At 43.4% G+C, this 115,343-nt stretch carries 107 protein-coding genes and 1 tRNA gene (1 of these 108 running past the window's edge); 71 read left to right on the top strand and 37 right to left on the bottom strand.

Annotated elements, in window-relative coordinates:
- The 9 genes from IDJ75_RS20470 to ilvD all read right to left on the bottom strand — a co-directional run.
- Positions 1–465, bottom strand: partial view of a methyltransferase domain-containing protein gene (locus tag IDJ75_RS20470; RefSeq protein WP_191177527.1) — the 5' portion only. Its footprint begins 291 nt before the window's first position; only the first 465 of its 756 coding nucleotides appear in the window; its start codon is at positions 463–465; the stop codon falls past the left edge of the window.
- A 44-nt stretch (positions 466–509) separates the two neighbouring features.
- On the bottom strand, positions 510–1,595 hold the full coding sequence (gene leuB / locus IDJ75_RS20465) for a 3-isopropylmalate dehydrogenase (RefSeq protein ID WP_191177526.1): 1,086 nt from the start codon (positions 1,593–1,595) through the stop codon (positions 510–512).
- 6 nt (positions 1,596–1,601) lie between these two features.
- On the bottom strand, positions 1,602–2,393 hold the full coding sequence (locus IDJ75_RS20460; protein WP_191177525.1) for a methyltransferase domain-containing protein: 792 nt from the start codon (positions 2,391–2,393) through the stop codon (positions 1,602–1,604).
- Positions 2,394–2,430: 37 nt separating this feature from the next.
- On the bottom strand, positions 2,431–3,021 hold the full coding sequence (leuD, locus tag IDJ75_RS20455) for a 3-isopropylmalate dehydratase small subunit (RefSeq protein ID WP_191177524.1): 591 nt from the start codon (positions 3,019–3,021) through the stop codon (positions 2,431–2,433).
- A gap of 79 nt (positions 3,022–3,100) precedes the next feature.
- On the bottom strand, positions 3,101–4,531 hold the full coding sequence (leuC, locus tag IDJ75_RS20450; RefSeq protein ID WP_191177523.1) for a 3-isopropylmalate dehydratase large subunit: 1,431 nt from the start codon (positions 4,529–4,531) through the stop codon (positions 3,101–3,103).
- Between the two features lie 83 nt (positions 4,532–4,614).
- Positions 4,615–5,673 (bottom strand): ketol-acid reductoisomerase, encoded by a 1,059-nt coding sequence (gene ilvC, locus IDJ75_RS20445; RefSeq protein WP_191177522.1) that lies wholly within the window; start codon positions 5,671–5,673, stop codon positions 4,615–4,617.
- A 114-nt stretch (positions 5,674–5,787) separates the two neighbouring features.
- Complete coding sequence (gene ilvN / locus IDJ75_RS20440; RefSeq protein WP_191177521.1) at positions 5,788–6,393, bottom strand: acetolactate synthase small subunit; 606 nt, start codon at positions 6,391–6,393, stop codon at positions 5,788–5,790.
- A 23-nt stretch (positions 6,394–6,416) separates the two neighbouring features.
- Positions 6,417–8,171, bottom strand: a complete 1,755-nt coding sequence (gene ilvB / locus IDJ75_RS20435) for a biosynthetic-type acetolactate synthase large subunit (RefSeq protein ID WP_191177520.1) — start codon at positions 8,169–8,171, stop codon at positions 6,417–6,419.
- An 86-nt stretch (positions 8,172–8,257) separates the two neighbouring features.
- Positions 8,258–9,970, bottom strand: a complete 1,713-nt coding sequence (gene ilvD / locus IDJ75_RS20430) for a dihydroxy-acid dehydratase (protein WP_191177519.1) — start codon at positions 9,968–9,970, stop codon at positions 8,258–8,260.
- A 389-nt stretch (positions 9,971–10,359) separates the two neighbouring features.
- On the opposite strand from ilvD, the gene IDJ75_RS20425 reads away from it, so the two are divergent.
- Positions 10,360–11,154: a Fic family protein gene (locus IDJ75_RS20425; RefSeq protein ID WP_191177518.1), complete on the top strand. Its 795-nt coding sequence runs from the start codon at positions 10,360–10,362 to the stop codon at positions 11,152–11,154.
- 71 nt (positions 11,155–11,225) lie between these two features.
- Here the strand turns inward: IDJ75_RS20425 and atpC are convergent, their stop codons facing one another.
- Both atpC and atpD read right to left on the bottom strand, forming a co-directional pair.
- Positions 11,226–11,480: an ATP synthase F1 subunit epsilon gene (atpC, locus tag IDJ75_RS20420; RefSeq protein WP_191177517.1), complete on the bottom strand. Its 255-nt coding sequence runs from the start codon at positions 11,478–11,480 to the stop codon at positions 11,226–11,228.
- Between the two features lie 82 nt (positions 11,481–11,562).
- Entirely contained in the window at positions 11,563–13,068 is a 1,506-nt protein-coding gene (gene atpD / locus IDJ75_RS20415; protein ID WP_191177516.1) for a F0F1 ATP synthase subunit beta, read from the bottom strand.
- A 200-nt stretch (positions 13,069–13,268) separates the two neighbouring features.
- On the opposite strand from atpD, the gene IDJ75_RS20410 reads away from it, so the two are divergent.
- Positions 13,269–14,492, top strand: coding sequence for an OmpP1/FadL family transporter (locus tag IDJ75_RS20410; RefSeq protein WP_191177515.1), 1,224 nt, complete (start codon positions 13,269–13,271; stop codon positions 14,490–14,492).
- Positions 14,493–14,510: 18 nt separating this feature from the next.
- Positions 14,511–15,845 (top strand): SGNH/GDSL hydrolase family protein, encoded by a 1,335-nt coding sequence (locus IDJ75_RS20405; RefSeq protein WP_191177514.1) that lies wholly within the window; start codon positions 14,511–14,513, stop codon positions 15,843–15,845.
- A 61-nt stretch (positions 15,846–15,906) separates the two neighbouring features.
- On the opposite strand, the gene IDJ75_RS20400 is transcribed toward IDJ75_RS20405, so the two are convergent.
- The 4 genes from IDJ75_RS20400 to IDJ75_RS20390 form a co-directional block, all read right to left on the bottom strand.
- Positions 15,907–16,890, bottom strand: coding sequence for an NAD(P)H-quinone oxidoreductase (locus IDJ75_RS20400; protein ID WP_191177513.1), 984 nt, complete (start codon positions 16,888–16,890; stop codon positions 15,907–15,909).
- A 43-nt stretch (positions 16,891–16,933) separates the two neighbouring features.
- On the bottom strand, positions 16,934–18,280 hold the full coding sequence (locus IDJ75_RS21235) for an ABC transporter permease (RefSeq protein ID WP_317173799.1): 1,347 nt from the start codon (positions 18,278–18,280) through the stop codon (positions 16,934–16,936).
- Positions 18,166–19,332, bottom strand: a complete 1,167-nt coding sequence (locus IDJ75_RS21230) for an ABC transporter permease (protein ID WP_224746695.1) — start codon at positions 19,330–19,332, stop codon at positions 18,166–18,168. The genes IDJ75_RS21235 and IDJ75_RS21230 overlap by 115 nt, the downstream gene beginning before the upstream one ends.
- A 176-nt stretch (positions 19,333–19,508) precedes the next feature.
- Positions 19,509–19,703 (bottom strand): hypothetical protein, encoded by a 195-nt coding sequence (locus tag IDJ75_RS20390; RefSeq protein ID WP_191177512.1) that lies wholly within the window; start codon positions 19,701–19,703, stop codon positions 19,509–19,511.
- Between the two features lie 268 nt (positions 19,704–19,971).
- Between IDJ75_RS20390 and IDJ75_RS20385 the strand changes: the two genes are divergently transcribed.
- The 4 genes from IDJ75_RS20385 to obgE all read left to right on the top strand — a co-directional run bounded on the left by IDJ75_RS20385 (position 19,972) and on the right by obgE (position 22,363).
- Positions 19,972–20,433, top strand: a complete 462-nt coding sequence (locus IDJ75_RS20385) for a redoxin domain-containing protein (protein WP_191177511.1) — start codon at positions 19,972–19,974, stop codon at positions 20,431–20,433.
- A gap of 102 nt (positions 20,434–20,535) precedes the next feature.
- A tRNA-Arg gene (locus tag IDJ75_RS20380) sits at positions 20,536–20,609 on the top strand.
- 56 nt (positions 20,610–20,665) lie between these two features.
- Positions 20,666–21,238, top strand: a complete 573-nt coding sequence (locus IDJ75_RS20375) for an adenylate kinase (RefSeq protein WP_191177510.1) — start codon at positions 20,666–20,668, stop codon at positions 21,236–21,238.
- A gap of 108 nt (positions 21,239–21,346) precedes the next feature.
- The gene (gene obgE, locus IDJ75_RS20370; protein ID WP_191177509.1) at positions 21,347–22,363 is read left to right on the top strand and encodes a GTPase ObgE; all 1,017 of its coding nucleotides are present in this window, start codon (positions 21,347–21,349) and stop codon (positions 22,361–22,363) included.
- On the opposite strand, the gene IDJ75_RS20365 is transcribed toward obgE, so the two are convergent.
- The 3 genes from IDJ75_RS20365 to IDJ75_RS20355 form a co-directional block, all read right to left on the bottom strand.
- Positions 22,347–23,927: a hypothetical protein gene (locus tag IDJ75_RS20365; protein WP_191177508.1), complete on the bottom strand. Its 1,581-nt coding sequence runs from the start codon at positions 23,925–23,927 to the stop codon at positions 22,347–22,349. The two genes, obgE and IDJ75_RS20365, sit on opposite strands and share 17 nt — an antisense overlap.
- Before the next feature lie 14 nt (positions 23,928–23,941).
- Positions 23,942–24,493 carry a WcaF family extracellular polysaccharide biosynthesis acetyltransferase gene (locus tag IDJ75_RS20360; protein ID WP_191177507.1) on the bottom strand — a complete coding sequence of 184 codons (552 nt, stop codon included), beginning with the start codon at positions 24,491–24,493 and terminating at the stop codon, positions 23,942–23,944.
- 61 nt (positions 24,494–24,554) lie between these two features.
- Positions 24,555–25,334 (bottom strand): polysaccharide biosynthesis/export family protein, encoded by a 780-nt coding sequence (locus IDJ75_RS20355; protein WP_191177506.1) that lies wholly within the window; start codon positions 25,332–25,334, stop codon positions 24,555–24,557.
- A 75-nt stretch (positions 25,335–25,409) separates the two neighbouring features.
- Between IDJ75_RS20355 and IDJ75_RS20350 the strand changes: the two genes are divergently transcribed.
- The 13 genes from IDJ75_RS20350 to IDJ75_RS20290 all read left to right on the top strand — a co-directional run bounded on the left by IDJ75_RS20350 (position 25,410) and on the right by IDJ75_RS20290 (position 37,067).
- A complete protein-coding gene (locus tag IDJ75_RS20350; RefSeq protein ID WP_191177505.1) occupies positions 25,410–26,171 on the top strand; it encodes a glycosyltransferase family 2 protein in 762 nt (253 codons plus the stop codon).
- A 99-nt stretch (positions 26,172–26,270) separates the two neighbouring features.
- The gene (locus IDJ75_RS20345; RefSeq protein ID WP_224746694.1) at positions 26,271–27,329 is read left to right on the top strand and encodes an MraY family glycosyltransferase; all 1,059 of its coding nucleotides are present in this window, start codon (positions 26,271–26,273) and stop codon (positions 27,327–27,329) included.
- A gap of 53 nt (positions 27,330–27,382) precedes the next feature.
- A complete protein-coding gene (gene gap, locus IDJ75_RS20340; protein ID WP_191177503.1) occupies positions 27,383–28,381 on the top strand; it encodes a type I glyceraldehyde-3-phosphate dehydrogenase in 999 nt (332 codons plus the stop codon).
- Positions 28,378–28,812 (top strand): GNAT family N-acetyltransferase, encoded by a 435-nt coding sequence (locus IDJ75_RS20335; RefSeq protein ID WP_191177502.1) that lies wholly within the window; start codon positions 28,378–28,380, stop codon positions 28,810–28,812. The genes gap and IDJ75_RS20335 overlap by 4 nt, the downstream gene beginning before the upstream one ends.
- A 97-nt stretch (positions 28,813–28,909) precedes the next feature.
- Entirely contained in the window at positions 28,910–30,103 is a 1,194-nt protein-coding gene (locus IDJ75_RS20330) for a phosphoglycerate kinase (protein ID WP_191177501.1), read from the top strand.
- 86 nt (positions 30,104–30,189) lie between these two features.
- Positions 30,190–30,672, top strand: a complete 483-nt coding sequence (locus tag IDJ75_RS20325; RefSeq protein ID WP_191177500.1) for a DUF2314 domain-containing protein — start codon at positions 30,190–30,192, stop codon at positions 30,670–30,672.
- A gap of 76 nt (positions 30,673–30,748) precedes the next feature.
- On the top strand, positions 30,749–31,456 hold the full coding sequence (locus IDJ75_RS20320; protein WP_191177499.1) for a hypothetical protein: 708 nt from the start codon (positions 30,749–30,751) through the stop codon (positions 31,454–31,456).
- Between the two features lie 81 nt (positions 31,457–31,537).
- Positions 31,538–33,391 carry a CocE/NonD family hydrolase gene (locus tag IDJ75_RS20315; protein WP_191177498.1) on the top strand — a complete coding sequence of 618 codons (1,854 nt, stop codon included), beginning with the start codon at positions 31,538–31,540 and terminating at the stop codon, positions 33,389–33,391.
- 246 nt (positions 33,392–33,637) lie between these two features.
- Complete coding sequence (locus tag IDJ75_RS20310) at positions 33,638–34,054, top strand: VOC family protein (protein WP_191177497.1); 417 nt, start codon at positions 33,638–33,640, stop codon at positions 34,052–34,054.
- A gap of 42 nt (positions 34,055–34,096) precedes the next feature.
- On the top strand, positions 34,097–34,423 hold the full coding sequence (locus tag IDJ75_RS20305) for a hypothetical protein (RefSeq protein ID WP_191177496.1): 327 nt from the start codon (positions 34,097–34,099) through the stop codon (positions 34,421–34,423).
- A 70-nt stretch (positions 34,424–34,493) separates the two neighbouring features.
- Complete coding sequence (locus IDJ75_RS20300) at positions 34,494–34,925, top strand: tail fiber domain-containing protein (protein WP_191177495.1); 432 nt, start codon at positions 34,494–34,496, stop codon at positions 34,923–34,925.
- A 224-nt stretch (positions 34,926–35,149) separates the two neighbouring features.
- Positions 35,150–35,458 (top strand): hypothetical protein, encoded by a 309-nt coding sequence (locus IDJ75_RS20295; RefSeq protein ID WP_191177494.1) that lies wholly within the window; start codon positions 35,150–35,152, stop codon positions 35,456–35,458.
- A gap of 85 nt (positions 35,459–35,543) precedes the next feature.
- Positions 35,544–37,067: a glycoside hydrolase family 32 protein gene (locus IDJ75_RS20290; protein ID WP_191177493.1), complete on the top strand. Its 1,524-nt coding sequence runs from the start codon at positions 35,544–35,546 to the stop codon at positions 37,065–37,067.
- A gap of 1 nt (position 37,068) precedes the next feature.
- Here IDJ75_RS20290 and IDJ75_RS20285 read toward each other — a convergent pair whose 3' ends face one another.
- The 3 genes from IDJ75_RS20285 to purU form a co-directional block, all read right to left on the bottom strand.
- Positions 37,069–38,250, bottom strand: coding sequence for a toxin-antitoxin system YwqK family antitoxin (locus tag IDJ75_RS20285; protein ID WP_191177492.1), 1,182 nt, complete (start codon positions 38,248–38,250; stop codon positions 37,069–37,071).
- 33 nt (positions 38,251–38,283) lie between these two features.
- On the bottom strand, positions 38,284–39,390 hold the full coding sequence (locus tag IDJ75_RS20280; protein WP_191177491.1) for a toxin-antitoxin system YwqK family antitoxin: 1,107 nt from the start codon (positions 39,388–39,390) through the stop codon (positions 38,284–38,286).
- 75 nt (positions 39,391–39,465) lie between these two features.
- Positions 39,466–40,290, bottom strand: a complete 825-nt coding sequence (gene purU / locus IDJ75_RS20275) for a formyltetrahydrofolate deformylase (RefSeq protein WP_191177490.1) — start codon at positions 40,288–40,290, stop codon at positions 39,466–39,468.
- Between the two features lie 158 nt (positions 40,291–40,448).
- On the opposite strand from purU, the gene mraZ reads away from it, so the two are divergent.
- The 15 genes from mraZ (at position 40,449) to IDJ75_RS20200 (ending at position 58,155) form a co-directional block, all read left to right on the top strand.
- Positions 40,449–40,913: a division/cell wall cluster transcriptional repressor MraZ gene (mraZ, locus tag IDJ75_RS20270; RefSeq protein ID WP_191177489.1), complete on the top strand. Its 465-nt coding sequence runs from the start codon at positions 40,449–40,451 to the stop codon at positions 40,911–40,913.
- Positions 40,906–41,808 carry a 16S rRNA (cytosine(1402)-N(4))-methyltransferase RsmH gene (gene rsmH / locus IDJ75_RS20265; RefSeq protein ID WP_191177488.1) on the top strand — a complete coding sequence of 301 codons (903 nt, stop codon included), beginning with the start codon at positions 40,906–40,908 and terminating at the stop codon, positions 41,806–41,808. Before mraZ ends, rsmH begins: the two co-directional genes overlap by 8 nt.
- Positions 41,805–42,218 carry an FtsL-like putative cell division protein gene (locus IDJ75_RS20260; RefSeq protein ID WP_191177487.1) on the top strand — a complete coding sequence of 138 codons (414 nt, stop codon included), beginning with the start codon at positions 41,805–41,807 and terminating at the stop codon, positions 42,216–42,218. Before rsmH ends, IDJ75_RS20260 begins: the two co-directional genes overlap by 4 nt.
- The gene (locus tag IDJ75_RS20255; RefSeq protein WP_191177486.1) at positions 42,215–44,305 is read left to right on the top strand and encodes a penicillin-binding protein; all 2,091 of its coding nucleotides are present in this window, start codon (positions 42,215–42,217) and stop codon (positions 44,303–44,305) included. Before IDJ75_RS20260 ends, IDJ75_RS20255 begins: the two co-directional genes overlap by 4 nt.
- Positions 44,302–45,762 (top strand): UDP-N-acetylmuramoyl-L-alanyl-D-glutamate--2,6-diaminopimelate ligase, encoded by a 1,461-nt coding sequence (locus tag IDJ75_RS20250; protein ID WP_191177485.1) that lies wholly within the window; start codon positions 44,302–44,304, stop codon positions 45,760–45,762. Before IDJ75_RS20255 ends, IDJ75_RS20250 begins: the two co-directional genes overlap by 4 nt.
- 10 nt (positions 45,763–45,772) lie before the next feature.
- A complete protein-coding gene (gene mraY / locus IDJ75_RS20245; protein WP_191177484.1) occupies positions 45,773–47,014 on the top strand; it encodes a phospho-N-acetylmuramoyl-pentapeptide-transferase in 1,242 nt (413 codons plus the stop codon).
- Positions 47,015–47,068: 54 nt separating this feature from the next.
- Entirely contained in the window at positions 47,069–48,457 is a 1,389-nt protein-coding gene (gene murD / locus IDJ75_RS20240; RefSeq protein ID WP_191177483.1) for a UDP-N-acetylmuramoyl-L-alanine--D-glutamate ligase, read from the top strand.
- Positions 48,458–48,500: 43 nt separating this feature from the next.
- Entirely contained in the window at positions 48,501–49,649 is a 1,149-nt protein-coding gene (locus IDJ75_RS20235; RefSeq protein WP_191177482.1) for an FtsW/RodA/SpoVE family cell cycle protein, read from the top strand.
- A gap of 82 nt (positions 49,650–49,731) precedes the next feature.
- Positions 49,732–50,835: an undecaprenyldiphospho-muramoylpentapeptide beta-N-acetylglucosaminyltransferase gene (gene murG / locus IDJ75_RS20230; protein ID WP_191177481.1), complete on the top strand. Its 1,104-nt coding sequence runs from the start codon at positions 49,732–49,734 to the stop codon at positions 50,833–50,835.
- Between the two features lie 50 nt (positions 50,836–50,885).
- The gene (gene murC / locus IDJ75_RS20225; RefSeq protein WP_191177480.1) at positions 50,886–52,241 is read left to right on the top strand and encodes a UDP-N-acetylmuramate--L-alanine ligase; all 1,356 of its coding nucleotides are present in this window, start codon (positions 50,886–50,888) and stop codon (positions 52,239–52,241) included.
- Positions 52,234–53,151 (top strand): cell division protein FtsQ/DivIB, encoded by a 918-nt coding sequence (locus IDJ75_RS20220; protein WP_191177479.1) that lies wholly within the window; start codon positions 52,234–52,236, stop codon positions 53,149–53,151. Before murC ends, IDJ75_RS20220 begins: the two co-directional genes overlap by 8 nt.
- A 4-nt stretch (positions 53,152–53,155) precedes the next feature.
- On the top strand, positions 53,156–54,502 hold the full coding sequence (gene ftsA, locus IDJ75_RS20215) for a cell division protein FtsA (protein WP_191177478.1): 1,347 nt from the start codon (positions 53,156–53,158) through the stop codon (positions 54,500–54,502).
- Between the two features lie 126 nt (positions 54,503–54,628).
- A complete protein-coding gene (gene ftsZ, locus IDJ75_RS20210; RefSeq protein ID WP_191177477.1) occupies positions 54,629–56,233 on the top strand; it encodes a cell division protein FtsZ in 1,605 nt (534 codons plus the stop codon).
- 140 nt (positions 56,234–56,373) lie between these two features.
- Positions 56,374–57,618, top strand: a complete 1,245-nt coding sequence (locus tag IDJ75_RS20205) for an aminotransferase class I/II-fold pyridoxal phosphate-dependent enzyme (RefSeq protein ID WP_191177476.1) — start codon at positions 56,374–56,376, stop codon at positions 57,616–57,618.
- 360 nt (positions 57,619–57,978) lie between these two features.
- Entirely contained in the window at positions 57,979–58,155 is a 177-nt protein-coding gene (locus tag IDJ75_RS20200) for a histone H1 (RefSeq protein WP_191177475.1), read from the top strand.
- A 172-nt stretch (positions 58,156–58,327) separates the two neighbouring features.
- Here the strand turns inward: IDJ75_RS20200 and dapA are convergent, their stop codons facing one another.
- The 3 genes from dapA to IDJ75_RS20185 all read right to left on the bottom strand — a co-directional run bounded on the left by dapA (position 58,328) and on the right by IDJ75_RS20185 (position 61,429).
- Positions 58,328–59,206 carry a 4-hydroxy-tetrahydrodipicolinate synthase gene (gene dapA / locus IDJ75_RS20195; protein ID WP_191177474.1) on the bottom strand — a complete coding sequence of 293 codons (879 nt, stop codon included), beginning with the start codon at positions 59,204–59,206 and terminating at the stop codon, positions 58,328–58,330.
- A gap of 15 nt (positions 59,207–59,221) precedes the next feature.
- The gene (locus IDJ75_RS20190; RefSeq protein WP_191177473.1) at positions 59,222–59,368 is read right to left on the bottom strand and encodes a hypothetical protein; all 147 of its coding nucleotides are present in this window, start codon (positions 59,366–59,368) and stop codon (positions 59,222–59,224) included.
- 222 nt (positions 59,369–59,590) lie between these two features.
- On the bottom strand, positions 59,591–61,429 hold the full coding sequence (locus tag IDJ75_RS20185; RefSeq protein WP_191177472.1) for a UbiD family decarboxylase: 1,839 nt from the start codon (positions 61,427–61,429) through the stop codon (positions 59,591–59,593).
- A 50-nt stretch (positions 61,430–61,479) separates the two neighbouring features.
- Here IDJ75_RS20185 and IDJ75_RS20180 point away from each other — a divergent pair, with 50 nt between their 5' ends.
- The 4 genes from IDJ75_RS20180 (at position 61,480) to dctA (ending at position 65,547) form a co-directional block, all read left to right on the top strand.
- Entirely contained in the window at positions 61,480–61,932 is a 453-nt protein-coding gene (locus IDJ75_RS20180; protein WP_191177471.1) for a DoxX family protein, read from the top strand.
- A 72-nt stretch (positions 61,933–62,004) separates the two neighbouring features.
- A complete protein-coding gene (locus IDJ75_RS20175) occupies positions 62,005–63,057 on the top strand; it encodes an alpha/beta fold hydrolase (protein ID WP_191177470.1) in 1,053 nt (350 codons plus the stop codon).
- Positions 63,058–63,137: 80 nt separating this feature from the next.
- Entirely contained in the window at positions 63,138–63,977 is an 840-nt protein-coding gene (locus IDJ75_RS20170; RefSeq protein ID WP_191177469.1) for a sulfite exporter TauE/SafE family protein, read from the top strand.
- A gap of 307 nt (positions 63,978–64,284) precedes the next feature.
- Positions 64,285–65,547: a C4-dicarboxylate transporter DctA gene (gene dctA / locus IDJ75_RS20165; RefSeq protein ID WP_191177468.1), complete on the top strand. Its 1,263-nt coding sequence runs from the start codon at positions 64,285–64,287 to the stop codon at positions 65,545–65,547.
- Here the strand turns inward: dctA and IDJ75_RS20160 are convergent.
- Entirely contained in the window at positions 65,539–66,306 is a 768-nt protein-coding gene (locus tag IDJ75_RS20160) for a carboxypeptidase-like regulatory domain-containing protein (protein WP_191177467.1), read from the bottom strand. The genes dctA and IDJ75_RS20160 overlap by 9 nt on opposite strands.
- A 317-nt stretch (positions 66,307–66,623) precedes the next feature.
- Between IDJ75_RS20160 and sucD the strand changes: the two genes are divergently transcribed.
- From sucD to IDJ75_RS20045, 23 genes are all read left to right on the top strand, one after another.
- The gene (gene sucD, locus IDJ75_RS20155) at positions 66,624–67,502 is read left to right on the top strand and encodes a succinate--CoA ligase subunit alpha (protein ID WP_191177466.1); all 879 of its coding nucleotides are present in this window, start codon (positions 66,624–66,626) and stop codon (positions 67,500–67,502) included.
- Between the two features lie 199 nt (positions 67,503–67,701).
- Complete coding sequence (locus IDJ75_RS20150; protein ID WP_191177465.1) at positions 67,702–68,133, top strand: hypothetical protein; 432 nt, start codon at positions 67,702–67,704, stop codon at positions 68,131–68,133.
- A gap of 90 nt (positions 68,134–68,223) precedes the next feature.
- Positions 68,224–68,655 (top strand): hypothetical protein, encoded by a 432-nt coding sequence (locus tag IDJ75_RS20145; protein ID WP_191177464.1) that lies wholly within the window; start codon positions 68,224–68,226, stop codon positions 68,653–68,655.
- 120 nt (positions 68,656–68,775) lie between these two features.
- Positions 68,776–69,267, top strand: a complete 492-nt coding sequence (locus IDJ75_RS20140; protein ID WP_191177463.1) for an RNA polymerase sigma factor — start codon at positions 68,776–68,778, stop codon at positions 69,265–69,267.
- Positions 69,254–69,679: a hypothetical protein gene (locus tag IDJ75_RS20135; protein ID WP_191177462.1), complete on the top strand. Its 426-nt coding sequence runs from the start codon at positions 69,254–69,256 to the stop codon at positions 69,677–69,679. Before IDJ75_RS20140 ends, IDJ75_RS20135 begins: the two co-directional genes overlap by 14 nt.
- 5 nt (positions 69,680–69,684) lie before the next feature.
- The gene (locus tag IDJ75_RS20130) at positions 69,685–70,197 is read left to right on the top strand and encodes a DUF4252 domain-containing protein (protein ID WP_191177461.1); all 513 of its coding nucleotides are present in this window, start codon (positions 69,685–69,687) and stop codon (positions 70,195–70,197) included.
- Positions 70,198–70,268: 71 nt separating this feature from the next.
- Positions 70,269–71,786 (top strand): serine hydrolase domain-containing protein, encoded by a 1,518-nt coding sequence (locus IDJ75_RS20125; protein ID WP_191177460.1) that lies wholly within the window; start codon positions 70,269–70,271, stop codon positions 71,784–71,786.
- Between the two features lie 264 nt (positions 71,787–72,050).
- The gene (locus IDJ75_RS20120) at positions 72,051–72,425 is read left to right on the top strand and encodes a methionine-R-sulfoxide reductase (RefSeq protein WP_191177459.1); all 375 of its coding nucleotides are present in this window, start codon (positions 72,051–72,053) and stop codon (positions 72,423–72,425) included.
- Between the two features lie 677 nt (positions 72,426–73,102).
- Complete coding sequence (locus IDJ75_RS20115; RefSeq protein WP_191177458.1) at positions 73,103–74,077, top strand: ribonucleoside-diphosphate reductase small subunit; 975 nt, start codon at positions 73,103–73,105, stop codon at positions 74,075–74,077.
- Positions 74,078–74,247: 170 nt separating this feature from the next.
- Positions 74,248–76,623 carry a ribonucleoside-diphosphate reductase subunit alpha gene (locus IDJ75_RS20110; RefSeq protein ID WP_191177457.1) on the top strand — a complete coding sequence of 792 codons (2,376 nt, stop codon included), beginning with the start codon at positions 74,248–74,250 and terminating at the stop codon, positions 76,621–76,623.
- 76 nt (positions 76,624–76,699) lie between these two features.
- The gene (locus IDJ75_RS20105) at positions 76,700–78,211 is read left to right on the top strand and encodes a serine/threonine-protein kinase (protein WP_191177456.1); all 1,512 of its coding nucleotides are present in this window, start codon (positions 76,700–76,702) and stop codon (positions 78,209–78,211) included.
- An 18-nt stretch (positions 78,212–78,229) separates the two neighbouring features.
- A complete protein-coding gene (locus IDJ75_RS20100; RefSeq protein WP_191177455.1) occupies positions 78,230–78,436 on the top strand; it encodes a cysteine-rich CWC family protein in 207 nt (68 codons plus the stop codon).
- A gap of 44 nt (positions 78,437–78,480) precedes the next feature.
- The gene (locus tag IDJ75_RS20095; RefSeq protein ID WP_191177454.1) at positions 78,481–79,068 is read left to right on the top strand and encodes a hypothetical protein; all 588 of its coding nucleotides are present in this window, start codon (positions 78,481–78,483) and stop codon (positions 79,066–79,068) included.
- Between the two features lie 337 nt (positions 79,069–79,405).
- Positions 79,406–79,780, top strand: a complete 375-nt coding sequence (locus IDJ75_RS20090) for a hypothetical protein (RefSeq protein WP_191177453.1) — start codon at positions 79,406–79,408, stop codon at positions 79,778–79,780.
- 51 nt (positions 79,781–79,831) lie between these two features.
- Positions 79,832–80,227, top strand: a complete 396-nt coding sequence (locus tag IDJ75_RS20085; protein ID WP_191177452.1) for a hypothetical protein — start codon at positions 79,832–79,834, stop codon at positions 80,225–80,227.
- Positions 80,228–80,391: 164 nt separating this feature from the next.
- Positions 80,392–81,135: a 3-oxoacyl-[acyl-carrier-protein] reductase gene (fabG, locus tag IDJ75_RS20080; RefSeq protein ID WP_191177451.1), complete on the top strand. Its 744-nt coding sequence runs from the start codon at positions 80,392–80,394 to the stop codon at positions 81,133–81,135.
- Positions 81,136–81,224: 89 nt separating this feature from the next.
- The gene (locus IDJ75_RS20075; RefSeq protein WP_191177450.1) at positions 81,225–81,923 is read left to right on the top strand and encodes a hypothetical protein; all 699 of its coding nucleotides are present in this window, start codon (positions 81,225–81,227) and stop codon (positions 81,921–81,923) included.
- A complete protein-coding gene (locus tag IDJ75_RS20070; protein ID WP_191177449.1) occupies positions 81,920–82,579 on the top strand; it encodes a hypothetical protein in 660 nt (219 codons plus the stop codon). The genes IDJ75_RS20075 and IDJ75_RS20070 overlap by 4 nt, the downstream gene beginning before the upstream one ends.
- A gap of 314 nt (positions 82,580–82,893) precedes the next feature.
- Positions 82,894–84,957, top strand: coding sequence for a vWA domain-containing protein (locus IDJ75_RS20065; protein ID WP_191177448.1), 2,064 nt, complete (start codon positions 82,894–82,896; stop codon positions 84,955–84,957).
- A 191-nt stretch (positions 84,958–85,148) separates the two neighbouring features.
- Positions 85,149–85,997, top strand: a complete 849-nt coding sequence (locus IDJ75_RS20060; RefSeq protein ID WP_191177447.1) for an endonuclease/exonuclease/phosphatase family protein — start codon at positions 85,149–85,151, stop codon at positions 85,995–85,997.
- A gap of 51 nt (positions 85,998–86,048) precedes the next feature.
- Positions 86,049–88,064 carry an NAD-dependent DNA ligase LigA gene (gene ligA / locus IDJ75_RS20055; RefSeq protein ID WP_191177446.1) on the top strand — a complete coding sequence of 672 codons (2,016 nt, stop codon included), beginning with the start codon at positions 86,049–86,051 and terminating at the stop codon, positions 88,062–88,064.
- A 14-nt stretch (positions 88,065–88,078) separates the two neighbouring features.
- Positions 88,079–89,068, top strand: a complete 990-nt coding sequence (locus IDJ75_RS20050) for a Gfo/Idh/MocA family protein (RefSeq protein ID WP_191177445.1) — start codon at positions 88,079–88,081, stop codon at positions 89,066–89,068.
- Positions 89,069–89,082: 14 nt separating this feature from the next.
- The gene (locus tag IDJ75_RS20045; RefSeq protein WP_191177444.1) at positions 89,083–89,595 is read left to right on the top strand and encodes a hypothetical protein; all 513 of its coding nucleotides are present in this window, start codon (positions 89,083–89,085) and stop codon (positions 89,593–89,595) included.
- 49 nt (positions 89,596–89,644) lie between these two features.
- Here the strand turns inward: IDJ75_RS20045 and IDJ75_RS20040 are convergent, their stop codons facing one another.
- On the bottom strand, positions 89,645–89,821 hold the full coding sequence (locus IDJ75_RS20040) for a DUF6496 domain-containing protein (protein ID WP_191177443.1): 177 nt from the start codon (positions 89,819–89,821) through the stop codon (positions 89,645–89,647).
- Positions 89,822–89,995: 174 nt separating this feature from the next.
- Here IDJ75_RS20040 and IDJ75_RS20035 point away from each other — a divergent pair, with 174 nt between their 5' ends.
- The gene (locus IDJ75_RS20035) at positions 89,996–91,090 is read left to right on the top strand and encodes an AI-2E family transporter (protein ID WP_191177442.1); all 1,095 of its coding nucleotides are present in this window, start codon (positions 89,996–89,998) and stop codon (positions 91,088–91,090) included.
- Between the two features lie 40 nt (positions 91,091–91,130).
- Here IDJ75_RS20035 and IDJ75_RS20030 read toward each other — a convergent pair whose 3' ends face one another.
- Positions 91,131–91,436: a hypothetical protein gene (locus IDJ75_RS20030; RefSeq protein WP_191177441.1), complete on the bottom strand. Its 306-nt coding sequence runs from the start codon at positions 91,434–91,436 to the stop codon at positions 91,131–91,133.
- Between the two features lie 28 nt (positions 91,437–91,464).
- On the opposite strand from IDJ75_RS20030, the gene IDJ75_RS20025 reads away from it, so the two are divergent.
- A complete protein-coding gene (locus tag IDJ75_RS20025) occupies positions 91,465–92,421 on the top strand; it encodes an MBL fold metallo-hydrolase (RefSeq protein ID WP_191177440.1) in 957 nt (318 codons plus the stop codon).
- A gap of 2 nt (positions 92,422–92,423) precedes the next feature.
- Here IDJ75_RS20025 and IDJ75_RS20020 read toward each other — a convergent pair whose 3' ends face one another.
- From IDJ75_RS20020 to IDJ75_RS20010, 3 genes are all read right to left on the bottom strand, one after another.
- Positions 92,424–93,020, bottom strand: a complete 597-nt coding sequence (locus IDJ75_RS20020; protein ID WP_191177439.1) for a tetratricopeptide repeat protein — start codon at positions 93,018–93,020, stop codon at positions 92,424–92,426.
- A gap of 213 nt (positions 93,021–93,233) precedes the next feature.
- Positions 93,234–94,649, bottom strand: a complete 1,416-nt coding sequence (gene dacB / locus IDJ75_RS20015; protein WP_191177438.1) for a D-alanyl-D-alanine carboxypeptidase/D-alanyl-D-alanine endopeptidase — start codon at positions 94,647–94,649, stop codon at positions 93,234–93,236.
- On the bottom strand, positions 94,621–96,057 hold the full coding sequence (locus tag IDJ75_RS20010; RefSeq protein ID WP_191177437.1) for an APC family permease: 1,437 nt from the start codon (positions 96,055–96,057) through the stop codon (positions 94,621–94,623). Before IDJ75_RS20010 ends, dacB begins: the two co-directional genes overlap by 29 nt.
- Before the next feature lie 147 nt (positions 96,058–96,204).
- On the opposite strand from IDJ75_RS20010, the gene IDJ75_RS20005 reads away from it, so the two are divergent.
- The 3 genes from IDJ75_RS20005 (at position 96,205) to IDJ75_RS19995 (ending at position 99,224) form a co-directional block, all read left to right on the top strand.
- A complete protein-coding gene (locus IDJ75_RS20005) occupies positions 96,205–98,445 on the top strand; it encodes a sodium-translocating pyrophosphatase (protein ID WP_191177436.1) in 2,241 nt (746 codons plus the stop codon).
- A 78-nt stretch (positions 98,446–98,523) separates the two neighbouring features.
- The gene (locus IDJ75_RS20000) at positions 98,524–98,802 is read left to right on the top strand and encodes a hypothetical protein (protein WP_191177435.1); all 279 of its coding nucleotides are present in this window, start codon (positions 98,524–98,526) and stop codon (positions 98,800–98,802) included.
- Complete coding sequence (locus tag IDJ75_RS19995) at positions 98,802–99,224, top strand: DUF4348 domain-containing protein (RefSeq protein ID WP_191177434.1); 423 nt, start codon at positions 98,802–98,804, stop codon at positions 99,222–99,224. Before IDJ75_RS20000 ends, IDJ75_RS19995 begins: the two co-directional genes overlap by 1 nt.
- A 77-nt stretch (positions 99,225–99,301) precedes the next feature.
- Here the strand turns inward: IDJ75_RS19995 and IDJ75_RS19990 are convergent, their stop codons facing one another.
- Positions 99,302–99,991, bottom strand: a complete 690-nt coding sequence (locus tag IDJ75_RS19990) for an OmpW/AlkL family protein (RefSeq protein ID WP_191177433.1) — start codon at positions 99,989–99,991, stop codon at positions 99,302–99,304.
- 510 nt (positions 99,992–100,501) lie between these two features.
- On the opposite strand from IDJ75_RS19990, the gene IDJ75_RS19985 reads away from it, so the two are divergent.
- From IDJ75_RS19985 to IDJ75_RS19975, 3 genes are all read left to right on the top strand, one after another.
- Positions 100,502–102,022, top strand: coding sequence for an amino acid permease (locus IDJ75_RS19985; RefSeq protein WP_191177432.1), 1,521 nt, complete (start codon positions 100,502–100,504; stop codon positions 102,020–102,022).
- 86 nt (positions 102,023–102,108) lie between these two features.
- The gene (locus IDJ75_RS19980; RefSeq protein WP_191177431.1) at positions 102,109–103,272 is read left to right on the top strand and encodes an MFS transporter; all 1,164 of its coding nucleotides are present in this window, start codon (positions 102,109–102,111) and stop codon (positions 103,270–103,272) included.
- A gap of 4 nt (positions 103,273–103,276) precedes the next feature.
- Positions 103,277–103,846, top strand: coding sequence for a MarC family protein (locus tag IDJ75_RS19975; protein ID WP_191177430.1), 570 nt, complete (start codon positions 103,277–103,279; stop codon positions 103,844–103,846).
- Between the two features lie 389 nt (positions 103,847–104,235).
- Here IDJ75_RS19975 and IDJ75_RS19970 read toward each other — a convergent pair whose 3' ends face one another.
- The 4 genes from IDJ75_RS19970 to guaA all read right to left on the bottom strand — a co-directional run bounded on the left by IDJ75_RS19970 (position 104,236) and on the right by guaA (position 110,763).
- Positions 104,236–106,641 (bottom strand): ABC transporter permease, encoded by a 2,406-nt coding sequence (locus tag IDJ75_RS19970; protein WP_191177429.1) that lies wholly within the window; start codon positions 106,639–106,641, stop codon positions 104,236–104,238.
- Between the two features lie 195 nt (positions 106,642–106,836).
- Complete coding sequence (locus tag IDJ75_RS19965; protein WP_191177428.1) at positions 106,837–108,021, bottom strand: RsmB/NOP family class I SAM-dependent RNA methyltransferase; 1,185 nt, start codon at positions 108,019–108,021, stop codon at positions 106,837–106,839.
- Positions 108,018–109,277, bottom strand: a complete 1,260-nt coding sequence (locus IDJ75_RS19960; protein ID WP_191177427.1) for an ABC transporter substrate-binding protein — start codon at positions 109,275–109,277, stop codon at positions 108,018–108,020. The genes IDJ75_RS19965 and IDJ75_RS19960 overlap by 4 nt, the downstream gene beginning before the upstream one ends.
- Entirely contained in the window at positions 109,234–110,763 is a 1,530-nt protein-coding gene (guaA, locus tag IDJ75_RS19955) for a glutamine-hydrolyzing GMP synthase (protein ID WP_191177426.1), read from the bottom strand. Before guaA ends, IDJ75_RS19960 begins: the two co-directional genes overlap by 44 nt.
- A gap of 102 nt (positions 110,764–110,865) precedes the next feature.
- On the opposite strand from guaA, the gene IDJ75_RS19950 reads away from it, so the two are divergent.
- Entirely contained in the window at positions 110,866–111,393 is a 528-nt protein-coding gene (locus IDJ75_RS19950; protein ID WP_191177425.1) for a GNAT family N-acetyltransferase, read from the top strand.
- A 125-nt stretch (positions 111,394–111,518) separates the two neighbouring features.
- On the opposite strand, the gene IDJ75_RS19945 is transcribed toward IDJ75_RS19950, so the two are convergent.
- Positions 111,519–113,978, bottom strand: coding sequence for a DUF5686 and carboxypeptidase regulatory-like domain-containing protein (locus IDJ75_RS19945; protein ID WP_191177424.1), 2,460 nt, complete (start codon positions 113,976–113,978; stop codon positions 111,519–111,521).
- 133 nt (positions 113,979–114,111) lie between these two features.
- Positions 114,112–115,101 carry an L-glyceraldehyde 3-phosphate reductase gene (gene mgrA, locus IDJ75_RS19940; RefSeq protein WP_191177423.1) on the bottom strand — a complete coding sequence of 330 codons (990 nt, stop codon included), beginning with the start codon at positions 115,099–115,101 and terminating at the stop codon, positions 114,112–114,114.
- Between the last annotated feature and the right edge of the window lie 242 nt (positions 115,102–115,343).

The raw sequence follows: 115,343 nt of genomic DNA, 5'->3' as shown, positions 1-115,343 counted from the left end.
GGTTTTTGCCTGCTTATGGTAGCCGCGCTGCTCCAGTACCTGTTTGGTAGCTGCTATCAGTTTACCAACGTTGCCCTTGCCTCCCATTTCGGCAACAAAACGACCGCCGGGTTTAAGGCTTTTGTAAACGCTGTCCATCATGCCGTCCTGGTTTTTTACCCAGTGTAGGGCAGCATTTGAGAATATGGCATCGTACTTGCCCTTCTCATCAAATTTGCTTGCGTCAGCAACCTCAAATGCAACTTCGGGGTAGCTTTCTTTTGCCTGGGCAATCATATCGGCCGAGTAGTCGGTACCTTTCACAACTGCACCTATGTTTTGGATCTGCTGGGTTAAATAGCCCGTGCCGCAGCCAATATCCAGGATGTGTTCACCCGGTTTAGCATCAAGCGTTTCCAGCACATTTTCACCAAACTGGTAAACAAATGCGTGTTTCTGGTCATATAATTCAGCGTTCCATTTCATAGTTTTGTTATTGTGTCATTAGGTTATTGAGTCATTTTGATTTTTTAATTTTGACTTAAAAAATCCAGTACTTTTTGCCCCATGGCTTTTGTGCCCAATATTTTTGTTTTGTCGGTATTGGCGTCAGCGATATCGCCGGTGCGGTAACCGTCTTTTAATGTTTTGTCAATAGCAGCTGTTATCTTTTTGGCTTCATCTTTCAGGCCGAAGCTGATTTCCAGCATTAAGGCTACCGATAGGATAGAGGCCAGCGGGTTGGCTTTGTCCTGTCCGGCAATATCATGCGCCGAACCGTGGATAGGCTCAAAGAAGCCTGTACCATCACCAATTGATGCGGATGCCAGCATCCCCATCGAGCCCGCTATCTGCGAAGCTTCGTCAGTAAGGATATCACCAAAAAGGTTGGCTGTTAATACCACATCAAACTTTTTAGGGTTTTTAACAAGTTGCATGGCGGCATTATCAATAAACATGTGCTCGGTTTCTACATCGGGGTATTGTTTGGCCAGTTCCTGTACAACCTCGCGCCACAGGCGTGACGCTTCAAGCACGTTGGCCTTATCTACCGAGCATAACCTTTTACCGCGTACACGGGCGGCTTCAAATGCTTTTGTAGCTATGCGCTCTACCTCGTAGCGGTGATAGATCATCAGATCCGACGCGGTGTTGCGGTCTTCGCTGCGTTTTTTCTCGCCAAAGTAAACGTCACCTGTTAGTTCGCGGAAGAACAAGATATCCGTTCCTTTCAGTATTTCGGGCTTTAAGCTCGATGCATCCAATAGCTCATCAAAAAGCATGATGGGGCGCAGGTTGGCATACAGGCCAAGTTCCTTACGGATCTTCAGCAACCCCTGCTCGGGCCTTACTTTTGCCGATGGGTCATTATCATATTTGATGTGACCGATAGCGCCAAAAAGGATGGCATCGCTTGCCTTTGCCTTTTCAAGCGTTTCATCAGGAAGCGGGTTGCCGGTAGCTTCAATACCCGCGTGGCCCATCAGGGCTTCATTGAAGATAAATTCGTGGCCAAAATCGGCACCTATTTTTTCTAATACGGCTTTACCCCAGGTGGTAACCTCGGGGCCAATACCATCACCGGGTATTACTAATATGTGTTTTTTAACTCCCATTGTATTTTATACGTTAGTCCCGCGTACTTCTTTTAGTTTCATCACCATCAGTTGCGCGTCGCTTTCAATCCACTTGTTATAATCGTCGATGGCCTTTAAGCGGTCATCATCTGTTATGTAACCTTCCTCAACCATCTGGGTTGATTTAGCTACCGACGACCAGATCCCTATCTTCGACAGAAAATTTGGTTCGCCTTTCTTATAGTATTCGTTCGCATCTAAAACCTCAACCTGGCTTAAGCCTGCTTCGGTAAAATAACCGGGCAGGTCTTCGGCAATGTGGTTGTTCATACCTGCATCACCGCGCCATCTTAAAAAGGTGGCGTAAAACTGGCGCATACTTGCCGGCGGTTCGGGCTGCCATACCAAAGCCTCGTGGTTATAATCCAGCACGGATAATATGCCGCCCGGCTTTAGCATGCTCTTTAATTTTACCACAGCTTCCTGTGGGTTGTTCAGCCATTGCAGTACCCTTGCGGCTACTATCAGGTCGAATTTTTCTTTTGGCTCGTAAGTGAACAGGTCGGCATTTAATAGCTCCAGGTTGGTTACATCAGCATAAGTTTCTTTACCACTTTCTATAAAGTATGCTGTGTTATCTATCCCGGTTACATGGCCTGTAGGGCCAACTTTTTGAGCAATGCCCTTAGAGATAGCCCCGGTTCCGCAACCGATATCCAGCACGCGCCAGCCTTGTTTTAACAATGGCGGCAGTGTGGCGTAATCGGCTTCAAGGCTGCGCTCGTCAAATAGCTTCGCGGTGCCTTTGCCTTCCCGTTTTATCTCTTTTTGGTTCATTAGTTCACTGGTTCATTAGTTCATTGGTGCTTCTACCTTATCTTGCACCCTCAAATTCTTCAACCAGTTCCTTTTTGCTCAGGATGTAGTCGATATCATCGTAGCCGTTGGTCATGCAGGCTTTTTTGTAGGGGTTAACCTCAAAGCTTTCCTGTTCGCCGGTTTTTACAATTTTAATGAACTGGTCAACCAGGTCAATCTCTACCTCAGCATGCGGGTCGGCATCAATTACCTCAAATAATTTCTTCAGGAAATCGTCGCTTACCTGTACAGGCAATAACCCGTTGTTAAGCGCATTCCCTTTAAAAATATCAGCAAAGAAACTACTTACTACGGCATCAAAACCATAATCGGCAATGGCCCAGGCGGCATGTTCACGGCTGCTACCGCAACCAAAATTTTTGCCTGCAACCAGTATTTTACCGCTATAGGTAGGGTTGTTGAGTACAAAGTCTTGCTTTGGGTTGCCGTCGTTATCAAAACGCCAGTCGCGAAACAGGTTATTGCCAAAACCATCGCGGGTAGTGGCCTTTAAAAAACGAGCAGGGATGATCTGGTCCGTATCGATGTTTTCGATAGGCAAAGGCACCACGCTGGTTTGTATATGTTTAAATATTTTAGTACTCATATTATTTTCTTTTATGTCATTGCGAGCGATAGCGCGGCAATCTCAAAGGACAATCGGATTTGCTGAGTTTGCCACGTCACTACGTTCCCCGCAATGACATGGTGTTCTCTTCCTTCAGAAATTCTCTTATATCGGTCACAACTCCTGTAATAGCACTTGCTGCCGCGGTTAACGGGCTTGCCAGGAAAGTACGGGAGTTTGGCCCCTGCCTGCCTTCAAAGTTTCTGTTTGAGGTGGAAACACAGTATTTACCTGCCGGGATCTTATCTTCATTCATACCAAGGCATGCGCTGCAACCCGGTTCGCGTAGCGGGAAACCTGCGGCGTCAAAGATCTTGTCCAGGCCTTCGCGGATGGCTTGTTCCTGCACTTGTTTTGAGCCGGGAACCACCCAAACGGTAACATTATCGGCCTTGTGCTTGCCTTTTACAAACTGGGCAACCTCACGCAGGTCTTCAATACGGCTGTTGGTACAGCTGCCGATGAAAACGTAATCGATAGGTTTGCCTAATAATTGCTGGTCATCATGCAGGCCCATATAATCAAGGGCTTTTTTGTACGAGCCTTGTTCCTTCTGCTCAAACGAGGCGGTTTCAGGAACATGCTGCGTAACGCCAATGCCCATACCCGGGTTTGTTCCGTAGGTTATCATCGGCTCAATATCTTCGGCTTTAAAGCTTAGTACGCTGTCAAACTCCGCATCCTCATCAGAGTACAAAGTTTGCCAGTAAGCTACTGCCTTGTCCCACTCTTCGCCTTTAGGGGCAAATTCGCGGCCTTTTACGTAGTTGATAGTGGTTTCGTCGGGCGCTATCAATCCACAACGGGCACCCATCTCGATGCTCATGTTACAGATGGTCATGCGGCCTTCCATGCTTAACGCACGGATGGTATCGCCGGCGTATTCTACAGCATAACCTGTTCCGCCTGCGGCAGAGATCTGCGAGATGATGTACAGGATGATATCCTTGGCGCCAACGCCTTTTTGCAGTTTGCCGTTCACCTCGATCTTCATCCTTTTGGGGCGCGATTGCAGTAAACACTGGGTAGCCATTACCTGCTCAACCTGCGAGGTGCCTATACCAAACGCTATGGCACCAAAGGCGCCGTGTGTTGAAGTATGACTGTCGCCGCAAACATAAGTGCCACCCGGACGGGTGATGCCCAGCTCGGGGCCTATAACGTGGACGATACCCTGGAATGGATGCCCTAAACCGTAAAGCTCGATGCCGAACTCCGCGCAGTTTTTGGTGAGCATATCAACCTGGTATCGGGAAAGTTCTTCTTTAATGGGGAGGTGCTGGTCCCAGGTGGGGACGTTATGGTCGGCCGTGGCAACGGTTTGTTTTGGCCTGAAAACCGGTAACCCTCTGGCGCGCAAGCCATCAAATGCCTGCGGACTGGTTACTTCGTGAATGAAATGTGTATCGATGTATAAAATATCAGGAAAGCCCTCGTTGCTACTGACGACGTGTGCATCCCAAATCTTGTCGAATAATGTTTGTCCCATTTTTTTAAGTCTTTAGTCTAAAGTTTTAAGTCATAAGTCGCCAGCAGACTTTCTACTAACGACTTACGACTCAAGACTTGTTATTATGCTTCTACAGCCTGGTTTTCGGGGCGTAAACTGCGTACAGTTTTGCCTGCCTGCCACATTTCGCTGTCGCGTAATTCTTTCAATTCCGCATCTAATTTTTCGCGGTAATCAGTTTTGCTGTTGCTATCGATTGATTTTTGTGATTCAACACCGGTTGCAACGCTTTTGTACAGGTCTTCGAATACCGGTTTAGTGGCGTCACGGAATTTCTTCCACCAGTCAAGCGCGCCGCGTTGCGCGGTGGTTGAGCAATTAGCGTACATCCAGTCCATACCGTTTTCTGCAACCAGTGGCATTAACGATTGGGTAAGTTCTTCAACGGTTTCGTTGAAAGCCTCAGATGGTGAGTGGCCGTTAGCACGTAATACATCGTACTGTGCAGCAAATACACCCTGGATACAACCCATCAGCGTACCACGCTCGCCGGTTAAGTCGCTATAAACTTCTTTTTTGAAATCTGTTTCGAACAGGTAACCGCTACCAACGGCAATACCTAATGCGATAACGCGCTCCTGGGCTTTACCGGTTGCATCCTGAAAAATAGCATAGCTTGAGTTTAAGCCACGGCCCTGCAAAAACATACGGCGTAATGATGTACCTGAACCTTTAGGGGCAACCAAAAATACATCCACATCAGCAGGAGGGACGATGCCGGTTTGCTCTTTAAAGGTGATACCAAAACCGTGAGAAAAGTATAATGCTTTACCCGGGGTTAAATGTTTTTTAACAGTTGGCCATAACGCAATTTGTGCAGCATCGCTTAATAAATAGCAAATAATAGTTCCTTTTTCAAGGGCTTCTTCAATTTCAAAAAGGGTTTCGCCCGGCACAAAGCCATCGCTTACGGCTTTATCCCATGATTTTGAATTTTTACGCTGGCCAACAATAACGTTAATGCCATTGTCTTTTTGATTGAGCGCCTGGCCCGGGCCTTGTACACCATAGCCAATTACTGCTACTGTTTCGTTTTTTAATACGTCCTGAGCTTTTGATAAAGGGAACTCTTCGCGGGTTACTACATTTTCTTCACTACCGCCGAAATTTAGTTTTGCCATTGTTTTGGTTTTTTGTTTTTTGGGATCTCACCGATTTAGATGATCTCGCCGATTTTGCTTTTATATTTTAATTAAGATTTTACTTTATTCTACTCCCCCTTCAGGGGGCGGTGGCTACATCGTAAACACCTTTTGCCCTTTGTTCAGATATTCGTTTTCAATAACATCTTCGCCCGGTTCAAGCCTTTCAAACTCGCGTAGTTTGCTGTTAAAGCCTTCGCTATCTTTAATGATGGCCACACGGGCGCTGCGTACAAACTCTATCAGGCCGTAAGGTTGTAAAATGCTGATCAGGTTATCGGTTTCCTCGCGGTGGCCGGTTGTTTCAAACACAGTGTAGTCCTTACGCAAAACCACTACGCGTGCGCCATTCTCGCGCAGCAAACGCTCTACGCTTACCTTTTCGGCAATAACATCTGTCGATACTTTGTATAGGGCCAGTTCCTGCCAGATAACATCGGCATTGGTATGGTAATATACTTTTAGTACTTCTACCTGTTTCTCTATCTGGCGCGTTAGCTTTCGCACTACTTCTTCAGATTCGGTTATCACGATGTTGAAGCGGTGAATGCTCTCTATCTCAGACGGAGAGGTGTTAAGGCTATCAATATTTATTTTACGGCGGGTGAATATAATAGCAATACGGTTCAGCAAACCTATCTGGTTCTCGGTGTAAACCGTTATGTTAAATTCCTGCTTGTCGTTATCTTGAGTTTCCATGTTGTGTTTCTTGTTTGGGGGTATTACTTAAGCCTGATCTCGCTAACGCTGCAACCTTGCGGTACCATCGGGAATACGTTGTTCTCTTTGGTAACCATCACTTCTAAAAGGAAAGAGCCTTTATTGTTCAGCATTTCGTGCAGTGCCGATGGCAGGTCCTTGCGGTCGTCTATCACCTTGCCGGGTATACGGTATGCCGCTGCCAGCGCTACAAAATCGGGGCTCTCGATATCCACGAACGAGTAGCGGCGCGAATTGAACAGTTCCTGCCACTGGCGAACCATGCCCAGGAAACGATTGTTGAGGATAATGATCTTTACATCGATGCCGCTTTGCATAATAGTGCCCAGTTCCTGGCAGGTCATCTGGAAGCCGCCATCGCCAATAATGGCAACCACTGTACGGTTTTGCGCGCCAAACTTAGCGCCGATGGCTGCGGGCAGTGCAAAGCCCATGGTGCCTAAACCACCGCTGGTAACGTTACTGCGGGTGTTATTGAACTGTGCGTAACGGCAGGCCACCATCTGGTGCTGGCCAACGTCGGTCACAATAATAGCTTCGCCTTTGGTAATTTCGTTCAATTGTTTAATCACCTCACCCATGGTCATTTCGTCCGTGGTGGGGTTAAGTTCTCTATGGATAACCTGTTCAACTTCCTGGCGGGTATAGTCTTTAAACTTGTCATGCCATTCGGTGTGCTCCTTTTTATCCACCAAAGCAGTAAGCATTGGCAGTGTTTCTTTACAATCGCCCCAAACAGGAACGGTTGATTTTACGTTCTTGTCGATCTCGGCAGGGTCAATATCCAAATGGATTACTTTTGCCTGTTTTGCGTATTTATCCAGGCGACCGGTTACGCGGTCGTCAAAGCGCATGCCTATGGCTATCAATACATCGCACTCGTTTGTTAAAACGTTTGGCCCGTAGTTGCCGTGCATACCCAGCATCCCTACATTAAGCGGATGATTTGTTGGGATAGCGCCTGCACCCAAAACCGTCCATGCTGACGGGATACCGCTCTTTTCAACAAAGGCTTTAAACTCTTGCTCGGCGCTGCCCAATATTACACCTTGACCCCATATAATAAATGGTTTTTTGGCGGAATTGATCAGTTCGGCAGCCTCCTGTATATACTGCGGGCGAACGATTGGTTTTGGCCTGTAGCTGCGGATATGATCGCATTTGGTATAACCCGCATAATCAAATTTCTGGATCTGTGCATTCTTGGTAATATCTATCAATACCGGGCCGGGCCTGCCGCTTTTGGCAATATAAAATGCCTTGGCAATAACCTCGGGGATCTCGGTTGCATCTGTTACCTGGTAGTTCCATTTGGTAACCGGGGTGGTGATGTTGATCACGTCTGTTTCCTGGAAGGCATCGGTACCCAAAAGGTGCGCAAAAACCTGCCCTGTGATACAAACCAACGGTGTGCTGTCTATCTGTGCATCGGCCAAGCCTGTAACCAAATTGGTTGCGCCGGGGCCGCTGGTGGCGAATACAACACCAACTTTGCCTGATGTACGCGCATAACCCTGGCCGGCATGGATGCCGCCCTGCTCATGGCGAACAAGGATATGGTTCAGTTTTTCACTATAATCGTACAAGGCATCATAAATGGGCATAATAGCACCGCCGGGGTAACCAAAAATGGTTTCCACACCTTCCACAATCAGGGCTTCTAATAATGCTTCCGATCCTGAAACTTCTGTTGTTGGTGATTTTGCAGGCGCTGCTGCTTTTTCACTTACTTCCTGTGTGATTGTTTGTGCTTCCATTTATTATATGATTACACCGATGTAAATGATTACACCGATTTGTTCTATTCTGTCAATTTTTTAATTCTCTAAAATCCGTTTTCTGATTAAGGCATTTCATCTGTTACGCAACCTTCGGCAGCATTGCTTACGGTTTTTGCATACCTGTATAAAAGCCCTTTGCTTACTTTTAGTGCCGGCTGTTTCCATGCGGCTTTGCGTGCAGCAAATTCTTCATCGCTTATCATTACATTAATGGTGCGGTTTATGGCATCAATAAATATGCGGTCTTCATCTTTCACAAAGGCAATACCTCCGCCATCATAAGCTTCCGGCGTGATGTGGCCGACGACGAAGCCGTGTGTACCGCCACTAAAGCGGCCATCAGTAATTAACGCTACCGAACTACCCAGGCCTGCACCAAATATAGCAGAGGTTGGTTTCAGCATTTCGGGCATACCCGGTGCGCCTTTAGGGCCAACGTTGCGGATAACCACCACGTCGCCTTTTTTTACCAGGCCACTTTGAATACCGTGGATCAGTTCAAACTCGCCATCAAACACGCGGGCAGGGCCTTCAAAGCTGGTACCTTCCTTACCGGTTATCTTGGCCACGCTGCCACCTTCGGCAAGGTTGCCATATAATATTTGTAAGTGACCGGTTGCCTTAATAGGGTTTTCGGCCGGGAATATAATTTTCTGACTTTCAAAATCAAGTTCAGGCACATCCGCTAAATTTTCGGCAATGGTTTTGCCTGTAACGGTTAAGCAGCTACCATCAAGCCAGCCTTGCGCAAGGCAGTATTTCATTACTGCGGGTACACCGCCAATGTTGTGCAGGTCTTCCATCATGTATTTGCCGCTTGGCTTCATATCGGCCAGTACCGGGATGCGGTTACTTACGGTTTGGAAATCGTCCTGGGTTACTTTTACACCAACGCTTTTAGCCATTGCTATTAAGTGCAATACTGCGTTTGTTGAACCGCCAAGTACCATTATCACCACTATCGCGTTCTCGAAAGCTGCGCGGGTCATGATATCTGATGGTTTTATGTCTTTCTCTAATAAGATCTTTATTGCTTTACCCGCGGCCAAACACTCCGCTTTTTTTTCGTCGCTTAAAGCAGGGTTTGATGAAGAGTATGGCAAGCTCATGCCCAATGCCTCAATTGCGGCAGCCATAGTATTAGCCGTATAGATGCCACCGCAGGCGCCTGCGCTTGGGCATGCGTTTTTTATAACACCTGCAAAATCTTCGGGGGTTATTTGCCCTGCTATCTTTTTGCCCAATGCTTCAAAGGCCGATACAATGTTAAGGTCTTCGCCTTTCCAGTGGCCGGGTTTTATAGTACCACCATATACCATTATAGACGGGCGGTTTAAACGCCCCATTGCCATTATAGAACCCGGCATGTTTTTATCACAGCCCGGCAGGGTTATTAAACCATCATAATACTGTGCACCCGTTACCGCTTCAATCGAATCGGCAATAATATCGCGGCTCATTAACGAGTAGCGCATACCTTCGGTACCGTTGCTCATACCATCACTTACGCCTATGGTATGGAATATCAGGCCCACCATATCTTCATCCCAGATACCCTGTTTAACCAGCTTTGCCAGATCATTCAAGTGCATGTTGCAGGTGTTGCCATCATAGCCCATGCTGGCAACGCCTACCTGCGCTTTTTGCATATCATCGTCGGTAAGGCCTATACCGTAAAGCATGGCCTTGGCCGCAGGCTGGGTTTCATCCTGTGTAAAGGTTTTACTGTACTTATTTATCTCTACAGTGTTTGTAGTATCTGATGATGAACTCATTTTTATAAGCGTTTTTATCTCCGGTAACCGCCAAAAATGGCGTTAACAATTAATGTTGTATTGTGTATTTGTAAGTTAGATATAGCGATATAGAATAGCAAGGCATTAAAAATTTATTTGAAATAAGTATTTTATTTTGTTTTATTAATTATTTTGGTATTTAATTTTAATTATTTATTTAAATATAGAATTATATTTTTACTAATTTATACCAAAGTTTAAAACAGTATTCGGTATGTTTTTTATGCATGCATAGCAAATGCTTAAAATTCGGCGTGAAATGGGTGATTAGCCAGAAAAAGTTACTTTTTAAATCAAAGCGTTCACCTTGTCTGAAAATACCAAATGGGAAATTTTCTTTAACATTGTACTGCGCTTTATAAAAAGATATGGACGAGTTGAAATTAGAGATATTACCGGTTACATTGTTGCAGGAATATACTATGCAATTGGATGAGCATATCTCAATAGATTTTGAAAAGCTGACAGAGGGCGGGATTTCAGTTTCAACGTTCAGCTTTTACACATCTGTATCGGCAGTGTTTTCGTCCAAAATAGAAGGCGAGGATATAGAACTAGATTCTTTTATTAAACATAAATTATCAGGGACTAAATTACTACCGGATTATACGCAGAAGATTGACGATTTGTATGCTACCTACCAGTTTGCTCAAACTAATGAGTTAAACAAAAAGCATATCAAACAGGCGCATAAATTACTTACTGCGCACATACTGCACAAAAGCCAGCGGGGTAAAACAAGAACAGATAAAATGTTTGTAATTACCCCTGACGGTAAAATTGAATATGTGGCTTGCGATTGGGGTAAAGTTAAAGGCGAGATGAAAAAATTTTATAACGATATTAAGTTATTAATAAACACCAGTCTTGATATTAAAGAGACTTTCTTCTTTGCTTCACTTATTCATTTGATTTTTGTTAAGATCCATCCATTTAATGATGGTAATGGCCGCACCGCAAGATTACTTGAAAAGTGGTTCCTGGCGCAAAAACTTGGTGCTAAAGCATGGTACCTGCAATCAGAAAAATACTACTACCAAAAGCATAATACTTATTATACCAATATAAGGGCTTTAGGGTTAGAGTATGACCTTCTTGATTATTCAAAAGCATTACCATTCCTCCAGATGCTGCCTCAATCACTGTTGCTAAATCAAGAATAAAAAATTTCAAAGAACGCAAAAAAGTCCGGCCATATACTGACCGGACTTTTCATTTATCAGTATAAAAAGTTCTATTTCTGAATAATACCCTCCGCTAATACAGTAACCTTATTGTTTAAGGCTTCTACTACACCACCCTGGATAAAAAACACTTCTTCTTTAGCGCCGGCAACACCACGTATGGTAAGTTTGCCATCGTTTAAAGTAGAAATGATAGGGGCGTGGTTATTCAAGATCTCTAAAAATCCTAATGTACCGGGTAAGGTAACCGAGGTAGCCTCGCCTTCGTAAATCTTTTTATCAGGAGTAAGAATTTCTAATGTCATTTGCTGTTAGATTCAAGAGTTAAGAATCAAGATGTAAGATTTCTCTTCGCTCTTGATTCCCGGCTCTTATGTCTTGTTTCTATTAGTTATTAGCTTCCGCTAATAATTTTTTGCCTTTTTCAATAGCATCTTCAATGCTGCCTACAAGGTTAAATGCTGCTTCAGGGTATTCATCAACTTCACCATCCATGATCATGTTGAAACCTTTGATGGTGTCTTTAATGTCAACCAATACACCTTTTAAACCGGTGAACTGCTCGGCAACAAAGAACGGCTGAGAAAGGAAACGCTGAACACGGCGTGCGCGCGATACAACCAATTTATCTTCTTCAGAAAGCTCGTCCATACCTAAGATGGCGATGATATCCTGTAACTCTTTGTAACGTTGTAAAGTTTCTTTAACGCGTTGAGCGGTGTTGTAATGCTCATCGCCTAAGATAGCTGCGCTAAGGATACGTGAGGTAGAATCCAATGGATCCACCGCAGGGTATATACCAAGCTCGGCAATTTTACGTGAAAGTACTGTAGTTGCATCTAAGTGGGCAAATGTTGTTGCCGGTGCAGGGTCAGTTAAATCATCCGCAGGTACGTAAACGGCCTGTACAGATGTAATTGAACCACGTTTTGTTGAAGTGATACGCTCTTGCATGGTACCCATCTCGGTAGCCAGTGTTGGCTGGTAACCTACTGCTGATGGCATACGGCCTAATAGCGCCGATACCTCAGAACCTGCTTGTGTAAAGCGGAAGATGTTATCAATAAAGAATAGGATATCACGGCCTTTACCTTCTTCATCGCCATCGCGGAAATACTCCGCAAGTGTTAAGCCTGAAAGTGCCACACGTGCACGTGCACCCGGAGGCTCGTTCATCTGGCCGAAAACGAATGTCGCTTTTGATTCTTTCAAAGCTTCAGAATCGATCTTTGAAAGATCCCATCCACCGGCTTCCATTGAATGCATAAACGCATCGCCATATTTTATAATGCCCGATTCAAGCATCTCGCGCAGTAAGTCGTTACCTTCACGGGTACGCTCACCTACACCTGCAAATACAGATAAACCTGCATAAGCTTTTGCGATGTTATTGATCAGTTCCTGGATTAATACTGTTTTACCAACACCGGCACCACCAAACAAACCAATTTTACCACCTTTTACGTAAGGCTCTAAAAGGTCGATAACTTTGATACCTGTAAATAATGCCTCAGTTTCGGTAGATAGATCTTCGAAACGCGGAGGCGTTGCGTGGATAGGGCGGCCATTGGTTTTATCCAAATCGGCAATACCATCAATCGCGTCACCAACAACGTTAAATACACGGCCTTTAATAGCTTCGCCAACCGGCATTTTAATAGCGGCTTCGGTATCTAAAACTTTCATTCCGCGCAGTAAACCATCGGTAGAGTCCATCGCGATAGCACGCACACGGTCTTCACCTAAATGTTGCTGAACCTCTAAAATGATTTTTTGTCCGTTGTCTTTTGTGATCTCAAGCGCATCATAAATCTTAGGAAGATGTGCATCATCAGCGAAACTTACGTCAACTACCGGACCGATGATCCTTGATATTTTTCCAATGTTTGGCATATATAACCTGGTGTTTTAAATAATTTACAATGAAACAGATACCTTCTTTACAAAACGGTACTATTTCAGAGGCGCAAAGTTAAGGTTTATTGCCAAATATTTAAATACTTATGTTAAGAAATTTTCATGTATTTTTTTGAAGGCAATATTGTACTTTTGGTGTCCAATTATTAACCAGGGCTTAAAGCCTATAACTTTGAATGAAAAAACTTTTACTACTACTGATGTGGTTAAGCCCGGCTATTATATATGCCCAGGGCTTCCAGGTAAACCTTAACGGACAAAAACAAATAGGCATGGGCCATACCGGCACCGGCTTATTACAGGATGGCGCTTCAATTGCCTTTAACCCCGGCGCAGTTGCCATGCTGCCAGAAAATTACATACAGGCAGGTATAAGCCCGCTTTTATTTAAATCGGGCTTTAGCGGCGCTGGCACAAACGATTTGGCCTTTACAAAAAACAGGGTTGCCACCCCTTTTAACGCTTATGGCGTTTGGGGGCCAAAAAATGCCCGATGGAAGGTTGGTATGGGCATATATACGCCTTTTGGTGGCCTAACCGACTGGGGCAACAACTGGCAGGGCAAATATGTGCTTGAAAGCCTTGATCTGAAATCTATCTTTTTTCAGCCAACTGTTAGTTATAAATTAACCGATTATCTGAGTATTGGCGGTGGTTTTATTTATAACTATGCCACGGTTGATCTGCAACGCGCTATCCCCATCAGCGACCCTGATGGCAACACCGGCCAGGCACGCCTTAAAGGCCACGGTAAAGGTTATGGATGGAACGCAGGGGTGTTTATCAAAGCAAGCCCCGAGTTTACCATTGGATTAAACTACCGGTCGGAGGTTAAAACAACCATTAAAAATGGTGATGCAATGTTTAGCGTTGCAAAATCGGCGCAGGCAAATTTCCCGCAGCCAAACACATTTGAAGCCGGCATCCCTTTGCCGCAAACCGCTTCTATTGGCTTTGGCTATGCTGCATCGCCTAAGTTATTGTTAGCACTTGATGCAAACTATGTAGGCTGGCACTCTTATAAAGAACTTGCTTTTGATTATGCATCAAACACACCAGCTTTGCAGGATACGCACTCGCCTCGTAATTATAAAGATGCTTATAGTGTAAGGGGCGGCGCGCAATATAAAACCTGCGATAAAATGGCCGTACGTCTTGGCGGTGGCTATACTACCACGGCCGTAAAAGATGGTTATGTTACGCCGGAAGTACCCGATGCCAACCGTTATTATTTAACAGCAGGGTTTGGTTATAAGGTTACCAACAAGTTGGATCTGGATTTCTCGTTCGAGTACGAGCACCTTTTCTCGCGCACGCAAACCAATATCGAATCTAACCTGTCGGGCACATTCAAGAGCAATGTTTATATCCCCGGCGTTTCACTTGCTTATCACTGGTAACCTTCCTAATATAATTACATGAAAACGTTAAAAAATTACCTATATATATCGGCCGCGCTGGTTTTACTGGCAGGCTGTAAACCATCATTCGAAACCCCGAAAGCAAATAAAGGCACTGCCGATTTTACCCGCTATATTGCTGTTGGTAACTCATTAACCGCAGGCTATGCTGATGGCGGCCTATACCTGGAAGGGCAGCAAAACTCGTATCCAAGTATTATTGCCAAACAAATGGCATTGGTTGGCGGCGGTAAGTTTACCCAGCCATTATTTACCGAAGCGCAGGCAAACGGCTCGGGCTATTTAAAACTGACCGGTTTTACCCCGACAGGGTCGCCAATAACTACAACTGTTACAGAAAATACCGCCGTGCGCGATCAGGTTACTATCCCCGGCTTTGGCAATGTAATTTTATATGCCAAGTATAGCGGCGATATTAACAACTATGGTGTGCCGGGTATTAAGTTACAACAAATTATGTATGCACCTTATGGCAACCTGAATGGTTATTTTGAGAGGCTGCTGCCTGGCGCGCCGCCAACAAACAGCACCACTTACCTTGATTTCGTTACCGCTAAGGATTTTACCTTTTTCACCGATTGGCTGGGTAATAACGATGCTTTAGGTTATGCCACAAGCGGTGGTGCTGCTGATGCGCTTACCGATAAAACACAGTTTGCACAGCTATATACCTTGTCAATAGCTAAACTTACGGAGAAAGGGGCCAAAGGCGCCGTGGCAACAATACCTGATGTTACCGCCATCCCTTATTTTAATACGGTTACCGTTGGCGCTATTTTAGCAGGTGTGCAAAAAGCAAACCCTGCTGTTAAAGATATTTACATCAGTGCCCGCGCTTCTGCCGATATAGCTACAACAACTTACGCGCCGCGTGCTGCAACAGCTGCCGACCTGGTGGTGTTAACCTTCCCCTCCAGCAAAATTGGGCAAATGGTTAACAGCCCTGCAGGTATGGTACCTTACGGTTTAACCCCTTACGCGCCAATTGACAACCAATACGTACTTGATGCCAATGAAATTGCCTTAACAAAAGATTATGTAACCGATTATAACAAAACCATAAAAGCGGCCGCCGCTGCAAAAGGCCTGGCTGTGTTTGATGCCTTTACGTTTTTAAATGAAATAAAAGCCCATGGTATATTGATTGATGGCGTAAGCGCTAATTCAAACTATATAAGCGGTGGTATCTTCTCTTTAGATGGCGTTCACCTAACCCCGCGAGGTTATGCCATGGTTGCTAATGAATATATTAAGGCTATTAATAAAACATATAACGCAAGCATCCCAACGGTAAACATTTCCAACTATCGCGGGGTGAAGTTCCCTAATTAATAGGAGTTGATGGTTCATAGTTAATGGTGTTTGCCATCAACTATGAACCATTATCTATGTGCTACTCAAAACTTAACACAATCTTCCCCATATGCTCGCTGCTTTCCATCAGGCGGTGTGCTTCGGCCGCTTTTGCTGCCGGGAATATTTTATAAATAACAGGTTTTATTTTGCCCGATGCCAGGAACGGCCAGATGTGTTTTTCGAGGTTTTGTGCGATGGCGCTTTTAAAGGCCACATCCCTTGGTCGCAGCGTAGAACCAGTAATGTAGATCCGTTTCCGCATCACTTCGGCCAGATCTATCTCTACATTTTTGCCCTTCATAGTATTGATGAATACCAGCCGGCCATCATTAGCCAGGCTTTTAATGTTAGGGGTGGTGTAGTCGCCGCCTATCATATCCAGTATTACATCTACCCCCTTGTTACCGGTTAACGTTGTTATCGCTTCGCTGAAGTTCCCGTGCTTGTAATTGATGGCTTTTCCGGCACCTAAATCCTCACAGAACTTACATTTTTCATCACTGCCTGCCGTTACATAAACTGTGCTGCCTAATGCTGCTGCCATTTGTATGGCAGTTACGCCAATGCCGCTGCTGCCGCCATGTACCAGCAGGGTTTCGCCCGGCTTCAGTTGTCCTCGGTCAAACACATTGCTCCAAACCGTAAAAAAAGTTTCGGGCAGGGAGGCTGCCTCGGCAAACGACAGGCTTTCGGGCACAGGCAGGCACTGCCCTTCTGGCGCGGTACAGTATTCGGCATAGCCGCCGCCAATAACCAGTGCACAAACTTTGTCGCCAACCACCCAGCGGGTTACATCTGTGCCAACCTCTGTGACAATACCGGCTATTTCCAGGCCGGGGATATCCTGCGGCGCGCCTGCGGGTGGCGGGTAATTCCCCTTGCGCTGTGCTACATCGGGCCGGTTAATGCCTGCTGCCATTACTTTTATAAGCACTTCGGTAGCGGTGTAGGCAGGCATAGGCCTATCGGCGATCTGTAAAACTTCGGGACCGCCGGGTTGGGTTATGGTAATGGCTTTCATATCAAAAATAATAGCTTTTATGCTGGATATGTTTGTAGTATTACTATTCGCCTTTCAAACTCTCCGCCGGGTTGGCAACTGCTGCTTTAAACGATTGTGTGCTGATGGTTATAAAGGCAATAACCAAAGCGCCCGCGCCTGCCACGGCTACCACCCACCATTGTATGTTTTGGCGGTAAGCAAAACCTTGTAACCATTTATACATTACCAGCCAGGCCAGGGGGGCGGCAATAACAAATGATATTAGTACCAGTTTAATAAAATCTTTACTCAGCATGGCCACAATAGCCGATACACTTGCCCCCAGTACCTTGCGGATGCCAATTTCTTTGTTGCGCTGCTCGGCGGCGTAGGCGGCAAGGCTAAACAGGCCCAGGCAGGCAATCACTACAGCCAGGGTAGTAAATATCAGGAACAGCTTACCGGTACGGTGTTCGGTACGGTAGGCGGTGTTAAAATCATCATCCATAAACGAGTATTCGAAATGCTGGTTGGGCGATAGCTGATTCCATTTGTGCTCAACCTGGGTTACAAACGCAGGCAGGTTTTTGGCCTTTATTTTTATACTTAAAGCCCCGTTATCGTTGGCTAAAAACATTACAACCGGGCTTATATTATCCCTTAACGAACTAAAGTTGAAATCTTTTACAACACCAATTACATGGTACTCTTTTAAAGGCTGGTTGGGTACCTCCGTTGGCCTGTATATTTTTTTATCTAAGGGGTTATTGGCAAAACCCAGCATCCGGGCGGCGGTCTCATTTATAATAACTGCTGATGAATCTGTTGATAGTTGGTTAGAAAAGTTACGGCCTTTGGAAATACCCATTCCCATGGTGTTCAGATAATCCTCATCAATAGGCCAAACTTCGGTAAACAGGGCGTTTTTAGGGTCGGGTGTTTTGTTGCGGAACACACCATCGGGTGCCCTTACAACACCCGTTGGTAAAAATCCGCTTAAGGATGCGTTTGCTACACCGGCAAGTTGTTTAACCTCTTGTTTAAATGTTTTAGCATTTTCTATTACGCCAACATTTTTAATAACCAGCACCTGGGTGCGGTCAAAACCAAGATCTTTATGTTGAATGTAATTCAATTGGTTATAAATAACCAGGGTGCCAATAATAAGAAATATAGATATGGCAAACTGGAACACTACCAAAAAGTTGCGGAAATTACCGCCTTTAAACCCGGTTGATATTTTACCCTTTAGTACGCTGATAGGTTGAAATGCAGATAAGTAAAATGCAGGGTATGAGCCTGCCAGTATCCCAACTACAACAATAATAACCAGCAGCGAAGGGAATAGCCATAGTATGGTTTGTGTGGTAATGGATAACTCTTTCCCGGATACCTGGTTAAACAGTGGCAAAAGCGCCCACGCCGCCACACTGCTACTACGGCAGCGGCCACGGTTACCAATATCGATTCGGACATGAATTGCGCGATCAGGTATTTACGTGACGAGCCCAATACTTTGCGTACCCCCACTTCTTTTGCCCGGTTTGCCGAGCGGGCGGTAGACATGTTCATGAAATTAATACAGGCTATAAGCAAAACAAACAATGCTATGGCAGAGAAAATATATACATAAGTAACGCTGCTGTTCGCACCAAGCTCGTACTGCCTGTTAGATAACAGGTGGATATCGGTAAGTGGTGTAAGGTTTAAATGAAAGTAGTTGCCGCTTTTCTCCAGCCTGCTGTAATTTGAACCCATGTTGTTTTTTAACATCCCCGTTAGTTTACCTTCTAACTGTTTTGGGTTTGCGCCCGGTTTAAAAAGGATATAGGTGGTATAACTAAAATTACTCCATTCGTTGCTTTTGGCATCGGCCCGGGCAGCCAGCGACAGGAAGAAATCAAACTTAAAATGCGACTGGCTTGGTATATCGTGTATAACACCGGTTATTTTATAATTGTCATTATTGCTTAGGGTAAGTGTTTTACCAAGTGCATCAGTAGTATTAAAATATCTTTTAGCCGTACTTTCTGTAATAACAGCGGTGTAGGGCTCGGTTAAAGCAGTTTTTGGGTCGCCAAATACCATAGGTAGCGTAAAAACACCAAAAAGCTCAGAATCGGCATATACAACCTTTTCCTCCTGTATGTATTCATTACCTTTTTTTATGCGTACCCCCTGGTCATGTATCAGCCGGGCTGTTTTTTCAACCTCCGGAAAATTGCCTGATAAAGTTGCTGCCAACGGGGGCGGCGTTATAGCATATGAAGCCATATTGCCACCATATTTCATATCCATATTTACGCGATAGATACGATCGGCTTTGGTATTATAGCGGTCATAACTTAATTCGTCTATTACATAAAAAACAATAAGCAGGCAGGTGGCCAGCCCTAAAGCCAGTCCTAATATATTAATGGCGGTAAATCCCTTGTTTTTTAGCAGGCTGCGAAGTGCTGTTTTAATGAAATTTTTGATCATGATACGGCGCGTTTAAGTTTGGTGGAATAATTGATTGAAATACAATTTATTTCCGGCCGCTAATCTATGCTATAGGGTTGAGCTGAATTGTTAAATAAAGTTAAACTATGTGTTTAGTTACATGCTGATTTTAACAAAAAAGGCTGCATTTTTTTTGATGCAGCCTTTCGGGAAAATTAATGGGCGCAGCCGCCAATATAATTTTCCGGGATCCCACTTCCTTCGCACCTGCAGTTTTTGCCGTCGCCTGTACAAGTCCCCATCCATTCGCCGCTAAAGCATAGGCCGCCGGTGTTACATACTACCGGGGTATAGCCACCGCCCCTTACATCTTTCATTTCAGTTCTGTTAAGTTTTACAAATTTTGACATAATTTTAAAAGGTATAATTGGTAATATTGCCGCAACCACGCCCCGGCAATTTGGGCTGTATATAACTAATAAGGCGCTATGATTTCCATACGTTTATTTTGCTTAGGATTTTGGTTGTTTTGCCTCGTGGTATAAATCTATTTATTAAAAAGCAATAAGCGCGCAGATATTTAAAAATGAACAGCCTGTTCATTTAACTTAAATAACACAATTGTGATAATTGAAAGGCGAATTATCATTTTATTTGCAGAACAAAATCAAAAACAACATGTCGATACAAGCAGGCCAGGCGGCACCACAGTTTACATTAACATCATCAGAGCTTAAAGAAGTTACTTTAGCCGATTTTAAAGGAAAGAAAGTTGTGATACATTTTTTCCCATTAGCGTTTACGGGTGTTTGCACTACCCAGCTTTGCACCATGCGCGATAGTTTTGGTTATTATGATGGTTTAAACGCCCAAATTTTAGGTATCTCTGTCGATTCGCCTTTTACCCTGGCTAAGTTTAAAGAAGAGAATGCCTACCAGTTTCCGCTGCTTTCTGATTTTAATAAGGATGTATCGGCAGCATACGGTGCTTTATATGAATCATTCGCTTTTGGCATGAAGGGCGTGAGCAAACGTGCTGCTTTTGTGATAGATGAGGAACAAAATGTGATATATGCCGAGGTGCTGGAGAACGCCGGCGACCTGCCAAATTTTGAGGCAATTGCCGAAAAAGTAAAGTAATTTGTAAAAAAGTTTGCAATGGATGCAGAAAATCCTATTTTTGCAGTCCGTTAAAAACGGGGCGGTTACCGGTAAGTGGTAACGGTTTTACTTTATAAAAACGCATTTGTAGCTCAATTGGATAGAGCATCTCACTACGGATGAGAAGGTTTGGGGTTCGAATCCCTACAAGTGCACACAAATTAAGCCTTTCTGTAAAAAACGGAAAGGCTTTTAACTTTAATCGCAAGGGATGCTTAACTTAGTTCTGTTTGGTCCGCCCGGTGCCGGGAAGGGTACTCAATCACAAAATCTTATCGAAAAATTTGGCTTAATTCACCTTTCAACAGGCGATTTGCTGCGCGGGGAAATTGCGCAAGGCACTAAATTAGGTTTGGAAGCAAAAAAACTGATGGACGAAGGTACTTTGGTGCCCGATGAGGTGGTGATAGGGATGATCAGTAATAAGCTTGATGCCAACAAAGATGCAAAGGGTTTTATATTCGACGGTTTCCCGCGTACGGTTGCACAGGCCGAAGCTTTGGATAGCCTGTTGGAATCTAAAGATTCTTCTATATCGGGTATGATAGCCTTAGAAGTTACTGACAGTGAATTAGAGCAGCGTTTATTAAAACGCGGCGAAAGCTCGGGCAGGCCTGATGATGCCAACCCCGAGGTGATACGCAAGCGTATTAAAGAATACAATGATAAAACTGCACCGGTTGCAGGGTTTTATAAAAACCAAAATAAGTTTACAAGCATAAACGGTATCGGGTCGATAGAAGAGATCTTTGCTTCTATTAATTCGGTTGTGGATGCTTATTAATTAATAATAGTCCGAAAGTCGGGAAAGTCCGAAAGTCAGCAAAGTGATTGTACTTGCTGTCTTTCGGACTTTCCGTCTAAAAAACTTTCCGCTCAAAATAAAAGAACTATGTCTCAGGGCTCAAATTTTGTTGATTACGTAAAGATATGCTGCCGTTCGGGACATGGTGGTGCCGGTTCATCGCACTTGCACCGTGATATTTTAACCTCAAAAGGCGGACCCGATGGGGGGGATGGTGGCCGTGGCGGGCATGTTATTGTAAAAGGTAACGCCCAGTTATGGACACTGCTTCACCTTAAATTTCGCAAGCATGTAATTGCAGGCGACGGTGATGCTGGTGGTAGTTCGCTGCGTTCAGGCAAAACCGGCCGCGACGAGATACTGGAAGTGCCTTTGGGTACAATAGCCAAAAACGCCGAGACCGGCGAGATACTCTTCGAAATAAATACCGACGGAGAAACCAAAATATTAGCAAAAGGCGGCCGTGGCGGCCAGGGTAACTGGCACTTTAAAACCGCAACCCAACAAACCCCGCGTTATGCACAGCCCGGCGAGGATGGCGAAGAAGACTGGAACATTCTTGAACTGAAATTGCTGGCCGATGTTGGTTTGGTAGGTTTCCCTAACGCAGGTAAATCAACACTGCTTTCTGTGGTGTCAGCTGCAAAGCCGGAAATAGCCGATTACGCCTTTACAACACTTGTACCCAATTTGGGTATTGTGGGCTACCGCGATAACCGATCATTCGTTATGGCAGATATACCGGGTATTATAGAAGGTGCATCGCAAGGCAAGGGGTTAGGGATCCGTTTTTTGCGCCATATAGAGCGTAACTCGGTATTGCTGTTTATGGTGCCTGCCGATACCAACCGAACAATTAAAGAAGAATACGGCATCCTGTTACGGGAACTGAACGAATACAACCCCGAACTTATGCACAAGCCGAGGGTACTGGCCATCACAAAAGCCGACATGCTGGATGCTGAATTGCAGCAAGAGATGGAGAAAGAAGTACCGGCGGATGTACCGTACGTGTTTATATCATCAGTAGCACAGAAAAACATTACCGAGCTGAAAGACCTGCTTTGGAAAGAAATAAACAGGGATGCTAACGGGCCTCAGTAGCAAAGTACAGTACGTAATTATCGCTTAATTCTTTTAGCGAAAAGCCTTTATATCCCGGGAAAGATTTCAGGATAACGTTTGCCCTGATGCCAATATAATCATGTGGCATCAGTATATATATAGGCCCGGCGTGGCCTTTATGCTGGTATTGGTCAAAATCTATATTAATATCTTTATTCAACCCCTCAAGCGTAATTATACGGTTATGCCGGATCTCAAGCCCCAGGTCCGGACTGAAGAAAACGAAGATCGCATCCTTGTGCTTATCATCAAGCAGTTTAATATAATCAAGGCTTTGCTGATCTATGAACTGCTGGCCAATGCCCGATGTGCCGTAAGCGGTATAATGCCTTAAACCATAAGAACCTTCTACATAAAACTTTACTGTAAAAAAGGCTATTACTCCTATACACAGCCCTAATACAACACGGTAAACCATTTTATATTGGCTAAAAAGGTATAAAGTGCCGGGGGTGATCATTAAACCAATTATCCTGAAATGCCTCGCTTCATAAGATATATCGAGCTTGCGCATAAATGCCTGTCCGAAAAAGATGAGCGAGATGCCATAAAACAGGATAATGATAGTCCGGTACCTTTTATCGGGCACACTGCTGCAAATAGCATAAACCAAAGCAATACTTAGTATGGCTATAACAATTAAGATGAGCATTGCCCAGCCGGGTGATAATATTACGGTATCGGTATGAAAGAAAAAACCGTTTACCAGGTCATCAACAGAAAAACCTGCCAGTATAGGTGAGGCGAGGGGGAACGCAATGGCCTTTAAGCTAAGATCGAACCCGCCTGAATTTGATGATGGGTTAATCCCTTTTGAGAGGTATAGCCACGAGATAACCACTACTGATACTAAAGCCGGTATGCCTATCCAAAAGCCTTTAAAGAGCCAGCTTTTAGCGCTTGTATGCCCTGCGGATAGTTGGATCCACATAAACAGCAGGCCAACCCCATAGATCCATATAAAGGATGATTTACAAATAAAACCTATCCAGCCGGAAAGTAATACAAACAGCATTAGCTTCCAGCCGGGTTGCTTAAAGGTTAAGCATCCGTATAAAAACCAGCCGGTAAAGGCAAACAGCAAAGTTTCGCCGCCTATGTAAAAAATAAAGGGCGTAAAAAATACCAGCTGGCAAATAATAACTGCTAAACTTAAAGCACTTATTAAGGGTGTAAACCCCACTTTTTTAAAGAAGGTATAAAATCCTGCTAAGCCTAAAAGCTGGCAAAACATAGTAGTAACAGATGCGGCCTGCCCCGTATTTAACCCAAAAACAGATTTGAAAAAATAGGGAATAAGGTATTGCCCCGGCGACCACCACGATATAAACTCGGTGGTGTTTTGGGCTATGTTTTGCTGGCTTGGTTTAATAAGGTTATTGAAAGCGCCCCCCATTTGCATTGACCGTAAAACCTGGAAACCCCAACTGGCATCAGGGAAGATAGCAGCAGGTGTTATAATAGCTATAACCCCTAAAGCAGCAACTAATACAAATACAGCTAAAAGTATAATACGGTGTGCAGGTAATGTAGTGTTAGGCATAGCAGATGTTATAGTTATTGGATGATGCGCGGGCGTGTTTTAACGGCGGGGTTACCCTGGTAAATAAAATAAGCCTCAAGATGTTTATTGGCTACCGAACCACTGGTAAGTACCGAATGGTTTGCGGCAATTACGCCCTGGTTAACAATGGCGCCACAGCCTACCCAAACGCCATCGGCAAGTGTAATGCTTCCGGTTATCAGTTCGAAAGTTGTTTTTTTATAATTATGGCTGCCGGTTTGTAATATGGCGCCTTGTGATATACACACATTACTGCCAATAGTTACTAAAACAAGGTTATCTATCCAAACGCGCTCGCCTATCCAGGTATTATCGCCAATTTTTAAGTGCCAGGGATATTTGATATTTACGCCCGGCTTTATTACCACTCCTTTGCCAACCTGTGCGCCAAATAAGCGCAGCAGCGCAATTTTTATCGCGTTTACAGGTAACAAACCAGATTTGAAGAATACCGAACTGATATAATACCATATTGCCCGTTTTAAGGCACTCCCCCCCGGGTGGTAAGGATGGTTATTATATACAGAAAGATCGGTTTGCTGCATTTATATTAGGTTTTATACTGATACTTTACGTAAAAACACAAGCTTGTACCTGTTTGCCCCATTATTGCCTGCTCAGCGTAAAAATGATGAGCGCGGTGTTTAATAACAACAGGGCTGGTTGTACCCAGGTGTTAAAGTTTTGCAGGTTTTCGGTACGTATGGCCCGCTTGTTTTGGGCTACGTAAATAATATCGCCGTTTTGCAGGTAAGCTCTTGGGTCTGATAAAGAGTTTATATCACTCAAATCAATTTCGGTTACGTTTTGGGTGTTATTTTTGCCCCTTATAATTTTTATTTTCTTTTCGTTTGCCGCAGGCGTTAATCCACCAGCCTGCCCAATAAGTTCAACCAAAGTAGTGTTATCTTTTACTATCGGGAAATTCCCCGGCGATCTTACCTCGCCCAGTAACGTTACTTTAAGGTTTACAACCTTAAGTTCAATTATAGGGTCTTTTAAAAGGTTTTTACGGTAAAGGTCTTCTATTAATTTTGTAGCCTGGGTGCGCGTTAGCCCCATAACCTGTACGTGCCCAATCGCGGGTAAGGCAACCGTACCATCTTCTTCTACCTGGAAGGTTTGGCCCTGCCCGGCTGTAGCATTGTTGCCGGAGCCGGACGCAGACGAGGCAGGTACCTCATCAACTATATATTTTAAGTTTTGAAGATTACGGATCTGCAAAATATCCTGGGGCTGTATGCGGTAGCTAATTATAGCCGCTTTTTGCGATACGGTATCAACAACAGACGCCCTTTTTTCGAAAAGTATCTGGTTTTGTTTGTAAGAGCATGAACTGCCAAATACAACTATACCAACTAAGCAAATAAAATATAAAACACGCATATAAAATAAATTACTGCTTAATGTTACCAATAATTGCGCAGCGATTTCAAAATTACATAATTTGCACCTAAATAAATGTATTTTTCCAAAGTGCATAACCTTAAAATATCTGTAATAACTGTTTCATACAATGCCCAAAGCACTATTGAGCAATGCATACAATCGGTAATCGGCCAGGATTATCCTCACATCGAGTATATAATAATTGACGGAAACTCATCAGATGGTACCATTCCTATACTTGAAAAGTACAAAAAACATATCCATGTTTTTGTTTCAGAGCCCGATAAGGGTATTTATGATGCAATGAACAAAGGTATTGCTTTGGCAAGCGGAGACGTTATAGGTACACTTAACGCCGATGATTTTTTTGCAGACAGCCATACTTTAACTGTACTATCGGATGCTTTTAAAAATAACGTTACCGATATTGTATACGGCGATCTTGATTATGTAAAACCGGATGGGAGCACGTTTCGTAAATGGCGGAGCGGACCGTATAAAAAAGGGATGTTTAACCTGGGCTGGATGCCACCGCACCCTGCGTTTTATTGCCGCAAAGAGGCGTTTAACAGGCTGGGCAATTATAGTCTTGAATACGGCACCGCTGCCGATTATGAATTAATGCTAAGGTTTATACATCTTAACCAATTACCGGTGTATTACTTAGCCAGTGTATTAGTTAAAATGAGCACCGGAGGGGTTAGTAACAGCAGCATTAATAATCGTGTTAAGGCATTAATTTTTGATATGAGAGCGATGTATAGAAACAATGTATTATTTCCCCCTATAGCGCTGTTTTTAAAGCCATTGCGAAAACTGGGGCAATTTTTTTAATTGTAATTAAAATATATATATTTGCGGTATATAAATGCCCCCTAACCTTTATATATGCCCCAATATTTAAACACGTATTATTTTATATACTATTTGTTGATGATAACGTTTTCGGTATTGATAACGCTATTATCTATTCCCTCCATTTTACATGTAGCACGTACAAGGCATTTATATGATGATGTTGGCCATTTTCGCAAACAGCATGACCACGGCATACCACGCCTGGGCGGTGTAGCCATATTTGTAAGTTTTACCATTACACTTTTATTATTCAGCATTATTGATAAAAATATACCCATCAGTTACCTGCTAACTGCCAGTATAATTTTGTTTATAATGGGTTTAAAGGACGACCTGTCGGGCGTAAACCCCAGCACTAAGTTTTTAATACAGTTTATTGTAGCAACCATATTGGTTATTTTGGGCGATATACGTTTTACCAGCATGTATGGTGTTTTTGGTGTTTACGCTATCCCGTATATTACAAGTGCTATATTATCTATCCTGTTCATCATACTTATTATTAACGCCTTTAATTTAATTGACGGTATTGACGGGCTTGCAGGCACCACCTGTATTATTGTGAACGGGGCGTTTACCATACTGTTCACCCATATGAAGCATTATGAAATGGCGGCGGTGTCATTAACCATAGCCGGAGCCGTATTGGGCTTTTTACGCTACAACCTTACGCCGGCAAAAATATTTATGGGCGATGCCGGCTCCTTATTAATAGGGCTTATATCTGCTATAATGGCTATACGTTTTATAGAGCTGAATAAATTTACCGGTACAACTACACCCGCTGTAATATCTGCGCCGGCCGTGGCATTTGCTATACTTATAGTGCCTATATTTGATACCCTGCGTGTGTTTACCCTGCGCGTTTTATATCGTAAGTCACCTTTCAGTGCCGATCGTAATCACATACATCACCGCATATTAAGGCTGGGCTATACGCACCTGCAAACCACCTTTATTTTAGGGGGCATAAATATTTTGCTTATTGTAATAGTGCTGGTGTTTGCGCCTCTTGGCAATTTAACACTTATGATACTGATACTTGCATCATCAATGCTGTTTAACTGGGCAATAACATTTTTTCTGCGTACAAAAGAAAGAGAAAAGTTATCTGTACGTAACCTATTTGTATAACCGCTATCCACCTGTATAATTTTATTAGTTTTGCACCTTAATTTAATGTGCAAATGAGGATCGCTATAAACGGTTTTGGCCGTATAGGCCGTATATTTCTGAGAACTATTCTTGCAAAACCCGGTATTGATGTAGTGGCTATTAATGACCAGGCCGATACTGCCACGCTTGCCCATCTCTTTAAGTATGACTCTGTACATCGTGGCTTTAAAGGAACAGTAACCAATGATGAGAATAACCTGTATGTAAACGGCAAACAGATCATCGTTTTGCAGCAAACCGATCCATCACATTTACCCTGGAAACAGCTGGATATTGACCTGGTGGTAGAAGCAACCGGGAAATTTATTACCGAAGCAGGGGCTTTAAAGCATATTACAGCAGGTGCTAAACAAGTTATTATTTCGGCACCATCAAGCGATAAAAGTGTCCCAACGGTAGTATTAGCTGTTAACGATGGCGAGGTAGATCTACGTTCGCCCGTCTTGTCTAATGCATCATGTACCACTAACAACGTAGCTGCTATGGTAAAGATACTGGATGATAACTGGCATATTAAAGATGGCTACATTACCACTGTACATTCCATGACGGGCGACCAAAACCTGCACGATGCGCCACACAAAGACTTGCGTAGGGCAAGGGCTGCATCAGCATCAATCATCCCAACAACAACTGGGGCGGCAAAAGCCATTACCAATATATTCCCGCATTTAGAAGGGCGTTTAGGGGGGGCTGGTATCCGGGTACCGGTGCTTAACGGCTCGCTTACCGATTTTACCTGCAGCCTTGAAAAAATGCCAACCGTGGCCGAAATAAACGCCGCCTTTAAAGCCGCTGCGGATGGCCCCATGAAAAACGTACTGGAATATACCGAAGACCCGATAGTATCTACAGACATACTGGATAACCCGCACAGCTGCATCTTTGATGCGCAGCTAACCTCAATAGTAGGCGGGTTGGTAAAAGTTGTGGGCTGGTATGATAACGAGATGGGATATAGCAGCCGCCTGGCCGATTTGGTTGAAGAAATAAGCCAGCTACCATTATGATAAAATTTATTACTGCCGATGATGTGCTGCCTATCCGCAACGAAGTATTGCGCGACGGTAAGTTAACCCTTGATGAATGCCGTTTTGAGAATGATGATGCCGAAGGTTCGTTCCACTTAGGGTATTATAAAGATGACGAATTAGCGTGCATAGCATCTTTCCATCCAAAAAGTTACACAGGTTTTGAAGGCAGGGCCTACCAGCTAAGGGGTATGGCTACGCTGCAGAAATACAGGGGCAAAGGCTACGGCAATATGCTGGTTAACTTTGCCATAACCTACCTGCGCGGGCAAAAGGTAAACTACCTGTGGTGCAATGCCCGCAAACAGGCTGCTGCATTTTATTTAGGTGTTGGTTTCGAGATTATTTCGCCCGAATTTGAAGTGCCCGGTATTGGGCCGCATTATGTAATGTATGTTAAAATAAAATGAAATTTTGATGAATATCCAACATCTTTTTAACTTTTGGGTTGGCTATTAGGATAAATTTTGACAACTTGCCATCGTTCATGAAATTATATACATCAATATGAAGACAATAGATCAGATCAGTTTTAACGGTAAACGTGCCCTTGTGCGTGTGGATTTTAATGTTCCCCTGGACGAGGATTATAACATTACCGATGATAACCGTATGACTGCGGCCCTGCCCACCATTAAAAAGATATTGAAAGATGGCGGTGCCGTTATTTTAATGTCGCACCTGGGCCGGCCCAAAGATGGCCCTACAGAAAAATATAGTTTAAAGCATGTGGTGCCTCACCTAGCCGACCTGTTAGGCCAGCAAGTACAGTTTGCTGACGACTGTATTGGTGAGGATGCTATCCAAAAATCAAAAGAGCTTGAAAAAGGCGAAGTGTTATTATTAGAGAACCTGCGTTTTTATAAAGAAGAAGAAAAAGGTGATAAAGCTTTTGCCGAAAAACTTTCAAAATTAGGTGATGTGTATGTGAATGATGCCTTTGGTACCGCTCACCGCGCACACGCTTCAACAGCAGTTATAGCGCAATTTTTCCCTGATGCAAAAGTATTTGGTTACCTGATGGCTGCCGAATTAAACAATGCTGAAAAAATATTGAACGATGCCCCGAAACCATTTACTGCTATAATGGGTGGTTCAAAGGTGTCTGACAAGATAGAACTGATAGAAAAACTACTGGATAAGGTAGATAACCTGATCATCGGCGGTGGTATGGCTTACACTTTTGCTAAGGCAGATGGTGGCAGCATTGGCACATCATTAGTTGAAGCTGATAAACTCGACCTGGCACGCAGCCTGGTTAAAAAGGCAAAAGAAAAAGGTGTGAACCTGTTATTGCCTGTAGATAATGTGATTGCCGATAAATTTGGTAATGATGCCAATACCGATGTTGCTAAAACAGGCCAAATTCCGGATAACTGGATGGGATTGGATATTGGCCCTGAAACCGTTAAGCTATTCAGCAAGATTGTTGAAGAATCAAAAACAATCCTTTGGAATGGCCCTATGGGTGTTTTTGAAATGGAAAAGTTTTTGGTAGGTACCAAAGCCATTGCCGAAGCCGTAGCTAAAGCTACCGACAACGGTGCTTTCTCATTAATTGGCGGTGGCGACTCTGCCGCAGCTGTAGCCAAGTTTGATATGACCAAAGATGTTAGCTACGTATCAACAGGTGGTGGTGCATTACTGGAATATATGGAAGGTAAAGAACTGCCGGGCGTTAAGGCTATTAACGAAGATTAAAATAATAAGCATATTAAGGAAGGCAATCATAAACAATGATTGCCTTTTTTGTTTATAAATTATACTGTATCAACACCATTACTGCCATGATGAAAAATATATTAAAAGCGGGTGCGCTATCCATATTGGTTTTAGCGGCATGCAACCAAACGCAAAAAAATAAAAAAGAGCAGGATAAGAAAGAAACAGCCTCAGTGGTTAATCTAAAAACTGATGACGAGAAAATTGCTGCATTTAAGGATACGGCCCAGGCCAGGCTCCATATATTTCTGGATAGCCTTAAACCACACGCACTTGATAGTAACTACAGGTTTTTGGTAAAATCGGATTTTGCGGAGGGTGCAGACCACGAGCATATGTGGAGCGTGGTTTATAAATACGCCGATGGAAAGTTTACCGGGATATTTGCAGATTCGGCAATTGTATTAAAAAACCTTAAGATAGGCGCCCCTGTGCTCATCAACCAAAAAGATGTGGAAGACTGGGCCATTTATGATTACAAGCGTAACACCGATCTGGGGAACTTTTCTGATAAATATTTACGCAGCCAGCAAAAAGGGAGTAAATAATTTCCGTAACGATTTTGTGTAAGGCGCTGAATTATCAGCGCCTTTTTTGTTTAGGTTATTTTCCTATTTTAATGCCATGAAAAAACGGGACTATTTGTTAAGCTTTATTATTTGTTTTATCAGTTTTTCGGCAGTAGCGCAAAAGTTACCATCTGCGGATGCCATTATAGCCCGCTATGTAAAAGTGATAGGAGGGGAGAAACTATGGACAGCGGTAAAAACATCAGAATTCCATGCAGAGGCAACTATCGGTGATAAAAAATTGAATATGCTGGTGATTAAAGCCGGCCCGGGGAAGTTTTATCAAAGCATGGAAGGTGGCGGGCTTTCTATAATGGAGATATATGATTCAGGTGTTGCCATCGCCATACAAAATGGCAAGCGGACTAAAATAACAGATACCATCGCGCTTGATCATTACCAACTACAATCATATATCCTTCCTGATATGAATTATATAAAATTGCAATATAAACGGCAGGTATCAGGGCTCGAAAACATTAACGGCGTACCCTGTTACAAGATTATTCTTACCTCCCAAAACGGATCTGTAAACACCAATTATTATGAACAGAACAGTGGTTTGCTAAGTATGGTTGAAAAGGGCGGTATTAAAACTTTTTTAAACGATTATAGATTTTACAAAGGCTGTTCTATCCCGTTTAGTATGTCAACAGACCTTGGGGACGGATACAGTATGAAGGTTAAGGTTGCTGAATGGCTTATTAACGGGAAAAGCAGCCTTGAGCTTTATAACACCAAGAAACAACAGGCACAACTTTAGTAACGATTTTGTGGAAGGCGCTGATTTGTCAGCGCCTTTTTTGTTTTATTCATTACTTTTAAAGCATCAATCAAAAAACAAATGAAAAGAACTTTCTTAGCTTTAGCCTTTCTGCTTTTCGCTTTCAGCTCTTTCGCCCAAAGCGATGCTGCATACGTCAAAGAAAACTATACCAAATATGAATACGAGATACCCATGCGCGACGGCAAAAAGCTGTTCACATCGGTATACGTACCTAAAGACCAAACTAAAAAATACCCCATCATGATGGACCGTACCTGCTACAGTGTGGGCCCATACGGGGCAGATAAATATAAAGGCAGCCTTGGCCCCTCGCCGCAATTTTTACATGATGGGTACATATTTGTTTACCAGGATGTACGCGGCCGCTGGATGAGCGAGGGCATCTACGAAGAAATGACCCCCGAGTTGGAGGTGCATAAAACCAATAAAGATGTTGATGAAGGTACCGATACTTACGATACTATAGACTGGCTGCTTAAAAACCTGCCGAATAACAATGGCAAGGTAGGGGTATGGGGTATATCTTATCCGGGCTTTTATACTACAACAGCACTGTTAAGCCGCCACCCGGCGCTGGTTGCCGCATCGCCGCAGGCCCCGATTGCAGATCTGTACCGCGACGACGCCTTTCATAACGGCGCATTTATGCTGGTAGCTAACTTTGGCTTTTATCCGGGCTTTACCAACAGGCAGGATGATAAACCAACCCAACGCAGGGCTAAAGGCTTTAACCCCGGTACCGAGGATGGCTATAAGTTCTTTTTGGATATGGGCAGCATGCGCAACTCCAACGTAAAATATTACAAAGATACCATCCGCCTGTGGAACGAAATGATGGATCACCCAAATTATGATCAGCACTGGAAAGACCGCAACGTGTTAACCCACCTGCACGATATTAAAACCGCGGTACTGGTTACCGGCGGCTGGTACGATGCCGAGGATTTATACGGCGCCATCAACACCTATAAAGTGTTGGTGAAAAAGAACCCAACCACACCTGTTTATTTTGCTATGGGCCCATGGGTACATGGCGGCTGGGCACGCGGTAACGGCGACCACTTGGGCGACGTTAGCTTTGGCGAACCAACAGGTCCGTTTTACAGGGAGAAGATAGAGTTTGCATTTTTTAGTCATTACCTGAAAGGTACCCCGCTTGATCTGCCGAAGGTAAACACTTTTGAAACGGGCGTAAATTCATGGAAAACCTACAAGGCATGGCCACCTGCCGAAGCCCAGGAGAAAAACCTGTACCTGCTGCCGGGCGGTAAATTATCCTTCGCGGCGCCTACTGCTGCTACCGATGATTTTAAAGAGTTTGTATCAGACCCGATGAACCCGGTGCCGTTTATTGATGGTATTGACTTTGACATGAAACGCGAATACATGACCGCCGACCAGCGCTTTGCCGAAAAACGCCCGGACGTGCTAACCTACAAAACTGAAGTACTGGATAAGGACGTTACCATTGCCGGGAACATTTGGGCAAACCTGAAGGTAAGCACCACCGGCACCGATGCCGACTGGGTTGTAAAAGTATTAGATGTTTACCCGGATACCGCCGCTAACAATAAGTTTACGGGTAAAGATGTAAGCATGGCCGGTTATGAGCAAATGGTACGCAGCGAGGCTATGCGTGGCAAGTTCCGCAATAGCTTTGAAAAACCCGAGGCCTTTGTGCCCGGTAAGGTAACCCCGGTAAATTTTGAGCTGCAGGATGTGCTGCACACCTTTAAAAAAGGCCACCGTATTATGGTGCAGATCCAAAGCACCTGGTTCCCGTTGATTGACAGGAACACCCAGCAGTTCCAGGATATTATGAAAGCCAAAGATACCGACTTTAAGAAAGCAACGCATAAAGTGTACAGCTCAAAAGCACATCCAAGTTATTTGAAGGTGAGGGTGATGTAAGGTATTATTGCCACCATGTCGTTGCGAGGAGCGATAGCGACGTGGCAATCTCAGCATGTCCGGGAATGCCCTTTATCTCTGGTTAAAGTGAGCAAGAGCTAAGCAAGCTGCCTGCTAGCTCTGATTTGTTAGTAATATTAAATAATTGATTATCAGGTGTTCATAAATGTTCATGAGCGTTCACGGCTGTGAACGTGAACACCTGATAATCGAAGTTTAACGAAAATCGGTTAATTTGATCAACGTATGCAAAATATCATCAACATCACCGCCATCCAGCATATCGGTATCCCGGTGACTAATATGGACGTTTCAGAGGCGTTTTACGGTCGTTTAGGCTTTGCCAATGTAATGCAGGGCGGTTTTGGCGAAGAGGGCGCACGCGGCACCTGTATAATGATGAAGCGCGATAGCATGGTCATTGAACTGTACCAACTGCCCGAGCCTGGTCTATCAGAGATCCGCACCCGCAGGAACGGCCATATAGACCATGTTGCTTTTGATGTGCCTGATATTGATGAGGCTTTTGATACCATAAAGCGAGCCGGCTTTAATATCATAGAGGCGGAACCTGTATTCCTGCAGTTTTGGGCCAGCGGCTGCAAGTACTTTAACATTACCGGGCCCGATGGCGAACGGTTGGAATTTAACCAGGTTTTGTAAACATTTTTAATAATTACTATGTTTGCATAGTAATTTAGTGTTATGCAATTTTCCAGCTTAAAATATTTACTGGTATTTATCTGCATATTTTCTATTTTGGAAAGTACTGGCATCTCTGTGGTTTCGCTGCTTACTAAAAATCACATCGCACAAAACAATAGCCCGATTGCCAACGATGACGAAACCACCCCCGAACGCACCGAAACCAAAGAAAACAAGCTAAAAGAACTTTGGGCGAGTGAGTTGGATTTAAAGATCCCCTATCTATATATCAGTTTAACAAAGGTTACTTACCCCCATAAGCAGCCTACCGCTCATTTAGCGTGGGTGCCGCCGGTGCCTACCCCTCCGCCAAACTATATAGGCTGATTCTTCGGTTTATATTAACGGTCGGCAGATATTGCAGGCTATTCTATTTATATCATTTTAATTTACTATCATGAAAATTCGTGTTCAATATTTATTGTCATTATCTGTTGTATTATCTGTATTTACATTCACTGCAAAAGCGCAGCAGGTAAGCGATGCACAGATCAAAACAAACACTACGCCCATTACCAATTCATTAAGTTATATCACCCGCCTGCAACCCGTTAGTTACGAATATAACCGGGGCGATTATAAACAGTTAAACCTGCCCGCAGGTATGCAATTCGGTTTTATTGCCGGCGATGCAAAGCAAGTGGTGCCATCGATTATAACTACGCATAACAATTGGTACAACGCGGGTAAAAACAACCCACGTACCATTACCACAGCCGAAGTAGACCTGCAAAAGCTGGTGCCTTTACTGGTTGGAGCCATCAAAGAGCAACAAGCCCAGATTGAAATGCTAAAGCAGGAAGTGCAAAAGTTAAAGCAGGCCAGGTGATTTTAATAAGCCTGTAACACGTGGCGTAAACCGTGTTACAGGTTTATTATACATGGGCTGTTACGCAATAGATTTGTAGTGCGTAATAGATATAAACCAACCAATTATGTATAAAAAGCTACTTTTAGTATTAATGTTGGCCACCAGTTTATCGGCCTGCAAAAAAAAGTGCAAAAAAATCAGGATGTGACGCCAACCAATTTTGCACAGCTCAGGCTGTTTTTTTGAGAGTTGCGTTTACCGATAACCAGGGCAAACCAACCATTGTAGAAGAGTACTCCCTAAAAAACTTACGTACGGACAAACCGGTAACACGCATACCTACAGATCCAATTATTGATTATGTTGCCGGTTATGTATTGGTAGCTAACGATGGGATAAAAACTGAGTTTTCTACCGAAGGCGATGATGTTGAAATAACCGCCAAAAGCAAAGCAACGGGCCAGGTTAAAAAGGTTATTGTAAAAATATCAGGCGGCTGTAATTGCCATGTAGCCAAACTATCAGGCCCCGATACTGTAAAATTCGACTAACAATATCATACTATCATTGTTACAATTCAGTTTATAGTGCATAGCTTTACTTAGGCTAAGTATTTACCTAATTGAATTATAAGCAATGGATATTAAAAAAGTATTAATCGCAGGCTGCATTGTTTTGGCTGCCATATCATCAAAGGCTCAAAAAGCAACAAACGCTAAATTATACCACGAACCATACCGTCCGCAGGCGCACTTCTCGCCCAAAACAATGTGGACAAACGACCCTAACGGGATGGTATACTATAAAGGTACTTATCACTTGTTTTTTCAGCATTACCCTAAAGCTACAGTTTGGGGCCCAATGCACTGGGGGCATGCCGTGAGTAAAGATCTGATCCATTGGAAACAGATGCCTATTGCCCTTTACCCCGATAAACTGGGATATATATTCAGCGGCAGCGTGGTGGTTGATGAGAATAATACCTCGGGTTTTGGCACAAAGGGCAAACCCGCCATGGTAGCCATATTTACTCACCACGACCCAAAAGGGGAGAAGTCGGGTTCATCTGTATTTCAAAATCAAAGTATTGCCTATAGCCTTGATGAAGGTGCCACCTGGACGAAATATGCCGCCAACCCGGTGCTTAAAAATCCCGGTATTAAAGATTTCCGCGACCCTAAAGTGTTTTGGTACGCAGCAGGTAACAAATGGGTAATGAGCCTGGCCACTAAAGACAGGATAACCTTCTATTCATCGCCAAACCTTAAGGACTGGAAAAAAGAAAGCGATTTTGGCCAGATGCTTGGTGCGCACGGTGGCGTTTGGGAATGCCCCGATCTTTTCCCGCTTAAACTAAACGGTAAAGAATATTGGGTTTTACTGGTAAGCATAAACCCGGGCGGTCCAAATGGCGGCTCGGCTACGCAATACTTTGTGGGGCATTTTGATGGCAGCAAGTTTATACCCAGCAGTAACCAAACCAAATGGATTGACTTTGGCCCTGATAATTATGCAGGGGTAACATGGGGCAACACCGGCAACCGCAAAGTATTTTTAGGATGGATGGGCAACTGGTTTTATGCCAACGATGTGCCAACCCTAAAATGGCGAAACGCCATGACTATACCGCGCGAGCTTTCCTTAAAACTTACCGCGGGCGATATCTGGCTAACATCAACCCCGGTAGAAGAGTTAGATAAAATTGTAACTAAAACCATTAAGGTAGATGCCGAATTGCTGGCAAAAAACAACAATATCTTTTCGGTGATAAAACAAACGCCAACGCAGTACACGCTTAAGTTTAATACAAAAGCTGTTAAAGATTACTCGGTAATGCTATCTAACGATGCAGGCGAGGCGCTTGTAGTTGGTTACGATGCCAAAAACAGCCGCTATTATATCGACCGTACCAAAGCCGGACAAAATAAATTCAGTAAGCAATTCATGCCCAAAGCATACGCGCCAAGGCTGTCAACATCGCTTACTTCAGATTTTGAGCTGGTTGTAGATGTTTCATCTATCGAACTATTTGCCGATGGCGGGCTAAGCAACCTTACCGGTGTGTTCTTCCCCAAAAAGCCTTACAACCGTTTAAGCATTATAAACAACGGCATGGAGATAGAGCATTTACAAATACAGCCGTTAAAGTCAATTTGGTAAGCTAATGTTGGTTTAGAGGTAAAAATTTATAGTCTATAGAATAGTGCTTGGTTTTTTTGTCATAAAGATAGGTTAGTGTAAACTTTTGTTTTACTACTTTCCCGTTAATTGTAGCAGGTTTTAATATAGGCATGTCGTGTAATGCCGATATTACTGCGCTTTCCATTCCTATGTCTGCAGTGCCGGCGGTTTTTATATTTTTGAATTTTCCCAATTCGTCAATTTCTGCTGTTAAGTGTATATCAAATAGCCCAAGGAAAGGGGAGCTATTGCCGCGAGTTTTATTGAATAAACTGCTAAAAAGTTCCGATCTGAAATCATACCTATTAGCCTCATAGTGCGCATCTAAGTAAATGTTATCATCATGTTTTATGATGTTTTCGGTAAACATTGGGGTATTGGCATTGCACGGATAACTTGAAATGGCCATGTTTTCTGCTTGTAAAAATGGTAAAGCCTCTGGTGGCATCATTACTACTCTTGATGCATTTTTGTAGTTGCCGGTTATGCCAATACCCTTTACAAAATGCCCGTCTTTAAAAGTTTCGGTGTTTATAACCTTCACAAGACCGTTACTGTTTATAACAAGCTGCCAGGTGCCTTCCGGTTTTCCGTTCAAAAGCTTACCTTTCCAGACTGCCCGCCCGCCGTCGTTATCGTTTGCAAGGCTCACCATGTATTCGCCGGTGCCGTTATCAACTACCTTTTCGCCGGTTATAGCCCATGAATCCTGTACAATTATTGAATTGCTTACAGCTATAAAAATAGTGTGAGGCTTTCCATTTTCGTAGTAGGTTTCCCATTTGCCATCAAAAACATTGTTTTTGTACCGGCCCTTTGCCTGTAAGTTTCCGTTTACGTAACGAGATATAAAAAGCCCCTGCTTAAGACCGCTTTTATCATACAAACCTTGTGTTAAAATTACGTTGGAGTCTAACCTGCTTACATCTGTAAAAGCACCATAAAATTTCTTTTCGTCTGCATTAAAATGAGTAAAGCGTATTATCTGGCTGCAGCTATCCTCTATCATGTCAAAACTCTCGTTTAGGGTAATAGAAACACTGTCTTCCTGTATATACTTGATATTAATATTGCGTGGCTCTTCACTTTCTTGTGCAGAGGCATCTATTGAGAAAAATAAATGTGACAGGCACAAAACAAGTACAGCAGAAAATATTTTCATAACAATCGAGATAAGTAAGGTCTTATTTTAAAATTACGGCTGTACCGGTAAAAACCGATAATTAAAACTATACATACCGTTATGGATCCTAAGCGTAATGCTGAAGCCTTGTTTAACAGGTTTGCCATCAACAGTGGCTGGTTTTAAACGTGGCAAAGTATGTAGCTTGTTAATTACCCCCTGCGATATGCTGATGTTAAACGGATTGATTTCCTTTAGTTTTGCTATGCTGCCCTGTTCGGTTATTTCTCCTTCTAAAACAAGCTGTTCATCGTACGATTTCAGGTCGACAGTGTTCAGGTAACTGGCTACGACCTCACCAATATGGTCCGAAAATGAATTGATCCCGCCTGAGTAACTGGCATTAACAACATTTTTTTGTTTTACAAAATCACCATCGCATGGAACGCGGGATATCAAAAGGTACTCGGCCGATACGAACGGGAAAAAAGTAGGTGAAATAAGTACTATCCTCGATTTATCGGTATATTCTGAAATTGAGGTGTTGCCTTTTTGAAAAGTGCCGTTTTTAAATATTTCGGAAGATAGGTCGGTATCGTCTGCCACCTTTTTAGCCTTCCACTTGCCATCCGGCCGTCCATTAAGCAATTTACCTTTCCAGTACATATAAGGGGGCATATCTGCCCTGTAGGTGCCATTGCCATTGTTAACCGTTTTAATGCCCTTATCGTCCCACACATCAATAATCTTTATGTCGGCCCCATTGGCCTCAAACGTCATGAGTGGTTTACCTGTATCGTAAAATATTTCCCATTTGCCATCAAAAAGGCCATTTTTAAAATTGCCTTTTGCCTGCGGATTGCCGTTTAAATAATTAATAATAAATGGGCCCTCTTTAAGTCCATCTGCCGAATACGTGCCCTGGGTAATCAGCAGCTTTTGATCTGCACGGCTTACGTCTTTAAATGATCCGGTGAATTTTTTTTCCTGTATGTTGAGATGCGCATACCGATAAACCTGGCTGCAGCTGTCCTCAATCAGGTTAAATTCTTCGTTAAAACTTAAACGGGTACTGTCGCCTTTAATAAAATCCAGTCGGATGTTTCTTTGAACAGGGCCTTGTGCATATGCTGAGCAACAGCAAAGTGCTGTGATAAAGGTGGTTAGGGATAGTTTCATTATCGGGGTAATCGTACTGTTAAAATACAATTATTTACCAATTAAAACCATCTGTTTAAAAATTGTTACAAGTGGTTACTCCAGTACCACCGTTTTATTTTTATAGACAAATACTCTATCGTCAAAAACAAGTTTAAGTGCTTTGGCTAATACGGCGGTTTCTATTTCCTTACCGGCCTTTACCATATCCTGCACATTCAGCGAGTGATTGGCAGGTATTATTTGCTGCGCGATGATGGGGCCTTCGTCCAGTTCGTCGGTAACATAATGGGCGGTGGCGCCTATTAGTTTTACGCCGCGCTCGTATGCCTGTCGGTAGGGGCTGGCGCCTGCAAATGCCGGTAAAAAGGAGTGGTGGATGTTAATGATCTGCATCGGGAAATGGCTCACAAAATCATGCGATAAAATCCGCATAAACTTGGCCAGAACCAGGTAGTCATATTCGTACTTTTTGATGGTATTAACCAAGCTTTGCTCATACAAATTTTTATCAGCGGTTGCGGGTAAATGATAAAAAGGTACATCAAAACGCCGGCAAATATCCTGCAGGGTATCGTGGTTGCCAATTACGCACTGTACGCTGGCGCCCAGCGTTTTAAAATAATTACGCACCAGTATATCAGCCAGGCAATGGTATTCTTTGGTTACCAGTACAATTATCTTTTTTTCGGGAACGGGGTTTATTTTAATGAGCGCATCTGCCGGTAAAATTTCGCGCAGGTTTTCTTCAAGTTCCTCTGCGCCAATTGTTTTATCTACCTCAAGGCGCATAAAAAACAGGTTGGCGGTATTGTCTACATGCTCATGCATGCTGATTATATTGAGCTCTTTCTGGGCTAACAAGCCGGATATGGCTGCAACCAGGCCTACGCGGTCGGCGCACTGTATAACAATGATCATTCTTTAGCTAATAAATACTGTCTCAAAGCTATCATTATTGAGAAAATAACATAGCCGAAAAAACATCAAAAATGTTGAAAACTTTTTGGTGGTAAAAAGTGTCATAAAGTGGTAAAAGTAATATACTTTTACATTACAAATATTGTTGACCGTAAAGAATGTCCTATTTAACCGGAGAATTTAATTGTAAACTGGATGCCAAAGGGCGGATGATGATCCCTTCGGACCTTAAGAAACAGCTTCCAGAAGCTGAGAAAGAGGGTCTTGTGATCAATCGTGGCCTTGAGAACTATCTTGTTATTTACACTAAACGGGAATGGGACAAGAAACTTGACGAACTGAGCAAACTTAACGAATACGATAGAAAAGCAATCCAGTTTGTAAGATATTTTACCGCCGGCGCAACAAGTTTGCAGCCCGACGGTACCGGAAGGGTTAACCTGCCGAAGAATTTATTGGATTATGCAGGCATTACCAACGAGGTTGTTTTAACCTGCATGCTTAATAAAGTAGAGGTTTGGGACAAAAAAGCGCACGAGAAAATGATAAGCAATGAGCCTGAAAACTTTGCGGCATTAGCCGAAGAGGTAATGGCTAATAAAGGAAGGGGGCGTGATGAGTAATTACCATACCCCAGTTATGCTGGCTGAGTGCATAGAGGCTTTAAATATTAAGCCAAACGGTACTTATGTTGATGTGACCTTTGGCGGTGGCGGTCACTCGCGCGAGATCATGAAACATCTTGGTGGTGGCGGGCGTTTGCTGGCTTTTGACCAGGATGCTGATGCGCAGCAAAATATGATAGATGATGACAGGTTTACCTTCATCGATCAAAACTTCAGGTATCTGAAAAACTTTACCCGTTTGCATGATGCTATCCCGGTTGACGGGATACTTGCAGACCTTGGCGTATCATCATATCAGTTTGACCAGGCCGAGCGTGGTTTTTCCATCCGTTTTGATGCCGAACTGGATATGCGCATGAACCAGGCATCAGACCTGAGTGCTAAAGAGGTGGTGAACAATTACAGCGAGGCCGATCTGCACCGCATTTTTGGGATGTATGGGGAAGTGCAAAACGCAAAATCGCTGGCTAAAACCATTGTAACTGCAAGGTTGAATGGCCCGATAGTTACCATTGCTGATCTGAAGAACGCAATAAGCAATATCACCCCGAGGGGGAAAGAAAATAAATACCTGGCGCAGGTTTTTCAGGCGCTAAGGATTGAGGTGAACCAGGAGCTGGAAGCCTTGAAAGATTTTTTAATACAGTCGGCAGATGTGCTGGCAACCGGCGGCAGGCTGGTAGTAATGTCGTATCATTCGCTGGAGGACAGGCTGGTGAAGAATTTTATCGCCAAAGGCAAATTCAGCGGCGAGGTAGAGAAGGACCTGTATGGTAATAACAACCGCCCGTTTGATGCGGTTAGTCGCGGTGCTATTATAGCCAGCGATGAAGAGATATTAAGTAATAACAGGGCACGTAGTGCTAAATTAAGGATAGCTGTAAAAAAATGACCAATCGTTTACGTACAGAAATTCAGGAGGAAGAATTAGAAGAGCAAAAGCTTATTGTGGAAGAGAAACCCGTAAAAAAGGATCTTCCTGATAACTTTTTTACGCAATTCTTAAGAAATGGAGTTGTCACTACTGATGCTGCTACCAGTGCTTTGCCTTTTATTTTTTACGTGGCCTTTTTGGGAATGTTATATATAGGTAACAGGCACCTGTCTGAAAACAACATACGCGATATTGATAAAATAAGCAAAGAGGTTAAAGAGCTGAGCTGGGAATACAAAAGCAGCAAAGCTGATCTGGCCTTTAAAAGCACACTTACCGAGGTTGCCAAGCGTGTAGATACGTTAGGTATTAAAGAGGCTAATCAACCGCCGCAAAAAATAACTGTAAAGGAGGACGTACAGGAATGAGTATCAGAACCAACATACTTGTCAGGGTTTACCTTGCGTTTGGGTTGATCCTGCTTTTTGCAGCAGCGGTGGTATTTCAGCTTTGCCGTGTGCAATTTGTGCAGGGGGAGAAATGGAAGGCTATGTCAAGGGTGCAGTCAACCCGTTACAAAAACATAGAAGCGGCAAGAGGTAATATTTTTGCGGTAGATGGCAGCCTGCTGGCAACATCGGTGCCAGAGTATGAGCTGCACATGGATATGCTGGCCGGAGGCATTGAAAATGATAAGGTATTTAATGAAAAGATAGACTCGCTTTCGATGAAATTGGCGAACTATTTTGGTGATAAATCTGCACGCGAATATTCAAGACTTTTCCGTGATGCGCGTAAAGATAGATCGCGTTATCAATTGGTTAGGCGCAAGGTTACTTATAATCAACTCAAGGACATCCGTAAGTTCCCCATATTTAACATGGGTAAGTATAAGGGTGGGTTAATTGCAGTGCAGCAAAACAGGCGCATCATGCCATTCCGTTTTTTAGCGGAGCGTACCATTGGTTATAAAAACGAAAACGTAAAAAATGGCGTAGGCCTTGAAGGTGCATACGCCAACTATATAAACGGCGAAAACGGTAAACGTATGGAGCGCCGCATGGCAGGTGGTGTTTGGATGCCTATTAATGATGAAGATGAAATTGCACCTAAAGAAGGGGCGGATATCATATCAACCATTGATGTGAATATGCAGGACCTGGTGCAAAGCGCGTTAGAAAAGCAATTGATAATTACCAAAGCCGATCATGGTACTGCTATTTTAATGGAAGTGGCCACAGGCGAAGTAAGGGCAGTTGCAAATTACACGCGCATGCCCGATGGTTCTTTTAAAGAGAAATTTAACTATGCTATTGCAGGGAACCAGGATCCGGGTTCAACTTTTAAGCTGGCATCATACATGGCCTTGCTGGAGGATCATAAGGTAGACACCAATACCATGGTTAATACGGGTGAATATCCTATACCGGGCCATACCATTAAAGATTCACACGGAAGCATTGGCCGAGTAACGGTAAAAAAAGCGTTCGAGAAATCATCAAACGCGGCGGTTGCTTACCTGGTGAATAATGGTTACAAAAACGATCAGTCGAAATTCACCGATCATTTATACAACTGGCACCTCAACGAGAAAATGGGACTGCAGATACCTGGTGAAGCGCAACCGGTAGTAAAAAATCCAAACAACCGTAGCTGGAACAAGAACATGACCCTGCCACAAATGGCCTATGGTTATGAAATGCAGTTAACCCCATTAAAAATGTTAACCTTTTATAATGCAGTTGCAAATAATGGCAAGCTGGTAACGCCGGTTTTTGTAAAAGAGATAAGAAGGTTAGGCAACACCGTAGAGCGTTTTCAAACCCGCACGGTAAACGAAAAAATATGTTCTGATATAACGCTGAAAAAGATGCAGGAAATGCTTGAAGGCGTTGTTACAGAGGGTAGCGGTAAAGAATACGTTTATAACCCGTTATATAAAATAGCCGGTAAAACCGGTACCGCACAGGTTGCAGATGCTAATAAAGGCTACAAAGCTAAAAAGCAATATCAGGCATCTTTTTGCGGGTACTTCCCGGCTGATAAGCCAAAGTACTCATTGATAGTGGTTATTAACGACCCTAAGAACGGCTACTATGCGGCATCAGTTTCGGGCCCTGCTTTCAGGGAAATTGCCGATAGGATATATGCGGGCGATATGGAGTTGAACCAGGCCCCTTCACACTTAATAGGTAATACTACGCTGCCTAAATTTAAACAGGGTAACCTTAAAGCTTTAAAAAAAGTGTACAACAACCTTGGTATAAAACCACTGTATGCATCGGCTACGCCAACAGGCGTTGATACCAGCAGCGGCATAGTATCTGAGGATAATAAATATAAAACAGGCACGGTGCCAAATGTTACCGGTATGGGCTTAAGCGATGCGCTTTATGCCTTGGGTAACGCAGGCTATAAGGTATCGGTAAAGGGCAGCGGCTCGGTAACCACGCAATCGGTAACCGGGGGTAGCATTATACCGAAAGGTTCAAAAATAATAATAGAACTGCAATGAGATATTTGAGCGATATATTAGAGGGGGTGGCATTTACCGAATTACAGGGAAGTGCCGATGTGGAGATATCTGCAATTGTTTTTGATTCGCGCCGGGTGGTGCCGGGCTGCATGTTTGTAGCCGTAAAAGGTACCGCCGTTGATGGGCATGATTATATTGACCAGGCCATAAAAGATGGGGCAATAGCTGTTATCTGCGAGGAACTACCTGCACATACTGCTACCGAGGTTGATTTTTTAATGGTTGCCGATTCGGCAAAGGCTTTGGGAACCATCGCTGCTAATTTTTACGAGAACCCGTCATCAAACCTAAAACTGGTTGGTGTTACCGGTACAAACGGTAAAACCACTATTGCTACACTACTTTATAAGCTGTTTAGGGATATGGGCTATAAATGTGGTTTGCTTTCAACGGTAGAGAACCAGGTGAACGGCCGCGTTATCCCCTCTACCCATACTACGCCTGATCCGGTTGCTTTGAATAAGTTACTGAGCGATATGGTGGATGAAGGCTGCGATTATTGCTTTATGGAAGTGAGCTCGCACGCTATCGCACAACATCGTATTGAAGGGTTGAAGTTTTCGGGGGGTATATTCTCGAATCTTACGCATGACCATTTGGATTACCATAAAACATTTGAGAGCTACCTGAAAGCCAAAAAAGCATTTTTTGATACCCTGCCAAAAAGCGCGTTCGCACTTACAAACAGCGATGATAAAAATGGTAATGTGATGCTGCAGAACACACCGGCACACAAAAAAACTTATGGTTTAAAAAGTATGGCCGATTATAAGGCCCGTATTATTGAAAACCAGTTTGGCGGCCTGCTGCTAAATATTGATAGCGAAGAGGTGTGGTTTAAACTGGTAGGTACATTCAATGCTTATAACCTTTTGGCTGTTTATTCGGCGGCTTTATTACTGGAGCAGGATAAATCAAAAGTACTGGTTAGCCTGAGCAAATTAACCGGTGCCGAAGGCAGGTTTGAATACATTGTATCACCAAATAAAATAATAGGAATTGTTGATTACGCCCACACCCCGGATGCGGTGCAGAATGTGCTGAGCACTATTCATGACATCCGTAAGGGAAGCGAAAAAGTAATAACCGTAATTGGCTGCGGGGGCGACAGGGACAAAACCAAACGCCCAGTTATGGCAAAGGTTGCTACCGAATGGAGCGACAAGGTGATCCTTACATCAGACAACCCGCGTACCGAAGACCCCGCCCAGATCATAAAGGATATGGAAGAAGGGATAGACCCCGCCTTTAAACGCCATACTGTAAGTATTGCTGACAGGCGCGAGGCTATTAAAACGGCCTGCATGTTTGCGCAGCCGGGAGATATTATACTGCTTGCCGGTAAGGGACATGAAAAATACCAGGAGATAAATGGCGTGAAAAACCATTTTGATGATATGAAAGAGTTGCTTGAACAATTTAAAGAACTGAATTAACACAAAGCCGATGCTATATTATCTATTTAGCTATCTGAGTAAAAATTACAGTATCCCCGGGATAGGTGTAATGCAATACATCACATTCCGTATGGCTATGGCGGTAATAGTATCGTTGTTGGTTACAACGGTTTACGGCCGCAGGCTGATAGATTACCTGCGCTTTAAACAGGTTGGCGAAACTGTACGTAACCTGGGGCTGGAAGGACAAATGCAAAAATCGGGTACGCCTACAATGGGTGGTATCATTATCATTTTAGGGATACTTATACCTACGTTATTGTTTGCCAAACTCGATAATATATATATCATCATGATGCTGGTTACTACCATCTGGCTGGGTTTAATAGGCTTTCTGGATGATTATATTAAAGTATTTAAAAAGAATAAGGAAGGGCTTGCCGGCAAGTTTAAAATAACCGGGCAGGTAGGTCTGGCGCTCATCATCGGGTGGACGATGTACTTCCATACCAACATTACCATCAGGCAAGAAGTTAAACTGCCTGTTAAGTATGACGTGCCGGTTGATTTTCATATGCGTGGCGATAAGCCTGTTTACACGCAGGATGTAAAATCGACCAAAACAACCATGCCTTTTTACAAGAACAACGAGTTTGATTATGCCAAAGTATTAAAGTTTATTGGCCCCGGGTACGAGCATTATGCTTTGCTTGTATTTATGGTTTTTGTTATCGTTATCATTACTTCGGTATCAAACGGTGCAAATATTACCGATGGTATTGACGGGCTGGCAACGGGTACTTCAGCAATCATCGGGTTAACACTGGCCATACTGGCTTACGTATCTGGTAACACCATGATAGCCGATTACCTGAATATTATGTATATACCCAACTCGGGCGAACTGGTGATTTTTGCCGGAGCCTTTGTAGGTGCGTGTGTTGGCTTTTTGTGGTACAATTCTTACCCGGCGCAGGTGTTTATGGGCGATACCGGCAGTTTGGCTATAGGCGGTATCATAGCTGTGTTCGCTATTATTATCCGTAAGGAGTTGCTGGTGCCGGTATTATGCGGCGTGTTTCTGGTAGAGAACCTGTCAGTAATTATGCAGGTGGGCTGGTTTAAGTTCACCAAACGTAAATATGGCGAAGGCCGCAGGATCTTCCTGATGGCGCCGCTGCATCACCATTATCAAAAGAAAGGTTTTCACGAATCAAAGATCGTAACCCGGTTTTGGATCATCTGCATATTCCTGGCGATTATAACGGTGATAACGCTCAAGCTGAGATAAGAGAATTAAGAAGTAAGATCAAGAGATAAGAATCAAGACACAAGGCAAAGAATAGTGAATACATCTAATAACATACCCAATCAAAAGCTTCCCCTTCAGGGGACGGGAGGGGTAAGGCTTGCTATACTTGGCGCCGGCGAAAGCGGCGTTGGGGCGGCATATCTTGCACTGAAACAGGGATATGATGTGTTCGTGTCGGACTTTGGGCCGATTGCCGATCATTACAAACAACAACTGAAAGCCTGGAACGTAAGGTTTGAAGAGAATGGCCATACCGAAGGTGAAATATTAAAAGCTGCCGAGGTAATAAAAAGCCCGGGTATACCCGATAAGGCGCCGATAGTAAAAACACTGGTGGCAAATAATATCCCGGTGATATCCGAGATCGAGTTTGCTGGCCGCTATACCGATGCTAAAATGATATGCATAACAGGTTCAAACGGTAAAACAACAACCGCCAGCCTTACTTATCATATTCTTAAAAACGGGGGCTTAAATGTAGGCCTTGCCGGTAATATTGGTAAAAGCTTTGCCTACCAGGTAGCTACCGAAAAATTTGAATACTACGTGCTGGAGATAAGCAGCTTTATGCTGGATAGTATGTACAAATTCAGGGCGGATATAGCGGTGCTTTTAAACATCACCCCAGATCACCTTGACCGTTACGAATACAAGCTGGAGAATTACGCAGCATCCAAATTCAGGATAACGCAGAACCAAATCGGCACCGACCATTTTATTTATTGTGCGGATGATACCGAAACAATAAAAGTAATGGAAGGGAAAGAGATAGCAGCACAGCAGTTGCCATTCTCTATACAAAAGAAGATTGGCGAGGGAGCATACCTCGATCAGGATAACCTAATTATAAACGTACACCAACAACATTTTCAAATGTCAATAAACGAACTGGCCCTACAGGGAAAGCACAACATCTACAATTCTATGGCTTCGGGTATCGTAGCCAAAGTGCTTGAGTTACGCAACGAAACGATGCGGGAGAGTATGGGTAACTTCCGGAATATTGAACACAGGCTGGAGTTGGTGGGTAAAATATCGGGCATTAGTTTCATCAACGATTCTAAGGCCACCAATGTAAACTCCACCTGGTACGCGCTGGAGAGTATGACAACTGATGTTGTTTTAATATTGGGCGGTGTTGATAAGGGTAATGACTACAGTATGCTTAAACAATTAGTTAAGCAAAAGGTAAAAGCCATAGTTTGTTTAGGTAAAGATAACAAGCGTATCCACGATGCTTTTGAGGATGATGTAGAAGTGATAGTGAACACCGCATCCGCCGCAGAGGCAGCACAGGTGGCTTATCATTTGGCCGAAAAGGGAGATACGGTATTGTTATCGCCTGCCTGCGCAAGTTTTGACTTGTTTAAGAATTATGAGGATCGCGGTCGTCAATTCAAAGACGCAGTTAAAGAACTATAATAATCGGTGAAATTGCATAATCAGTGTAATCGCAAAAAATAATATGAATCAGATACTCAGTAACGTAAAAGGGGACCGCTGGATATGGCTTATCGTCATACTGCTGTCTGTGCTGTCATTACTTGCTGTATATAGCTCAACGGGGACGCTTGCCTATAAACAGGGTAAAGCGGCAGAACTGATATTGATGAAGCATCTGTTTATGATAATAGGGGGTATTGCGCTGATGTATTTTTCGCACCTGTTAGATTATCGGTATTATGCAGGTATCTCAAAAATACTGATGGTGATCACCATCCCGTTACTGTTATATACTTTGCTTTTTGGTAGCCACATCAATGAGGCCAGCCGCTGGATAGCCATCCCCGGAACAGGGTTAACCTTCCAGACATCCGATTTGGCAAAGCTGGCATTAATAACCTACCTGGCACGTACGCTATCGCGCAAGCAGGAGAATATAAAAGATGTAAAAAACTCCTTTATCCCAATTATGGGCTCGGTTTGTGTGGTGTTTGCATTAATAGCCTGGGCAAATCTTTCAACCGCTTTAATGCTGTTTGGTGTAAGTATTTTACTGCTTATTATGGGGCGTATAAGTGTTAAACAAATAGCGGTAGTTTGTGTTGCAGGTGTAGTGTTGCTGGCAGGTATTATGTTGTTAGGCCCGCGCCGCCACATGTACCTAACCCGTATAAACACGTTTATGCATCCTGATAAGGCCGACCCGGATAAATCGTTCCAGGCCGACCATTCAAAAATAGCTATAGCAACAGGCGGATTTTTTGGTAAAGGACCGGGCAACAGTACCGAGCGAAACATATTACCGCACCCGTATTCGGATTTTGTTTACTCGACCATTATAGAAGAGTACGGCCTATTTGGTGGGGTGATATTGATAGCGATTTACCTGTTCCTGTTATACCGGTGTATAAAAATTGTAACCAAAGCGCCCAAGGCCTTTGGGGCTCTGCTGGCCGCAGGGCTAAGCTTTAGCCTAACCATACAGGCATTTGCCAACATGGCGGTAGCAGTAGGGTTAGGGCCGGTAACAGGTGTGCCATTGCCGCTGGTAAGTATGGGTGGTACATCCATATTATTTACAAGTGTGGCGTTTGGTATCATACTATCGGTTAGCCGGGATATAGATGAACCGAAAAAGGTTGTAGTAGGCGAAATAAGTGTAGCGAATTAGATAAATTTCGATTTTTTGATTTCGGATTTAAATATGCAGCTATTTAGAATTTAGAGTTTAAGATTTAGAGTTTTTAAAAAGAATGGCAAAAAGGATCATCATAAGCGGCGGCGGTACAGGAGGGCATATCTTCCCGGCTATTGCTATTGCCAATGCTTTGAAAAAGCTTGATCCGGATACAGAGATATTGTTTGTTGGTGCCAGTGGGCGTATGGAAATGGAAAAGGTTCCGGCGGCAGGTTATAAAATAATAGGGTTAGATATACAGGGCATCCAGCGTAAATCCGTCTGGAAAAATGTGATGTTCCCGGTTAAGCTGCTAAACAGTGTGCGCAAGGCCATTAAAATTATAAAAGATTTTAAGCCCGATGCTGCGGTTGGCGTAGGTGGTTATGCATCAGGTCCGTTGTTATATGCAGCATCGTTAAAGGGTATACCAACGCTGATACAGGAACAAAACTCCTATGCAGGTATCACCAACAAATGGTTGGGCGCCAAAGCAAAAAAGATCTGCGTTGCGTTTGATGGGATGGAGAAATTTTTCCCGTTCGATAAGATCATCAAAACCGGTAACCCTATCCGTAAAGATTCGGTGAATATTGCCGGCAAACACATGCAGGCGCTGGAGTTGTATAAACTGTCATCGTTCAAAAAAACGGTGCTGATAACCGGTGGCAGCCTTGGTGCGCGTACGTTAAATAGCAGTATACTGGCAGGCATCGAAAAGCTGGTGGCTGCGGATGTGCAGGTGATATGGCAAACAGGTAAGTTCTATTATAAAGCAATAGTAGAGCAATTAGGCATTGATTACCATCCTGATGTTTGCGTAGTGGAGTTTTTAAACCGTATGGACCTGGCTTATGCCGCAGCCGATGTGATCATATCACGAGCGGGGGCAGGTACCATAGCTGAGCTTTGCGTGATCAAAAAACCGGTGATATTGGTGCCATCGCCAAACGTGGCCGAAGACCACCAAACAAAAAATGCGCTGGCGCTGGTACAGGAAAATGCCGCTGTGTTTGTGGCCGACAGAGACGCCGAGGCAAAACTGGTAGATAAAGTGCTTGCACTTTTAAAAGATAATGATTTACAAAAAACATTAAGCAATAACATTGGCAAACTGGCCCTGCCCAATGCCGATGACGTTATTGCAAAAGAGGTTATCCAAATAACAAACAACAATTAGATGGCTAATCCTCCTGTATAGCAGGGGGATAGCCTTTTTTGAAACAGAAAATGGAATTAAACAACATAAAAAGAGTTTACCTGGTAGGCATTGGCGGTATAGGCATGAGTGGCCTTGCACGCTATTTCCATCATTTAGGCTGTGTTGTTTGCGGATATGATAAAACCCACACACCACTAACCGATGACCTGCATAACGAAGGCATCTGCGTGGTGTTTGAAGACAGGCAGGACTGGATCCCGATGAGCTTCCAGAATAATGATGAAGGCACATTGATCATTTATACTCCTGCTATTCCAAAAGATTCCGAGATCCTGAACTATTTCCGCCGTAAGGGGTTCGATCTTTACAAGCGTTCGCAGGTATTGGGTATCATCAGTAAAAGCATGTACACTATTGCTGTTGCCGGTACGCATGGTAAAACTACTACCTCGTGCATGATAGCGCATATCCTCAAAGATTCGGGTAATAATTGCTCGGCGTTTTTGGGTGGTATATCATCTAACTACCAAACCAATGTGCTTTATGGCGATAATAACATTATGGTGGTTGAGGCCGACGAGTACGACCGTTCGTTCCTTACACTGCACCCGGATATCGCCATCATCACATCCATGGATGCCGATCACCTGGATATTTACGGCGATCATTCCCAACTGGAAGAATCGTTTAAGCTTTTTGCCTCGCAGCTAAAGCAGGGCGGTACACTTATTTACCATAAGGGTCTGCCCCTTGGCGATGGCCTCACTTATGCGATGAACGAGCAGGCGCAGGCTAGTGCAACCAATGTGCGGATAGAAGAGGGTAACTTTTACTTTGACTTTAACGATGGTAAAACCAGCATTCCCAATATAAAAATGGGTATTGCCGGTTTGCATAATATAGAAAATGCTGTTGCGGCTATTGAAGCAGCCCTGCATGTAGAGGTTTCTGCCGATGCCATACACGAGGCACTGGGTTCTTTTAAAGGGGTTAAACGCCGATTCGAATACATCGTAAAAAACGACAATCACATTTATATTGATGATTACGCACACCACCCCGAAGAGTTAAGAGCGGCCATAACCTCAGTAAAAAGGCTGTATCCAAATAAAAAGCTGACGGTTATTTTTCAACCGCATTTATTTACCCGCACCCGCGATTTTGCCGATGGCTTTGCCGAGGTGCTTGATATGGCCGATGAATTACTGATGCTGGATATTTACCCGGCCCGCGAACTGCCTATTGAAGGGGTAGATAGCGAAATGATATTAGAGAAAATGCACATGGCCAACAAACGCAAATGTGGTAAGCAGGAAAGCATTGACATAGTACAAAACGAGATGCCCGAATTGCTTTTAACCGTAGGCGCGGGCGATATAGATACATTGGTTTTACCATTAAAACAGGTGTTGCAAAATGTTTAAGAAACGCATATGGAAACCGCTGCTTATTGCTTTTGGCTGGCTTATTAGCCTGGCAGGCCTGGTGGTGCTTATGAGTTTTATTGAGGTGAAAAAGGCCGAGCTGGTTTGTAAAAAGGTGAATGTTTTTATACCCGGCAACCAGTATTTTATAGATAGGCAGGAGGTTGATAATATCCTCCAAACTACCAGCCATACGCTGATAGGCAGCCGGATTGAGAATATTGATATACACGCGCTGGAGAACAAATTGAAGATAAATCCATTTGTGGAGTTTGCCACGGTATATATGGATATGGACGGTGTACTACAGGTTGAGGTAAGCCAGCGCCAGCCTATCCTGCGGATCATGAACCGGTTCGACCAGGACTTTTACGTGGATGAGCACGGTTTGAAGATGCCGCTATCGCAAAATTTTACAGCACGTGTATTAGCGGTTAATGGTTACATAGATGAGCTTTTTGCCAACAAGGTAGATTCGTTACATACGGCTTTGGCAAAAGATATCTTTAAAACGGCCGATTTTATCCGAAAAGATTCGCTTTGGGATGCGCAGATAGCACAACTGTACATCAACCAGGATCATGAGATAGAACTTGTGCCGCGCGTAGGTAACCAGCGTATACTGCTGGGTAATGCCGATTCACTGGCAACAAAGTTTAACAACTTAAAAGTATTTTATAAGCAGGCATTGCCTTTGGTTGGGTGGGATGCTTATAAACTGATCAACATTAAATATATGAACCAGGTGGTGGGGGTAAGAAACGAAACCTTGCTCGACTCTATCAAACGGCATAAACAGTTTATGGCCGATTCATTAAAACGCGCGGAGCTTAAACGGGATACCACGGTTAAGAGTGATGCCATGCCGGTATTAGAAGACACAAAAGAGAAGACATCTATTAAAAACTAAGTATATGGACAAAAGTTCAACACAAGAAAAGAGTTCGCCAATTGTAGTAGGCCTTGATATTGGAACCACTAAAATTTGCGCGATAGTTGGCCGCAGGAGCAAAAACGGCAAAATAGAGGTATTGGGTATAGGTAAAGCCGAGTCGGCAGGGGTTACGCGTGGTATGGTATCAAATATTGATAAAACCGTACAGGGTATCACAGCAGCGGTTGATATTGCGGGTACGCAGTCAAACGTCGAGATCAGGATAGTGAACGTAGGGATAGCCGGTCAGCATATAAAAAGCTTGCAGCATCGTGGTTTAATTACCCGTAAAGACCTAAGCTCCGAAATAAGCCGCAAGGATATTGATAAGCTGGTTGAAGATATGTACAACCTGGTGATGCCTCCGGGCGAGGAAATCATTCACGTATTACCACAGGAGTTTACGGTAGATAACGAGCCGGGTGTAAAAGACCCGATCGGTATGGCAGGCGTGCGTTTGGAAGCAAACTTCCACATTATATCCGGCCAGGTAACCGCTATAAAAAACATTGTAAAATGCGTTAACAAAGCCCAGCTGGAAAGCCAGGAATTGATACTGGAGCCTTTAGCATCGTCGGAATCTGTGTTGAGCGACGAGGAAAAAGAAGCCGGTGTGGTTTTAGTAGATATAGGTGGTGGTACAACAGATGTGGCCATATTCCACGAAGGTATCATCCGCCATACAGCGGTTATCCCGTTTGGTGGTAATAGCGTAACAGAGGATATCCGTGAGGGTTGTTCCGTAATGCGTAACATTGCCGAGCAACTGAAAGTAAGGTTCGGATCTGCTTTGGCAGAAGAAAACAAAGAGAACGAAATAGTTTGCGTACCGGGCTTGCGAGGCCGCGAACCAAAAGAGATCTCAGTTAAAAACCTTGCTTTTGTGATCCAGGCGCGGATGGAAGAAATTGTAGAACATGTGTACTACGAGATCAAATCATCCGGCTACGAAAAGAAACTTATTGCAGGTATTGTGGTAACCGGTGGCGGTGCGCAGTTAAAGCACCTAACCCAGTTAATAGAATACGTAACCGGTTTAGATTGCCGCGTGGGTTACCCTAACGAGCATTTGGCCAAAAACGAGTTTTTGCCGAAAAATATATACGAAGACCTGCAAAGCCCAACATTTGCAACAGGTATAGGCCTTTTGATAAAAGGTATCCAAAAAATGGAGTATAACGATGTTGTACAAACACCTGCCGCAGCGGTTAAAGCAGAAAAAGTTAAATACACCGACGACCGCAAATTTGGTTTATTGGGTAAAATACTGGAATCGGGTAAGAAATTTATTAAGGATGATATCAAAGATGAGGACTTTTTGAAATAATTATTCACATCTGCTAACTTTTCCACATTGTGCACATTTGTGGAAAAAGCTTGTGGAAAAAGCGTTATTATTACATTAAGAAAAACTATCTATTCATCAGAATACATATAGCTGAAAATAAGGATTATGCAGTTTGAGATGTTAAAGGAAAAATCGTCTATCATCAAAGTAATTGGTGTTGGCGGTGGCGGCGGTAACGCAGTAAACCATATGTACAGGCAAGGGATCACCGGTGTTGATTTCATTATTTGTAACACCGATGCACAGGCGCTTGAGTTAAGCCCTATCCCCAATAAAGTACAGTTAGGCGCAAGTTTAACCGAAGGTATGGGTGCAGGCTCTATCCCCGAGGTAGGTAAAAATTCGGCGATCGAGAATATCGACGATATTAAGCAGATGCTTGGCTCTAACACCAAAATGCTGTTCATTACCGCAGGTATGGGTGGTGGTACCGGTACAGGCGCAAGCCCTATTATTGCCAAAGCCGCACGCGAACTTGATATCCTTACCGTAGGTATTATCACCACACCTTTCTCATTTGAAGGCAAACGCCGTAAAATGCAGGCCGATGCGGGTATGGAAGAGTTGAAAAAATATGTAGATTCTTTCCTGGTGATCTCAAACGACAGGCTGCGTCAGATATTTGGCAACCTAACCATGAGCTCGGCTTTTGGCCAGGCCGATGATATTTTAACTACAGCTGCAAAAGGTATTGCTGAGATCATTACACTGCCGGGTTATATAAACGTCGACTTTAAGGATGTGCGTACGGTAATGAAAGACAGTGGTGTATCCATTATGGGTAGCAGTACTGCTGAAGGCGAAAATCGTGCTTTAAAAGCGGTGGAAGGTGCTTTGTCATCTCCATTGTTGAAGGATAATGAAATTGAAGGTGCACGTTACATCCTGCTGAACATAAGCTCGGGCCTTAAAGAGGTTACGATGGATGAGGTGAGCATTATTACCGATTATATACAGGAAGAAGCCGGTTTAGCTGCCGACCTGATATGGGGTAACTGCGTTGATGAAAACCTTGGCGAAAAACTATCTGTAACTATCATAGCTACAGGTTTCCAAACTAAAGACGAGCGCGAAAAAGAGAACAGTAACAAAAAAGTGGTATCAATGCTGGTGCCAGAGAACGAGCCATTGGTAAAACCGGTAAATGAATTTATTACCCCGGTTAAAGCTGATGCCGAGATGGATGCCAGCCCATATATGAAACTGAAGGACGAGCCAAAACAAACCGGTTTATTTGACCTGTTTGCCCGCGCCGAAGAGCAGGACGCAGCTGATAAAAATATCATCAGGTACGACCTGAACGAAGAGGCCCCATCTGTTGAGGAAAACGAGCCATCTGACTTTACTTTTAAGGTTACCGAAACCGTGATGAACTTTGAACCGGCCGTTGCCGAAGTAAGGGCACCTGAGCCGGAGCCTGAACCTGAGGTTGTTAATGCCGACGATAATAAAACAGATGAATCAATAGAAGAGCAACTGCGTAAATCGCGCGAGCGCATTATGCGTTTAAAAGACCTGAGCATGAAACTGCGCAACGGTAACATTCAGGAGCTGGAGAATATCCCTGCTTATAAACGTAAAGAAATTGCCTTGCAGCAAACCCCCGCGTCTGACGAAAGCCAGGTATCGCGGTTCTCTTTACTGCCGGATAGCGATGGCAAAACAGAGATCAGGAACAACAACTCTTTTTTGCACGATAACGTTGACTAATTGATTGTAAACCCAAATACAAGGCCCCTCGCAACAATGCAGGGGCTTTTTTGTTATAACTATATCATAATTGATAAAGTTTAGGGCCGCACTTTGCTAAGGGTTATATTTGCACAACATTTATACTAAGAATATACATTTTGGATCTGTTTGATAAGATAAACAAAAATATGGGCGGCCCTATCGGGCAGCACCAAAAGTGGTCACATGGCTATTTCTCCTTTCCACACTTGGAAGGCGAGATACACCCGCACATGATGTTTAAAGGTAAAAGCCATTTGGTTTGGAGCCTTAACAATTACCTTGGTCTGGCCAATCACCCCGAAGTGCGTGAAGCCGACGCGCTGGCAGCTGCCGATTATGGCATGGCTTACCCAATGGGCGCCAGGATGATGTCGGGCAATACCAAACACCATGAGGAACTGGAAGATAGCCTTGCCGAATTTGTTGGCAAAGAGGCTGCTTTCCTGCTTAATTACGGCTATCAGGGGATGGTATCTATCATAGATGCACTGGTTGACCGCAACGACGTAATTATTTACGATGCCGAATCGCACGCCTGCATTGTTGATGGCGTACGCCTGCACATGGGCAAGCGCTTTGTTTATAAACATAATGATATAGAAAGCTTTGAAAAGCAACTGGAACGCGCCCAGCGTATGGTTGAGCAAACCGGCGGAGGCATACTGGTTATTACCGAAGGCGTTTTTGGCATGTCGGGCGCACAGGGTAAGCTAAAAGAGATCATCAACCTGAAGGATAAATACAAATTTCGGCTGCTGGTTGATGATGCCCATGGCTTTGGTACCATGGGGCTTAAAGGATCGGGTACGCACGAGGCGCAGGACTGTGTGGATGGCGTTGACCTTTACTTTGGCACCTTCGCCAAATCAATGGCAGGTATAGGGGCTTTTATTGCTGCCGATGCCGGTATAATCAGCTATTTGCGTTATAATATGCGCTCGCAAACATTTGCTAAGGCGCTGCCTATGCCAATGGTAATAGGCTTAAAAAAACGGTTTGAATTGCTTAAAACAAACCCGCAATTGCGTGAGAACCTTTGGATTGTTGCCCGTTCCCTGCAGAATGGCTTGGTTGAACAGGGGTTTGATATTGGCGTTACCAATACAATGGTTACCCCGGTATTTTTAAAAGGCGACCTTACGGAGGCTACAAGCCTCACCATGGAACTGCGGGAAAAGCACGGCATCTTTTGCTCTATTGTAGTATATCCGGTAATTCCTAAAGGATTAATTATGCTGCGCCTTATACCAACAGCCCTGCACACACTTGATGATGTGCAACACACACTAAATGCCTTTAGCGCAGTTTCTGACAGGTTAAACCAGGGAGAATACAAAGTGAATAAAATGGCTATAGCATAATATAAAGATAACTTGCTAATAATGTTCAAGCACGCATAATTTTTGCAGGGCTTTTTGATTTTTAATGAAAGGCCTGATTAATACGCTTTTAATAACAATTGTGGCAATTATTTAAACGAAGAATAAAAATATTGCCCCTTACACAATAAATTGATAAAAATTACAATGCTGTGATGTTTTACAGCAAATTCAAAGGTTAGAAAAGCAGCAGGTTTTTAGACTCTCCATGAGTGTAAAATGTGGAAAAAAACCCATTTAGAGGCACTATTTTTATCTTCTAAAAGTTTTTTATTAAAAAAAAACACTTTAGATTAGCTTTAATTAAAACAATAAACCTCAAAAATTAAAGGAGTATTCACAATGAAAAAATTTACTGAAGTAAAAGAACTGATTGCATCACTTGAAGCTGATGCCGACAAATTTTATAACAAAGGTAACAGCGCTGCTGGTACGCGTGTTCGTAAAGGTATGCAAGACCTAAAAAACTTAGCGCAGTCAATCCGTCTTGAAGTTCAGGAGTCGAAAAACAAAGCGTAAATAGTCGAAAGGTTATTTTACTTTAAATAAAAAATGCGGGTAGCCATGGCTACCCGCATTTTTTATTGGTGGTGCTTATCGTTGGGTCATCCTGAGCTTGTCGAAGGACGCGCGCAAAGGCAATAGCCCATTAATGGTTCGACAAGCTCACCATGACAAGCAATTTTGGGGCTTACCCTATCAATCCAATCTGATTCTTTATCTTCTCTACAGCATCTGCGCTAATATTTACCAATGGTAAACGTATAGTGTCGCCGCAAACGCCCAGTTGCTTTAAAGCGGCTTTTACACCGGCGGGGCTGCCTTCGGCAAACATCAGGCGGGTAAACTCTATCATGCTGTAATGCGCAGGTTGTGCACCTTTAAAATCGCCTTTAAGGCATTTTCTTATCATATCAGAAAATTGCTTTGGCAATGCGTTACCCACTACAGATATTACGCCTACACCACCCATGGCTATCATTTGTAAGCTAATCGGGTCATCGCCTGATATTACCAGGAAATCTTCCGGTTTATCGCGCAGCAGTTGATTAAGCAGCTCAAAATTACCCGAAGCCTCTTTTATCCCGATGATGTTCTTAAAATCAGTAGCCAGCCTTACCGTAGTTTCAGCGCTAACGCTGCTGCCTGTGCGGCTTGGTACGTTATATAATATTATCGGAAGCGGCGCAGCTTCGGCCAGTGCCTTGTAATGTTGGTAAATACCCTCCTGTGTTGGTTTATTATAATGCGGACTTGCCGAAAGTATGGCATCGTAACCCGTTGTGTCAAATGCTTTCATTTCGGCAGCAGTTTCCAGGGTGTTGTTACCTGCAATGCCGGCAACCAATAACACACGCTTATTCACGGCCTTGGCAGTAAAGGCAAAGATCTGCTTCTTCTCTTCCTTACTTAATGTGGCGCTTTCGCCGGTTGTACCAAGTGATACCAGGTATTCTACCCCGCCATCAATCAGGTGATCTATCAGCTTTTGTAAAGCATCATAGTCTACCTGTCCGTCTGCCTGAAAAGGAGTGACCATCGCAACTCCTGTTCCGTGAAATTTGTTCATGTGCGTGAAAATATATTATAAGGCTGCTAAGATAGTAAAATGTGCAGATGTGCGGATATGCAGATGTGCGGATGTGCCAACTTTGTCATCCTGAGCGATAGCGAAGGATCTATTAGCGAACATTGCAAGCCGGATATGCAGGTCGGCGATTAGATTCTTCACTACGTTCAGGATAACAAAAGGGAAGGATTTGCTGTCGCGAGCTTTCAGCTCGTGACGTGCACCAAGGTCAGCTTTCAGCTGACGCAAGCTGAAAGCTTGCCATATGCCCACCACGAGTTACGCTGCGCTAAACTCGCGGCAGCGATAAAAAGTTTGTCAGTCTGAGCTTGTCGAAGACCTGTACAGTCGGCTAATGGTTCGACAGGCTAACCATGACAATCGCTATATAATCCCATGTAACACACCACCCTTTTCCCCCATCTTATCCACCAGCTTTTCAACTGTCGGGTCGCGTTCCAGCACGGGCGCATGGTGGGGTTTTATACGTGCGTCTATGATCAGCGGGCCCTTGCAGCCCCAGTGCTTATGCTCGGTAAAGCTATTGATGCCGTAAATATCATGGCTTGGGTTGCTGCGGGTAAAGGTTACCCATACAAAGTTATTCAGGTTTTGCGCGGTGAAGGCTGCATCATCACAAAGCACAATCAAGGGCAGTCCGCTTGTTTCTGCTTCGCCTAAAGTTTCTTGTAATATTTCCAGCACCAGGTCCATATCGCTGGCGCGGATGTTTTTGGGTACTTCAACCGCAAGCACACCCGGCATAACTATTTTGTAATGGTTAACAGGCTGCGGCAGCGCGAATGATGATGGTAATTCGTTCCAAAGTTCGCGCTTAATATCGCCGGCTACGGTAATAGCCACCTTGCTACCGCTGTTCAGACCGTCGCCGCTATAATCGAGTGTGTCTATAGTGGTGCGGGTATGAAAATGCAGGTCGCGGGTCAGGTCGATACGCTGCAGGATATGTTTCAGGAAACTGCCTATATCGTTTACATCCAAACTTGGGTTATCCTCTTTAGCGGCAATAAACAGGTATTTGGCCAGGCTTAATTGGCCCTTGCCCAAAATATGGTTGGCAATGGTAATGATCTCCTGCGGGTACCGTTCCTTAACATAAGGCGTGTAGCGCTCGCTGCCAATAGCAAACAACAGCGGGTGTACACCGGCAGCATCAACCGCGTTAACGGCATGCAGTCCGGGGATTTCTTTAGGGATAGCGTTGCCGGTTATCTCATGGATGAGCGCGCCAAAGCTGGTATCCTCCTGCGGTGGGCGGCCCACCACGGTGAACGACCAAATCGCATCCTTTTTATGATACACGTTATGTACCTTCATTAGCGGGAACGGGTGCGCCAAACTGTAATAACCCAAATGATCACCAAAAGGCCCTTCGGATTTGTTCTCCATTGGCATAACAGTGCCGGTTATCACAAAATCGGCATCTGCAGAAATACAGAACCCTTCATTATCATAAAAATAACGGAAACGGCGGTTACCCAAAGCACCGCCAAAGGTCATTTCAGAAAGGCCTTCGGGTAAAGGCATCACAGCAGCCACCGGGTGCGCGGGCGGGCCGCCTACAAATATGCTTACTTTTAAGGGCTGCCCTTTTGCATTGGCCTTGGTTTGGTGTACACCTATCCCACGGTGTAGTTGGTAGTGCAAGCCAATTTCTTTATCCTGTATGTAATCATTCCCTCCCAGTTGGATACGGTACATACCCAGGTTGGCATTCATAATGCCGGGCATATCGGCATCCTCGGTATAAACTTGCGGCATGGTTACAAACGGGCCGCCATCTTTTGGCCAGTTCACTATCTGGGGCAGTTCGCTTATCAAAGTTTTGCCGAAGCTTATGGGTGCATCCTTACGCACTTTCATGGGGAGGGCCGATAGTGCAGTTAAGGCTGTATTGGCATACTTAAATGGATGTTTAATGGCCTTTACCGGGTCGTTTTTGATATCGACTAAAGTCTTTATTTTATCCAGCGTATCCCTGAAAATAAAGCGCGACCTATCCAGCGTACCAAACAAATTTGATACCGCCGGGAACTTGCTGCCCTTTACGTTTTCAAATAAAATAGCAGGGCCGTTGTGTTCAAAAACACGCAGATGTATAGCTGCCATTTGCAGGTAAGGGTCAACTTCTTCCTTAATACGTATCAGGTGGCCGTTCTTTTCAAGATCGGTAATGCAGGCCTGTAAACTATTATATCCCATTTAGGCCCAAAGATATTATACATTTTAATGTTTTTAGCGATATTTAGCTTATGAAACCGCTTATAGTTTTACTGGCTGTGTTTTGGGTGAGCTGCCTGGCAAGTTTTATTGCCGGCCACCCTGCAGATTATTACTTCTGCGGAAGGCTTGCCATGGGGGTGATGCTCATCTTCGCGGCTACCGCTCATTTTAAATTTACAAACGGGATGGTACTGATGGTGCCAAACTACATCCCCTATAAAAGGGCTGTAGTATACATTACAGGGTATATTGAAATGCTGGCAGCCATAGGCTTATTAGTCAAAACCGTACGCGAACCGGTTGCCTGGTTTGTGATATTCTTTTTAGTGTTGCTGTTGCCCGCAAACATCCACGCCGCTCAAAATAAGGTTAACCTGGAGAAACCTGATATTTGCGGCGCCGGGGTAAACTACCTTTGGTTCAGGATTCCCTTACAGGTCTTTTTTATTGCCTGGGTATATTTCTTCGGGGTTATGCATTAATAGATCGATTAATGTCTACCGTAACAATTGGCGCCCCTAACGCTCCAATACATATAAACATACCTCAACCTTATGAAAAACCTTATTGCCCGTAAAGCGAATACATTGCTTTTATTATTGATACTGCCGCTTTACACATTGGCTCAGGGTAACCAACTGCGCGAAAGGCGTTTCATTACCATTAATAGAATTGAACAATGGATCACTATTACAGGCGATAAAACAAAACCTGCCATTCTGTTTATGCATGGCGGGCCGGGCAGCACCATGTCGCCCTATGCTGATAATGTTTACAAGGAATGGGAGAAGGATTTTGTACTGATCCACTGGGATCAGCGTGGTGCAGGCAAAACCTACGGCCGTACTGCGCCGGATGAACTAAGCCCCGCCTATTTAAAAGCTAACCCACTTACGGTTGACCAGATAGTTGACGACGGCATAAAGGTAGCCGAATACATGCTTAAGTATTTAGGTAAGCAAAAGTTAACCCTGTTCGGGACATCGTGGGGGTCGATACCGGCGGTTGGGATGGCTGTAAAGCGCCCCGACCTTTTTAATGGCTATGTTGGGCATTCGCAGGTGGTAGAGCCATTGGCCAACCTTATAGGGGATTACGCCAAAATATCAGCATTGGTAAAAAAAACTAATGACGAGCAATCGAAAGAGATACTGACTGCGATAGATACACCTCCCTATGCTTCGGCCAGAGACGCAGGCAAGCTCTTTAAGATAATCAAGAAATATGAGCGTATGGCCTCAACGCCTTCACCGGATGCATGGTGGAAATTGGCTCCCGAATATGATAATGCAAAAGATAATCAGAACCGCGAGGATGGTGACGATTATTCATTCGTAAACTATGTTGGTGATAGTAAGCTTGGGGTTAAACCTATGATGGCTGACATCAACTTTGCTAAAAATTATTGGCAGTTTAATATCCCGGTTTACCTGGTACAGGGAGAAGAGGATATTTTAACCCCGGCAGCGATAACCAAAGCATATTTCGCTAAAATTAAAGCGCCTGCAAAACAATTGATATTGGTGCCTAAAGCCGCCCATGGTTTTAATGAGGCGGTTTTGTATGCGCAACTAAAAGCAATAAAGCAGGTAAACGGGATAAAATAACTTATCCTATAGGATTACTTCTTTCAAATCATCTAAAAAACTTATCTTATTTTTACCGGCTCAAACCATTTATTGCCTTTATGTCGGTAATTGTATTTACAGTAATTATACTTATTGGTGCCTATTTTGCGGGTTTGCTGGGTTCATTAACAGGACTTGGCGGCGGGGTGGTCATCATACCCTTGCTTACGCTTTTATTAGGTGTTGATATTCATTATGCTATTGGCGCATCATTGGTGTCGGTTATTGCTACGTCATCCGGTTCGGCCGCGGCATATGTAAAAGAGGGTATTACCAATATACGGCTGGGTATGTTCCTGGAAATAGCTACCACCCTGGGCGCGTTGGTAGGGGCATTGATAGCTGTTTATATCCCAGTACAATATATTGCTGTTTTATTTGGGGTGATATTGATCTTTTCGGCACTCATGTCGTTACGTAAAAAGGCAGAAAGCATTATCTCAAAACCAACATATCTGGCAGCCAAATTAAAGCTATACGGCAGCTACCCCAACGGTAATGGCGAACAAATAGAATACGGTGTAACACATGTAGGAGGTGGCTTTTTTATGATGCTTTTTGCGGGTGTAATATCAGGCTTGCTGGGCATAGGCTCGGGTGCTTTAAAAGTTATAGCGATGGATACCATCATGAAGATCCCCTTCAAGGTATCAACCACCACCAGTAACTTTATGATAGGTGTAACCGCTGCGGCAAGTGCCGTTGTTTACCTGCAACGTGGTTACATTGACCCCGGTATTGCTATGCCGGTAGTGATAGGGGTGCTTTTTGGAGCGATGACAGGATCTAAAATTTTGGTTCATACCAAATCATCGCGCTGGTTGCGCTGGGTTTTTGCTATAGTGGTTACCTTTTTAGCAAGCCAGATGATCTATAACGGGTTGAACGGGAAAATCTAAGATAAAGAGCCAAGATATTTAGAGTCAGGAATCAAGAAAGCCCATAACATATATGGTTTGTGTTTCGATGTCTGCCCGATTATTTCTGTTATCGGTCCTTTTAGTTAGTATCGTTTCAGTCTTGTGTCTTAACTACTGGTTCTTTATTCTCATTACTTAAACATCTTATTTATCTTATCATAGCCAATGGCATCGTCAGCAAACCTGAGTGAGCTTCCTGCTGTAAAATACAAGGTACGCATTTGCTTCAATTTTGCTTTTTTAACACGGCCGTAAGTTGTTTATAAATAATCGTATAATTGTTTGGATGAAACGCCTAATCAGTAACCTAACCTTCCAGGTCATTATCGCCATTATATTAGGCGTTGTAGTTGGGCTGTATTTTAAAGGATTTGCGCCCACCGCGCAACTGATCAGCCAGATATTTATCAAACTGATAACCTTACTCATACCTTTTATTATCTTCTTTACCATAGTGCTGGGTATTGCAAACATGAGCGACATGAAAAAGGTTGGCCGTGTTGGTGGTAAAGCCCTGTTGTATTTTGAACTGGTTACTACCCTGGCGCTTATAATCGGCGTAGCTGTAGCTAATATTATAAAACCTGGCGCCAACTTTATTAATAACCACGTTAAGGTTGATGCTGCTAAACTGGCCACTTATCAAAAAGCAGCATCCGAAATGAAATGGGGCGATTTTATTACACACATCATCCCCGGGAATGTATTTAAAGCTTTTACAGAGGGCGATATCCTTCAAATTTTATTCTTTGCCATACTGTTTGGTTTCGGCTTAAGCCGGATGGGAGAGGCAGGGCAATCGGTAATTACCCTATTCGATAAGCTCTCTAAAGTGTTCTTCAACATCATGAAGATAGTGATGAAGGTGGCCCCGATCGGTGCTTTCGGCGGCATGGCCTATACCATCAGCACTTACGGACTGGCGACGCTTAAACCCCTTGCTTTGTTAATGGGCTCGGTGTACCTCACCATGTTCCTGTTTATTTTTGTAGTACTCAACATTACCTGCTACCTGTTTAAATTTAGCCTGTGGCAATATCTTAAACATATTAAAGAAGAGATCCTGATCGTACTGGGTACCTCCTCATCAGAATCGGCCCTGCCTGGGATGATGGAAAAGCTGGAAAAATTTGGGTGCTCAAAATCGGTAGTAGGTTTGGTAATCCCTGCAGGATATTCCTTTAACCTGGATGGGACTACCATTTACCTATCCATGTCTACCATATTTTTGGCGCAGGTGTTCCATATCGATCTTTCTATCGAGCAGCAGCTTACTATTATTGGCATCCTTATGATCACCTCAAAAGGGGCGGCAGGCGTAACCGGCAGTGGCTTTATAGTGCTTACATCAACCCTGGCAGCTATTAAGGTTATCCCGGTAGAAGGGGTGGCTATATTGTTGGGCGTAGATAGGTTTATGAGCGAGGCGCGCGCTATCACTAATGTGATAGGTAACGGGGTTGCTACTATAGTGGTGGCGAAAAGCGAGAAAGAGTTTGCCCCAAGCCTCCTAAAGGGGGGATTTTTGGATAGTCCTCAATCAATTTAATGTAGTATCCATTTTAAAATTGGGCTTGGTTGGCTTTGCCCTGGCGGGGTTTTCTTTGAATTTTCTAAAACTGTCCTTAATAAAAAATACCAGGTTGTAATCGGTCATAACGTCAATCTGGGCGGGGGTGGGGCGGTATTCGTTCATAAAATCGTTTAGTGTATCGCCCTGCAGTCCGGTAACTCCCGCTACCAGTTTACGTGTAAAACGTTGGTTGGTATGGTCTTCGCGCTCGTAACGCAGCATGGTTTGCTGTAACCGGTATTGCGGACTTTTCTTTTTGCCCATAAGCCTGAATAGCGATAACACATCAACAGAAACCCATGCAAATGGTACATTGGTGGCCGTGGGGCGCATAATATCGGGAAGCTTCGGACCTTTAAAAGCAAACTCTTTGGCAAACTGTTTACGGTTGTTTACAGAATCGCGCAGGTAGTTTCTTTTTGCTAAAATGGCTACTTCGTTTAGCTTAATAGGTTGCGGCTCAAGCTCTATCATTTTCAGGCGGCCACTCCATGGGCTTATCAATCGGGTATAGGGTTTATAACCCAAAGTTTTTATGCGGAGGGTATCGGTAACCCTGGTTATTTTAAGTGTAAAGCTACCAAGCTCGCTGGTCATGGTGTTGGTGGTTGATGCCGATACAAGAATATACTCAACAGGCTTGCGGGTGTTTTTATCAACAACAATACCGGTAACAAGTTGTGCGCTTGCATTAATGCAGCATAGTGTTAATAGTATCAGTAACAGGTATTTCATATGTTATATAAAAATAGTAACTGCAATGTTATGGCAGATGCCGTTTAACACATTTTAACAGTGGCTAATAGTTGTTTTTTTACCACAGAGTGCACAGAGGGAAAACACAGAGAACACAAAGTTTTTTGAATAAACAGTTTACAGGCCTTTGCGCTTTTGTGGTAATAATCCTCTGTGCCTCTCTGTGAAAACCTCAGTGCATTCTGTGGTTAAACAAATCATATCATCCATAAAATGTAATTTTTGAAAAATTAACCCATTAAGCAGTTAGGGGGCGATTTTTTTTTTAGCTTTGCCATACAAAAACTAAAAAGCCGATGAGCGTTCTCGTAAATAAAAATTCTAAAGTTATAGTACAAGGTTTTACCGGTAAAGAAGGTACTTATCATGCAGAGCAAATGATTGCGTACGGTACCCAACTTGTTGGTGGTGTTACACCGGGTAAAGGTGGCCAAAGCCATTTAGACAGGCCTGTTTTTAATACCGTTAAAGACGCGGTTGACCAAACCGGTGCCGATGTATCTATTATTTTTGTACCTCCTGCTTTTGGTGCCGATGCCATTATGGAAGCTGCCGAAGCCGGTATTAAAGTTATTGTATGTATTACCGAAGGTATCCCTACAAAGGATATGATACAGGTAAAAGAATATTTAACCGATAAAGATAGCCGCCTTATTGGCCCTAACTGCCCCGGTATTATTACTGCGGATGAAAGCAAAATTGGCATTATGCCGGGCTTTATTTTCAAAAAAGGTAATGTTGGTGTGGTTTCAAAATCGGGTACGCTTACTTACGAGGCGGTTGACCAGGTTGTTAAAGCCGGTTTAGGTATCACTACCGCTATTGGTATTGGTGGCGACCCAATTATTGGTACCCCTACCAAAGAAGCTGTTGAATTATTAATGAACGACCCAGACACACACGGTATCATCATGATAGGTGAAATTGGTGGTGGTATGGAAGCTGATGCCGCACGTTGGGTCAAAGAATTTGGTACAAAACCGGTTGTTGGTTTCATTGCGGGCCAAACCGCGCCTCCGGGCCGCCGTATGGGCCACGCAGGTGCAATTGTTGGCGGTGCCGATGATACTGCTGCTGCGAAAATGAAGATCATGGCTGAGTGTGGCATCCGTGTGGTAGAATCGCCAGCTGAGATTGGCGCTGCTATGGCTGAAGAATTAGCTAAATTGAAATAGAATCAAGAGGTAAAATCAAGATTCAAGATATAGGGAAATCCCGGTCGAATATTCGGCCGGGATTTTTTCGTTTCTGCAGGATGCCATTTTTACAGGGTACTATAGTAGCAAGGTTTCTTTGAATGTTTTATATTTTCTTTTTATTATATGTATAAACATTTTAGGAGTAATTATGTTGTGAAAGGAAAATAAATTAAGCATGAAAACAAAATTACTTATCTTATTTATGGGTTTATCGGTATTATTTGTAGGGTGTAAAAAAGATAAAGCACCTGAAGATAAACTGGCCGATTCCAAAAAACAAATTATTGGTACCTGGGAAATACAAAGTACAACCGTTACTTATTATGATGCCTCGGGTAAGGTTATCAACACCGAAAATCAGGAATACAACAAAGGGTACAAATATCAATTGGATGGCACAATGATTAGTCTTTTGGGCTCTGAAGGCGACAGTTATGCGTACAATATTACCAATGTTGGTAATGATATAATGCTAAACATTAGAAATAACACTGTTAAGCTTGCCTTTAGCAACTCGGTTACTATGACCTGGACCTCGGAGGAGCAGGGTGGTGGTAACCTCAGTTATGCAAAAGCTATAACCGTTATACAGCTTACCAAAAAATAAAGCAATATTAAAACCTGTTTTAATATTTAACCGGTTTTACATACTCAATGCTTTAATCATAAAACTACGATCAGCTAAAACAAACTAATCATGAAAACAAAATTACTTCTCTTATTTATGAGTTTATCGGTGTTGTTTTTAGGGTGTAAAAAAGATAAAACCCCTGAAGATAAACTGGCTGATACAAAAAAGCAAATTATTGGCACCTGGGAAATACAAAGTACAACCGTTACTTATTATGATGCCTCGGGTAAGGTTGTTAAAACTGAAGATCAGGATGAAGGCAAAGGGGGCAAGTATCAATTAGATAATACAACGCTTCGTCTTTTGGGTACTGAGGGCGACAATTATGCTTACAATATTACCACTGTTGGTAACAAGACAATGCTAAACGTCAGCAGTGAATCTTTTGAGCTTGCATTTAGTGGTTCAAGTGCTATGACCTGGACTTTTGAGCAACCGGGTGGTAGTAGCACCAATTATGCAAAAGCTGTAACGGTAATACAGTTCAAGAAAATATAGTTATAAATATTTATAAAAGGATCCCGGCCAAACGTTTGGCCGGGATTTTTTGTTATGGGCCAATCCTATTTTAAAATAAATGTAACTTTTAGCAGCTGATTTTTGTCTCCTATAAAACCAATGGAGAATTTGCATTATAAACAATTTTTAAGTTGCAGGCCAAAGCTTTACCGTTTTGCGCTTTCCCTAACAAAAGATGTTAATGATGCAGATGACCTTTTCCAGGAAACCTTGTTAAAATTATGGGAACTGAGAAGCGAATGGTCCGAATGGAAGAATTTTGAAGCCTATGCTATGCGGATGCAACGGAATGCTTTTTTGAATAATGTTAAGAAAAGCAAACAACCACATCTGCAACTTGATGAAATTAGCGACCATCCATTCGAGAATGCAACTGATATTAACATGAGGTTAGCAGACCTAAGACTACAGTTCTACAGTCTAACCAGTCAATTGCCGGCAATGCAGCGGGATATTTTGTATTTGCGTGAGATTGAAGAAATGGAATACAGGGAAATTGGAGAAATACTTAATATAACTGAAGCACAGGTTAAGGTGTATTTATACAGAGGAAGGCAGTATATAAAAAGTAAAATGAATGGAACAAGATAAAATAGTATTACTGCTCGAAAAATATTGGAAAGCAGAAACAACACTTGAGGAAGAAAAAATAATAAAGAAGTATTTAGCGACAAATCAGGATAAAAACTTAGAAGAGAATTACAACTGGTTTAAGGTAATTGAAAAAGCGCAAAGTATAGCCCCCAAGCCTATAGAACATAGCGGCAAAAGTAACGGCGCTTTTAAACTTACTCTTACTAAAATAGCTGCAAGCGTTATTGTAATAACAGCAGGTTTTTTATGGGGACTAAATTATTACAATCGCGTTCAGGCTGAAAAAGATATAGTTCTTAGCAAACAAGTTGAAGCCGACCTGATATACGTTGCAGAGGCACTTGATCAGGGTTATGACAACTTAAATGAGTCAAAAGATATTCTGTTAGATATTAAACCATTAAAATAAAAAATATGAAGAAGGTTATTTTATTCGTAAGCATACTACTCTTAACCGCCAATGTATCATTTAGCCAGGATACCCCATCACCTGCATCATCAGGCAGCATAATAGATATATATTTTAAATCTTACAACAGCGAACCGGAGTATCGTAGTACTGATATTACCGAAGAAATGATGAATAAGATTAGGGAAAAAGGCACATGGGGTAATCCAAAGTTCGATAAATTTATGAGGCAAATAAAACTATATAAAAAACTAAGCTTTAAAAGTAATAAAGAACATTCGGAACAAATATTTGCTAATGTTGAAGCAGCGATAAAAAAAGACCGGTTATATAAGCCTTATTTTAAATGGAATAAAGATGGTGGGCAATCTTATTTTTACATAAAATCTAATGATAATAAAATAACAGAGTTTTCATTTATAACGATCATGCCGGACAGAAACATTTTTACAGTAAGCAGTTTTAATGGTGATAATATAGATATAGAAACAATTCGTTCATTTACCCACGATAAGTAAGTCGGGGAAGGGTGGATCAATCTTAAAATCCTTAAATTCGTTTCATTCCGGTCCAGACAAAATCCACCGCCATGAAAAAGTATCTTATCCTTTTCCTGCTTATATCCACCACAACCTTCGCCCAATACAAACCCGCCACCTTTACCGATCCCGACAGGCTCAGAAAAATTGAGGCAACTTTCCCGGTTATCGATTCCATTTATAAAAAGTATGCGCTTGCCAATAATTTTCCGGGTATGGCTTATGGTATTGTGGTTGATGGTAAACTGGTGCACAGTGTTGGCCTGGGTTATAGCCATTTGGAAGAAAAGACACCGGCTACCCCAAAGTCGGCTTTTAGGATAGCCTCCATGACCAAAAGCCTCACCGCTATGGCTATATTAAAGCTGCGCGATGCGGGCAAGCTAAAACTGGATGACCCGGCTTACCTCTACATCCCCGAGATGAAGAACAATAAGTATCTTACTAAGGATGCTACGCCGGTAACCATTCGCCACTTACTTACCCATGCGGCGGGCTACCCGGAAGATAACCCATGGGGCGACCGCCAGTTAGCCGTCAGTGATGATGAACTGCTGGCCATTTATAAGAATGGCGTATCGTTCTCTACCAATCCGGGGCAGGGGTATGAGTATAGCAACCTGGGCTTTGCCACATTGGGGTACATCATCAAAAAGGTATCGGGCAAAACCTACGAGCAGTATATTACCGATACTATTTTAAAACCCCTGGGCATGACGCACACTTATTGGGAGTACACCAATGTGCCCAAAGAACAGCTTGCCCTTGGCTACCGATGGCTTGATGGCAAATGGGTGCTTCAACCTATGCTGCACGATGGCGCTTACGGTGCAATGGGTGGACTGATCACCACTATTGAAGATTTTAGCAAATATATGGCTGTGCATATGGACGCCTGGCCTGCAAGAGATGATGTCGAAACCGGGCCGGTGAAACGTAGTTCGGTACGCGAAATGCAATATCCATGGGATATAAATTATTTAACGGCAAATGCCAAAACGCCCAATGGCAGGCACTGTCCAACGGTATCTGCTTATGCTTACGGGCTGCGCTGGGCAAAGGATTGTGATAACCGGGTTTATGTTGGCCATACCGGCGGTTTGCCCGGCTTTGGCAGCCAATGGAATATTATGCCCGACTATGGCGTGGGCATTGTATCATTCGCCAACCTTACTTACGCCAATGCAGGCGCTGTAAATAATATGGTTTTAGATACATTGCTAACATTATCGGGTGTAAAGCCGCGCACATTGCTTGCATCAAACATCTTGACCCGGCGGCGTAATGAACTGGTAAAGCTGTTGCCCAACTGGGATAACCCGCAGGCAACAGGCATTTTTGCCGATAACTTTTTTATGGATTACTTCCCCGATAAGCTAAAAGTTGAGGCAACCGAAGTTTTTAACCGGGCAGGCAACATAACCGGCATAGGCGAGGTAGTGGCCGAAAATAACCTGCGCGGTTATTTTATGATGAAGGGCGAAAGGGGAAATATAAAAGTGCGGTTCACCCTAACACCCGAGAACCCTGCGCTGATACAAGAGTATCATATTACGTTTGTTAAATAAAACCTATTTGATCACTCCCGCGAATTTAGCACAGTGTAACTGGTGGGTTGCATTAGGTAAGCTTTCGGCTTATAGTTCAGCTGAAAGCTGAAGTTATGCTATATCCACGAGCCTGCTCACGACAGGGATTTAGAGCTTGTCAACCTCGTGTAAACATCTTCCATACAAACAAAATCTGCCCACAAATTGTCGTATATTTATATAGAAGGAAGGTGATATCCATCTAAATCGCTAATTCACAAACTCCATAATTCACTAATTAAAATGGCATACAATCAATTAACCCCCGAAGAAGAATATATCATATTGCATAAAGGAACCGAGCGCCCGTTTACCGGCGCGCTGCTGGACAATAAGGCCGAAGGTGTTTATGTATGTAAACGTTGCGATACGCCGCTGTACACATCCGAATCAAAATTTGAGTCGCACTGCGGCTGGCCAAGCTTTGATGATGAGATACCCGGCGCGGTAAGGCGAGAAACCGACGCGGATGGCCGCCGCACCGAAATACTTTGTGCCAATTGCGGCGCACACCTGGGGCACGTTTTTCAGGGCGAGTATCTTACCCCAAAAAATACCAGGCATTGCGTAAACTCGGTTTCCATGAAATTTGTACCGGTTGACGAACTGAAAAAATAAGTCAGGAAGGCAGCGTTGCAAGGCTCGAAAAAATTAAATCCCTGCCGATTTTTCGGCAGGGATTTTTTCTTTTTCCACATGTTGGTTTGTTAAAAAATCAGTCACTATTTGTTAAGTTTTCGTCGTGTAAAAACTGCCTTTTCAGACCCTTTTACCTTAAGTATTCCGCTGGGTTTTAGGCTTGTTGAGAACATGTTTATATCCTGCAAGCGTTTCTGGTTTTTTATTTTATTTGTACCAAATTAACATCTAAAACATTTGTAAAACCTTGTTCCATAACAGATTGATTTTTTTGTCATGGCACAATAATTTTAATGAAGTGAGGTAAAGTGTGGACAACTTATAGGTGATGTTAAAAACTTAGACTAACATACAATCAACACTTGCCCTATCTTTGAATTACAAGTTCTTTTAACGCTATCTATGTTATCGATAGTTCTATCGAGACAGAAAAGAAAGACCATGGTAAAACATGGGCTAATGTGCAACTAAAAAATAGTTTAGAAACGATTAGTGAGGGTGTGAAAAGTGGGTTAATAAATGCAGAAAAGCAAATTTCGCATTTTAAGTAAAAAACTCGCATGGTACACCTGTCTATTGTCGGCTCGGTACAAAAGCAGTTCAGCGGTAGGTTAACAGGGTAATAATTTATACATAAATATAAAGAAGTCGTCAGTATGGCAGAGGAAACCGAATTACTATTAAAAGAGAACAAAGATCGCTTTGTGATCCTCCCAATTAAATATCCCGCTATTTGGGAAATGTACAAGAAAGCAGAAGCCAGCTTTTGGACAGCCGAAGAGATTGACCTGTCTGACGATATGAAGCATTGGGAAAGCCTGAATGATGGCGAGAGGCATTTTATATCGCACATCCTGGCATTCTTTGCAGCAAGCGATGGTATTGTGAACGAGAACCTGGCTATCAACTTTATGAGCGAGGTGCAGTTGCCGGAGGCGCGTTGTTTTTACGGTTTCCAGATCATGATGGAAAACATCCACTCAGAAACCTATGCATTATTAATTGATACTTATATAAAAGATCCAGTGGAAAAAGACCGCCTTTTCCATGCTATTGATACCGTACCATGTGTAGGTAAAAAGGCCGAGTGGGCGCTGCGCTGGATAAATAACGGAACTTTTGCCGAGCGTTTGGTAGCATTTGCAGCAGTAGAGGGTATTTTCTTCTCGGGTAGTTTCTGTTCTATATTTTGGTTGAAAAAACGTGGCTTGATGCCGGGCTTAACCTTTAGTAATGAGCTGATATCGCGTGATGAGGGTTCACATTGTGAATTTGCCTGCCTGCTATACAAAATGCTTGATAACAAATTGAGCACAGCGGCCGCAACAAAAATTATTACCGATGCGGTAGAGATAGAAAAAGAATTTGTTAATGATGCGCTGCCGGTGAGCCTGATAGGCATGAACGCGAAAATGATGAGCCAGTACATTGAGTTTGTGGCAGACAGATGGCTGGACGAGTTGGGATATCCAAAAGTTTACAATGTATCATGCCCTTTTGATTTTATGGAAATGATAAGCCTGCAGGGTAAAACCAACTTTTTTGAAAAACGCGTTGGCGACTACCAGAAAAGCGGTGTATTGAATGGCACTGCAGAAAACAAATCATTCTCGTTAGACGAGGATTTTTAGCGTTTGGTGAGTGGAGAGTAGTGAGCGGAGATTGGTTGAAAACTAATCAAAATCACAAACAATAAAATCGGTGAAATCATCCCAATCGGTGAAATCCCCAAAAATAGAAACTAAGTAATTAAATATATTAAACAATCCCCTGCCGGTGCAGGGAATAAGGAGGTGGCAAAATGTTCGTATTAAAAAGAGACGGTAGAAGAGAGTCGGTTAAGTTCGACAAGATCACAGCTCGTATAGAGAAGCTGTGCTATGGGTTTAAACTGGTTGACCCAATAGATGTAGCAAAAAAAGTAATTGAGGGTTTGTTTGATGGTGTTACCACCTCCGAACTGGATAACCTTGCAGCCGAGACGGCAGCATCGTTAACTACCAAACACCCTGATTATGCTTTGCTTGCCTCGCGTATTGCGGTGTCTAACCTCCACAAAAACACCACAAAATCGTTCTCTGAAACCATGAAACGTATGTATGAGTACGTTGACAAAAAAACCGGTAAAAACGCCGCTTTACTGGCTGATGATGTTTACCAGATCATCCGCGACAATGCCGAACTGTTAGACAGCAGCATTATTTACGACCGCGATTTTGGTTTCGATTACTTTGGTTTTAAAACCCTCGAAAAATCGTACCTGTTAAAAATCGACGGTAAAATAGCCGAGCGCCCGCAGCATTTATTTATGCGCGTGTCAATCGGTATCCACAAAGAAGATGTAGAAAGCGCTATCAAAACATACCACCTGATGAGCGAGCGCTGGTTTACACATGCTACACCAACTTTGTTTAACGCCGGTACACCAAAACCTCAAATGTCGTCATGCTTTTTGTTAACCATGAAAGATGACAGTATTGAAGGTATATACGATACCCTTAAACAAACTGCCAAGATCTCGCAAAGCGCGGGTGGTATTGGTTTAAGCATCCATAATGTAAGGGCTACAGGCTCGTACATCAGCGGTACAAACGGTACCAGCAATGGTATCATCCCGATGCTTAAGGTATTTAACGATACCGCACGTTATGTAGACCAGGGCGGCGGCAAGCGTAAAGGCGCTTTCGCTATATACCTGGAGCCATGGCATGCAGATATATTTGAATTTTTAGACCTGCGTAAAAACCACGGTAAAGAAGAAATGCGCGCCCGCGACTTGTTCTACGCCCTTTGGGTATCTGACTTGTTTATGCGCCGCGTAGAAGCTAACGAAGAATGGACACTATTTTGCCCGCACGAAGCACCGGGACTGGCTGATTGCCACGGCGCCGAGTTTGAAGCATTGTACGAGCGTTACGAGAAAGAAGGCCGCGGCCGTAAAACCATCAAAGCGCAGGAGCTTTGGTTTGCTGTACTTGATGCCCAGGTTGAAACCGGTACGCCATACCTGTTGTATAAAGATGCTGCCAATGCAAAATCGAACCAGAAAAACCTTGGTACTATAAAAAGCTCGAACCTTTGTACCGAAATTATGGAGTACACTTCTGATAAAGAAGTAGCGGTTTGTAACCTGGCTTCGCTGGCCCTGCCACGTTATGTAATTAACGGTGAGTTTGACCACGCTAAACTGTACGAAGTAACTTATCAGGCTACCCTTAACCTGAACAAGATAATTGATAACAACTATTACCCTGTTGCAGAGGCAGAGTACTCTAACCTGCGCCACCGCCCAATTGGTTTAGGTGTGCAAGGTTTGGCAGATGCCTTTATCCTGCTGCGTTTACCGTTTGAGAGCGATGAAGCAAAACAACTGAACAAAGAGATATTTGAGACCATTTACTTTGCAGCCATGACGGCTTCAAAAGACCTGGCCATTAAAGACGGCGCTTACGAAACCTTTAAAGGCTCGCCGCTGTCTGAAGGTAAGTTCCAGTTCGACCTTTGGGATGTTAAACCAGCCAGCACCCGTTGGGATTGGGAAAACCTTCGCCTTGATGTAATGAACCATGGTGTGCGTAACTCGCTGTTAGTAGCGCCTATGCCAACCGCGTCAACATCACAAATATTGGGTAACAACGAGTGTTTTGAGCCATATACCTCAAACATTTACACCCGCCGTGTATTAAGCGGAGAGTTTGTTATTGTGAACAAACACTTATTGCGTGACCTTGTTGACCGTGGCTTGTGGACAAACAACATGAAAGACAGGATCATCACCGCTAACGGTTCTATCCAGGATATTGCAGAGATCCCTGCCGATATCAAGGAGCTTTACAAAACTGTTTGGGAAATTAAGATGCGTAACATCATTGATATGGCTGCCGATAGGGGGGCTTATATCTGCCAGTCGCAATCACTTAACCTGTTCATTAACTCGCCAAATGCATCTAAACTTACTTCAATGCACTTCTACGCATGGAAGAAAGGCCTTAAAACAGGTATGTATTACCTGCGTACACAGGCGGCATCGCAGGCGGTTAAATTTACGGTTGAGAACCAGGGCGGCAAAAACATGGAAGCCGTTATCCCGGAAGTTGTTGCAGATAGCAGCGAAGCAGAAATGCCGGCCGGACCAAGCTGCTCTATGGAAGAAGGATGCGTTACCTGCTCTGCATAAGTATTGCCTAATATTACATAATTATAGGAGACCGGTGAGGAGACTTATCGGTCTCTTTTGTTAAAAAATTATACATATGACTTTTAAAAAATTAGACGGCCCAGATAAAAAAGAGCAATATCAAGATATTGAACACTATCAAAGAGGTGGTATGGGTGACATCTATTTAGCTAATGATACTATAAATAACATTAGAGTTGCAATTAAAATTATACAAGTTGATGCGTCAAATAAAGATTTATTTGAACAAGAATTTGATATTGCCTCTAAATTAAGTCATAGTAATATTATAAAAACTTATTATACAGGCCAAGTTGAAGTTAATGGCGAATCATGGTTCTACTCTATAATGGAGTTTATCAGTGGTGGCAGTTTTCGAGATTATTTAAAATTGCAGAAATCTCTTCTACCTCTTGAAACCGTAATTGAATATATGTTGCAAATAGCTAATGCAATTAATTATGCTCATACGTATGCTATACATCGAGACCTAAAGCCTGAGAATATATTGAAAGATGGTAACCGATTAATGATTTGTGATTTTGGGTTGTCTAAATACATAAATGTAAAAACACGAGCTCAAACCTTTAAAGGCTGGGGTACTTATCCTTATATGGCACCTGAAACGTGGACATTCGATTCAAGTACAGTTGCAATGGACATTTATTCAATGGGAATAATATTTTTTGAAATTCTAACATTGCAGTTACCATTTAAGGGGCCTAACGATATTGATTACCGAGATCAGCACTTATTTCAAAACTTGCCAGAACTAAAAGCATATAGATCAAACATTCCCATAAAGCTTGAGGAGATGATTTATAAAATGACAAGCAAAAGACCAACAGACAGATACAAAAATTTAGCAGAGATTGTTAATATTTTGGAATCGCTAAAGAATCAAAATGTACAAACTGAACTAAGTGTTAATACTGAATTATTGTTAAAAGCTCAACAAAAAATTTCTGAAGCAAACCAAAAACAATTAAAATTGGAAAGAGAGAAATTCGCAAAAAATGAAAAAGAAAATTTCATAAACTATTCAGTAAATAATATTTTTCAAAGATACATCGACCATATAGATAAATTGAATACTTCATTAGAAAGAGAAAAAATTTCATATAATCAATCACCCAGAAAATTGTATGTTACTTTTTTGAATAGGTCATTTACAATCTCATTTTACTCAACTGATTATATTTCAGAATTTTTAGAAAGACGGAAAAAGATGTTTTTTGAAAATCAAAAACAACGGTATGGCTTTATTATTCAAGAATATCAAAAGTCCATTGTAGAAGTAGATAATGTAGTATTAGTCGGGAAAGCTATTTTAGATAAAAATTTAGGATATAATTTGCTATTAAGGAAGGAAGAGGATGAAGATTTATATGGAACCTGGGAGTGTGTTTGGTTTACTGACTCAGCATTAAATCGTAACTATAGGTCCGGGGAATACGCAATAGATATTCCAGATTTTTTCAATGAATACGAATTTGGTAGAGATCACGTTATGCATGTACGTACAATGTCAATGCATAATTTCGATTCTACAATGATAGATAAGCTAATTGAAAAGTTATTAGATTGATAACTTTTGATTCCAAATATGCTCATATCCCCCAAACACGAAATACTCCACTGCGACCGCTGTAGCGCACCCTTTGAATGTAAAGCAAATTCATTCACCAAGTGCCAGTGCAGTACCGTGCAATTAAGTATTAATGAGGTACAGTACGTAAGCGAATTGTACGATGGCTGCCTGTGCGCCAAATGTTTGTTGGATTTGCAGAAGGATTACAGGGAGGGGTTGTAAAATGAAGTTGATAAGGTGAAATTTATTTTAGTACTTTTATTAAGATGAATAAAAAGGACAACCAACAAAGTGAAATTCTTTCGAGGCTTTGGGATGGTGCAAACTATCAGGATAATCTGCTTCAATCGTACAGAAATTTTCACTTAACAATACAATCAATTTTAATTGCTTTAGGAGCATATGTTTCGCTGTCAACATTAACAATAGAGGATGATAAAAAATTAATTTTGGCCCTATTTATCTTAATTGCAATAAGTGCGCTTGCGTTTTACTCTCTTAAAGTTATGGGGAACTTGATTAGGGCAAGAGGAGAAGATGTTAATCATTTTCAAAACAGGATAATCGAGCATGAAAAAGCTTTACCCAAAGATCAGCAAATCCTTACAGCCTTTAAAGTTTATCAGAAAAACGTTCGCGAACAAGATAAAAAGCATCCGGAGCTGTTCAATTTTGAAGAGTACTGGGCAAATTTTAATATTAATGAGGAAGTAAGAAAACATTTAATTGAAAAAGGAAAAGGCCATACAAGAAAAATCCTTGATGTTTATTTATTTAACGCTTTTAGAACGGTATGGATTGTTTTTTATATAGTTATTATCTTAACCATTGCTATCAATAACTATTCATTTTAATTTGAATCATAAAAATTTGCGTTCGTAAGCGTTTACGCTTACATTTTGCAAACACAGTAACTGTTGTATTCGCTGTAATCTGTGGTGCCGCCAGTACTTAAAATTGCGGTGGTAATTATTTTTGACATTTGTTGGTGTTGTCATCAACAACATTTAGACATGTATTAAATATGGTTTCTTGTATGATGGCTTATAGGGGACAGCACCGATAAGGGCGGAAACGATATTTCCCAATGATTAAATTATTAACAATTGTTTAAATATAGCAGGTGGGTTGTCTTTGTAGTTAATTTCTTTTGATTTAGATTAGCTAATACCAATTAAACAACCTAACATTATGAAAAAAAGCATTTTAGCCACACTGCTGGCCGGGTTAATCCTTGTGTGTATTTATTCATTCACCCTTATCCACACTCCTCCCAAAAAAGTTGCTGCCAAGCCTAAAACGGCATTTGCCTGTAGCGCGGGTGTTACCAATGCTCATGTCATATCTAACGATGGCTGGACAGTAACTATAGGCTGGACCGGAGTAAACACCCCCCATCATTATGATTATGGCGGCTATTACAAATGCTCTGTACCAAGTATAAGTACAACGGTAACTTACGGTACAACAATTACTATCCCGTATGCATGTACCGGCGGTACATTGGTAATAAGAGCTTATTGTGCCGACGGATCGTTAGGCGGGTATCAAACCATTGGCTTTTAATAGCACAGCAAATAATTAAAACATAATCATTAACCAGTAAACATTAAAAAGATGAAAAAAAAATTGATCTACGGCTTAGCGTTGAGCCTTGTTTTGGTGATAGTTTATTCATTTACGCTAATAAAGCCGGTTGCAAAAGCAGCCACTGTAAAAGATAACCCTAAGCAACAATTTGCATGTGGTACGGTTGTTCAAAGCATTACATCAAAAACGTATAACTATGCCGCAAACACAGTAACTGTTGTATTTGCCATAACCGGCGGCGCGGCCAGTACTTACAATTGCGGTGGTAATTATTTTTGTGCTACCGGTTCAAGTTTCACCGTAAATAGTACTACTACAACGGTAACATTCCCGCTTGGCCCCGGTGGCTGTGGCGGTAACAGCAGGATAACCCCAATTTGCGCCGATGGTACACAGGGTACGCCCCTGGTGTTTAGTTTTTAGCAATTGATCAACTAAAAAAGTAATTCCACAGGATGGCCTTTCTCCTGTGGAATTGCTTTTTAGGGCCGCTCATATAAATCGTAGTCGCTGGCTATAGACTAATTCTTTCCGACTTTCCTGTTAATTCCTTACCTTCACGCACTCGAAAAACTCATACTTAAATTATGAAATTACTTGAAGGAAAAACCGCACTTATTACAGGTGCATCAAAAGGAATAGGACGCACCATAGCCGAGAAATTTGCTGAGCATGGCGCTAATGTTGCCTTTACATATTTATCGTCTGTTGAAAAAGGCCAGGCACTTGAGCAGGAACTGCAAAGCTTTGGCACGCAGGTAAAAGGTTACCGCAGTGATGCCTCGAAATTTGACGAAGCCGAAAAACTGATCAACGATATTGTTGCCGATTTTGGTACATTGGATATTGTAGTAAACAATGCCGGTATCACCAAAGACGGCCTGTTGATGCGCATGACCGAGGAGCAATGGGACGAGGTGCTGAACGTAAACCTTAAATCAATATTCAATGTTACCAAGGCCGCCTCAAAAATTATGATGAAAGCCCGTAAAGGTGTGTTCATCAACATGAGTTCGGTAGTAGGGGTGCAGGGTAATGCCGGCCAGGCTAATTATGCAGCCTCAAAAGCAGGTATCATTGGTTTCTCAAAATCGGTAGCTAAAGAGTTAGGCTCACGTAATATCCGTACCAACGTAGTTGCACCGGGCTTTATCCGCACAGAAATGACTGATGTTTTAGACCCTAAAGTGGTAGAAGGATGGACAGCAGCTATACCGTTGAAACGTGCCGGCGAAACAGCCGACGTAGCCAATGCCTGCGTGTTCCTGGCGTCAGACATGGCAGCCTATATCACCGGGCAGGTTATCCCTGTTGATGGCGGGATGTTGTAAGAGTAAGTCAAAAGGAAAAATTCAAAAGTCAAAACCAAAAGCAGGTTTTGGCTTTTTTTTATTTTATATTGGGTTGATAAACCTGAATAATGAAAAGAACTCTTCTGTTACTTCTTTTTGCGCTTGTTTTTCCATCTCTGTCATTTGCGCAGAAGCAAAGCCGTCTCCCTGCGCCACTACCACATCCTTTTACAAAAGAAGAAAATGTTTTTGCAGAGAAACATAGTCAATGTTTTCACCAAAATAAATACAATGCCAAACAACGACGTGCCTTTTTCCCGTTTAGTGGAGCTGTTACTATAAAACTAATTTCTTACCAGGCTGAGATATTTGGACCTGATGCGGTTATATACGGTGAAAAGGGTAAGATCATAAGCGGCGATAAATCGGAGCGGGATACGGTATCGGTTCTGACCGCGATGGCAAAGAATAAATATTATTTGAACTTCCGAAAAATAAAAGAGATAAAGACCCTTAACGTTGCCGGGATAGATTCATTGACAGATATATTGTACAACGTTGGTTATACACCTGTGAAAAAGCCGACTTTTACTATTATAAATGGAGCAAGTTGCTATGAACCCAGGAACGCTGTATTATTTATAGATAGTAAAGGTAATGTCACTCAATATTTGGAAGTATGCTTTAGCTGTATGCACCATTTCTGGAGTTCTTCCAAGGTAGCGGAGATTGAATACTGTGATAATAAATACGAACTGTTACGAAAGTATTTTTTGTCACAAGGTATTAAGTATGGAGCTGACCCTAAAACTATAAACAACGAATGAAAAAGCTTTTGCTGATAACTTTTATCATCCTTCCATGTATTGTTTTAGGACAAGGCAAGGTGTTTAAGGCACCAAGAGTACGACGGTACTACGAAGGCTATAATGATTGCTCTTACCAGTACCGCTTTAATGCTAATGAGCGGCGTACATTTTTTCCCTTTTCCAAAGCTGTAAATGTTCGCCTAATATCTTATCATCAAGGCGAAAATGTGCTCATCCATATAACAGAACCTGGAACAATAAGTGCCTTGGATCATATACCCGCAGAGGATACTATGCAGGTATTTTCGCCAATGGCAAAGAGTAATTTTTTTATAAATTATTGTAGGGTAATAGAAATGCGCGATCTGTCTAAAAGAGCGATTGACTCTTTAACGGACATTATGTATAACGTAGCCAGGAAACCAATAAAACAGCCTGATGACTACGCCAACCCGGGGGTAAAGTGTTATATGCCTGCAAATGCTATTTTATTTATGGATAGTAAGGGTAAAGTAACCGAATATATTGAGATATGCTTTCATTGTCATAAATATTATTACAGTTCATCCCAAACTCATGAAATAGACTATTGTGATCAAAAATGGGATATGCTCAAAAGTTTTTTTGTTTCTCAAGGGCAAAAGTTTGGAATAATCGAGCAATTGAATAAATAAACACCTATCTCTGTCATCCCTCAAGTCTAACAATTCCACCCAAATTGAAAATAAAACTCAAAACATTATTCTGGAATATTAATGCTGGCACTGTTTTGTCATTTAGGTTTTTTCATGTATCTGATTATCAGGTGTTAAATAATGTTCACGTTCTGCCCGTGGTGTGAACGTGAACACTTGTTGCCGTAATTGGTTAGCAAACCGGCATTATAATGTAAATATTTAATTAATCCCATTCCACAATATTTTCGCATTTTGCGGGTATGGATGTTATGCGCCTAATTAACAAGTCACTAATCACTATTTACTAAAAAATGTCACTTACCTGGGGATCGGTTTCGGGGTGGTGGCTGCCTGCCTGCCTGGTTTTAGGCTTGTTGTATGCGTGGTTCATGTATCGCCAACCAGTGCAACTGGTAAAAAGCATACGGTATACGCTGTTTGCCTTGCGGGCTTTAGTAATAAGCTTTTTGGCGCTGTTACTGGTGTCACCTTTGGTGCGCTCAACAAGTTACCAGCCGCAAAAGCCGCTGGTGTTGATAGCGCAGGATAATTCCGAATCTATAAAATTATTTGGTAAGAATGCTCTTGCAGAGGGGTGGGGCGAAGCCCTAAAAAAAGAATTAGGTAACGATTATGAAGTGCACGAGTTTCATTTCGATAAAGAACTAAAAGATAGCCTGTCTAATAAGTTTAATGGAAAGCAAACCGATATTTCAAACGCTCTTAACCAACTGAACGAGCGTTTTGTGAACCGTAACATAGGGGCCCTGGTGTTGGCTACCGATGGCCTGTATAACCTGGGCACCGATCCGCAATACGAAGCGCGCAACATCAAAACCAATATTTATACCATTGCCCTTGGCGATACCGTGCCCCGGCGCGATTTGTTGCTCAGCAATGTGAACTATAATAAAACAGCTTTTCTGGGAAATGATTTTGAGGTGGAGATACTGGCCGAAGCTTACCAAAGCGCAGGCGAGAACATGCACCTAATCATTGCCGAAGATGGCAGGCAGGTGCATACCCAAAACATCAGTATCACATCGGCGGCGTTTAAAAAAGTTATCCCGGTAAAACTGAATGCGGATAAAAAAGGCATCCGCAAATTCACCGTCAGTTTGGCCCCTGTAAAAAACGAACTATCGGTACAAAACAATACCGAAAGCATTTACATAGATGTGCTTGATGCCCGGCAAAAGGTAGTGTTGCTTTACGACGGCGTTAACCCTGATATCAGCGTACTGAAACAAGCCATAGAAAGCAACAAAAACTTTGAGGTGAAAACCAGTTTGGTAAGCGATGTAGCTTCCGTAAAACTGGCAGATTATAGCCTTGCTATTCTTTACCAGCTATCGGCAGGCAGCTATGGCAAACTACAAACCCTGCTGCAAAGCAAAATCCCGCTTTGGTATATTGCCGGAACGCAGGCCGATCTGCAAGCTTTTAATAATGCACAAAAAGCAGTAAAAATAAACGCAGGCAGGCAGGAAGTGCAGGAAGCGTTTGCGCAGCCGGTTAGCACGTTTTCGGCTTTTACCTTAACAGATTCTACCCGCGATAAAATAAGCAAGTTGCCGCCGTTGATATCACCATTTGGAAGCTATGAAGCATCGGGCACCTCGTCGGTATTGTTCAAACAAAAAATAGGCAATGTAGAAACCAACTACCCCCTGCTTGCTTTTAATGACGAAGCAGGCCGCAAAACAGCCGCCCTAACCGGCGAGGGTTTATGGCGCTGGCAACTGGCCGAATACCGTGAGTTTGGCAATCACCACGCGGTAGAGGAACTGTTAAGCCAAACCGTCCAATACCTTACTGCCAATGCCAACCGCCAGCGGTTTAGGGTATATGCCGCTAAAAATGTTTTTGATGAGGGCGAAAATATATTCCTCAATGCCGAACTATATAACGATGCACTGGAGCTGATCAACACACCGGATGTAAAGATCAACCTGAAGAGCCGGTCGGGTAAGAATTATAGCTTCCTGTTTACCCGCACGGGGCAAAGTTACCAGCTAAACGCGGGCACGTTGCCGGTTGGCGAATACACATACACCGCCACTACTGCCAATGGCAAGCAGGCCTTTACGGCAAACGGACAAATAACCATCAAGCCGTTAAACCTGGAGAACCGACAAAGTACAGCCAACCATGGCTTGCTGCGAAACATGGCTGCGCAATCCGGCGGGCAAATGTTGCTGCCATCACAAATAAGCAAACTGGCCGGGTTGATCCGCAAAAACGAAAATATCAAAACCGTTGTTTATGAGGATAAGCGCTACACTGACCTGGTAGATGTGAAATGGGTGTTTGTGCTGCTATTATTGCTGCTTAGTACCGAGTGGTTTTTGAGGAAGCGCGAAGGGGAAATTTAGAGATTGGTGAATAGAGAGCGGTGAGTGGTTTTCTCTGTTCATTGCCGTTGGCTTCAGCCAACGGATAACCAATAATAAATTCCCCCGGCTTTAGCCGAAATCATTTGGCTAAAGCCAATTAGCAAATTTATTGATCCTTCCCATAAATGGGACGGCAATGATTTTATATTTGCATATCAATTTCTCCTACCATGAAAATCAAAATAACACTCATCCTGCTGTTGCTTACTGCTACGGCTACTTTTACCCGGGCACAGCAATTTAAATTTGGCACCTATAATTTGCGTAATGCAAATGGGGGCGATTCAACTGCGGGCAACGGCTGGGGGCAACGCTACCCGTGGATAACAAAATTAATGCTTTTTGAAGATGTAGATATATTTGGCACCCAAGAGGGCAAGCACCATCAGTTGGTTAATATGGCCGATAGTATGCCGGGTTACAAATGGCTTGGCATAGGCCGCGACGATGGTAAGCAAGCCGGCGAATATTCCGCGATATTTTATAAGTCGGATAAGTTTAAGGTGTTAAAAACAGGAAACTTCTGGATGTCGACAGTTACCGATAAACCCAACAAGGGCTGGGATGCTGCCTTACCGCGTATATGCACCTGGGCGCAATTCCGTGAAATTAAAACCGGCTTTACTTTTTACTTTTTTAACCTGCATATGGATCACATAGGTGTGGTTGCCCGCCGCGAAAGCGCCAGGCTGGTACTGGCAAAAATTAAACAAATGGCAGGCACTATGCCAACCATCCTCACCGGCGATTTTAATGTAGACCAAACATCAGATAGCTACGCGGTGATCAATAACTCGGGTTTGCTGAAGGATAGCTACGTGCTGTCGCCCATAAAACTTGCGCCAAGCGATACCTTTAACGAGTTTAATGCCAATACAGCCGGCGACAAACGCATCGACCATATTTTTGTGACCAAACAATTTAAGGTAAAACGCTACGGTATATTAACCAATACCTACCATGGCCGCACCCCGTCAGATCATTACCCGGTAGTAGCTGTTATGGATGTGATTAAGTAATTCATTATTTGATATTATCATAGCTAAACAACAATTCCTATCTTCGCTACTATGTCGCCCACCGAAGCAAAAGACCAGATACAAGCGCTTACTGCCGAATTAAGACAGCACACTTATAACTACTATGTGCTGGCTATGCCTACTATTTCTGATTACGAATTTGACCAAAAGCTTGAGCAATTAAGCAAGCTGGAAAAGCAATTCCCTGAGTTTGCCGACCCCGAATCGCCAACACAGGTAGTTGGTGGCGATATCACTAAAGAATTTGTGACCGTGAAGCACCGCTGGCCCATGCTCTCATTAGGCAACACCTATAACGAGCAGGAGTTGATTGATTTTGACCAGCGCATCCGCAAGGCTATTGGTGATAATTTTGAATATGTATGCGAACTGAAGTTCGACGGCTTATCAATGAGCCTTACGTATGTGGATGGGAAACTGTCGCGCGCGGTTACCCGTGGCGATGGCACACAGGGGGATGAGGTGACCACTAATGTACGCACTATTCATACTATCCCAAAGAAACTGAATACGGGTAATTACCCGGACATGTTCGAGATCCGGGGAGAGGTGTTTATGCATCTGAAAGCCTTTGAACGCCTGAACAAGGAACGTGTTGATAACGGAGAAGTACCTTATGCCAATCCCCGTAACTTTGCATCGGGTACCATGAAACTGCAGGACTCGGCAGAGGTGGCCCGCCGCCCGCTGGATTGTTTCTTATACGGCTTATATACCGAAAAAACGTTATTTAAAACCCATTGGGAAAGCCTGGAAGCTGTAAAAAGCTGGGGTTTTCATGTAGATAACCATAGCCGTTTGGTGAGCGATATCAACGGCGTGCTTGAGTTTATAAGCCACTGGGATACCGAACGCCATAACCTGAGTTATGATATCGATGGGATAGTTATTAAAATAAACAATTATTCGCAGCAGCAGGAACTGGGCTTCACCGCCAAATCGCCACGTTGGGCTATCTCCTATAAGTTTAAAGCAGAAAGGGTAGAGACAGAATTGCTGGCCGTTACCTACCAGGTTGGCCGCACTGGCGCAGTTACACCGGTAGCCAATTTAAAACCGGTATTATTGGCTGGTACAACCGTAAAACGTGCCACACTGCACAACGCCGACGAAATAACCGAGCGCCTTAAACTGCATGAACACGATACCGTTTATGTAGAAAAGGGAGGGGAGATAATCCCTAAAATTATCAGCGTAAATTTGGATAAACGCAAGCCCGGTGCAAAAGCCATTGAATATATAACCCATTGCCCCGCTTGTGGCACGCTGCTATTACGCACCGAGGGCGAAGCTGCGTGGTATTGCCCTAATGATGAAGGCTGCCCACCGCAAATTGTGGGTAAAATGCAGCATTACATAGGCCGTAAAGCCATGAACATTGATGGCCTGGGCGACGAGACCATCGAAACACTGTACCGGCATAATTTTATTAAACACATTAGTGATATTTATATCCTGCATGAGCGTGCCGATGAGTTGAAACAGCTTGGTCGCTTTGGTGAGAAATCTATCAACAACATGCTGGATGGGATCGAGAGATCGAAACAGCAGCCTTTTGAGAAAGTATTGTTCGGCCTGGGGATTCGCTATGTAGGCGAAACCGTGGCCAAAAAACTGGTAGCGCATTTTAAAACTATTGATAACCTGATGGCGGCTACGGCAGAAGAACTTACCGCAGCCGAAGAGATAGGCGGCCGGATTGCCGAAAGCATCACTGAATATTTTGCCGATGAGAGCCATCGCGCAGAAATAGAGAAGCTGAGGGAGCGCGGCCTGCAATTTATAGCCGAAGAAAAAGAAGTAACCCTGGCGAGCGAAAAACTAAGCGGACAAAGCTTTATCATCTCCGGTGTGTTTGAGAAGTATTCGCGCGATGAGTTGAAAGATTTGATTGAACAAAACGGCGGAAAGATATTGAGCAGTATATCTGCCAAGCTGAACTTTTTGGTAGCAGGTGATAACATGGGCCCGGCTAAACTGGAGAAAGCCAATAAACTAAACATCCCGATAATAAGTGACGACGAATTGATGACGATGATCGGCTAAAAATACAAGCAAAAATGACAGCAATACAATGGGGTATTATAGGCTGCGGCAACGTAACCGAAAAAAAGAGCGGGCAAGCCTACAATAAAATAGCCGATAGCAAACTGGTTGCCGTAATGCGCCGCGATGCCGAAAAGGCCGCCGATTACGCGCAGCGCCACCATGTTGATAAATGGTACAGCGATGCTGAAGACCTGATGAACGACCCTGCGGTAAACTCGGTATCTATAGCTACGCCGCCGGCTTCGCATTTGGAGTATGCCTTACGGGCGATTAAGAAAGGCCTTAACATTTATGTAGAAAAGCCGGTTACCCGCAACGCACAGGAAGCGCAGCAAATGGCCGATGCCGTAAGGGAAAGCGGCGCTAAGCTTACCGTAGCCCATTACCGCCGCGCGCTGCCCATGTTTTTGCATGTAAAAAGTTTAATTGATAGCGGTGCCGTGGGCGAGATCCGTACGGTACAGATCAGGATGTGGAAATATCAAAACCCAAATCCTGAAGCTAATACAAACAATTGGCGCTTACAGCCCGAGTTTTCGGGTGGTGGCTACTTTCATGACCTGGCGCCGCACCAACTGGACCTGATGCTGTTTTATTTTGGCGAACCTGCGGCATACACCGGCTACAGCCTTAATCAGGGAGAATTTAGCCCGGCAGATGACCATGTTTGCGGGCAGATTGTTTTTAAAAATAAAGTGGTAGTAAATGGCTCGTGGTGCTTTAATGTGGCCCCGGCCGAAGCTACAGATCTTTGCGAGATCATCGGTACAAAAGGGAAGATCACCTTTCCATTTTTTGGTACGTTTGTTACCTTAAAAAATGAAGAGGGGGAGGAAACTGTAAACTTTACCCATCCCGAGCATATCCAGCAGCCCATGATCACAAAAATAGTATCGTACTTTAAAAACGAAGGCCCCAACCCCTGCACAATTGATGAAGCGGTGGCCTTGATGAAAGTAATGGACTCATTTACAATATCTCAAAAAATAAAATTATCTTAGCATCAGCTAATAACATGGAAAAGATAATCCGCACTGTTTTATTATTAACACTGCTTACAGGCCTGAAGGCATCGGCACAAACCTATGAAGTGCCAAAAGATTATCATTTTAAAAAACACGAAGACTATATTAAATATGAGGCCGATATTATAAAGGCCGCCGATTGGCTGATGCGTACCCCCTGGGGTACCGAACCTGTAAAAACAGAAGCCGCAAACCAGTTTATTTTGCAATGGGCCCAGGGCACACCTGATGTAGTTATTGAGTTAAAGCAAGCCATTATGGACCTGTCAGACACCAACCCACAGTTGGGGTTTATATACATGTCTCAATTTTGTAAATATGCTATACAACATAAAACAGGCTTTAATAAAGCGCTTGCTAACCTGGCGGCACTAAAGGCGGTAATTGAAAAGTATAATATGGAGCCCGCCCATAAGCGTGATAATGATGTTGAAAAGCTTATAGATATTGATAAAGATGGAAAACTTGAGTATTGGATAAATAACGAATTTACCTTTAACTAAGATGAATAAGCCCCGGGTATAATACGGGGCTTATTTCTGTACCGTGATATCAATCCTTTTTCTTAGGTACTTTTGCGCCCTCTTTACGCGCCTCTGATAAGCCTATTGCAACAGCTTGTTTTTTACTTGTAACTTTTTTGCCACTGCCGCTTTTTAGCTTGCCCTCTTTCATTTCGTGCATGGTTTTTTCAACCTTTTCGCTCGCCTTTTCTGAATATTTTGCCATGGTAGTATGTATTAAGTTTATAATGTATTCATAGCAAAGTGTTTGCCAGAAAGGGGGCATTGGCAATTATAAAAAGGATAAATTTAGAATAGCTAATATTTTATTGCAAATTTACGTTAGCCTCTGAAACATATAAAACACCTGTATGTTGAGCTGATAAAATATTGCAGCTATATGCCAACAAAAAAACTCATTGCCCCTTTTTATGAACGGTTAGCGCTTATCCTGATCGGGGTATGCGTGCTGGGATATTTGGTAGTAATAGCCAAAGAACTGGTAGACCCCATGATCTTCGGTTTTTTGTTTGCAGTATTGTTACTGCCGGTTTCAAACTTTTTCGAAAAAAAATGCCGCCTGCCGCGCAGCGCATCATCCTTTTTATCCATATTGTTATTTATTGGTTTTGTTGGCAGTATTATGTACCTCATAGGCGCGCAAATATCAAACATTGCAAACGATTGGCCTATGCTGCAGGGGCAGGTGAAAGAGTCGATAGGAAGCTTACGGCAATGGGTAGAAGGTACTTTTCACATTAACGCTCATAAGCAAATGACATACGTGCACAGTACCGCCGATAAGATCATGGCATCTGGCACGGCGGTATTGGGTACTACTTTCGGGGCAGTATCATCACTGCTGTTATTTTACGTATTTATACTCATTTTTACCTTTTTCATCCTGTTTTACCGCAGGCTGCTATTCCGTTTTATTACCTGGGTTTTTAGCGATGAGAACAAAAACATTGTAGTTGATATTGTTGAGAACGTACAAAAAATATTACGCCAGTATATTTTAGGATTGATGATAGAAATGGTTATAGTAGCCGGGATGGCCATTACCATATTTTACATCATCGGTATTAAGTATGCCGCGTTGCTGGGAATTATTGTTGGCGTATTTAACATTATACCCTACATAGGTATTTTTAGCGCTTTACTGTTAAGCACATTGGTTACGTTTGCCACCGGTACCATAAGCCAAACCCTTACCGTTGCCGCCTGTACAATTGGTATACATGCTGTAGATGCTAACTTTTTACTACCGGCGGTTGTGGGCTCTAAGGTGCGGTTAAATGCCTTAATATCCTTTATAGGTATTATTATAGGCGAAATGATATGGGGGTTATCCGGTATGTTCCTTTCTATCCCGGTGATAGCCATCTTTAAGATTATCTTCGACAGGATAGAAAGCCTTAAGCCATGGGGCTACCTCCTTGGCGGCGATTACGAGTATAAAGATTCGGCAGAGAAAAAGATGAAGACAGAGTAGTGATTAGTTGATTAGGGCTATTGCCATCAGGATCAATCATTTATTTTATGAGCTGGTATATGTGTATATACAGCGTAATGGCGTAAATGATAAGTATAACGGTATTTAATACTAACAGCCAGTTCAGATCTGTTTTACTGAATTTTTTAACAGAGCAAATAACAAGCAACGCTATAAAACCCAGTATCAGCAAAATGGGGAACACCAGGGTCCAGGCCTGCTTAGGCGCCAGGTAAAGGTGCTGTAGTTTTGATGTATCGCCCTGTATGAACGGTATAAGCGCTATCAGCAATAAAAAGAAAAATAATCTGGTTACAACTTTTGCGGCTATCTGGCTTGTTTTCATTAGCGGCCAAATTAGTAAATTTGGCACAATGTATAATCACCGTAAGTTCTCCCTGTTTGCTTTTTTACTTTTGCCTGTTTTTGCCTTAGCGCAGGTTAAGCCGGCGGCGTCATTCCGTATAGTGCCTTTAGGCGTTTTGGGCGGTGCTGATGAAAGTAACCTGTCGGCCTATATGCTGGCACCAAAGGGTTCGCTTAACTACATTTGCCTGGATGCCGGTACCCTGCATTATGGCATAGCCAAAGGAGCAGCCAATAAAACATTTGCCGTGCCTGCAGCTGTTGTGCTGCGCCAATACATCAAAGGCTATTTTATCTCGCACGCCCATCTTGATCATCTGGCCGGTATGGTCATGAATTCGCCGGATGATACTTCCAAAAATATTTACGGCTTAAAAAGCACCCTCGAAACCCTTAAAAACCATTATTTTACGTGGGAAAGCTGGGCCAATTTTACCGATGAAGGAAGCGCGCCGCAACTAAAAAAATATCATTATAAACCATTGGAACCGGGTAGCGAAACAGTTATTGAGAATACCGAAATGCAGGTGCAGGTTTTTCCGCTGAGCCATTCTAATTTAACAAGCACCGCGTTTTTGGTGAGGAGCAAGGATAGCTATATTTTATACCTGGGCGATACGGGTGCCGATGAGATAGAGAAAAGCCATAACCTGCACAGCCTGTGGGCAGCAGTAGCGCCATTGGTGAAAGCGAAAAAGCTAAAGGCTATTATGATAGAAGTATCCTTCCCTAATGAGCAGCCGGATAAAAGCCTTTTTGGCCACCTTACCCCGCGCTTGCTCATGAACGAAATGAGTGAACTTGGCAAACTGGCGGGTGGTACATTGAACGGATTAAATGTTGTGGTAACTCACTTAAAGCCACCGTATAAAAGTATAACCAAAATAAAAACACAGTTAAAAGCGGCAAACAGCCTGGGTTTAAACCTTATATACCCGCAGCAAGGCAAAGCTGTGGAGTTTTAGTGTTACTTATCGTCCAGCAGATCGACACAGTTTTTGGATAAGGCCGATAGCCGGGTATTTAATGTAGCTAATGCTTGCGTGTCCCTGATATTTCTGTAAAGCAATTTAATAAGCGCGAGGGTATCATCGTTTGGGTCGCAGGCCTGGGCTTTTTCTAAATAAGGGAGAGTTTTTTTTATGGCCTTTTCATACAAACCTACTATTCGTTTATTTTCTTTCGGGTCAGATTTGGTAGCATTAAGTTTTTTAGTTAGTTCATCTACCTGTTTAAGGTATTGATAACCTAAGGCACGCTGCACAACATAATAGTTTGGTACCGCGGCGGCAACTTTTTCGTAAAATTCAATGGCCTTTACCGACTGCCCGTCGTTCTCGAACAGGTTACCTATGGAGTAGTAAAAGTTATTACGTACGTTGTCCTTAAGCTTATCGGCGTTGGGGATGATGTCCTGCCCTAGTGTTAAAGCCTTATCGGTTTCGCCCTGCAGGCGTGCCAGGTTAAAATCAAGGTATTGGTTATATACCTCGTCGGCAGTTTGGGCGTAAGCCGCTACCGCTGCAAATGTAATGATCAATATGAGGAAGGCCTTTTTTAACATACCTGGTTTTGACGGTGGATATTCAATTTAGTTTAATGTTTAACGTGCCTAACTGTTGTTGGTGTTGTCACCAACAACAGTGGAGGAAATCCGTTTAATGTCATTGCGAGGAACGCAGTGACGTGGCAATCTTAGCATATTCGCCAGTTCTATGATATTGCCACGCTATCGCTCGCAATGACATAGCTTTCTTTTTTTCCGGTGTTCCTCAAACTACTTCAATTCATCCAGCACCTTAAACATCTTTGCCCTGATACCACTGCCTGGGCCACTGTAATTGTTCACCATAACAGAGAAGCAAAGCTGGCGGCCGTTGTGCGTTTGGAAACCCGCGTAGGCCTGTACACTGTTGATGCTGCCGCTCTTCATCTTCATGTCGTTATATACAGGTAGGCTCTCGTAAAAATCATTGAACCAGGTTGCGCTACGGGCCGATTGCAGCACGTGTGCCATTGTGTTGGTGGTTATCCTATCCTCGGGAGATAAACCGCTCCCGTCAAAAATATTCATGGAGCGTTTGTCGATGCCTTTCAGTTCCCAAAACGCTTTCATGGCATCCACACCATCATTGGTAGATGCCGGTTTGCCTGCCTTTGCGGCTATGGTTGCCAGTAATTGCTCGGCATATAGGTTAATACTTTTTTGGTTAAGCCAGTAAACTATTTTACTTAACTCGGGCGATAAAATAGTGGTAATACTTTTTGTTGCTGCGGGTATAGCCTGTCCTTTATCCGCCAGCATCATAGACGATTGCGGGTCGTTGCTTACGGTTATGCCGATGCTTTTCAGGGTATCCGTCAACCGCAGTGCGGCATCAAAAGCAGGGTCGGGTATGGCGGCGGCTACGCGTTTCTTGGTTTGGTCGATAGCGTAGGTGCCACGCAGGTACATCACCTTGCTGCCAAAGGATGGCAGGTAGGGGTAAGCGAGGTCGCCGCTTTTGGAAGGGCCGTTTGTTAATTCGCTTTTGTATTGCAGGTAGTTGGTTTCAGGATTAGTGCCGGCAATGCTGATAGTGCTGCCAATGCTACCGGTTTTTAGTAGAATATCAAACTGGTTTTCGCGCCAGCAAAGCCCGGCAATGCCAGCGCCGTAGTAGGTGCCCAGGTCCTGCCAGATCCAGCCATCAGGAATGCTTTGACTTTTGAAGGACCCGTTATCGCCAATTACACGGCCGTTTATTTTTTTGATGCCTGCCTTTTTCAAAGCGGCTACCATGGTATTTAAAATAACGCCTTCTTTGGTTGATGCCCAGCGCCAGCTGCCCAGGGTAGGGTCGCCGCCACCTTTAATAATGATATCGCCGGTAAGGGTGCCATCGGTACTGATAGCACCGGTATAACCCAGTTGGGTTTGGAACTGAAAATCTTTACCTAAAACATTAAAAGCGGTTATGCTGGTAACCGTTTTTAGGGTAGAGCCGGGTGCCAGGCCCATATCAGGGTTGCCTGCAAAAACTGTTTCGCCTGTTTTGGCATCCAGCACCGTTAACGATACCGAAGCATAACGGCACTGGCTATCCTGCTGTAAGCGGGTAAATGCTTTCTGTATATTTTGCTGCAGGGTTTGCGCCCCCGCAATATTTGCTATAAATAAAAAACTAACTAAGTACTTCAGGTTTATCCTCATGCTTTACGTTACGTTGTGATATATAATACAGCGGTATGCCTATTAAAACAATAACTAAACCATAAACGGGATATTGCCATTTATAGATACAAAGCAGTATACAAAAAGCTATACCCATAATAATGTAAATAGCAGGCAGTATTGGGTAACCAATTGCTTTGTAAGGCCTTTCGGCATTGGGGCGTTTAACACGCAGGATGAAAATACCTGCAATAGTTAACATGTAAAAGATAACGACCACGAAGGAGATCATGTCAAGCAAATCGCCATAACGGCCGCTTAAGCATAACAATGATGCTACAAAGCATTGTATCCACAAACCAAACTGTGGTACACCAAATTCATTTAAGGTGCCGGTCTTTTTAAAGAAAACGCCATCCTTAGCCATGGTATAATAAACACGCGCGCCTGAAAGAATTAACCCGTTGTTACAGCCAAAGGTGGAGATCATGATCATCACCGCGATGATATATGTACCCACGTTACCAAAAATAACATGCGATGCAGCTACCGCAACACGGTCTTTATCGGCAATGGTAATTTCATGTAAGGATAGTACACCGGTATAAACCACGTTAGCCAAAACATAAATTATAGTTACGATGATGGTACCAAACATCATGCTTAAGGCTACATCGCGTTTGGGGTTCTTCATCTCGCCGGCAACAAAGGTTACACTGTTCCAGGCATCGCTGCTAAAAATTGAGCCTACCATTGCCGCTGCTATAGCGCCTAAAGCGGTGCCCCAGGTTAAAGCGGTTACGCTGCCATCCTTATTTAGGTTGTGCAAATCCCAGGCGTTTGTCCAGTTAGCGGTCCATATATCACCTTTAAATGCTAAAAAGCCAAAGCCTATCAACCCGAAAAGACTGATCAGTTTGGTCATGGTGAAGGTGGTTTGGATAAGCTTGCCGCCTTTTACGCCTTTTGTATTGATATAGGTAAGTAATACGATCAGTACTATAGATACTACCTGGGCAGCGCTAATTTTAAATGAACCGGCCTGAAGCAAAATATTATCCTCGCTTACAGCCGGTATCATATACGCTGTAAATTTGGAGAACGCCACACCCACGGCAGCTATCGTCCCGGTTTGTATTACGGCGAAAAAGCTCCAACCGTATAAAAAGGCAATGAGTTTATTATAAGCTTCTTTCAGGTAAACATACTGCCCGCCCGCTTTTGGGAACATGGCGCTTAATTCGCCGTAGCTAAGGGCCGCGGTAAGGGTCATAAAGCCGGTGATGATCCATACGGCGATAAGCCACCCGGCCGAACCTACGTTGCGGGTAATATCGGCACTTACAATGAAAATACCTGAACCGATCATAGAACCGGCTACCAGCATAGTGCCGTCTAACAGGCTCAGTTCGTGCTTTAATTTGGGTTGAGTAGTGTCTTTTGACATTAGGGTTTAGTTTAAACCACTAAACTATTCAAAAACTTTAATTGACAGGCTATTGTAAAGAAATTAATTTATATTTTGCGGCAACCAAATTATGAACGCGCTCTGCGCAAATGAAATAGCACACTTAATAAACACTAATTATAGAATATGGATCTTTTGAACACTTACTTAATTTATTTGATCCCTGTTTTTGGGCTCGTGGGCATAATCGTGATGGCGATTAAATCGGCCTGGGTTACCAAGCAGGAAACAGGCGATGCCTCCATGAACCAACTGGCAGGTTACATTGCCGATGGTGCGATGGCCTTTTTACGTGCAGAGTGGAAAATACTAAGCTACTTTGTAATTGTTGCTGGCATATTATTAGCATGGAGCGGTACTACTGTGGCTACATCAAGCCCGGTTATTGCCATCTCTTTTATTATCGGTGCTTTCCTGTCGGCTTTTGCGGGTTATCTGGGGATGCGTATCGCAACAAAATCAAACGTGCGCACTACACAGGCGGCTAAAACAAGTTTGGCACAGGCATTAAAGGTATCGTTTACGGGCGGTACGGTTATGGGCCTTGGCGTTGCGGGTTTAGCTATCATCGGTTTAGGCTCATTATTTATTGTTTTTTACCAGATGTATGTGGTAAATGTTACGGGTAGTAACGTTAATGGTGAAGCTATGGCTAAAGCGCTTGATGTATTAGCCGGGTTCTCGTTAGGTGCCGAGTCTATCGCGTTATTCGCGCGTGTTGGTGGCGGTATTTATACCAAAGCGGCCGACGTAGGTGCCGACCTTGTAGGTAAGGTTGAAGCCGGTATCCCTGAGGATGACGTACGTAACCCTGCCACCATTGCCGATAACGTAGGCGATAACGTAGGCGACGTTGCCGGTATGGGTGCCGATTTGTTCGGATCGTACGTGGCTACAATGCTTGCTACCATGGTACTGGGCCGTGAAATTGTATCAGCCGATAATTTTGGCGGTATTGCCCCGGTTTTATTGCCGATGGTAATTGCAGGCCTGGGCCTGATATTCTCTATTGTTGGCGCTGCTATGGTGAAGATCAAAAAAGAAACCGACAGCGTACAAAACGCATTGAACATTGGTAACTGGGCTTCTATCGTTTTAACGGCAATTGCTACTTATTTTGTGGTACAATGGATGCTTCCGGAAGGCAGCATGAACCTGAAACGTGACCTTGATGCCAGCGGCGCTATTAAAGCAGGCTCATTAGTATTTACCAAGAATGGTGTTTTCGCATCTATCCTGGTAGGGTTGGTTGTAGGTACGTTAATGTCAATCATTACCGAGTATTACACTGCTATGGGTAAACGCCCGGTTTTAAGCATTATCAAACAATCATCAACAGGCCATGCAACCAATATTATTGGTGGCTTGGCAATTGGTATGGAATCAACCGTGTTGCCTATTTTGGTATTGGCAGCGGGTATTTATGGTTCATACTTTTTTGCAGGTTTATACGGTGTGGCTATTGCCGCCGCCGGTATGATGGCAACAACAGCTATGCAGTTAGCTATCGACGCGTTTGGCCCTATTGCCGATAACGCCGGTGGTATTGCCGAAATGAGCCGCTTACCTGAAGAAGTGCGCCACCGTACAGATAACCTGGATGCCGTAGGTAACACTACAGCAGCAACAGGCAAGGGTTTTGCCATTGCATCTGCTGCATTAACCTCACTGGCCTTATTTGCGGCCTTTGTGGGTGTTGCCGGTATTGAGCATATTGATATTTACAAAGCCAACGTTTTGGCAGGTTTATTTGTGGGCGGGATGATCCCATTCATCTTCTCGGCATTGTGTATCTCGGCAGTAGGCCGCGCGGCAATGGCGATGGTTGAAGAGGTTCGCCGCCAGTTCCGCGAGATACCGGGCATTATGGAATATAAGGCACGCCCCGAGTATGAAAAATGCGTGGAGATCTCAACCAAAGCTTCTATCCGCGAGATGGTTGCACCTGGGCTTATCGCTTTAATTACGCCTATCATCATCGGTTTTGCATTTGGCCCTGAGGTATTGGGCGGTTTGTTGGCAGGTGTTACCGTATCAGGTGTGTTAATGGGGATCTTCCAGAGCAACGCTGGTGGTGCATGGGATAATGCTAAAAAATCATTCGAGAAAGGTGTGGAAATAAACGGCGAGATCTACTACAAAAAATCAGAACCACATAAAGCATCAGTAACAGGTGATACTGTGGGCGATCCGTTCAAAGATACTTCAGGCCCGTCAATGAACATCCTGATCAAGTTAATGTCAATCGTTTCATTGGTTATTGCGCCGCACTTAAACAGTGCCGATAGCACCAACAAAATGATGCAGAAACAAGAAAAAGTACAATCAATGAACGTACACCAGATCCACGTAGATAAAAAGATCTAAGGATTTATGAATAGAATAGGAAGGCCCTTCGATTTACCGGAGGGCCTTTTTGTTGCAGAAAGATTTATATTAGCATTGATGAAGAAACCTATTTTCCGTTATCTCCTTTATCTTCTCTGCCTGTACGACATCTACCTCTACCTGCCGGATATCTTCGACCTGTTTAAACTGGATATTGAACCACCAACTACCGATTACCTGCTTTACTTTGATGCTGCCATGCTTTTGGTAGGAGGGATAGTGACAGGCATTATGCTGATACGTACCGGCGGAAAGTTCAATAGAGGTTTAGGAATGGTAATGATATTAATGAATGTAGTGTTAACGCCACTGTTTATATTTAAAGCGTTGCCGTAATGAAGAAATTGATATTGTTTTTATTAGTAATTATTGCGCTTTTTACAGGATGTTCAGATAATCCCACTAAACATAATCCGGCGAAGAAGACTACCATTTCAGAGATCTCTGACTTTGATACGTTTTTCAAGAAATTTAAAACTGATTCTGTATACCAGGTATCACATGTTAAATTCCCATTTAGCATAACTATAGGCGGAGATGATGAAGATGGTGATTCTGTTAGTTATATTGGAAAAAGTAAATGGCATAATATAACTTTTAAAAAAGATAAAAATAATATTTATAAACAATCACAACTGAGCAAAACCGAGGTCCCAATTCAACATATGGTTGAGGACACGGGGATTTCCTCATTTTTTAATTTTTTATACAGAAACGGAAAATGGCAACTGGTTAGCTTTAAGGACCAATCCGATTAAACTCACACCGCAATAACGCACAAAAAAAGAGACAGCCACTATTAGCGGCTGTCTCTTTATCACACACTTTGTAGAAACTATAACCTATAACCTACTCCTATACCAATTACCCATGGCCTTATTTTAACATCGGCAGGTATGTTTTGTAAAACGGGACGCAAAGCCTCATTGCCAGATGGGGTTAGGTTTGATGCATCTACCGTAGCCTGGGTAGCAAGGAAGATCTTTTTAACATCAACGTTCAGGAACACTGTTTTGCTGATATCATAATCAAACCCTAACTGGCTTGCAAAGGCAAACTTGTTTTTATAGGTTATGCCCTGTACAACCGGCCCTTTGTCTGCACTGTAAAATATAGTGTAGTTGGCACCTGCACCTATGTATGGCTTAAAGCCGGTACCTGTAGGTAAATGGTATTGTAAAGTAAGGGTAGGCGGCAATAACCAAACGTGCCCCAGGTTAACATCGGCAGCGGCAGCCCCGCCAATAGCCGTAAGGTTTGATGATGTGGTATTAACCTTATGTTTGGTAGTAGCCAGTATCAGTTCGGCAGAGAAGTTTTTTGCGAAGAAGTACGTAAAGTCCAGTTCGGGCACCACGGTGTTACTGATGTTAACACCGCCGCCAATTACGCCGATAGTGGCACTTTCCTGCGGTATAATGCCTATGGCCCTAACGCGGATATCGAATTCGTTTTTTTGTTGTGCAAAAGCGGTTACCCCTTGTAATAATAACAGAGATAAAGCGAATAGTCTGAATTTGTTCATGATGTATTTTTTATTGATTAACAGGTCAAATGTATGCTGCTATAATTCCCCTCAACATGATAGAGGGCAGGCGATAGGATGAGCGTAATCATTAATTAAACGGGCTTAAAGCGGTAAAATCCCCGCTGGGAAAAGCGTTAGGGGTAAGAGCGGATACCAGCACGTGGTTAAGGCCTGCGCATTATGAGCGGATAGCCAGGGCCGCAGGTAACGCCTTTATAAATATCATAATCATCAAAGACGCGAAGTATCGCGTCTCTACATTATTATATCTCGTAGAGACGTGATACTTCGCGTCTCCTGCTATGAAGGCGTGCCCTACTTAGTGTTTTCAAAAGCATATTTTTAGGTTGAAAAATAAACTTTAAAACATTCATAATCACAACCTTTAATTCTGTTGAAAACACCTATACCCTTGTTACATTCTGCACTTTAACTTTTCAATAAATTTAAGTACGTTTGGGGAAACTGATTTCAAGACTATTATAACTGATCTTATTAAATTAAAACATGAAGGTATTTGTAAAAAAATCTATTGAACAACTAACCTCCTCTGTAGATGCAGAAGGAAGCCTGAAGCGAACGCTTGGGGCCGGTAACCTTATTGCACTGGGTATTGGTGCCATTATTGGCGCCGGTTTGTTCGTAAGGACAGCAGCAGCAGCAGGCGAGCACGCAGGCCCTGCAGTAACACTATCATTTATTGTTGCGGCAATTGGTTGCGCCTTTGCAGGCCTTTGCTATGCCGAGTTTGCTTCAATTATCCCTATTGCAGGTAGTGCTTACACTTACGCATATGCAACCATGGGCGAAATTGTTGCCTGGGTTATTGGTTGGGCGTTAATATTAGAATATGCACTTGGGGCGGCCACTGTATCCATCAGTTGGAGTGAGTACGTTAATAAGCTCCTTGACGGGGCCATACCATACGAGTGGTGCCACTCACCAATGGAGTCTATCATCCAAAATGGCACAACTATACATGGTATTGCCAACCTGCCTGCATTATTTATCCTTTTAGTATTATCATTATTACTAATAAAAGGTACACAAGAATCAGCTACGGTAAACGGTATCATCGTGTTTATTAAAGTAGCTATCGTATTGGTGTTTATAGCAGTAGGATGGCAGTTTATTAACCCGGCCAATCACAGCCCGTACATGATCCCTGCTAATGCACCCGATGTTGTACTGGCAAGCGGAAAAACATATTCGTACGCACCATTTTTTAATCACGGCTGGGGCGGTATTGTAAGCGGCGCCGGTGTGGTGTTCTTCGCCTTTATTGGTTTTGATGCAGTATCAACAGCAGCACAGGAAGCTAAAAACCCTAAACGCGATATGCCTATTGGTATATTAGGTTCGTTAGTGGTTTGTACCATTCTTTACATCTTGTTTTCATGGGTATTAACAGGTGTTGCACCTTACCAGGATTTCATGAAATCGGGTAAAGAGGCTTCTGTAGCCTACGCTATCAGTACTTACATGCATAACTACGGATGGTTATCTACCATGGTTACTGTGGCTATCCTCGCAGGTTTCTCTTCAGTTATCCTGGTGATGCTGATGGGCCAGTCGAGGGTATTCTACACCATGTCTATAGATGGTTTATTACCAAAAATATTTTCAGATCTTCACCCAAAATTCCGTACACCGTACAAGAGCAATATTATCCTGTTTGTTTTTGTGGGCCTGTTTGCGGCATTTATTCCGGGTAGCGTTGCCGGCGATCTAACATCTATCGGCACCTTGTTTGCCTTTATACTGGTATGTGTTGGTGTTATGTTATTACGTAAAACCAACCCTAATTTACCAAGGCCATTTAAAACCCCTTTAGTGCCGTTGGTACCTATTTTAGGTGTAATAGTTTGCGCGGGTATGATAGTAAGCTTACCACGCGAAACACAGGTGAGTGCACTTGTATGGATGGTGGCCGGTTTGGTTATATACTTTGGCTACAGCAGGAAACGAAGCATATTGGGTAACGTATCAGATATTTTACCAAAAGCGTCTGATTTCGAAAAGCAATAATTTATATTGTAGTAATATTTATACAAAAGGTTCTGTGCAAACAGAACCTTTTGTGCGTTTAATAGCTTTGTTTTGTATTGATGAAAATGAACCGCATTATTTGGGTGCTTGTACTTATTGCCATTATCAATTCAATGGGGTTTGGTATTATCATCCCACTGTTGTACCCCTATGGTAAAAAGTTTGGCGTAACCGAGCATACTATAGGCTTGCTTACAGCGGCATTTTCTATAGCACAATTTTTTGCTACACCGGTGCTGGGCTCACTGTCTGATAAATGGGGGCGTAAGCCTTTGCTGGTTATCAGCCTTATTGGTACGGCTGCATCATTTGTTATGTTTGGGTTTGCCAACAGCATTTTTATGCTTTTTGCCGCGCGCATACTGGACGGGTTAACAGGCGGCAATATTTCGGTAGCGCAAGCCATGATCTCGGATATCTCTTCACCAAAGGAACGGGCCAAAAACTTTGGGATCCTGGGGTCGGCATTTGGGTTTGGCTTTGTAATAGGGCCGGCCATTGGTGGCCTGCTTAGTAAATTCGGGCTTAAAGTGCCGTTCTTTTTTGCGGCGGGCATTGCGGTTATCGGTGTGCTGCTCACCCTGTTTTTCCTGAAAGAAACCAACCAGAATAAAAATGCCCGGTCCGCAGCTAAGAAAGGTGAGTTTAGTTTCTTATCATTGATAACGGTGTTAAAAAAGCCGGTGATAGGTACGGCCATATTTACCGGTTTTTTGCTAACCATGGCGCAGTTTACTATGCTTATAGGTTTCCAAACCTTTAGTGTTGATGAACTGAAACTAAGCCCCACGCAGATAGGGGTATTTTACGGAGGCTTTGGTATAAGTGGTATACTAATGCAGATGCTGGTACCCGCTGTTAAAAAGGTGATACCATCGCAGGCAACCATCCTGCTTATATCAACCCTTTTTTGCTTAGGGATGATGGTATTGGCGGGTTTTGCTACAGGCATTATACTTTTTGCAATACCCATCGGCATCTACGGGCTGTTCAACGGTTTACGCAACCCCATGTTAAACGCCATTATAGCTGATCATAACGAAGGTAACGGGAAGGGTGAGGTAATGGGTGTAAATCAATCGTACGCCTCTATAGGGCAAACACTGGGGCCTGTAACAGCAGGATTAATTACGGCAATATCTATACATAGTATATTCTTTTTAGCATCTTTATATATTTTAATTGCACTTTTGTTTAGTATTCGTTTAATCTCAAAAGAAAACCCCTAAACCTATGCACCCATTAATATTTAAAGAAATCCTTTCCGTAACCATGATCCTCTTTGCGATCATCGATATACTGGGCGCAATACCCATCATTATCAATTTACGCCAAAAGGTTGGGCATATCGAGTCGGAAAAGGCCAGCATTGCAGTATTGGTTTTAATGATAGGTTTTTTGTTTGCAGGGGATGAATTACTTGCAGTTATTGGGTTGGATATCTCCTCTTTTGCCATAGCGGGCTCAATCGTAATATTTATTATCGCATTGGAGATGGTATTGGGGGTAAACTTTTTTAAAGAGGAGGTACCCGAGGCGGCGTCAATTGTTCCGTTGGCTTTTCCGCTTATTGCCGGTGCCGGTACCATGACAACCCTGCTATCCCTTAAGTCGCAATATCAAACGCAAAATATTATTGTGGGTATCATCTTAAACACCCTATTTGTTTACCTGGTGCTTAAAAACGTAAAATGGCTGGAAAAGCTTTTTGGCAAAACAGGCCTGCACATTCTGCGTAAGGCTTTTGGTGTGATACTGTTAGCTATCGCGATAAAGCTGTTCAGGAGTAACAGCGGGCTGTAGAGAGAATCAAGATCTTAGAATCAAGAGCCAGGACTTAAACTTATGCGTTATTGCTTTTAGACCGTCATTGCGAGCGATAGCGTGGCAATCCTCGATAGAGATATACTGAGGGCGTTGCCTGTAGTCCGGGCTTTCAGCTCATACTGTGCAGGCCTTAGCCGCAAGGCGCATATCGGTGCGCTAACGCGGCCGACTCACCCGGTCATCGCTTCGCTCGACCACCCTCTCTTCGCTGCGCGCAAAGAGGGTTAAATAAATCCTTTTTCACCCTCTTTGCGCAGCAGAGAGGGGCGACCAGCGTAGCGCAGTCGGGGGTGAGTTAAATAACGAGCGAATTACACGCGGCTCCTGGTCTTGCTTCCTGACTCTTGATTTCTTGCTTCTAACGCTTACTCCGCCCTTAAACTCTTCACGGGGTTTGCCAGTGCTGCCTTAACGGTTTGCAGGCTTATCAGCACCGATGTTACCAGTATCAGCGCTATAATAGCAATGGCGAACGGTACGGGTGTCAGGTTTATTTTATAAGCATAGCCGTTTAGCCATTTATGCATCATCCAGTAAGCCAGCGGGCAGGCAACAAGCCCTGCGATAACCACAGTACCCAGAAAATCTTTCAGGAACAACAGCATTACATCCTTAACCGATGAACCCAATACCTTGCGGATACCTATCTCTTTGGTACGTTTTTGAATGCTAAGGGATATCAGCCCCAATACACCCAACAGCACAATGATCATGGCCAGGCCGGTGGCCAGGTACGATGCCTTTTTTAACTGCAATTCGGTTTTGTACATTTTGGTAAGGGACTCATCCATAAAACTGTATTCGAACGGTGCGCCGGGCATTACCTCGGCCCATTTCTTTTGCAGCGCTGTTATGCTCGCTTCCATATTGCCCGGTTTTATCCGGATAGAGAAGTAGCGATAGAACGGGATGTAATTAACATTTACAAAGGTTAACGGTTGTATGCGGCTGGACATGCTGCCAAACTGAAAATCGGCTGTTACGCCGCATATGGTTAGCTGCGGCATATTTTGCGCATTAAATTTTTGGCCTATAGCATCTTTAGGTGAAGCAAAGCCAAGCGCCTTCGACTGCGATTCGTTGATCACTACCTGTGCAGAATCCGCCGGCATATACTGCGGTTTAAAAAACGTACCGGCCTTAAGCGGGATGCCGTAGGTATTCGCATATTGGTTATCGGTAAGCAGCATTTGCGAAGCGAAGGCCTGGTTAGGATTATCAGATAACTTATAAGCTTGCAAACCACCGCTGTTGGCGCCATCCAATATCTCCCATGATAGGGCCACGCTGCTCACCTCGGGGATCTGCGAAAGCCTGTAACGGATACCTTCCATTTTTTGTACGCCGGGTTTGCTCCAGTCGCGGGGTAACTGGGCCGATACCACGTAGTCCTTATTAAAGCCCAGGCTTTTGCTGAAGAAGAGGTTGATCTGCCCCGAAATTACAATGGCGCACACTAATACTACCGCTGCAGTACCAAACTGGAACGCAATAAGCGATTTGCGGAATAGCACGTTATCTTTCACCCTGTCTAACTTACCTTTCAGCGAGTCGATTGATTTTAGGGATGATAATACCAGCGCAGGGTACAAACCGGCTAATAAGCCAATTAACAGCGCAAACAGAAGTGGCATAGCATAAAAGTATAACGGGAAGGAGAATAATCCGCCAATATCGGTAGCCAATAGGTCGGCAAAGTATGGCCTTGCAAGGGCGTAAATACCCAGTGCAATTAAAGTAGCTATCAGCACCATTAAAACCGATTCGGTTAAAAACTGCCAGATAAGTTGTTTCCTCAATCCACCCAATACCTTACGGATGCCCATTTCTTTCATCCGCTGCGAAGAACGACTGATGCAGATATTCACAAAGTTGATGACCGCCATCAGTAAAATAAACAGCGCGATGCTGGATAGGGTGTACAGCATTTTTTTAACCGTACCGTTGCCCCAATCCAGGTAAAAAGTTTTTAGCGGTACAAGGTAAGGGGTAAGGTTGGCCGCAATTTGCGGCGATGCATTTTTCCTGATCAGCTCGCGCATGGGGCCGTCAAGGTCCTGCGGTTTTACGCCTTTTTTCAGTTCTATTAAACCCACCAGGCCGGTGTTGTTCCAACCATCAACACTACGCCCCAGGAACTTTGCCGCTGCCGCCGGTAAAAAGAAAGTGCTGTTGCTGCCATCAATAACATTGGTCACCGAGTTTTTGCTGAGTTTTTTTAGTACGCCGGTTATGGTAAAATCGTGCTTGTTACCGGTGAAACTTTCGATGGTTACAGACTGCCCAACTGCATCGGTTTTGCCAAAGTATTTTATGGCGGTTTCCTGGGTTATTACGGCCGAAAAAGGGCCATTTAAGGCCGTTTTTGGGTCGCCTTGTAACAGTTTAAAGCCGTATGTTGTAATGAAAGTGCTGTCGCCAACCTGCAAGCTTTCCCTAAAGTGTTTATCGCCTTTTGAAACGGTAGAAGTTACCCCATCCCATCGGTAAGCATTGGCTACCAGGTTAGGGTATTCATCCTTTAATGCCTTTGGCATAGGGGCAAGAGCTGTTAAAATATTCCCCATATTAGGGTCTTTCCACTTGCTTTGGATGATATACTGGTTATCAGCGTTACGCAGGTCGCGGTTTACGCTTACCTCGTGCCATACATATACCGCAATAAGCAGCGTAAATGCAATGCCAACCGATAGGCCAAATATGTTGATTAGCGAGAAAAGCTTGTGTTTCCAGATGTTTCGCCAGGCAATAGTAAAGTAGTTGTGCAGCATAGGGCTTAGTTTTGTGAAACTAAATTAGCGGCTAACGATTAGGAAATGAAAAGATTAACATTTTTTAACGTATTTCTTATTACTATCATTTCATTACGAGGCGAGTAGCGATGTGGTAATCTCAGCATATCCGATTGTCCTATGAGATTGCCGCGCTATCGCTCGCAATGACACATTGGGACAAAGCTGAAACGCTTACTCCAAAACACTCTTATCGGCAGGCGCCACCATCCTGGCCACAAACATGGTATCGGCTTTATTCTTATAACCTGTCAGTACTTTCATTTCTTCCAGTTGCAGGCCAAGCTCCTTGGTGATGTAGTTTACAGCATCTTCATTCTCTGCTTTAAAAGCCGAGCAGGTGATATAAATAAGCGGTTTACCGGGTTTAAGATATTTAGCTACGTTGGTTACTATGGCTTGCTGAAGGCGTTTGAAAAATTCGGTTTTGTGGATCTCGAACTGGCTGATCATCTCGGGTGTACGTCCCCAGGTGCCGGAACCGCTGCATGGCGCATCAAGGATAATTCCGTCGAACTCGTAATTGTAAAGCAATTGCTCGTTGTTCTCGGTAAGGTCCATCAGTTTCTTTTGGTATTTACGCAAACCGGCTTGCTGAAAGCGCTCATCGAGGTTTGAAAGGATGGACTCGCGGATATCAGATACCAGCAGTTTAATATCCGGCTGCAAACTATGCAGCAGTAATGACTTACCGCCCGAAGCCGCGCAGGCATCCCACCAGCTATCCCATTTTTGTGGTTTAAAGTAATTGGCAGTTTGCTGTGATGACAGGTCCTGCACCTCGTACCAATGTTGTTTGGGGAAGATGGTTTCCAGCCGTGTACCGTTTGGTAGCGAGAGGCAGTTGTTACCTTCATCCTTAAAAGTAACACCGGCTTTGGTTAACTCGGCTTTTACCTGGGTTTCAAAACCTTTGGTTACCCGTATAAACAGGTCGGGTTGTATAAAAAACGATTTTAAAAAAGCATCCCTGTCAATCCCTGCTGAAAGTTGTGGTATCCATGGGAAAACATCATCCAGCTTAAAATCAGGGTAGGTAGCTTTTACGAGGTTAATCTTTTCATCAACGGCAAAGCTTATGCAAGCCGCCCATTCGGGTTTAAAATGTTGCAGAAAGGAGTTTGACTGCGTATTGCATAAAAACTCAGCCACCATCAGCCGGTCTTCAGATGGCAGGTTGGGCAGGGCGCGGCCCAGGCGGAAATAATTATAGATGAGCCGGCCGGCAACGCGCCTGTCGGTTGATCCCATTTGCTTGTTCTGCCGATAAAAGCCGGGTAAAAATTTACCTAAAGGCGTATCCGCAGGGTATTCACCCAATATGCGCTGAAACGTCTTTAACTGATTTATGGCTTTCATTGAACCTTTTTTAGATCGAAGTTTTCATACCTAAGGATATCTACATGCGTATTTATCCAGCCTACCCCCGGCTTTTTTATAAAGTGGAAACTGTTATGGATGCCGCTAAAATCTTCCAGGTCGGGCTTATTAAAATCCTCATTATCGGCCAATAGCTTAGCAAAATATAAACCCTGATCAAATCCCTTTATAGCAAAATCAGTAGGTTCGGTACGGTAGGTGCGGCGATAGCTACGTAAAAAAGTATTGGTTTGGGAGCTTTTATAATCAACTTTATCTGTCGATGTAATGTGCGTGTTCAGCCTTTGTAGAAGGGCCGACTTCAGGAACGCAAACTTCTCCCAGTTAGGATGACCAAATAAAGTTACCGGATATTTTTTAGATAGTGTATCTAATGATCGTAACGTCACCATTAAAAATGCCTGTTTGGTTGATGGTACTAAAAATATGTTTTGATTTGACGGTGAAAGCTGCTTTAACAGTGATGTTAAATTGCCGCGTACTACGGTAATGGTTATTACCTGGATCTTCCGCTTGCTCAGGCTGTCGACCGTGCGCTTAAATGGTGATGTGTACAATTTCTCGTCACTAAAGCCCGAATTAAGGATGAATACCTTTTTTGGCTTTAAGCTTTTAACAATGTAGGTTGCAGCACCCATGGCGTGATACTCAAGCGGCGGGGTCATGGTAACCAGGTTCTGGTTATTGAACGTTGATGGCGCGGCAGGCGACAACGGAGATACAATAGGCTTGCGTGCCGATGGCAGCATTGCTGTAAATGCTTTTACATCATCAGGGAAAACGGGGCCAATAATGAGTTCGCTGGCTTTTATCTGCGGATTTAGCGCCAGGCTGTGTGATTGCGCCACATCATCTTTGCTGTCAAAAACCTGTAACTTGAAGTTAGCGCCTTCCGCGGTAATAGAATCAAGAGCCAGTTTAAAGCCCTGGTAATACTCGGCCGCCATGTTGGCCTTTTTTAGGCCGGCAGCCGTATAGGTTTGCCCGGCAGCGGCATGGTCAAGGCCCAGCGGGAGTATGAGCGATAAAACGTGAGCCTTGGCCTCCGGTGCTTTCACCGGGGGCTTTTCGGCAGGTTTGTCTGTTTTAATTACGGGTTTTTCAGTTTTTGTTTTTACAGTAGATGAGGGTGCCGTCCGTATTTTGGGCGAACATGCACCAACTATCAGCGCTAAAACAAATATGAACCACTTATTCCCACTCAATTGTGGCCGGTGGTTTCGAACTGATGTCATATACTACCCGGTTAATTCCTTTTACGTTGTTGATTATCTCGTTTGATATTTTTGCAAGCAGGTCATAAGGCAGGTGGCACCAATCTGCCGTCATCCCGTCTAATGATTCTACCGCACGCAGGCAAATTACGTTCTCGTATGTACGCTCATCGCCCATAACACCTACCGATTGTACCGGTAAATAAATGGCACCTGCCTGCCAAACTTTATCATAAACACCGGCAGAGCGTAAATTGTTGATATAAATCGCATCAGCCTGTTGTAAAATATCAACTTTCTCTGGTGTGATGTCACCTAAGATCCTGATTGCCAGTCCCGGGCCCGGGAAAGGGTGGCGGCCTAGTATGTTTGGATCCATACCCAAAGCTTTACCAACACGGCGTACTTCGTCCTTAAATAAGGTGTTTAAAGGCTCAACAATCTTCAGCTTCATGAAATCGGGCAAGCCCCCAACATTATGGTGCGATTTGATGGTGGCCGATGGTCCTTTTACCGAAACCGACTCGATAACATCCGGGTAAATAGTGCCCTGGCCAAGCCAGCTTACGCCCTGTACCTCGTGCGCAGCATCATCAAAAACTTCGATAAATACACGGCCAATGGCTTTACGTTTCTTTTCGGGGTCGGTTAAACCGGCCAGTGCGTCGTAAAAACGCTGCTTGGCATCAACCCCTTTAATGTTAAGGCCCATGTGCTGGTATGAATCAAGCACCGATTGGTACTCGTCCTTACGCAACAGGCCGTTATCTACAAATATACAATGCAGGTTAGCGCCGATGGCATGGTGCAGCAATACCGCTGCAACAGATGAATCAACACCGCCCGATAAGCCTAAAACCACCTTATCATCGCCCAATTTCGCCTTCAGTTCGGCAATGGTGGATTCGATGAACGAATCCGGTGTCCAATCCTGCGAGCAGCCACATATATCAACTAAAAAGTTTTGCAGCAATTGCTTGCCATCAATACTGTGGGTAACCTCAGGGTGGAACTGGATACCGTAAGTTTGGGTGCCGGTTATCTGGTAAGCGGCAACTTTAACGCTATCGGTACTTGCAATTACCTCAAAATCATCGCCTATGCGGGCAATAGTATCCCCGTGCGACATCCAAACCTGTGAACCTACCGGTACATCCTTAAACAAAATATTGTCCTGCTTAACATAGTCCAGGTTGGCACGTCCATACTCGCGTGTGCTCGAAGCCAACACTTCGCCACCGTGGAAATGGGCTACATACTGTGCGCCATAGCAAACGCCTAAAATAGGCAGTGTTTTGTGGTGTTTGGCAAACTCAAAATGAGGTGCATCTTCCTGGCGTACAGAATACGGACTACCGGAAAGGATGATTCCTTTTACGCTTTCGTCAATTTTAGGAACTTTGTTAAAGGGATGGATCTCACAGTAAATATTGAGTTCCCTGACACGGCGCGCGATAAGCTGGGTAAACTGCGAACCGAAGTCAAGAATGAGGATTTTTTCTTGCATGGGCAAAGATAGGATTTTGAGCGGAAAAGGGAAAGTGGAAATTTAGATTTTGGAGCTAACAATTGGCATAAAAATTTATATTAGCCCGCAAACATCTGCTCAATGATAACGACACGCTTAGCTACATTTGATGATGTGGCAGAATTACAGCAATTAATCGCCTTATCCGTACGCGGTTTAAGTACGGATTATTATACCCCAAACCAGATAGAAAGCGCCATTAAATACATTTTTGGGATTGACAGCCAGTTGATAACAGACGGCACGTACTATGTTGCCGAAAAGGAGAATGTAAAGGTAGGTTGCGGCGGCTGGAGCAAACGCAACACCCTGTTTGGCGGCGACCAGCATAAAGACATCGAAGACCCGCTGCTTGACCCGGCGAAAGATGCCGCAAGGATAAGAGCTTTTTTTGTACACCCCGATTATGCTCGGCAGGGCATAGGCCGTAAAATTATTAATGTATGTGAAGATGCTGCAAAAGCCAATGGTTTTACCAGCTTTGAACTTGGTGCAACACTACCCGGCGTACCGCTTTACGAAGTGATGGGCTATGTGGCAGTTGAGCGGATTGATGTTACCTTGCCGAATAAAGAACTACTTGGGATAGTGAAGATGAGGAAGAAATAAAGTGTCATGCTGAGCTTGTCGAACACTTATTATGTCAGTGCATAGCCCGTTAATGGTTCGACAAGCTCACCATGACATACGGAATGTGTCAGTCTGAGCTTGTCGAAGACCTATTGCGTAATGCTCTAAAAACTTACCCCTATCCTTATTGCCTGATTGGCACCACCCACTTTATTGTTAAATGAAGTGCCATACATCACTCTTAAACCCACATTGGTTTGGAAGCCTACACCCAGTTCAGTATAGTTTTTTAGCGTTGGGGTGGATAGGTAATTCACATCAACTATCTCCTGCAATTTTAAGTTACGTAGAATCGGGATCTGGTTGGTGAGCAGCCCGGTGAAATTATGCTCCAGGTGGCCTTCCAAATATTTATCGCCGGTACTGAACTGGTAATAATTTAGCAACATGAATTTGTTAATGCCGCTTTGGTAAAATAGTACCTGGTTGCCTGCAAACTGTCTATAATCGGGATAAGAAATATTTTTGGTGTTAAAGAATTTACCCACGGCCACATAAAACGATGTTTTGCCATAAAAACCCATGGGGATATCTGTTTTAGAGATATCGGCTGAGATCAGGTTATAATCCGCATCAGAGCTAAACACATTTTTTATGGCTTTAGTAAAGCTAATGCCGATGGTTGGATATTTTGATGGCAGGTAGCGTTTGCCTGTAGGGTAAGTTTCGTATTGGTTACTAAAATCGTACGTGGTGCGCACATTTAACTTGAATGATTGGTTATCCGCAAACAGCGGTACATCCACATCCAGACTTAGCGGGTTATTGGACGTAAACTCGTGCCCCTTAGGGTGGAAGAAACTGTAATCGGTAGTGTTCGACAGATATTTGCGGTTTGCCCACTCTGCACCGGCGCTTGCCTGCCAGCCGCCATAAATACGTTTTGAAAGGGTGGCCGATGCATATTGTTTTTGGTACAGCTTCTCGAAGTTTTGCCTGTTAAGGAGGGTGTAGGCCGTATTCATAAAGGTGGTGATAGGCTCGCGGTTATTCAGGTCTATCACATCAGAACCACCGGATAAATTCAAAGTAGTGGAACCCAACGGCATAGTAACGCCACCTGTTGCATTGAACAGTTTGTTAGAAAAACCATAACGCACCTTGCCATAAATACGCAGGTAACGGTTGTTTATGCTGTCTATTTGTTTGGTGAATGAACCACCGTAGCCAAGAGATAAACCTTCAACCGTGTTATAGGCTACAGAACTAATGAGGGAGTTGAAATTATAATATTCATGATCGTACCGGTTTCGGTGACTGTACCCCCCAAGCAGGAATTTGCCAACGCTAAACTTGTTGTTCACCTTATCCAGCGAATCCAGATATGGTTTCGATTCGCGCTTGGCTGCCAGTACGGCTTTCTTCTGGTAATCGGTTTTTTCTTCGGCGGTTAGCGGGATAGGCCTTTGTTGTTCCCAATAGGCCGAATCTTTTTTGTTCACACCTTTGGTGATGCGCAGCACTTCGGCAAATTGCGATCTGTCGAGCTTAGGGGAAATATCGTAATCCTTATAAAGCGATATAAAATAACCGCCAAATTTAAAGCCGAAGAATCCACCTGTAAATTCAAACTTAAGCGATGCCGGCATCCATGCATTGCCGGTTACCGGGATAAATTGCTGGTCGACCTTTAGCGTATCTACAAAGTTGATGCTCGATTTTTTGGTGATGTACAGGCCAAGGCTTTGTAAGCGCCAGCTATCCTCAATAATATAAATGTAGCCGTTAAAGCAAGGGTCGTGTTCGTTACGGGGGATAACCTGGATCTTGTTAACGGTTTCACCGTTCTCAATAGCCAGGCCGATGTATTTATACTTGTAATAAGATAGTGCATTATCGGCAATGGGCGATATCAGCGGGCGGTTGCTCAGGCCATCCCAGGTTTGCAGGTTCTCGTAAAAATTCACCTGCATGTCTGACGCACGGTTGAACGTGAACGCCCGGTTACTCCCCGAGAACTTGGAGGATATGATCTCCTCATGTACCTTATCGGGACGGATAAAACTGTATTTTGATTGGGATTCTGACAGGTAAATAATCCCAGTGCGGTTAGAGTCCAAGCCGTTTTCGCGAGCTATCTTCTGCATGTCAATCCCCAGGAACTTCTTTGGGGCGGCCAGTAGTTTTTGTAAGCCTTTTATATATACCTCGCAGGTGTAGGCGTTCACCTCGTTTAAATATGTTTTACGTTTTTTAATAGCCTGGCGGATGATGGCATAAGCGGGGTCTTCGGCACCGGCGCGTATTGTTACTTCTTTTATCTGGTAATCTTCGGCTTTTAAAGTAATGTTGATGATTTGGTTTTCCTTCAGGTCTATTTTACGGCTTTCCTGTTTGTAACCTATTGCCCTGTATTGCACCTCGTATTGGCCTGCTTTTAAATTTAATATGTAGCTGCCATCGCTGTTGGCCGATGTACCTTTTGTGGTATTGCTAATGTAAACCGTAGCAAAGGGTACGGCATTGCCGGCCCCATCGGTTATTTTACCGGTGAGGGTAACATCCTGTGCAAATAAGTTAGCTGTTAGTAGGAGGAAAAGGGTAAACAGTAAAGGGTATTTCATAGACGCAGTTTGGTATCGCTAAGATGTGTAAAGTTTTTAGACGCGGGTTGTTAATTATTGTTAAACAAAAAGGCGTATTTATTTCTAAATACGCCTACTAACGAAATGTACCTGACTGCACATTGTTTAAAATCTATTTTAAGATCTGCTCTATTTTTTCCAATTCTTCCGAAGAAAAATCAATGTTATCCAAAGCTTTTAACGAATCGACCAGTTGGGCAGGCTTGCTGGCACCTATCAGTACCGATGTTACCCTGTCGTCTTTAAGCAACCAGGCCAGCGCCATTTGTGCAAGCGTTTGGCCTCGCTTTTCGGCAAGGGTGTTCAGTTTTTTTATTTTGGCTATCACCTCCTCAGTAACCTGGCTTTCCTGTAAAAAACCGGTTGATTTTGCCGCGCGAGAATCTTCAGGGATGCCATGCAGGTATTTATTGGTCAGTAAGCCCTGGGCCAATGGCGAGAATGGGATACAACCCACACCGTCTTTACCCAACACATCCAGCAAACCGGCTTCCGCATCGCGAACAAACATTGAGTACTTTGGCTGATGGATGAGGCAAGGCGTACCTAATTGTTTAAGTATAGCAATGGCTTTCTCGGCTTCCTGCGCATTGTAGTTGGAAATACCCACGTACAAAGCCTTACCCTGGCGAACAATTAAGTCTAATGCGCCCATGGTTTCTTCCAGTGGCGTTTCAGGATCAGGGCGGTGATGGTAGAAAATGTCTACGTAGTCCAACCCCATACGTTTAAGGCTTTGATCGAGGCTCGATACCAGGTATTTTTTTGACCCCCAGTCGCCGTAAGGGCCATCCCACATGGTGTAACCGGCCTTGCTGCTAATGATCATCTCATCGCGGTAGCCTGCAAAATCTTCTTTCAGTATCTTACCGAAATTTGTTTCGGCGCTGCCCGGGGGAGGCCCGTAATTGTTGGCCAGGTCGAAATGGGTGATGCCGCTATCAAAGGCAAGATGCAGAATACTGCGGAAGTTTTCCATCACATCTACATGGCCAAAGTTGTGCCATAGGCCTAATGAAATGGCCGGCAGTTTTATGCCGCTTTTACCGCAACGGCGATATTGCATTTTGTTATATCGTTCTGGTGAGGGTAGGTAGGTCATGAGTTTTAGTTTATATGCTAAAGTATGGTTTTTAAATTAATTTAAGAAGTTGTTCGTAGCCTACGTGTCATTGCGAGCGATAGCGTAGCAATCTTAAAGGACAGGCGGATATGCTGAGATTGCCGCGTCGCTACGCTCCTCGCAATTGTAAGGGTTTAGTAATTCGGTAACAGAATTAGGTATTTTTATTTGTTGTAAGGGAGACCATATCGATAGGTTTTTTACCGTTGATTCCCTGATGT

This window comes from Mucilaginibacter rigui (assembly GCF_014773275.1).
Lineage (GTDB): Bacteria > Bacteroidota > Bacteroidia > Sphingobacteriales > Sphingobacteriaceae > Mucilaginibacter > Mucilaginibacter rigui_A.
This window is presented reverse-complemented; position numbering and strand designations above follow the sequence as displayed.

What these genes read in the sequence shown, in the direction of transcription:
- IDJ75_RS20250 (WP_191177485.1), top strand. Translation starts at nt 44,302, where the DNA reads ATGAGATATTTGAGCGATATATTAGAGGGGGTGGCATTTACCGAATTA.
- fabG (WP_191177451.1), top strand. Translation starts at nt 80,392, where the DNA reads ATGAAATTACTTGAAGGAAAAACCGCACTTATTACAGGTGCATCAAAA.
- IDJ75_RS20305 (WP_191177496.1), top strand. Translation starts at nt 34,097, where the DNA reads ATGCAATTTTCCAGCTTAAAATATTTACTGGTATTTATCTGCATATTT.
- ilvB (WP_191177520.1), bottom strand. Translation starts at nt 8,171, where the DNA reads ATGGAAGCACAAACAATCACACAGGAAGTAAGTGAAAAAGCAGCAGCG.
- IDJ75_RS20365 (WP_191177508.1), bottom strand. Translation starts at nt 23,927, where the DNA reads ATGCCTAACACTACATTACCTGCACACCGTATTATACTTTTAGCTGTA.
- IDJ75_RS20335 (WP_191177502.1), top strand. Translation starts at nt 28,378, where the DNA reads ATGATAAAATTTATTACTGCCGATGATGTGCTGCCTATCCGCAACGAA.
- IDJ75_RS20360 (WP_191177507.1), bottom strand. Translation starts at nt 24,493, where the DNA reads ATGCAGCAAACCGATCTTTCTGTATATAATAACCATCCTTACCACCCG.
- ligA (WP_191177446.1), top strand. Translation starts at nt 86,049, where the DNA reads ATGTCGCCCACCGAAGCAAAAGACCAGATACAAGCGCTTACTGCCGAA.
- rsmH (WP_191177488.1), top strand. Translation starts at nt 40,906, where the DNA reads ATGAGTAATTACCATACCCCAGTTATGCTGGCTGAGTGCATAGAGGCT.
- IDJ75_RS20260 (WP_191177487.1), top strand. Translation starts at nt 41,805, where the DNA reads ATGACCAATCGTTTACGTACAGAAATTCAGGAGGAAGAATTAGAAGAG.
- IDJ75_RS20280 (WP_191177491.1), bottom strand. Translation starts at nt 39,390, where the DNA reads ATGAAACTATCCCTAACCACCTTTATCACAGCACTTTGCTGTTGCTCA.
- IDJ75_RS20050 (WP_191177445.1), top strand. Translation starts at nt 88,079, where the DNA reads ATGACAGCAATACAATGGGGTATTATAGGCTGCGGCAACGTAACCGAA.
- IDJ75_RS20410 (WP_191177515.1), top strand. Translation starts at nt 13,269, where the DNA reads ATGAAAAAACTTTTACTACTACTGATGTGGTTAAGCCCGGCTATTATA.
- IDJ75_RS19950 (WP_191177425.1), top strand. Translation starts at nt 110,866, where the DNA reads ATGATAACGACACGCTTAGCTACATTTGATGATGTGGCAGAATTACAG.
- mraZ (WP_191177489.1), top strand. Translation starts at nt 40,449, where the DNA reads ATGTCCTATTTAACCGGAGAATTTAATTGTAAACTGGATGCCAAAGGG.
- IDJ75_RS20060 (WP_191177447.1), top strand. Translation starts at nt 85,149, where the DNA reads ATGAAAATCAAAATAACACTCATCCTGCTGTTGCTTACTGCTACGGCT.
- IDJ75_RS20290 (WP_191177493.1), top strand. Translation starts at nt 35,544, where the DNA reads ATGGATATTAAAAAAGTATTAATCGCAGGCTGCATTGTTTTGGCTGCC.
- leuB (WP_191177526.1), bottom strand. Translation starts at nt 1,595, where the DNA reads ATGGGAGTTAAAAAACACATATTAGTAATACCCGGTGATGGTATTGGC.
- IDJ75_RS20345 (WP_224746694.1), top strand. Translation starts at nt 26,271, where the DNA reads ATGATAACGTTTTCGGTATTGATAACGCTATTATCTATTCCCTCCATT.
- mgrA (WP_191177423.1), bottom strand. Translation starts at nt 115,101, where the DNA reads ATGACCTACCTACCCTCACCAGAACGATATAACAAAATGCAATATCGC.
- IDJ75_RS20310 (WP_191177497.1), top strand. Translation starts at nt 33,638, where the DNA reads ATGCAAAATATCATCAACATCACCGCCATCCAGCATATCGGTATCCCG.
- IDJ75_RS20425 (WP_191177518.1), top strand. Translation starts at nt 10,360, where the DNA reads ATGGACGAGTTGAAATTAGAGATATTACCGGTTACATTGTTGCAGGAA.
- IDJ75_RS20030 (WP_191177441.1), bottom strand. Translation starts at nt 91,436, where the DNA reads ATGAAAACAAGCCAGATAGCCGCAAAAGTTGTAACCAGATTATTTTTC.
- IDJ75_RS20180 (WP_191177471.1), top strand. Translation starts at nt 61,480, where the DNA reads ATGAAACCGCTTATAGTTTTACTGGCTGTGTTTTGGGTGAGCTGCCTG.
- IDJ75_RS20120 (WP_191177459.1), top strand. Translation starts at nt 72,051, where the DNA reads ATGGCATACAATCAATTAACCCCCGAAGAAGAATATATCATATTGCAT.
- gap (WP_191177503.1), top strand. Translation starts at nt 27,383, where the DNA reads ATGAGGATCGCTATAAACGGTTTTGGCCGTATAGGCCGTATATTTCTG.
- IDJ75_RS20125 (WP_191177460.1), top strand. Translation starts at nt 70,269, where the DNA reads ATGAAAAAGTATCTTATCCTTTTCCTGCTTATATCCACCACAACCTTC.
- IDJ75_RS19945 (WP_191177424.1), bottom strand. Translation starts at nt 113,978, where the DNA reads ATGAAATACCCTTTACTGTTTACCCTTTTCCTCCTACTAACAGCTAAC.
- IDJ75_RS20035 (WP_191177442.1), top strand. Translation starts at nt 89,996, where the DNA reads ATGCCAACAAAAAAACTCATTGCCCCTTTTTATGAACGGTTAGCGCTT.
- IDJ75_RS20160 (WP_191177467.1), bottom strand. Translation starts at nt 66,306, where the DNA reads ATGAAATACCTGTTACTGATACTATTAACACTATGCTGCATTAATGCA.
- IDJ75_RS20105 (WP_191177456.1), top strand. Translation starts at nt 76,700, where the DNA reads ATGACTTTTAAAAAATTAGACGGCCCAGATAAAAAAGAGCAATATCAA.
- IDJ75_RS20150 (WP_191177465.1), top strand. Translation starts at nt 67,702, where the DNA reads ATGAAAACAAAATTACTTATCTTATTTATGGGTTTATCGGTATTATTT.
- IDJ75_RS20095 (WP_191177454.1), top strand. Translation starts at nt 78,481, where the DNA reads ATGAATAAAAAGGACAACCAACAAAGTGAAATTCTTTCGAGGCTTTGG.
- IDJ75_RS21230 (WP_224746695.1), bottom strand. Translation starts at nt 19,332, where the DNA reads ATGATCAAAAATTTCATTAAAACAGCACTTCGCAGCCTGCTAAAAAAC.
- dacB (WP_191177438.1), bottom strand. Translation starts at nt 94,649, where the DNA reads ATGAGGATAAACCTGAAGTACTTAGTTAGTTTTTTATTTATAGCAAAT.
- ilvD (WP_191177519.1), bottom strand. Translation starts at nt 9,970, where the DNA reads ATGAGTTCATCATCAGATACTACAAACACTGTAGAGATAAATAAGTAC.
- IDJ75_RS20025 (WP_191177440.1), top strand. Translation starts at nt 91,465, where the DNA reads ATGTATAATCACCGTAAGTTCTCCCTGTTTGCTTTTTTACTTTTGCCT.
- IDJ75_RS20130 (WP_191177461.1), top strand. Translation starts at nt 69,685, where the DNA reads ATGAAGAAGGTTATTTTATTCGTAAGCATACTACTCTTAACCGCCAAT.
- IDJ75_RS20325 (WP_191177500.1), top strand. Translation starts at nt 30,190, where the DNA reads ATGATGAAAAATATATTAAAAGCGGGTGCGCTATCCATATTGGTTTTA.
- IDJ75_RS20400 (WP_191177513.1), bottom strand. Translation starts at nt 16,890, where the DNA reads ATGAAAGCCATTACCATAACCCAACCCGGCGGTCCCGAAGTTTTACAG.
- IDJ75_RS20090 (WP_191177453.1), top strand. Translation starts at nt 79,406, where the DNA reads ATGAAAAAAAGCATTTTAGCCACACTGCTGGCCGGGTTAATCCTTGTG.
- IDJ75_RS20300 (WP_191177495.1), top strand. Translation starts at nt 34,494, where the DNA reads ATGAAAATTCGTGTTCAATATTTATTGTCATTATCTGTTGTATTATCT.
- ftsA (WP_191177478.1), top strand. Translation starts at nt 53,156, where the DNA reads ATGGACAAAAGTTCAACACAAGAAAAGAGTTCGCCAATTGTAGTAGGC.
- IDJ75_RS20200 (WP_191177475.1), top strand. Translation starts at nt 57,979, where the DNA reads ATGAAAAAATTTACTGAAGTAAAAGAACTGATTGCATCACTTGAAGCT.
- IDJ75_RS20040 (WP_191177443.1), bottom strand. Translation starts at nt 89,821, where the DNA reads ATGGCAAAATATTCAGAAAAGGCGAGCGAAAAGGTTGAAAAAACCATG.
- IDJ75_RS19985 (WP_191177432.1), top strand. Translation starts at nt 100,502, where the DNA reads ATGAAGGTATTTGTAAAAAAATCTATTGAACAACTAACCTCCTCTGTA.
- ilvC (WP_191177522.1), bottom strand. Translation starts at nt 5,673, where the DNA reads ATGGCAAAACTAAATTTCGGCGGTAGTGAAGAAAATGTAGTAACCCGC.
- murC (WP_191177480.1), top strand. Translation starts at nt 50,886, where the DNA reads ATGGAATTAAACAACATAAAAAGAGTTTACCTGGTAGGCATTGGCGGT.
- IDJ75_RS20045 (WP_191177444.1), top strand. Translation starts at nt 89,083, where the DNA reads ATGGAAAAGATAATCCGCACTGTTTTATTATTAACACTGCTTACAGGC.
- IDJ75_RS19975 (WP_191177430.1), top strand. Translation starts at nt 103,277, where the DNA reads ATGCACCCATTAATATTTAAAGAAATCCTTTCCGTAACCATGATCCTC.
- IDJ75_RS20330 (WP_191177501.1), top strand. Translation starts at nt 28,910, where the DNA reads ATGAAGACAATAGATCAGATCAGTTTTAACGGTAAACGTGCCCTTGTG.
- IDJ75_RS20110 (WP_191177457.1), top strand. Translation starts at nt 74,248, where the DNA reads ATGTTCGTATTAAAAAGAGACGGTAGAAGAGAGTCGGTTAAGTTCGAC.
- IDJ75_RS20100 (WP_191177455.1), top strand. Translation starts at nt 78,230, where the DNA reads ATGCTCATATCCCCCAAACACGAAATACTCCACTGCGACCGCTGTAGC.
- IDJ75_RS19960 (WP_191177427.1), bottom strand. Translation starts at nt 109,277, where the DNA reads ATGACATCAGTTCGAAACCACCGGCCACAATTGAGTGGGAATAAGTGG.
- IDJ75_RS20005 (WP_191177436.1), top strand. Translation starts at nt 96,205, where the DNA reads ATGGATCTTTTGAACACTTACTTAATTTATTTGATCCCTGTTTTTGGG.
- ilvN (WP_191177521.1), bottom strand. Translation starts at nt 6,393, where the DNA reads ATGGAAACTCAAGATAACGACAAGCAGGAATTTAACATAACGGTTTAC.
- IDJ75_RS20175 (WP_191177470.1), top strand. Translation starts at nt 62,005, where the DNA reads ATGAAAAACCTTATTGCCCGTAAAGCGAATACATTGCTTTTATTATTG.
- IDJ75_RS20285 (WP_191177492.1), bottom strand. Translation starts at nt 38,250, where the DNA reads ATGAAAATATTTTCTGCTGTACTTGTTTTGTGCCTGTCACATTTATTT.
- dctA (WP_191177468.1), top strand. Translation starts at nt 64,285, where the DNA reads ATGAAACGCCTAATCAGTAACCTAACCTTCCAGGTCATTATCGCCATT.
- IDJ75_RS20020 (WP_191177439.1), bottom strand. Translation starts at nt 93,020, where the DNA reads ATGTTAAAAAAGGCCTTCCTCATATTGATCATTACATTTGCAGCGGTA.
- ftsZ (WP_191177477.1), top strand. Translation starts at nt 54,629, where the DNA reads ATGCAGTTTGAGATGTTAAAGGAAAAATCGTCTATCATCAAAGTAATT.
- IDJ75_RS20075 (WP_191177450.1), top strand. Translation starts at nt 81,225, where the DNA reads ATGAAAAGAACTCTTCTGTTACTTCTTTTTGCGCTTGTTTTTCCATCT.
- mraY (WP_191177484.1), top strand. Translation starts at nt 45,773, where the DNA reads ATGCTATATTATCTATTTAGCTATCTGAGTAAAAATTACAGTATCCCC.
- atpD (WP_191177516.1), bottom strand. Translation starts at nt 13,068, where the DNA reads ATGCCAAACATTGGAAAAATATCAAGGATCATCGGTCCGGTAGTTGAC.
- IDJ75_RS20010 (WP_191177437.1), bottom strand. Translation starts at nt 96,057, where the DNA reads ATGTCAAAAGACACTACTCAACCCAAATTAAAGCACGAACTGAGCCTG.
- leuD (WP_191177524.1), bottom strand. Translation starts at nt 3,021, where the DNA reads ATGAGTACTAAAATATTTAAACATATACAAACCAGCGTGGTGCCTTTG.
- IDJ75_RS20145 (WP_191177464.1), top strand. Translation starts at nt 68,224, where the DNA reads ATGAAAACAAAATTACTTCTCTTATTTATGAGTTTATCGGTGTTGTTT.
- IDJ75_RS20115 (WP_191177458.1), top strand. Translation starts at nt 73,103, where the DNA reads ATGGCAGAGGAAACCGAATTACTATTAAAAGAGAACAAAGATCGCTTT.
- IDJ75_RS20140 (WP_191177463.1), top strand. Translation starts at nt 68,776, where the DNA reads ATGGAGAATTTGCATTATAAACAATTTTTAAGTTGCAGGCCAAAGCTT.
- IDJ75_RS20320 (WP_191177499.1), top strand. Translation starts at nt 30,749, where the DNA reads ATGAAAAAACGGGACTATTTGTTAAGCTTTATTATTTGTTTTATCAGT.
- murG (WP_191177481.1), top strand. Translation starts at nt 49,732, where the DNA reads ATGGCAAAAAGGATCATCATAAGCGGCGGCGGTACAGGAGGGCATATC.
- IDJ75_RS20315 (WP_191177498.1), top strand. Translation starts at nt 31,538, where the DNA reads ATGAAAAGAACTTTCTTAGCTTTAGCCTTTCTGCTTTTCGCTTTCAGC.
- IDJ75_RS20135 (WP_191177462.1), top strand. Translation starts at nt 69,254, where the DNA reads ATGGAACAAGATAAAATAGTATTACTGCTCGAAAAATATTGGAAAGCA.
- atpC (WP_191177517.1), bottom strand. Translation starts at nt 11,480, where the DNA reads ATGACATTAGAAATTCTTACTCCTGATAAAAAGATTTACGAAGGCGAG.
- IDJ75_RS20375 (WP_191177510.1), top strand. Translation starts at nt 20,666, where the DNA reads ATGCTTAACTTAGTTCTGTTTGGTCCGCCCGGTGCCGGGAAGGGTACT.
- IDJ75_RS20220 (WP_191177479.1), top strand. Translation starts at nt 52,234, where the DNA reads ATGTTTAAGAAACGCATATGGAAACCGCTGCTTATTGCTTTTGGCTGG.
- IDJ75_RS20355 (WP_191177506.1), bottom strand. Translation starts at nt 25,334, where the DNA reads ATGCGTGTTTTATATTTTATTTGCTTAGTTGGTATAGTTGTATTTGGC.
- leuC (WP_191177523.1), bottom strand. Translation starts at nt 4,531, where the DNA reads ATGGGACAAACATTATTCGACAAGATTTGGGATGCACACGTCGTCAGT.
- IDJ75_RS20390 (WP_191177512.1), bottom strand. Translation starts at nt 19,703, where the DNA reads ATGTCAAAATTTGTAAAACTTAACAGAACTGAAATGAAAGATGTAAGG.
- obgE (WP_191177509.1), top strand. Translation starts at nt 21,347, where the DNA reads ATGTCTCAGGGCTCAAATTTTGTTGATTACGTAAAGATATGCTGCCGT.
- IDJ75_RS20170 (WP_191177469.1), top strand. Translation starts at nt 63,138, where the DNA reads ATGTCGGTAATTGTATTTACAGTAATTATACTTATTGGTGCCTATTTT.
- IDJ75_RS20385 (WP_191177511.1), top strand. Translation starts at nt 19,972, where the DNA reads ATGTCGATACAAGCAGGCCAGGCGGCACCACAGTTTACATTAACATCA.
- guaA (WP_191177426.1), bottom strand. Translation starts at nt 110,763, where the DNA reads ATGCAAGAAAAAATCCTCATTCTTGACTTCGGTTCGCAGTTTACCCAG.
- IDJ75_RS20350 (WP_191177505.1), top strand. Translation starts at nt 25,410, where the DNA reads ATGTATTTTTCCAAAGTGCATAACCTTAAAATATCTGTAATAACTGTT.
- IDJ75_RS20085 (WP_191177452.1), top strand. Translation starts at nt 79,832, where the DNA reads ATGAAAAAAAAATTGATCTACGGCTTAGCGTTGAGCCTTGTTTTGGTG.
- dapA (WP_191177474.1), bottom strand. Translation starts at nt 59,206, where the DNA reads ATGAACAAATTTCACGGAACAGGAGTTGCGATGGTCACTCCTTTTCAG.
- IDJ75_RS20065 (WP_191177448.1), top strand. Translation starts at nt 82,894, where the DNA reads ATGTCACTTACCTGGGGATCGGTTTCGGGGTGGTGGCTGCCTGCCTGC.
- IDJ75_RS20460 (WP_191177525.1), bottom strand. Translation starts at nt 2,393, where the DNA reads ATGAACCAAAAAGAGATAAAACGGGAAGGCAAAGGCACCGCGAAGCTA.
- IDJ75_RS20405 (WP_191177514.1), top strand. Translation starts at nt 14,511, where the DNA reads ATGAAAACGTTAAAAAATTACCTATATATATCGGCCGCGCTGGTTTTA.
- IDJ75_RS19970 (WP_191177429.1), bottom strand. Translation starts at nt 106,641, where the DNA reads ATGCTGCACAACTACTTTACTATTGCCTGGCGAAACATCTGGAAACAC.
- IDJ75_RS19990 (WP_191177433.1), bottom strand. Translation starts at nt 99,991, where the DNA reads ATGAACAAATTCAGACTATTCGCTTTATCTCTGTTATTATTACAAGGG.
- IDJ75_RS19965 (WP_191177428.1), bottom strand. Translation starts at nt 108,021, where the DNA reads ATGAAAGCCATAAATCAGTTAAAGACGTTTCAGCGCATATTGGGTGAA.
- IDJ75_RS19995 (WP_191177434.1), top strand. Translation starts at nt 98,802, where the DNA reads ATGAAGAAATTGATATTGTTTTTATTAGTAATTATTGCGCTTTTTACA.
- purU (WP_191177490.1), bottom strand. Translation starts at nt 40,290, where the DNA reads ATGATCATTGTTATACAGTGCGCCGACCGCGTAGGCCTGGTTGCAGCC.
- IDJ75_RS20070 (WP_191177449.1), top strand. Translation starts at nt 81,920, where the DNA reads ATGAAAAAGCTTTTGCTGATAACTTTTATCATCCTTCCATGTATTGTT.
- IDJ75_RS20185 (WP_191177472.1), bottom strand. Translation starts at nt 61,429, where the DNA reads ATGGGATATAATAGTTTACAGGCCTGCATTACCGATCTTGAAAAGAAC.
- IDJ75_RS20255 (WP_191177486.1), top strand. Translation starts at nt 42,215, where the DNA reads ATGAGTATCAGAACCAACATACTTGTCAGGGTTTACCTTGCGTTTGGG.
- IDJ75_RS20235 (WP_191177482.1), top strand. Translation starts at nt 48,501, where the DNA reads ATGAATCAGATACTCAGTAACGTAAAAGGGGACCGCTGGATATGGCTT.
- IDJ75_RS20000 (WP_191177435.1), top strand. Translation starts at nt 98,524, where the DNA reads ATGAAGAAACCTATTTTCCGTTATCTCCTTTATCTTCTCTGCCTGTAC.
- IDJ75_RS19980 (WP_191177431.1), top strand. Translation starts at nt 102,109, where the DNA reads ATGAACCGCATTATTTGGGTGCTTGTACTTATTGCCATTATCAATTCA.
- sucD (WP_191177466.1), top strand. Translation starts at nt 66,624, where the DNA reads ATGAGCGTTCTCGTAAATAAAAATTCTAAAGTTATAGTACAAGGTTTT.